This is a genomic window from Citrobacter sp. RHBSTW-01013 (genome assembly GCF_013781985.1).
GTDB classification, from domain to species: domain Bacteria; phylum Pseudomonadota; class Gammaproteobacteria; order Enterobacterales; family Enterobacteriaceae; genus Citrobacter; species Citrobacter braakii.
This window is the reverse complement of record NZ_CP056185.1, coordinates 4,718,010-4,833,352: the sequence shown is the minus strand read 5'-3', so window position 1 is coordinate 4,833,352 and position 115,343 is coordinate 4,718,010. Positions and strand designations below refer to the sequence as shown.

The following is a 115,343-nucleotide window of genomic DNA, read 5'->3' as shown; positions in this document are numbered from 1 at the left end:
AAGAAAGAAGCGCCGTTTGTGTTTCGCATCACGCTGATTCAGGGGCTGAACCGCCAGATCCGTCGTATGTGCGAGCACTTTGGCTATGAAGTTACTAAGCTTGAGCGTACACGTATCATGAACGTTGGTCTGTCCGGCCTGCCGCTGGGTGAATGGCGCGACCTGACGGATGACGAACTGATCGACCTGTTCAAGCTGATTGAGAACTCGTCCTCAGAAGCCAAACCGAAGGCGAAAGCGAAGCCAAAAACCGCAGGCATTAAGCGCCCGGTGGTGAAAATCGAAAAATCGGCAGAGAAAGAGAAATCGCGCCCGGCGGCAAACGGGAAGCGTTTTACCTCGCCGGGGCGTAAGAAGAAAGGGCGTTAACGTCTGCCGCGCGTTGGCGTATTCGCTGACCAGGAAAATGATGCTTCCGCATCCGGTTTATAAGCCTGCTTTTTCTTCAACTGGCGGGCTTTTTTAGCTTCTGCTTCGCGCAAGGCCATCAGTTTATCGATGTACTCTTTCTTGATGCTGTTGGTCTCAGCGTTGGTCAGCAGTCGACCATGCGCAATGCGCGCGCGGTCGAGCAGCGTTTTCAGTTCACGCTGTTCGCGCTCGGTCATCTCTTTTTGGGTAATGCGGGGGAGTGCCATAAGGGTGCCCTCTGTTAGCCGATATCCGCAGTGTACGGCAAAGTGCAGAGGCTGGGTAGGCCGGATAAGGTGTTAGCCGCTATCCGGCCTGCCGCCGCCAATTAGCGGCGTTCTTTTTCTTCAATCGGTTTACCGGACCAGTAACCTGCCAGCAGCGAACCGGAAAGGTTATGCCAGACCGAGAACAACGCGCCGGGCAGCGCCGCAAGCGGGCCAAAGTAGATTTTGCCCAGCGCAGCGGCAAGCCCTGAATTCTGCATGCCCACTTCAATAGCCAACGTACGACAGGTTGACTCGTCGAAACCAAACAGTTTTCCGCCCCAGTAGCCGCCGAGCAAGCCAATGGTGTTATGCAGGATCACGGCGATAATCACCACAAAGCCGACAGACGCAATGTGCGAGGCGGAACCCGCCACGACGGCGCTGATGATCGCCAGGATGCACACCATAGAAAACGCCGGCAGATACGGTTCCACGGCTTTTACGACGCGTGGGAACAGATGGTGAATGACCAGTCCCAAAGCAATCGGAATGACCACGATCTGCAGAATACTCAGCAGCATACCCATCACATCCACCTGGATATGCGCGTCGACATACAGCCGTGTCAGCAGCGGCGTGGCGACAACGCCGACCAGCGTTGAAACCGATGAAATAGTCACGGAGAGCGCCACATCACCTTTTGCCAGATAGATCATGACGTTCGATGCGGTTCCGCTGGCGACGCTACCGACCAGCACCATCCCTGCCGACAGTTCCGGCGGCATATTAAATGCCAGCGCCAAAATCCATGCGGCGAGCGGCATCACCAGATAGTGCAGGAAAATACCCGCCGCGACCGGTGCGGGGCGTGAAAGTACGCGTTTAAAGTCGTCCACCTTCAGGTGAACGCCCATGCCGAACATGATCAGCATCAGCAACGACGGCACGAATGGCCCGACAGGCGTAAAGGTGGAGGGGGTGTAATACGCAATAACAGAGAGCAGCAGCGCCCATAACGGGAACAGCCGCGTGAGAGTAGCGAGCATGTTATCTTCCTTGCGATTGAAATGTGTTGTGTTGTTATAAAAAAGCCGGGTTCGAGCCCGGCTATAGTTATTGTTTATCGCGTGATGAAATATTATTCAAACAAATTATGATGTAGCTTCTGTACCACCTGTTCGGCTTCTCTACCGGGCACCAGGAAGCACAGGTTATGGCTGGACGCGCCGTAGCAAATCATGCGGATGTTGAACGGCTCCAGTACACCAAATACCTCTTTACCCACGCCGCAGGCTTTGGACAGGTCGTTGCCAATCAACGCCACCAGCGCCAGGCCTTCTTCGACTTCAACCCGGCACAGGGCAGACAGTTCCATCAGCAGAGACTGCGTTAACAGCGTATCGCCGGTGGAGGTTGAGCCGGTGGTATCCAGCGTCAGCGCTACGCTGACTTCAGATGTGGTAATTAAATCTACCGAGATATTGTGGCGTGCAAGGATGCCGAACACTTCTGCTAAAAAGCCGCGAGAGTGCAGCATATTCAGGCTATGCAGCGTCAGCAGCGTCTGCTTACGGCGTAGCGCCAGCGCACGGAACAGCGGTGGATTCGCGGTTTTATTGCAGACCAGCGTACCGCCTGCTTTTGGATCCTTGCTGGAGCCAACAAATACCGGGATATCGCTACGTACGGCCGGCAACAGGGTTGCCGGGTGCAGCACTTTCGCGCCAAAGGTCGCCATTTCCGCGGCCTCTTCAAAGGCGATTTCATCAATACGCTGCGCTGCAGGAACAACGCGCGGATCGGTAGTGTAAATGCCTGGAACATCGGTCCAGATATCGACGCGCGTTGCGTGCAGCGCTTCGGCCAGCAGGGCGGCTGTATAATCGCTACCGCCGCGCCCCAACGTGGTGGTGCGGCCTTTGCCTTCGCTGCCGATAAAACCCTGAGTGATTACCAGACCTTCGCTCAGACGCGGGGCCAACTGAAGCGTTGCCAGTTCAGCCAGCGCCGCGACGTCGGGTTCTGCGCGACCAAAACGATCGTTGGTGCGCATCACTTTACGCACGTCAAACCACTGCGCTTGTACGTTGCGTTCACGCAGGATTTCGACGAACAACAGGGTAGACATCAGTTCACCGTGGCTGACCAGTTCGTCGGTCAGGGCGGTTGAGGTCGCCAGTGACGCCGCTTCTGCCAGCGTGGTGATGTTTTCCAGCAGACGTTCAATCTCTTCACGAATTACGTTTGGATAACGCAGGCGTTCCAGAATATTGAACTGAATTTGACGAATGGCGTCGAGTTTTTCGAAGCGCTCGGTTGGCTCCAGCCCTTCAGCCAGTGCGACCAGCAGGTTGGTAATTCCAGCGGAAGCGGAAAGTACCACTACACGGACGTTAGCATCAGAAAGCACCACATCAGCGCTGCGATTCATGGCATCAAAATCCGCCACGCTGGTACCGCCAAACTTGGAGACAACTACATCAGTCATAACTACCTCGTGTCAGGGAATGAATAGAGCGACCATGGCACATAAGGCAGAACGAAAACCGGTGCAGGCGCAAATGCAAATACCGTATTTATAAATAAAATGTGTAGCTTGCACTGTCAACGCTGGGATTATGCGGATTTTTCATGCTGCGTTTCCGTTCAGTAACAGCGCTTATAACATCTATACTTTTTACCCTGGTTCGATGGATACAAGGGCGATGGCATTAAAACAATCACACTTTTCTGTGACTGGCGTTACAATCGATCTCAGTCACAATTCTCAAAATCAGAAGAGTATTGCTAATGAAAAACATCAATCCAACGCAGACCTCAGCCTGGCAGGCACTACAAAAACACTTTGAAGAGATGAAAGACGTTACTATCGCGGATCTGTTCGCGAAAGATAGCGATCGTTTCGCTAAATTTTCCGCGACGTTTGACGATCTGATGCTGGTGGATTTCTCCAAAAACCGCATCACTGAAGAGACGCTGGCTAAACTGCAGGATCTGGCGAAAGAGACCGATTTGGCAGGCGCCATCAAGTCCATGTTCTCCGGTGAGAAAATTAACCGCACTGAAGACCGTGCCGTGCTGCACGTGGCGCTGCGCAACCGTAGCAACACTCCAATCATCGTTGACGGCAAAGATGTGATGCCGGAAGTGAATGCGGTGCTGGAGAAGATGAAATCCTTCTCTGAAGCGATTATCTCCGGAAGCTGGAAAGGCTATACCGGTAAAGCCATTACTGATGTCGTGAACATCGGTATCGGCGGTTCAGACCTCGGCCCGTTCATGGTGACCGAAGCGCTGCGCCCGTACAAAAATCACCTGAACATGCATTTTGTGTCTAACGTCGATGGTACGCACATTGCCGAAGTGCTGAAGAAAGTGAATCCGGAGACTACGCTGTTCCTGGTCGCTTCCAAAACCTTCACCACTCAGGAAACCATGACTAACGCCCACAGCGCGCGCGACTGGTTCCTGGCGACCGCTGGCGACAACAAGCACGTTGCCAAGCACTTCGCAGCGCTCTCCACTAACGGTAAAGCGGTTGGCGAGTTCGGTATTGATACCGCCAATATGTTCGAGTTCTGGGACTGGGTTGGCGGTCGTTACTCCCTGTGGTCTGCAATCGGTCTGTCCATCATCCTTTCTGTGGGCTTCGACAACTTTGTTGAGCTGCTTTCTGGCGCGCACGCCATGGACAAACACTTCTCCACCACTCCGGCGGAGAAAAACCTGCCGGTGCTATTGGCGCTGATCGGTATCTGGTACAACAACTTCTTCGGTGCTGAAACCGAAGCGATTCTGCCGTACGACCAGTATATGCACCGTTTCGCGGCCTACTTCCAGCAGGGCAATATGGAATCCAACGGTAAATACGTTGACCGTAACGGCAATGCGGTGGATTACCAGACAGGCCCAATCATCTGGGGTGAGCCGGGTACTAACGGTCAGCATGCGTTCTACCAGCTGATTCACCAGGGTACCAAAATGGTTCCGTGCGATTTCATCGCTCCGGCAATCACCCACAACCCGCTGTCGGATCACCATCCGAAACTGCTGTCTAACTTCTTCGCTCAGACCGAAGCGCTGGCTTTTGGTAAATCTCGTGAAGTGGTTGAGCAGGAATACCGCGACCAGGGTAAAGATCCGGCAACGCTTGACCACGTTGTGCCGTTCAAAGTGTTCGAAGGTAACCGTCCAACTAACTCCATCCTGCTGCGCGAAATCACACCGTTCAGCCTGGGTGCGCTGATTGCGCTGTATGAGCACAAAATCTTCACTCAGGGCGCGATCCTGAATATCTTCACCTTTGACCAGTGGGGCGTTGAGCTGGGCAAACAGCTGGCGAATCGCATTCTGCCAGAGCTGAATGATGATAAAGAAATCACCAGCCATGATTGCTCAACTAACGGTTTGATTAACCGTTATAAGTCCTGGCGTTAATCTGCTTCTTCCTTCGAGCTGCAGCGCTGTTGGCTGCGTTCGTTAACCCCGGTAACATAGCTATCTATGCTCCCGGGGATTAACGATCTTGCCGCCTTGTTGCAATTCGAATGAATTTGCAGATTACTTATAAAAAAGCCGATATTAATATCGGCTTTTTTTATAATCTGGCTCCCGAATATCTACGTTTTTGCTTTACACCTTTATTGAGCTTAATCCTAAAATAATTCATTCAACGTTATCGTGTTTCTGGTTTTTTCAGAATTACCGGATGTTGTGTTTTTGTTTTTATATTTTAACTTTATGATTGTATTGATTTAATTATCTGCCGTTAATCATTTTATTTCTTGCTATCTAATTATCCTAAATTCCCGCCTGGCGTAATTTGCACACTTTGGCTTGTGTATACTCGATCTCGCCCGAAATTCTTTTGGGTAAATCTCCATTCATACAATGAAGGGAATTTGTGATGAAAAAAGTTCTGTATGGCCTTTGGGCTATATCTGCGCTTGCGGCGACTTCTGTCTATGCCGCCCCCGTTCAGGTGGGTGAGGCTGCAGGGTCGGCTGCCGCGTCGGTTTCGGCAGGAAGTTCCTCCGCAACCAGCGTGAGCACCGTAAGTTCTGCGGTGGGGGTTGCCCTTGCGGCAACCGGTGGCGGCGATAGTTCTAACACCGGAACCACAACCACCACAACTACCAGTACCCAGTAATACCGGTACGTTTAATTCTAACCACACTTCGGTGTGGTTATTTTGCCGCTGCGGAGAAATGTCGTGAAGCGACCAGCGCTGATAATGGTTTGCCTGTTATTACAGGCGTGCTCAGCCACCACCGAAGGGCTGGGTCATTCGCTATGGGATAGCGTGTTTGGTACTCCCGGCGTACAGATGACGGACGATGAAATCAAAAACATGCCCTACGCCAGCCAGTACATGCAGCTCAACGGCGGCCCACAACTGTTTGTGGTACTCGCGTTCGCGGAAAACGGACAGCAGAAATGGGTGACTCAGGATCGGGCCATTCTCGTCACGCAGTCTGGGCGCATGGTGAAAACGCATCTCGGCGGGGATAACCTGATCGAGGTGAATAATCTCGCGGCAGATCCGCTCATCAAACCAAACCAGATAGTCGATGGGGCAACGTGGACCCGCACGATGGGCTGGACCGAACATCAGCAGGTGCGCTATGCCACCGCCCGCTCGGTTTTCGAATGGGATGGCACTGACACCATTAAGGTTGGTAGCGAAGATACGCCAGTACGAATCCTTGACGAAGAAGTCACCACCGATCAAACGCGCTGGCATAACCGCTACTGGATCGACAGCGAAGGGCAGATTCGCCAATCGGAACAGTATCTTGGCGCACGTTACTTCCCGGTGAAAACCACGCTGATTAAGGCGGCAAAATCATGATGAAACGAGCCGTTGTGGCGCTGCTATTGAGCCTGAGCGCAGCGTCAGTTTTTGCTGCGGGTAGCGTTAAGGTCTTTACCTCCGCCAGCGAAGAGCCAAAGACGCTGACCGGGGCCGAACATCTGCTCGACCTGGTTGGGCAGCCGCGGTTGAGTAATAGCTGGTGGCCAGGAGCGGTTATCAGCGAAGAGCGGGCAACGACGGAAGCAGAGCGTCAGCAGCAGGCATTACTGGCTCGTCTGGCGATGCTCAGCGCTGAAGAAAGTGGTGACGATGCCGCGGCTATCAACGCATTACGCCAACAAATTCAGGCGCTGAAAGTGACCGGCAGACAGAAGATTAATCTCGACCCGGATGTTGTGCGCGTCAGTGAGCGAGGCAACCCGCCGTTGCAGGGCAATTACACGCTGTGGGTCGGACCGCAGCCAACGGATATAACGCTGTTTGGCCTGCTAAGTCATCCGGGTAAACAACCGTTTATACCCGGGCGCGATATCGCCAGCTATCTCGATGAGCAACGTCGGCTCAGCGGCGCAGATCGTAGCTACGCCTGGGTCATCTATCCCGACGGACGCACGCAAAAAATCCCGGTCGCCTACTGGAACAAACGTCACGTTGAGCCGATGCCCGGCAGCATCATTTTTGTCGGGCTCTCTGATGCTGTCTGGCGCAGCACCCCGGATGAAATCAATGCCGACATTCTTCGCACCCTGACCCAGCGGATACCCGAATAATGAGAAAAACTTATCTGCTCAGCTTACTGGCGCTGGGCGTAAGCATTGCCTGCCACGGTGAAACCTGGCCCGCGCCCATTGGACCTTCCCAGTCCGATTTTGGCGGCGTGGGACTGCTGCAAACCCCAACCGCACGCATGGCGCGTGAAGGCGAAATGAGCCTTAACTACCGCGATAACGATCAATACCGTTACTACTCTGCGTCGGTACAACTCTTCCCCTGGCTGGAAACCACCCTGCGCTATACCGATGTGCGTACCAAAAAATACAGCGGCGTGGAGTCGTTTTCTGGCGATCAGACTTATAAAGATAAGGCTTTTGATCTCAAACTTCGCCTGTGGGAAGAGAGCTACTGGATGCCGCAGGTGGCGGTTGGCGCGCGGGATATCGGTGGTACCGGCCTGTTTGATGCGGAGTATGTGGTGGCGAACAAAGCCTGGGGCCCGTTTGATTTCTCTCTCGGCCTTGGCTGGGGATATCTCGGGACCAGCGGCAACGTTAGCAATCCGTTTTGCTCATACAGTGATAAATTCTGCCATCGCGATAACAGCTACAAGCAGGCCGGTTCTATTGACGGTAGCCAGATGTTCCACGGCCCGGCGTCGCTGTTTGGCGGCGTAGAGTATCAGACTCCCTGGCAGCCGCTGCGCCTGAAACTGGAGTATGAAGGTAATAATTACCAGCAGGATTTTGCCGGCAAGTTGGATCAGAAGAGCAAGTTTAACGTCGGCGCTATTTATCGCGTCACCGATTGGGCCGACGTTAACCTCAGCTATGAGCGCGGGAACACCTTGATGTTTGGGGTCACGCTGCGGACTAACTTTAACGATCTGCGACCAAACTATAACGACAATACCCGCCCGAAATATCAACCACAGCCGCAGGATGCCATCCTGCAACATTCGGTGGTGGCGAATCAGTTAACGCTGCTGAAATATAATGCCGGGCTGGCGGATCCTAAAATTCAGGTGCAGGGCGATACGCTGTATGTGACGGGTGAACAGGTGAAATACCGTGATTCGCGCGAAGGGATCGAACGTGCTAACCGGATCGTGATGAACGATCTTCCCGATGGGATCCGCACGATCCGCATTACGGAAAACCGCCTTAACTTGCCGCAGGTGACGACCGAAACGGAGGTTTCCAGCCTCAAGCGCCATCTGGAAGGCGAGCCGTTGGGCCATGAAACTCAACTGGCACAAAAACGCGTCGAGCCCGTGGTACCGAAAACGACCGAGCAGGGCTGGTATATTGATAAGTCACGCTTCAATTTCCATATCGATCCGGTGCTAAATCAGTCGGTGGGCGGCCCGGAAAACTTCTATATGTATCAGTTGGGCGTGATGGGAACGGCGGATTTGTGGGTTACCGATCATCTGCTGACCACCGGGAGTTTGTTCGCCAACCTCGCCAATAACTATGACAAGTTTAACTACACCAACCCGCCGCAGGATTCGCATTTACCACGCGTGCGTACCCATGTGCGTGAGTATGTGCAAAACGATGTCTACGTGAATAACCTGCAGGCCAACTACTTCCAGTCACTCGGAAATGGGTTCTACGGACAGGTTTACGGGGGCTATCTGGAAACTATGTACGGCGGAGCGGGGGCAGAAGTGCTGTATCGCCCGCTGGACAGCAACTGGGCGTTTGGTGTTGACGCCAACTACGTGAAACAGCGTGACTGGCGTAGCGCGCAGGACATGATGAAGTTCACCGACTACAGCGTGAAGACCGGGCATTTGACGGCTTACTGGAATCCTTCGTTCGCCCAGGATGTACTGGTGAAAGCCAGCGTGGGGCAGTATCTGGCGGGGGATAAGGGAGGAACGCTGGAAGTGGCGAAACGCTTTGACAGCGGCGTAGTGGTGGGTGGTTATGCGACCATCACCGACGCCTCGCCGGATGAGTACGGAGAGGGTGATTTTACCAAAGGGGTGTACGTTTCTGTGCCGCTGGATCTGTTCTCGTCAGGCCCAACCCGCAGCCGTGCGGCGATTGGCTGGACGCCGTTAACACGCGATGGCGGCCAGCAGCTTGGACGTAAGTTTGGTCTGTACGACATGACCAGCGACAGGAGTGAAAACTTCCGCTGATAGATGGCCGGATGGGACTTGCGCTTATCCGGCTCTATAAACGACGTAATAATTTTGCCGGATTTCCCGCATACACGCCTTTCTCGGTGATCGATTTGGTCACCACGCTTCCCGCGCCGACGACCACGCCATCACAGATAGTGACCGCCAGAATGGTCGCTCCGCTGCCGATCGAGACATCGTCGCCAATCGTAATACGTCCCCAACTGTTGCGGTCGGCATTGGGTTTTCCTTCGCGAAACATATCGTTGGCGAACATCACGCCGTGACCGATAAAACAGCGAGCGCCGAGGGTGACATATTCGCAGATGAAGGTGTGCGACTGAATTTTGCTGTCTGCGCCAATCTGCGTATTACCCTGGATTTCAACAAATGGTCCGACAAAAACGTTGTCACCCAATGTGCAGTCGTAGATATTTGCGGGTTCATAGATCACCACGTTCTCACCGCAGGTAACGTTGCGAACAGCGGATTGTCTGAGCTGCATAATTCATCCTGTGAAATGTGTCGTGACATACATCATTCCCTGCTGACCTTTCTTGCACAAAATATAAACAAAAAATGTAGATCTCTGTCACATTTTTGCGTTATACAGGAACCTTGCCACTGAGTAAGAGGTGCTGTTATGACGTCGCTATCTCGTCCGCGCGTGGAGTTTATCTCCACTATTTTACAGACCGTGTTGAATCTGGGGTTGCTGAGTCTGGGCCTGATCCTGGTCGTATTCCTCGGGAAAGAAACGCTGCATCTGGCGGATGTGCTGTTCGCGCCGGAACAAACCAGCAAGTATGAACTGGTGGAAGGGCTGGTGGTTTACTTTCTCTACTTTGAATTTATCGCGCTGATTGTGAAGTACTTTCAGTCAGGTTTTCACTTTCCGCTGCGCTACTTTGTCTATATCGGGATCACTGCGATTGTGCGGCTGATCATTGTCGATCATAAAGCGCCGATGGATGTGCTGATCTATTCTGCGGCGATCCTGCTGCTGGTGATCACCCTGTGGCTGTGTAATTCCAAACGGCTGAAGCGAGAGTAAAAGACAACACGCCGCAATTGGGCTGCGGCGTGTTTTGGGTAAAAATTACTGCGCAGAGGCCGGCTGGGTTTTCTCCGCCGCGGGTTCCCACAGTTCTTCAAATTTATCCACCGTCATGATCGCCAATACGGTAAAGCTAAGGTTGATCACGCCGATGGCGATAACGCCTGCGCCAAACTAATTCTGTTTAATTTGTCGAGTTTCAGGCGAAAAATTGAATTGCAGTGATGGGGGCACGAAAGGAAATAATCGTAAGCGTAATGCAAAATAACATAAAAAAAGGGCGCTCCGGAGAGCGCCGAATAACAGTCACAGGTTGGGATAACATAAGTTGAGGGTTACAGTGGCATTGCCCGTTGCCGGGCAGTTACTTCGGTAAAACTTAACCTTTCACACCACCCGCCGTCAGTCCGTTGACCAGCCAGCGCTGTGCCAGCAGGAACACCAGAGTGATCGGAATGGCTGAAAGTACAGCTGCGGCGGCAAAGTCGCCCCACAAATAGTTCTGTGGATTGAGGTACTGCTGCATACCTACCGCAAGGGTATAGCTGTTCACATCACGCAGCAGCAGTGATGCGACCGGTACTTCGGTAATCGCGGCAATGAAAGACAGAATAAACACGACCGCCAGAATCGGAACGGAAAGCGGTAGCAACACCAGGCGGAATGCCTGCCATGGCGTTGCGCCATCCAGCGCGGCCGCTTCTTCCAGCGAACCGTCGATGGTTTCGAAATAGCCCTTAATCGTCCACACATGCAGCGCAATACCGCCGAGATAGGCGAAGATCACGCCACCGTGAGTGTTCAGACCAATAAACGGAATGTACTGGCCCAGGCGGTCAAACAAAGCATACAACGCGACCAGAGACAGCACCGCCGGGAACATCTGGAATATCAGCATCCCTTTCAGCAGGGTTGCTTTGCCCGGGAAGCGCATACGGGCAAAGGCGTAAGCGCAGGTGGTGGAAAGCGTCACGATACCGATCGCGGTAATGGTGGCTACTTTTACCGAGTTCCACAGCCATAACAGCACCGGGAACGGCGGCGGCGTCACGCGGCCATCCGCATGCTCAACGCTAAAGCCCAGCGCCAGTTTCCAGTGTTCCCAGGAGATGTTTTCCGGGATCAGGCTGCCGGTGGCAAAGTTACCTTCACGCAGCGAGATAGCGATAACCATCAGCAGCGGGAACATGATCGCTGCAATGAAAATCAGCAGCAGCAAGTGCGTTGTTAAGAGACGCAGTTTCTGAGATTTGGGTTGTACCATAGCCATGTTCGTTGTCTCCCTTAATCAAACTTCATACGCGTGGCTTTCAGGTTCACGATGGCCAGCGCACCGACCAGCAGGAAGATCAGCGTGGCAATCGCCGCCGCCAGACCGAAGTCCTGACCACCGCCGCCTTCGAAGGCGATACGGTAGGTGTAGCTCACGAGCAGGTCGGTATAGCCTGCTGGCGTGGTGGTACCAAGACGGTCTGGACCACCGTTGGTCAACAGTTGAATCAGCACGAAGTTGTTAAAGTTAAAGGCGAAACTGGCGATCATCAGCGGCGTCAGCGGCTTAATCAGCAGCGGCAACGTAATCTTAAAGAAGTTCTGGAACGGACCTGCACCATCCATCGCCGACGCTTCATACAGGTCGTCAGGGATCGCTTTAAGCAGACCCATGCACAGGATCATCATGTACGGGTAACCAAGCCAGGTGTTGACGATAATAATCATCGAACGCGCGGTGGTTGGGTCGCTGAACCAGGCCGGTTTGATGCCAAACAGCGCGCTCAGCATCATGTTGATTTCACCGAAGCTCTGGTTGAACAGCCCTTTGAAAATCAGAATCGAAATAAACGACGGTACGGCATACGGCAGAATCAGCAGGACACGGTAAATCGCTTTGCCTTTGAGAGACTCCCACTGTACGAGACAGGCCAGTACCATCCCCACGGCCACGGTGAGGATCACGGTCAGAACGGAGAAGACCACCGTCCAGACAAAGATGGCGAAGAACGGTTTCTGAATGCCTTCGTCGGTAAATACGCGGGCGAAGTTGTCCCAACCGATGGCAACGGTATAGCCTGGGCTGATTTTTTCGTTACCCCAGCTACCGTCAGCGTTAATTGCCTGATAATAACCAATATCGTTGTTGGCGCGGTATTTTACGCCGCTTTGGCTGTTGGTAAGCGTGCCGTCATCAGCGAGCGTATAGAGTGGCTGCGTGCCGGAAAACTGGCGCAGTGAACTCATAATCACTTTGCTTTCATCTGGCAGGATGGCGGTGAGTTGGGTTAACGCCTGGCGATTTTGCGTGATGATTCGCAGCGTCGCACGTTCGCCCGCTGGCAGCGCCTCGGCTTCTTTCAACTGCAGTTTCTGTTCGCCGCCAAATTTAAAGGCGTCGGAGAGATAATTCTTGCCAGTTTCACCGTCGGTGAGGGCCAGTTGCCACTCCGTACCCGCCGGATACAGGCCGAAGTTGTAGGTTTTCCCCGCCTGATAAGAACGGTCCATCAGGACTTCCTGAGCACGTTCAAAGGTCAGTTGGTTGGTGCTGCTGTAGTTGGTAAAGGCAATTGCGATAGTACAAATTAGCGGAAACAGGACAAACAGCCCCATCCCGGCAACGCCTGGGTAAACATAGCGCCAGGCGTAGGCTTTACGGTTAGCAAAAATATACAGGCCAGCAGAGCTTAAAATCAGCGTCATGATGGCAAACAGGTACTCCCCCTGAGCATACATCAAAACAACAAGGTAACCGACCAGCAGCCCAAGCAGACCCATCACTGACCATTTCAGCCGGTCGCTTTGCCACCAGTGTTTCTTTTTAATGACATCCATGGGGATCAATCCTCTTTACGCTTTATCCTTCGCACTACCTCTTTGTTGGCTGCGGAAGCTCACCCCAGTCACTTACTTATGTAAGCTCCTGGGGATTTGCCTCCTTGCCGCCTCGATGTAGCGCGAATGATTTCGCGTAACAACGTATTCAATAAACCTGATTCCCTAAGAAATAAGGGAAACCGTATTACTTGGAGATACGACCTTGTGCATCTTTCAGCGCGGCATCGACGGTCTGACGGCCGCTGGCAGCGTTGATCACTGCGGTACGAACGGCATACCAGAATGCGGACATCTGCGGGATGTTCGGCATGATCTCGCCTTTCTGGGCGTTATCCATGGTGGCCGCGATACGCGGGTCTTTCGCTAACTGATCCTGGAAGGATTTCAGTGCAACCGCGCCCAGCGGTTTGTCCTTATTCACTTCATCCAGACCCTGATCGGTCAGCAGGTAGTTTTCGAGGAACTCTTTTGCCAGTTCTTTGTTCGGGCTGGCAGCGTTGATACCTGCGCTCAGAACGCCCACGAACGGTTTGGACGGTTTACCCTTGAAGGTTGGCAGCAGGGCAACGCCGTAATTCACCTTGCTCTTATCGATGTTGGACCACGCCCACGGACCGTTGATGGTCATCGCGGTGTCACCTTTGTTAAAGGCCGCTTCGGCGATGGAGTAATCGGTATCCGCGTTCATGTGTTTGTTCTTGATCAGATCAACTAGGAAGGTCAGACCCGCTTTTGCGCCCGCGTTGTCCACGCCCACGTCTTTCACGTCGTACTTGCCGTTTTCAAACTTGAACGCGTAACCGCCGTCGGCGGCAATCAGCGGCCAGGTGAAGTACGGTTCTTGCAGGTTGAACATCAGCGCGGATTTCCCTTTCGCCTTCAGTTCTTTATCCAGCGCAGGAATTTCTTCCCAGGTTTTTGGCGGGTTAGGAACGAGGTCTTTGTTGTAAATCAGCGACAGCGCTTCAACCGCGATCGGGTAGGCAATCAGTTTGCCGTTATAGCGTACGGCATCCCAGGTGAACGGATAGAGTTTGTCCTGGAACGCTTTATCTGGGGTGATTTCAGCCAACAGGCCAGACTGAGCGTAGCCGCCAAAACGGTCATGTGCCCAGAAGATGATGTCCGGGCCATCGCCAGTCGCGGCAACCTGTGGGAACTTCTCTTCCAGTTTGTCCGGGTGCTCAATGGTGACTTTGATACCAGTGTCTTTCTCGAATTTTTTGCCCACTTCAGCGAGGCCGTTATAGCCTTTGTCGCCGTTAATCCAGATAACCAGCTTACCTTCTTCAATCTTGGCGAGAGCCGAGGCGGAAAACATCATCGTCGTTAATGCAGACAATGCGAGGATGCGTGCGCCAGTTTTGATTTTCATAGTTCCCATCCTGTTTGGTGATTTTGCAGAGGTGGCTTAACGGTTACTAGTTTCTTTATACGACAACCTCTTTCCATCCTCCTTACCCCTACGCCCCACCCGCTCTTTATGTGATCTGTGTTACATAAATGTGAGTATTGCGTACTGGCGCACATAAAAACCCACTGATTTTTGCAGGCTGCATCACGAAATTCCTCCGCGGCGTACGGCCCGGGTCTCAGACGCTGTTCTCTCATCCTCCCGCCTCCTCCCCCATAAAAAAGCCGGGGGTGGAGGATTCACGCAGTCAAGGGATCACGCATAGTCAGCCCATCATGAATGTTGCTGTCGATGACAGGTTGTAACGAAGGGAGAAGGGCATGGCGAGCGTACAGCTGCGAAATGTAACGAAAGCCTGGGGTGACGTGGTGGTATCGAAAGATATCAATCTCGACATTCACGAAGGGGAATTCGTGGTGTTTGTCGGACCGTCAGGCTGCGGTAAGTCGACCTTGCTGCGTATGATCGCCGGACTTGAAACCATCACCAGTGGCGACCTGTTTATCGGGGAGACCCGGATGAACGACATTCCCCCCGCCGAACGCGGCGTGGGCATGGTCTTTCAGTCCTACGCGTTGTATCCCCATTTATCCGTCGCAGAAAACATGTCGTTTGGCCTCAAACTGGCTGGCGCAAAAAAAGAGGTGATGAATCAGCGCGTGAATCAGGTCGCGGAAGTTCTGCAACTTGCGCACCTGCTGGAGCGTAAACCGAAAGCGCTTTCCGGCGGGCAACGTCAGCGTGTGGCGATTGGCCGAACGCTGGTCGCCGAGCCGCGCGTATTCCTGCTGGATGAACCGCTGTCGAACCTCGACGCCGCTCTGCGTGTGCAAATGCGTATTGAAATCTCCCGTCTGCATAAACGTCTTGGCCGCACGATGATTTACGTCACCCACGATCAGGTCGAAGCGATGACGCTGGCCGACAAAATTGTGGTGCTGGATGCTGGTCGCGTGGCGCAGGTCGGCAAACCGCTGGAGCTATACCACTATCCGGCTGACCGCTTTGTGGCGGGCTTTATTGGTTCGCCGAAGATGAACTTCCTGCCGGTGAAAGTCACCGGGACGGCCATCGATCAGGTGCAGGTTGAACTGCCCAACCGCCAGCAAATATGGCTACCAGTGGACAGCCATGCGGTACAGGTTGGTGCCAACATGTCTTTAGGTATCCGCCCGGAACATCTGCTGCCCAGCGATATCGCCGATGTCACCCTCGAAGGTGAAGTGCAGGTGGTCGAGCAGCTTGGTCACGAAACTCAAATTCATATCCAGATCCCCGCCATCCGTCAAAACCTGGTTTACCGCCAGAACGACGTGGTGTTGGTAGAAGAGGGTGCCACATTCGCCATCGGCCTGCCGCCAGAGCGTTGCCATCTGTTCCGTGAGGATGGCACTGCATGTCGTCGGTTGCATCAAGAGCCGGGCGTTTAAGGTCCCCATAAAAAACGAAACGCAAAGCCATTCGAAGCTACATCGAGGCGGCAAGTAAATGAATCCCCGGGAGTGTACAAAGAGTACGCGACTGGGGTGAAAGAACGCAGCCAACAAAGAGGCAGCCCGAAGGGGGACGCGTTTAAAGAAAAGCAATGATCTCAGGAGATAGAACGATGATTACTCTGCGCAAACTCCCTCTGGCGGTTGCTGTAGCAGCAGGCATTATGTCTGTTCAGGCAATGGCTGTAGATTTCCACGGTTACGCTCGTTCCGGTATTGGCTGGACAGGGAGTGGCGGTGAACAACAGTGTTTCCAGGCAACCGGTGCACAAAGTAAATACCGTCTCGGTAACGAATGTGAAACCTATGCGGAAATCAAATTAGGTCAGGAAGTGTGGAAAGAAGGCGATAAGAGCTTCTACTTCGACACCAACGTTGCTTACTCCGTGTAATGGCTCAATAGTAATGTCCGCCTGTGGCTCAATTCAGATGTCCGCGCTATGGTAAGCTTCACTGGTCCGTTTAAACTACCGGGAGGCATATCATGAGCGCAGAAAGCTCAGGAGTGTTTACTTTGAAAGAGATCAACCGGATCAAGATTATACAGGACGTCATTGAACGTCGCATCACAACGCGCCGTGCGGCCGAGCACCTCGGTATCAGCGACAGGCAATGCCGCAGACTTCTTGCCCGTTACCGTGAAGGCGGACCGCTTGGTATGGCCAGCAGACGATGTGGCATGCGTGGTAACCGCCAGTTGCCACCCGGGCTCGCAGATCAGGCTCTGGAACTGATCAAGACGCGTTATGCTGATTTCGGTCCGACTCTGGCGCGTGAAAAGCTCGAAGAACTCCACGGACTGTTTCTTGGCAAAGAAACTGTCCGGCGCATCATGGTGCGGGCTGGCTTATGGGTTCCCCGTAAACAACGTGCCGCAAGGATCCCTCAACCACGGTACCGGCGTCCGTGTACTGGTGAGCTGATACAAATAGATGGCTGTGATCACGACTGGTTTGAAGGCCGTGGCCCGGCCTGCACCGCGCTGGTCTATGTTGATGATGCAACCAGCAAACTGATGGAACTGTTGTTTGTTAAATCGGAGTCCACGTTTTCTTACTTCGAAGCCACGCGGCGCTATATCGATAAGCATGGTAAACCGCTGGCACTGTACAGCGATAAAGCCGGTGTTTTTCGTGTTAACAATAAACACGCCACAGGCGGAGACGGGCATACTCAGTTTGGGCGAGCCATGCATGAACTGAACATCCAGACTATCTGTGCAGAAACCAGTCCCGCCAAAGGGCGTGTAGAACGAGCTCACCTCACTTTACAGGATCGTCTGGTCAAAGAGCTGCGGTTACAGGGCATTTGTTCAATGGAGGCTGCAAATGACTTCGCTGAGGCCTATATGGCTGACTATAACCGCCGTTTTGGCAAAGTACCGCGACATGATTTTGACGTACACCGTGCTGTAGAACATGATGAGGACCTGGGGCTTATTTTCACTGTTCGTGAAAAACGTAAAGTCTCAAAATCGTTGACGATACAATATGATAAAATGTTGTACCTGATTGAAGACAGCGAACTGAGTCGCCGTGCAATAGGTAAATATATCGATGTGTATCACTATCCTGATGGCAGAAAAGAGCTGCGCCTGAACGGTACGCTACTTCCCTACTCTACCTACGACCGACTGTCAGAAATCGACCAGGGCGCGATTGTCGATAACAAGCGTCTTGGCCGAACCCTGGAGTTTATCAGTCTGGTGCAGAGCAAGCGGGATAACACGCGCTCTCAGTCAATTCCCGCTGGAGATGGCCCTTCCCGACGACGGCCAAAGCAGGAAGGGAAGAAATCCCAGCGCTCACTGGATAATGATGACATGCTCGAAGCACTCAAACAGCTTCAGTCACGTTCAGAGGACATTTTTGGTAAAAGAGCCCGCTGATGGTACTCACTGGCCGGACAGTGGTTGCTCACCAGTTGATATTGTCCGGCCAGACCCATGATGTATTATTCATTTCGTTCAGCATCTTTATGTCCTGCTTTTCACGGGCATACTTACCCCATAATGAATGAAAAGAACGAACAATACTGATTAACTGCTTTTTTCTTTGCTCCGGAGATAGGCTGATAAAATAGCAGCACCTGCTGTCAATATTATCCTCAATGAAATTAAAATCAGAGTCTGATGCATATTTTACTGTTAGCATAATATCATTCGACGTTGTTCTCTCAGACTCTGTTAATGCTGATTCTATCAGGTATTCAAAGGCATACATGACAGACAGCTGGTTTTTGTCTGTCTGAATATAACCCATTGAGTTTCTGAGTATTGAGGACTGTACCAGGACCAGAGGCCATAAAAGCTCAACACCATAAAGCTTATATGTATCATGTTGATCATACTGATGTTGCTCAACACGACGATTACCTTCCCGTGCTTTACGAATATCATAGGCAAGGGATAACATAAATCCGTCTTTAACTTTAATCAGTGGGCTTTCATCCACGATGTAATGAATGAGTTCATGTAATTCATTCAGGGCTTCTGAATCTCCCCACAGTATAAAACCTGCATTGTTCGGCGTTAACTCGTATCGAAGCATGGGCTCAATCATCCTGTTGTTTCAGTCGGAGGAAAGTCTATCAGTAAAGAGAATGAGAGATCAAAGTGGTCATTTTAATTGAGCTGGATAACGGACATTTCAATTGAGCCTTGACACTCCGTCGCACAGCAGAATGACTGGGAAGGCACAGACCCGGCATTCCGTGAAGCAAACGTGCAGGGTAAAAACCTGATCGAATGGCTGCCAGGCTCCACTATCTGGGCCGGTAAGCGCTTCTACCAGCGTCATGACGTACACATGATCGACTTCTACTACTGGGATATTTCAGGTCCTGGCGCCGGTATTGAAAACATCGATCTGGGCTTCGGTAAACTGTCTTTGGCAGCGAGCCGTTCACAGGAAGCGGGTGGTTCATACGCTTTCAGCAGCCAGAATATCTATGATCGTACCAAAGACACCGCGAACGATGTATTTGACGTTCGTTTAGCGCAGTTGGCAACTAACCCGGATGGGATGTTGGAACTGGGCGTTGACTATGGCCGCGCGAATACCACCGACGATTACAGGCTGGCGGACGGCGCATCTAAAGATGGTTGGATGTTCACCGCTGAACATACCCAGAGCATGCTGAAGGGCTACAACAAGTTTGTCGTTCAGTACGCCACAGATTCCATGACCACCCAGGGCAAAGGCCTGAACCAGGGTTCTTATGGTTCTTCCACTACGACCATTGAAGATCCCGTTACTGGCGTTAAAACCAACTATGCCAACAACGTTGTGAATAACAACGGTAGCCTGTTCCGCGTGCTGGACCACGGTGCAATCTCCCTGGGCGATAAGTGGGACCTGATGTACGTCGGTATGTACCAGAACCTCGACATGGATAACGACCTGGGGACCGAATGGTACACCGTTGGTATTCGCCCGATGTATAAATGGACGCCAATCATGAGCACCCTGCTGGAAGTCGGTTACGACAACGTCAAATCTCAGCAGACCAGCGATCGCAACAGCCAGTATAAAATCACCCTGGCCCAACAATGGCAGGCGGGTGACAGCATCTGGTCTCGTCCGGCAATCCGCGTCTTCGCAACCTATGCAAAATGGGATGAAGAGTGGGGTTACATCAAAAATGGTAACGACGTAACCAAATTCGCAGCGGCAACGAACTCTGGCCTCAGCACAACCAGCCGTGGCGACAGCGATGAGTGGTCCTTCGGTGCCCAGATGGAAATCTGGTGGTAATTCAGCACTAACCTGACGTAAAGACCGAAAGAGGGGCGCAAGCCCCTCTTGATTACGGTTTAGCGCGCTATTGCCTGGCCACCGCTGAACCCATGCTATCTGAGGTGATAACAATGAAAATGAAGAAAAGTCTCGTTGCCCTTTGTTTATCTGCAGGGTTATTTGCCAGCGCACCTGGCATCAGCCTGGCCGATGTGAATATTGTTCCGCAGAACACCACCGCGGCCCCATCTATTCCCACTGCGGCGCTGCAGCAGTTAACCTGGACGCCTGTTGATCAATCCAAAACCCAGTCTTCGCCGCTTGCGACAGCGGGTCAGCGTCTGGATGTCGCCGGTATTACTGGCCCGGTCGCTGCGTATAGCGTCCCGGCGAATATTGGCGAGCTCACTCTGACGCTGTCCAGTGAAGTGAATAAACAAACCAGCGTATTTGCGCCAAACGTATTAATTCTTGACCAAAACATGACGCCATCTGCGTTCTTCCCCAGCAGCTATTTTACCTACCAGGAGCCCGGAGTGATGAGTGCCGATCGTCTGGAAGGGGTAATGCGTCTGACGCCAGCGCTGGGTCAGCAAAAACTCTATGTTTTGGTCTTTACCACTGATAAAGATCTCCAGCAGACCACAACCCTGCTTGACCCGGCAAAAGCCTATGCCAAGGGCGTAGGTAACGCTATTCCGGATATTCCAGACCCGATCGCCCGTCATACCACCGACGGTTTACTGAAACTGAAAGTCAAAACCAGCTCCTCCTCCAGTGTTCTGGTCGGGCCGCTGTTTGGCTCATCCGGCCCTGGTCCTGTCACGGTGGGCAATACCGCCGCGCCAGCTGTGACCTATGCGGCTCCGGCAGCAGCCGTTGCGGCTCCAGCGCCACAACCGGTGAAGAAAAGTGAGCCGATGCTGAACGACACGGAAAGTTATTTTAACCAGGGCATTAAGGATGCTGTTGCGAAAGGCGATGTCGATAAAGCGCTGAAGCTGCTTGATGAAGCTGAGCGTCTGGGATCCAAATCTGCCCGATCCACCTTTATCAGCAGTGTAAAAGGCAAGGGGTAAACATCGCCCCGCATTGTTGATTTTGCAACAACTGGTGCGTCTCCTGGCGCACCTTTTTTTATCCTTCGGTGCTAATTGTTACACTTATGTTGCTCTGGCGATCACTTAATTGTGTTTGCTCACCCCGTAATGCATTTTCTGCGATACAATGCCTTCAAGTTATAAATCGGAGAGTAAGGCATGCCACACCCTGCGTTAACGCAACTGCGTGCGCTGCGTTATTTTGATGCGATCCCGGCGCTGGACGCCCAACTGCTCGACTGGTTGTTACTGGAAGATTCCATGACTAAACGTTTTGAGCAGCAGGGAAAACAGGTCACCGTAACGTTGATTCGCGAAGCATTCGTTGGGCAAAATGAGGTGCCTGAAGAGCTGCCGCTGCTGCCTAAAGAGTCCCGTTATTGGTTACGTGAGATCCTGTTATGCGCGGATGGTGAACCCTGGCTTGCCGGGCGGACCGTGGTGCCTGAATCAACCTTGTGCGGCCCTGAGCTGGCCTTACAAAATCTGGGGAAAACCCCGCTCGGACGTTACCTGTTTACATCATCGACATTGACCCGAGATTTTATTGAGATTGGCCGCGATGCAGCGCTGTGGGGGCGCCGTTCCCGCCTGCGGCTGAGCGGTAAGCCGCTGATGCTTACCGAGCTTTTTCTACCTGCATCGCCGTTGTACTGAGAGGAAGATAAAGATGGAGTGGAGTCTGACGCAGAATAAGCTGCTGGCATTTCACCGCTTGATGCGTACGGATAAGCCAATCGGTGCCTTACTGCTGCTCTGGCCTACGCTGTGGGCATTGTGGGTGGCAACCCCAGGCATGCCACAATTGTGGATCCTGGCGGTTTTTGTCGCTGGCGTTTGGTTAATGCGCGCCGCCGGCTGCGTGGTGAATGATTATGCCGACAGGAAATTTGACGGACACGTTAAACGCACCGCAAATCGACCGCTGCCAAGCGGGGCCGTCACTGAAAAAGAGGCCCGAACGCTGTTCGTCGTATTGGTACTGCTGGCCTTCCTGCTGGTTTTGACGCTCAACACGATGACCATTTTGTTGTCCGTTGCGGCGTTAGCGCTGGCGTGGGTTTACCCGTTCATGAAACGCTATACGCACCTGCCGCAGGTGGTGCTGGGGGCGGCGTTTGGCTGGTCGATCCCGATGGCGTTCGCCGCCGTGAGCGAGTCCGTACCGCTGAGCTGCTGGCTGATGTTCCTCGCCAATATTCTCTGGGCGGTGGCCTACGACACGCAGTATGCGATGGTTGACCGCGATGATGACCTGAAGATCGGCATTAAATCGACCGCGATTCTGTTCGGTCAAAACGACAAGCTGATCATTGGTATCCTGCAGGTGGGCGTACTGGTGCTGATGGCGCTGGTGGGTTGGCTAAATGGGCTGGGACTGGGTTATTACTGGTCTCTGCTGGTGGCCGGCGCGCTGTTTGTATATCAGCAGAAACTGATCGTCAATCGCGAGCGTGATGCCTGTTTTAAAGCGTTTATGAACAATAACTACGTCGGTCTGGTGCTGTTCTTAGGGCTGGCGATGAGCTACTGGCATTTTTGAGTTTGGCTTAGCCTGCAAAATAAAAAACCGGTCATTTCATTTCGACCGGTTTTTTTATGCTTACTCGCCCTGTGTGGCGCTCTCGATGGTCAGACGCACATCTGACGTGACCAGTTCGGCCAACATCTGATAGATCTTCATCGTCTCTTCCGGTTCGGCATCTCCGGTATCGCTGATGAATCCCTCGTCACGCAGCGTCAGCACCAGAGAGCTGAACACGGCTTTATCGAAGAATTCCGGCGCGTTAATGCCGTGCAGTACGGAGAGGCGTTGCGCCACGGTGCGGCTCTCTTTCTCCAGCGTGCCACGGTTGATAGACGGGTTCGCGCTCAGCAGCCAGAAGGTAATGGCGTAGCGTTGCAACGTCTCGCGAGCACCCGCCGCCAACAGCTGTAGCGTACGGGAGCGGGCCGGATTGATATGCAGTTCGTCATCGTTCAGGGTGATGAGTCCCTGGCGCTGCATTTCGCTGGCCAGTTCGTCAATCACTCCGGCGAGTTCATCACGCTCCCAACGTAAGAACAGCTCTGCTTTCAGCATCGGGTACAGCGCATCAATATGCTGCTGTAGCGCGGCGCGAGAAATACGACGATGCTGAGTCACAATGGCTGCCATTAACGAAGGCAGAACCAGCATATGCGCAATGTTGTTGCGGTAATACGTCATCAATACCGCCTGCTCGCGCGGCAGAATGATGATGTCACCGATGGTGTCTTTCTCGACCTCAAACTTATTCATCTGTAAGGCGTGGTCGATCAATTCACTGGCGCTCTGCGCAGGAACCGTACAATCTGCCGCATACGGCACGTTGCGCAGCAGACTCAGATAGCAGTCGAGCTGTTCAGTCAGTTGCTCACGGGTCAGAGAGCGCTGGCGGGAGGCCAACAGCGCGGTACAGCACAGGTTCATGGCATTGGCCGCGCCTGCATTGTTAATGCGTACCATCAGATCGGCGGCAATGCTATTCACCGTCGGCGTCAGCCAGGCTGGGCGGATGGACTCGATAGGATCGATCGATTCACGCCACTCCGGTACATGCTGGTTGAGGTAAGTCATCAATGGCATCGGTTCGCCAAAGTTGACATACCCCTGACCCAGATTACGCAGCTTGCTCAAGCCACGCAGCATTTGCGGCAAACTCTCTTTCTCTTTCGTCGCGCCACGCAGCTCTTTCGCGTACGTGCCCACTTCCATTACGTGCTCGTAGCCGATGTAGATGGGTACGAGGGTAATCGGACGCGTACCGCCGCGCAGCATCGCCTGAATGGTCATCGACAGCGTGCCGGTTTTCGGGTCGAGCAGACGCCCGGTACGTGAACGGCCTCCTTCGACAAAGTATTCAACCGAGTAGCCGCGGCTGAACAACTCGCCCAGGTATTCGCGGAAAACGGTGGAATAGAGCTTGTTGCCCTTGAAGGTACGACGAATAAAGAACGCGCCCAGACGACGGAAAATCGGACCTGCTGGCCAGAAGTTCAGGTTGATACCGGCAGCGATGTGCGGCGGAACCAGCCCCTGGTGGTACAGAACGTACGACAGCAGCATATAGTCCATATGGCTGCGGTGGCACGGAACATAGACGATTTCGTGCCCATCGTGCGCCAACTGACGTACACGCTCCGCATTGTGAACGTTAATCCCCTGATACAGACGGTTCCAGGTAAAGCCCAGAATACGGTCTGTCAGACGAATCATCTCGTATGAGAAGTTAGCGGCAATCTCTTCCATCAGCGCAATGGCATTTTGCTGCGCTTTTTCGTGGGAGATTTTTTTACTGCGCGCTTCATCTTCTACCGCGCGAGCGATAGCTTTTGAGGCCAGCAGTTTATTGAACAGGTCCTGGCGGGCAGGGAGGCGCGGGCCGACTGCGGCCAGACGCTGACGAGCAAAGTGCATGCGCGCCACGCGAGCCAGCTTCTGAGCGATGATTTTATCCGTACCGTGTTCGTCCGCCATGCGACGCAGGGAGACCGACGGGGAGAAGCGGACAAAACTGTCGCGACCCAGCCAGGACACAGCAAAGAATTTCTGTACGCCGTTCAGCATGCGCAGCGGCGGATTGACCTCGCCTTTTTCACGCCCAGGCGCGCGGCCAAACATCACCGAAACCGGCACCATTTGCACATCCAGGTCTGGATTGCTGCGATGCAAGTCGAGATAGTTATGGAACAGCTTAATGGACTCTTCTTTCGGCGTGTAATAGGTGAACACGCGCGGGCCGCCGTGAATAAACACGTAGCGCGGCAGCAGAGTTCCGTCTATCTCCAGCGGTTCCAGGGGATCCGGGAGATCGTGCACCAGACATTGGGCACGCAGCGTCAGCAAGTCTGCTTTTGAATTGTACGGTAGGACGTACATAATGGGACGCGAAGTATCGAGCCCCAATTCCGGGGCAGGTTCTGCCGGAATAGACTTGCTTTTTACCAGGACGCTTAATGGTAAATTCAGTAATTTGTAGTAAATTCGTGGCCAGCCGGACATAAACGATGTAAAGCCTCTGGTTAATAATGCAAATGCGCTGCAAGGATATCAGAAAGTTTAGTGAATTTCTGGTGTATCCGGTCATACTTCGCGCTGCTTTGCCACACCCTGAAACAAACGGGGTAACGTTACAATGACATTGACGCTAATAATGTAAAAAGGTTCTTTTTGATGGCCAATAATACCACTGGATTCACCCGAATTATCAAAGCTGCAGGCTATTCCTGGAAAGGTTTTCGCGCCGCATGGATCAATGAGGCGGCATTCCGCCAGGAAAGCGTTGCCGTACTGTTGGGCGTAGCCATCGCCTGCTGGCTGGACGTTGACGCCATTACCCGCGTGCTGTTGATTGGTTCCGTGATGCTGGTGATGATCGTTGAAATCCTCAACAGTGCGATTGAGGCGGTGGTTGACCGTATTGGCTCTGAGTATCACGAACTTTCCGGTCGGGCGAAAGATATGGGCTCGGCAGCGGTATTGCTGTCTATTTTTGTCGCTCTGATCACCTGGGGCATCCTGTTGTGGTCGCATTTGCGATAAAGATTCCACAACTGCATAAATCTCCTGTTTTTTGTGCAGTTTGCGGTTCCAAAATCACCTTTAGCTGTATATACTCACAGCATAACTGTATATACACCCAGGGGGCGGAATGAAAGCGTTAACGGCCAGGCAGCAAGAGGTGTTTGATCTCATTAGGGATCACATCAGCCAGACAGGTATGCCACCGACGCGTGCGGAGATCGCGCAGCGTTTGGGGTTCCGTTCCCCAAACGCCGCTGAAGAACACCTGAAAGCGCTTGCGCGTAAAGGCGTCCTTGAAATTGTATCCGGCGCATCGCGCGGTATTCGACTACTGCAGGAAGAAGAAGAAGGGTTACCGCTTGTCGGACGCGTAGCGGCAGGCGAGCCACTGCTGGCGCAGCAGCACATCGAAGGCCATTATCAGGTCGATCCTTCACTGTTCAAACCGAACGCCGATTTTCTGCTGCGCGTTAGCGGTATGTCGATGAAAGACATCGGTATTATGGACGGTGATTTACTGGCTGTGCATAAAACTCAGGATGTGCGTAACGGTCAGGTCGTTGTTGCCCGTATCGACGACGAAGTCACCGTCAAGCGCCTGAAAAAGCAGGGCAACAAGGTTGAACTCCTGCCTGAAAACAGCGAATTTAAACCTATTGTTGTCGACCTACGCGAGCAAAACTTCACTATTGAAGGGTTGGCGGTAGGCGTCATTCGTAACGGTGAATGGCTGTAATTTTCTGTTGATTCCCTGTAGGCCGGATAAGACGTTTACATCGTTATCCGGCAACTTGCCCGGTGGCGCTACGCTTACCGGGCCTACACAGCATCTTTTTTCAGTACATCTAACTTCTTCTCAGGCTCTCCTGTATGCCTTTCTTTACCTCTTCTGATAAAGCACTCTGGCACCTCGCCTTACCGATGATCTTCTCCAATATCACCGTTCCCCTGTTGGGACTGGTGGATACCGCGGTGATTGGTCATCTGGACAGTCCGGTCTATCTTGGCGGCGTTGCTGTTGGCGCCACGGCGACCAGCTTTCTCTTTATGCTGCTACTTTTTTTGCGCATGAGTACCACCGGCCTTACCGCGCAGGCATTTGGCGCGAAAAATCCGCAGGCGCTGGCGCGCGCGTTGGTGCAGCCGCTATTGCTGGCGCTGGGGGCGGGGCTGCTTATCGCACTGTTTCGGACGCCGATTATCGAGCTGGCTCTGCACATTGTCGGCGGAAGTGAGGCGGTACTGGAGCAGGCCCGACGTTTCCTGGAAATCCGCTGGTTAAGCGCACCCGCATCGCTGGCGAATCTGGTGCTGCTCGGCTGGTTGCTTGGCGTTCAGTATGCGCGCGCGCCAGTTATCCTGTTGATTGTCGGCAATATTCTCAACATTGTGCTCGATTTATGGCTGGTAATGGGCCTGCATATGAACGTGCAGGGAGCGGCGTTAGCGACGGTGATTGCCGAATATGCCACGCTGCTGATTGGCCTGATGATGGTACGCAAAGTCCTGCATATGCGTGGAATTTCGCTGGCAATGTTGAAGCTGGCGTGGCGTGGCAACTTCCGTCGTTTGCTGGCGCTCAACCGCGACATCATGCTGCGTTCGCTGCTGTTACAGCTCTGCTTTGGGGCCATTACGGTTCTGGGCGCGCGTTTGGGAGGCGACATCATCGCGGTTAACGCCGTTCTGATGACTCTGCTGACGTTTACCGCCTACGCGCTGGATGGATTTGCCTATGCTGTGGAAGCGCATTCGGGTCAGGCCTATGGGGCGAGGGATGGCAGCCAGTTGCTTGATGTCTGGCGGGCGGCCTGTCGACAGTCCGGTATTGTGGCTATTCTGTTTTCGCTGGTTTATGCCCTGTTTGGCGAGCAGATTGTTGCGCTGCTGACCTCGCTGCCGCAAATCCAACTTTTGGCCGATCGCTATCTTTTCTGGCAGGTGGTTTTGCCGCTGGTGGGAGTGTGGTGTTATCTGCTCGACGGTATGTTTATTGGAGCGACACGAGCTGCAGAAATGCGCAACAGTATGGCCGTTGCCGCAGCAGGGTTCGCATTAACGCTACTGGCTTTACCGTTGCTGGGAAATCATGGTTTGTGGCTGGCGTTAACCGTTTTTCTCGCGTTGCGTGGGCTTTCCCTGGCCTTTATCTGGCGGCGTCACTGGCGTAATGGAACCTGGTTTGCCTGAGCGGATGGTTAAAAATTCCGAATAATAAATAAAACCCAGAATCCCTGACTACACTTATTCTCACGTCCAGCAAAAACAGCATGTGTCTGGACATGGCACTCTCGCTATTCACAACCTAACGATGAGGACTTGATGATGAATAAAGACGAAGTCGGCGGTAACTGGAAGCAGTTTAAAGGTAAAGTGAAAGAGCAATGGGGCAAACTGACCGATGATGATATGACGGTCATTGAAGGTAAACGTGACCAACTGGTCGGTAAAGTCCAGGAGCGTTACGGTTACGCGAAAGATCAGGCGGAGAAAGAAGTGACCGATTGGGAAAAACGTAATGATTACCGCTGGTAATTAACCCTTCCCTCCTGAGAGTACAAGGATGTACGCTCTCCCACCCGCTTAACGCCCAACTTTCTTCTTCACCTGAATCGTATGGTCATGCTGGCATTCGCCAGGGTGACGACATGACTCAACCTCCACACAGGCCGGGCACAGTCCATGGGCTTCAATAACGTTATGTCGCAGGGCAAAACCCATTTTTGCTGCCAGCGTATGCATGATGTCTTCCACGCCTTCCGCGCACTCTTCTTTTACCACACCACAGCGGTCGCAAATGAACATTGCGGAACTGTGAGTTGGCTGATCGAACAGATGGCAAAGCACATAGCTGTTGGTGGATTCCACCTTGTGCACAAACCCTTGTTCCAGCAGAAAATCGAGCGCACGATACACGGTCGGCGGCTTGGCCTGCGGCTCGGTTTCTCGCAACAGGTCAAGTAGGTCGTAAGCGCTGATTGCGCCTTCCTGCAGGCTCATCAGGCGCAGCACTTCGAGGCGTTGTGGCGTAAGCCGTACGTTGCGTTGCGCACAGAGTTTTTCAGCTTGAGCCAATAACTCCTGCGTGGTGGTTTTGTCCATTTGGCGCCTCGATTTGCGTGCAAGGTTAATCCCTTACTTTAACATGTTCTGTTTAAAACACCGAGATCCACCACGGTGTGCTATACCTGAGCCATCGCAATACTGGAAAATAATCATGAAAAGACCCGATTGTATTCGTCACTGGCGTGAAGTTGAGGGGGCTGATGACTCCACCTATCCCGACAGCGATGAGCTGTTTTCCATAGGTGCGCCGCTTGCCCGCAAGCTGGGGTTAGGGCGACTCGGCATTCATCATGAGCGCCTGCCGCCGGGCCGACGCACCTCGTATCCGCACGCTGAAAGCGATGAGGAAGAGTTTATCTATGTGCTGGAAGGATATCCTGAGGCCTGGATTAACGGTTATTTATGGAAGCTGGAACCGGGCAACAGCGTCGGTTTCCCGGCGGGCACCGGCGTGTGTCACACCTTTATCAATAACACCAGTGAAGAGGTACGTCTGCTGGTCGTGGGTGAGGCGAACAAAAAATACAATCGTATTTATTATCCGCTTAATCCGGTTTATGCCGCCACGCGTGAGGATCGTTGGGTCGACCATCCGCCGCAGTTTTTTGGATCTCACGACGGAAAACCGGGGCGTAAATAGCGCTTGTCGGGGAGCAGGGAGGGGGAACTGCGAGGATGTGGCTCACTATCGTAACGGTCTATGCTATAGTAGCGCCCCTTTTTTAACCGGATGCTTGAATATTCGCCATGCTGCCTGAATCTCAGTCTACCGCTTTTCCCGCTCATCGTTTTTCTATCGCGCCGATGCTCGATAGGACGGATTATACAGAGAAATAGCGGTGTTGTGTGTTTTATGGGGGCCTATTGGGGACCCGATGTTTTTAATTTAATACGCAACTCTTACCAGGCATTGCATGGCGGGAATAGGTATAATGGGGTCTTTCGCCGTTCCGCTTGAGAGGCTCTAATGCTCACTTTAGACGAGATAGGTCAATCTGTTCGTAACAACATTCAGTTAGTTATTGACCATGTGGGGTTGCCTCTCGCAGTTGGCCCGATCAGTGATGAAGATTACAAGATCCTCTGTGGTGGTTATGGCGAGCTTGAGTGGGACTATATGCTCGGTGCCTATGGTAATTCTGATGACAAGTATGAATTTTGCATCAAACTTGTTCAGCAAGGAGTAGTGCAGGGGATTCCTTCAGGGGCGGCAATTTGTGTTTACGGGGTTGAAGATAAAATCTTTCGCATCCATATTGTTGAAAGGTTCTCAAGGGAAGATGAATCACACCCACTAAAAGGGCGAATGGTTTTGCTCACACTAATGAGTGCCTTTGTTTTTTGTAAGGCTGTCGAGTGTGAGGTTGTTCAAATCATTGAACCAGTTCCTGAATTGCGGCCATTTTATGAGTCGTTCGGTTTTTGTATGGAAAAGTGTGGCTACGTAATGTCTACAGCCACAGATAATCTGCAAGAGACATTTCTTAAATTCGCACAATAGATGTAGACGCCGAGTGTCTACAGATTGTAGGATATCCATCCGGATTACCTTAAAGGTACATCTGGGACAGTCGTTATGTATTCGCACTACTGAAAACGATGTCACCAATCGGAGGAACCGATTGGCACAAGTTGGCTGGACAAGCTAGCTTTAACTAAGAGGTTAGAGACGCCCTTATCGTCTCGGGAGTTTTCTATGAAAGATCAAAAAGCAACCAAGCCACAGGTTAAGTTCGACACAATGAAAGCATTCGCAGGTATGGGTGCTGCTGTTGAAGTTCTGATGAAGGCTGCTCCTAACGCGTTCACGCACGCTATTGTCTCTGGTAAAGAGCAGCAGGGTAAGCTTCGTCGTCGCAAGGCAGCATGATCATAGCTGGTGCTTTTTGAAAGCCCGCCATCTGGCGGGTTTTTCTTTTTTTATCGGTGCGGAACTCAACTATTTTTCTGTTTGTTCGTTCTGACCCTTTCCCATTCAATTCTGCCTTCTTCACGCCGCTGGTCTATATACTCAGCAAGATCCTGAATGTTGATACAGCGCTTCGCCTTCTGTGATGTTCCTACACGATAAGTCGGAATAGGCAACTGACAGGCATTTGCTTTCGCTTCTGCTGTGTTAGGGCTCATACCGAAATACTTTTGGCATACCGCTGACAGCTCGATGTTAGGCGTGTTGAACTCAGCCATAAGTAAAAACAAAGTATTCATAGACGTTCTCCATACAACCTGGCTGCACCCAGGGGAAATTACAGGTCGCTGCTGGTGGCCGGAATCAACTTCTGCCAGATCGCGGACACGTATTTTGCTTGATGTCGCGCATCGGCCAGTGCGTTATGTGCAACCCCATCGAATGGCATATCTCGCTTTGGATCGAAACCCACAACTCTACCTAATGTGACGACGGTTCTGACGTCGTGATCATTCCAAAATTGCCACGGGCAAACCTGGCCGGCACGCTCATATGCGCCGCGCAATATAACGTTGTCGAAAGTAGCTCCATTGCCCCAAACTTTTAAATATTTAGGGTTATCAGAATGCCGATTAATGAAATGGCTCAGTTCAGATAGGGCAGATGATATCGGCATCGCATCATCAACACAGATTGCTGATCGTGCTTCTGAGCTTTGTCTTAACCACCACAAAATAGTGTCACCATCCGGCACCGCTCCCTGCTCCATAGCGCTTTCAAGATTAACGGCGGTGTAAAACTCCTGACCAAGATCACCGCTTTGCGGATCGAAGAATACGGCACCAATGGAGACAATAGGGGCATTCGGTTTTTTGCCCATGGACTCAAGGTCGATCATTAAATTGTTCACGTTATACATTCTCCTGCTGCGGTGCTGCTTTAATCATTGCTGCCCAGCACAACTCAGCCCGGCGCGCTGCCTGTCGGCATCCACTCAATGCTTCGTATTCCTCCCACTCTTTTTCATCGCTGAAGTGCGGATCTGGAACCGATTCGAAGCCGTTAATAATCATGTCCTCGGTCGGAACAATCGGCACAATCACGTAGCCTGGAGGCGCAAGGTAGCGAACCTCGACCGATCGATCAGGTTCAGATGCTAGGTCAATACCGATTACCGGAGAGTTGCCAGCCTGGAGAATAGATTTCAGCGCTGCCCTTGGCATTGCCGACCAGGCAAGAAATACGTCTGGCCTGTCGACATCTTCTGTCGGGAGAGTGTTTTCGATTTCGTCCAGCGCATCACTTAGCTTCTGAAATGCGTCGTCTGGAACAACGTGGCACTCTTCGCCATCAACCTCTTGCTGACAGCTATCATCTGCGAGTTCGAATGCGGCCCCGCAAACATTGAGCAGCATTTCAATAACGCGACGGTGTTCTGCTGTTACGTAATTCTCCGGAACTACCGGCGCTGGCGGTGTGATGTAGAGTGGCTGTATTTCAGCCATAATCTCACAGGCATACATCTCTGCAACGACTCTGGTGACAAACGCTCGGCTTCCTGCCTTCCACGCCACAGGCTCAGCGCCAAACGCTGCAATAGCCCCATCAATCACCTTCACAGCATCAGCCATTGCGTAGCCGAGATTACCGCCGTCGCTTTGTGCTGCTGCTTTGCTGAGTATTTCGCGTATCTGATGCAGACGATCGAGTGATACAGGACCGTTCGCCGGGTGGTTGTTAGTTGTCATGGGTTAGTCCTTAAACTGCTAATTGCAGTTGCATGTCGAACCGGTCACGCTGCTCGCAGTACGCGAGAGAGCCGGGGCTGTTATGCGATTCAATGCGCTCTACCATTAACGCGGCGCGGGTTTCTTTTGAAGCTGGCGCGTAAGCACCAGACCATGCTTTATCGATGCCGATGTTACGGGCGACATTTGTACTATCAGCGCTGGCTAACGGTAACTTTGTGAATATCAGCGGGTTTAACATGCGCAAACCGTGCAACTTCGTGACAGGCTGGCTGTGAGCATCAACAACATGACGAATCAGGTCTTTCATTCTGGCTACAGCAAGGTTGGGACGCTTAACGTCATAGTCACCACATGAACCGATTGCAACGCGGGGATACTCATTGCAGAGCCTGATAAAACGCTCGTCGCTTTCATTCATGTGCCAGACAGGAACGCCGAAAAACTCCCCATGCGGCCACTCATCAAGAAGCGCTTCGTTCTCTTCCTCGCCGCCGTCGATAACATCCGGGATGATGGCGAAATCAAAGCCAGGATGATTTTTCCAGCGGGCCACAAACTCGTAGTAATCGCTCCAGTCGATTTTGTTTTTGCCAGCTGCTTTCCACGCAGTGAATGCACCGTTGTCCAGCGCGAATGACTGGCAGTATTCAGCCGCGAGGTTAATTTGCCCGGAGTGCGCGAAACTGATAAACGCATGGCGTCCTTTCCACGCTTTCATGGCGCACGTATCCGGCGTTATTGGTCCGCCGTGATAGTGAATCATCTCACTCCCCCTTCACGCCAATGCCAGCGAGCCAGTTACGAACGTTGATAAACTCAGCATTCCTAAATCCGCTTTTGACGTAGATGAATGGCAGTCGTAGGTTGTGGCCATTACATGCCAGGTAGTCTTTGCATCCCTGTTCGGTGAAACAGCAGGTAACGAAATCATCAATTTCTTTCAGTGCAACTCTGCGCCATTTTTCAGGTGGTTCACGGAAGTTTTCATGGAGCAATTCAAGGCGCATTCGTTGGCGCTCATTAGCTTCGTTACCATCTTCATCAATCCAAACGATGCGGTCATAGTCGTAATCAGCATCAACAACGATTTCGCGCTTTTGGTAAACGCAAAACATCGGGTCGGATGTAATACGGTTATCCTGCGATAAAATGTTTTTGCCGATGACACTGAACGATTCTGGCGCGGATTTTGCCTCCAGTTCTGTGATAAGTGCCATGGCTTCACTTTCCTTCAAAATTACGGAGTCATAGCTTTCAATCTGCTTTTTGATTTTGGCAATTAGCACTTCAAGTGATTTGCTCATTGTGCAGTTCCCTGTCTTGCTCTATTCAACAGCTGGTTAAACATCATGGTTAGGCTGTTACTGCATCCAAACGGCATATCGTTAACACGGTATGTTGGAATGCCCTTGCGAACACCAGACTTCACGATCCGGCCGGTGCCATAGAGTTGCGATAATGCGCCAGCGATCGAAGCTGTCTTTTTGTTTAAACCCTTAGCTATTTCAGCGCTGGTGGCGTTGGGGTGAGCCTGGAGATATTCAAATACGGTCATGGCGTTTTACCTTTACGTTCCTGTTCCAGTTGCACCAGAGACTCTTTTAATGCTGCGAACGTAGCGTCCAGTCTGGTGGCGACTTCGCGCATAAGCGGTGCATGCTTTGGTGGCAGTTCAGCAATGGAGGCAAAAGCCTCCGCAACGAGTTCTTTTACCTTCATGCGGCGCATTGGCGCTGCTCCATCAATTCATTGAAGCGATTAATGAACATGCCATATGACTGGCCTGGACGAACTGGGTTGATGATGAATAGATCCGTTGGGACAACTCCCTCGAGGCAAGGCCACACGGAACCTTCGTCAATCTCAAAATCGCGGCGTTCGCTGGCAAGCATCACCAGATCGGCATATTTCACGGTTGGGTGTTGCCCCATCGGTAGGCCAAATTTCTGGCGAATAGCTGCGTCTACGCGAGCTTCGATCACCTGGTAATCAGGCAACAGGCGCTTAAGCGGTGAGGGGATGTCCTGTAGGTAGGCTTCGGCGGCATCATGAAGCAGGGCTTCTAATGCAAACTCCTGCGGAACGAGGTGGCTGGTTAAAACGCTATGCTGGCCGACGCTGTAAAACTCAGGAAGATGCCCTGCAAAGCGGCAGATATGAGACAACGCGGTAGCGATATCTTCGATCACGATATCGTCCTGTTGGATATCGAGGTAATTAAAGTGTTTGCCGGATAATGTCTGAATGTAACTCATGGTTTTCTCCATATTGGCGCGCTGCACCGCGCAGATTTTGGTTGCACGAATCCCTCGCCGGGTGGCGATATTTAATGGAATTACGCTTCAATAAATCCCCGCGGCGCCGGGGATTTAATGCAGAGCAATTAGGCTTTAAAGTTACCGATGAAAGTTTCCACTGATTCACCTTCGAACTTGCTGATCAGCAAATCGCGGAATTCGTTGGCGATCGCTTCTTCCTGGGCTTCAAGTTGGACAATGCGCAGAACAAAGCAGGGTTCATCGCTGGTCAGCAGGCTGTTACGCAAGCTAAAGCGGCGTTCACCCAGACCTTCATACGGCACACATTTGAACTCGAACGCCACAGGCATTACGTCTTTGCTGCTTGCTTCAACGCTTTGCATCAGCGATTTTTTACCAGCGAAATCACCAGTTTCATGGTCCTGCTGTGTTGCTTGCTGAATAGTGATACGACGCACAGCCTGAGCTGCCTGGGAAATCTGCATCGCATTGCCATCAGTATCAAACGCCAGCAAGTAATCGCTCCAGTCCTCCAGCCATTCAGCGATTTGCTTTTGCTTCAGACGTTGACCATCGATCTGCAGTAACGCGCGGAACGGGGCGGTTTTCTTCAGGGTGATGGAAGCAACGTTATCGGCGTGGCCGGGATTATCCAGGGTGCCGATGTTGAACACTGAACGGGCGGTCATGTTGTCAGCGTCAATGAAGCAACGAGCTGGCTCACTGTCGCTGGCGTAACCTTTAGAATAACGTGCGAAGTCGTCAATACTGGTTGTGGTCATTGCGCCGCGAAAGCGGAAACGTTCCAGAGAAAAGCGCTCGAGGCTTTCAACGCCAGTCCCTTCTGGAAGTAATGCGGTCGGGCAAGCCAGGCCATGAATGTCATTCAGGTGATAACCGGAAAGAACCAGGTCTTTGACCTGCTTGAAGGTACCGCTGTCTAACTGAGACATAAAAATTCCTTAAAGATAGATGTAGAAAAACTGAAACTATGGGCTATCAAGCGCGGCTTATTTCGCCGCGCGTAACTTTCCGTCCGGATCCCCGCCGAGGGTAAACAAGTTGCCCTGGTCTTCCTGTAGGATGGTGAGCTTCCCGCCTTTGTTAACCCACATAGGGGTTTCGGTTGTGTCCTCTTCGGAGGCTTTACCACGCGGTGTCGGGGTGCTGTAGTTCAGCTTGTGCTTGATCTTCACGCGCTTCTCTTCAACGGAATTACCCATACGCTCAAAATCAAAGGTGAGGACTACTTTGCCTTTGTTGCCATTGTTCAGAACGCCAAGCGCGGTGGTATTAAGTGCTGCCGCGATTTTGTTCATGAACACGCCGGCATCCAGTTCGCCAAGAAAATCTGGCACTACGGTCATGCGGTCATTACTCATGGTTTTACCCTCGTTAAGGCGGCTGCAACCGCCGAACTTTCTCCATACACAACAGAGAAGGGCACCTGCATTGGTCGGCGGCTTGCAGAGACCGCTTTCTTTTTGCCCGGGTGGATTGGGTTATGAGCCCGTCGCCCGGTGATGCCCTTTTCTGTTGTGCCCTGAAAAAGGCTGGCGGTTACCGGACAAGTGGGAAAACACCGGGCCGCCAGAACAGGGAGTTACTTGTTATTGCTTTGGCCTGCTTTTAACCACATCAGGCGCGGTGGTAGGTACCTAAACTACCTTGTGGTACTTGCCTTCGATGAGGCAAGATAGACGTCCAAATCACTTTTTAGATAAGTAACCTTTCTGCCGATTTTTAAAAAAGGTATACGAACCTTTCCTGTGCTAGCCCAATTAGCTAATGTTTGCGCCTCTACGCCGATATAGGCTGCGGCGGCTTCTCTATTCATCTTTTCATGCTGTTCTGACGGAAGGCTCGTGGCTTCAAAATCAAAGTCCAGCATTTCAAAGGCATAGATAATAGAACCCAATGCCATTTGTTTAACTGTTCTGTAGTTACTACTTTCAACTTGGCTTAATGCAGTTTTTGCTGCTTCAATCACCACAAGCCAGGCATCTCGTTGATTTTCAAAACTGTCATCCATATCCAATCTCCTGCCATGTGCGAATCATCCGGTTATTCATACGCCACCGGCGGCTACTTCGTGGGCGTCCTGCCTGTTCGCTGTTTCGTATAGGTACATTATGTACCTTGAGGGTACATTGTCAAGGATAAAAAAACCTGCCGAAGCAGGTTTGTGATGATGGGTTAAGGCTTATGCCTGTGCCGTCGTGGTTTTCCTGAGAAAACAACGGTGCCAATAATCGAGCAATTACCATTGATCCTAATATATGGCTCTGGCCAGTTAGCGTTTAAAGCTTTAAGAAACTTTTCGCCACTATCTTCTATTAATCGTTTAAACGTCGTTTCGCCAGAATCATGCATTAAAGCAATAACATCATCGCCATGAGAAGCTGCAACCTCTGGATCTACAAAAATCATATCGCCAGGGCGATACTCATCGATCATTGAATCACCAATGACGCGTAAGATATAAGTCATTGGCCCGCACGGAACGGGACAAGGATATGTTTCTACACTACTCAAATCTACCTCTGCATAACCAGCATCCGTCCATGCTCCGGCTTGCACCCAGGATATAACCGGGACCATCGTAATTGATCTATTAACGTCTGAAACGTCGGGTGATTTAGCAATGTTGGTAGTTTGATGTTCGGTATCTAGCCAACCTTGAGGCAAGTCAAAACATTTTTCGATATGCCTTGCCATAGCGTCACCAATACCTTTGGTGGCACCTTCACCCATAAACCGGCTGGTTTGTGTAGGTTCACGATCGATCATGTTAGCGAAGTAGCTATTACCCCCAACACCATCTCTCAATTTTCGGGCGTTTAATCGCCTGATTTCCTGGATAGTTTTCATCAGCAAATTAAACAATGTGTACCTCTATGGTACAAGTACCTTGTAGGTTCATTTCTTTCGTGTAATATGTACACAGGAGGTACATATTATGAAAGAGTATTGGGACTCTTTAACTAAAGAGCAGCAAGGCGAATTAGCCGGAAGCGTAGGTTCCACGCCTGGCTACCTGCGTTTAGTTTTCAATGGCTACAAAAAGGCAGGTTTTTCCTTGGCTAAAAAGCTGGAGGAAACAACTGCTGGGATTATCAGCAAGTCTGATCTTCGTCCTGACATTTACCCTAAACAGTAGCAGACGAGCTGATTTTTATAACCACAGAATTAAGGGGTTAACCGTGGGTAACGAACCTATTTGGAAAGTCGAACGTCAGCCAGCCTGGCTGGTGGCCGCGATTAAAAAGACGATTACCGATCTGCCTGGTGGGTATGCCGAGGCCGCGGAATGGTTGGGCGTGACAGAGAACGCATTGTTTAACCGTCTTCGTGTTGACGGCGACCAGATTTTCCCGCTGGGCTGGGCAATGGTTTTACAACGTGCTGGTGGTTCAACCCATATCGCTGATGCCGTTGCGCGCCATTCTCAGGGCGTATTTGTTCCGCTGGCAGATGTCGATGATCTGGATAACGCCGATATCAACCAGCGCCTGATGGAGTCCATTGAATGGATTGGCCGTCATTCTAACTTTGTGCGTAAAGCTACTGCTGATGGGGTTATTGACGCAGATGAGCGCGCTCAGATTGAAGAGAACAGCTATCAGGTGATCGCGAAGTTTCAGGAGCACGTCACGCTGCTTTATCGAGTTTTTTGTGTCGCTGAAAAGAGTGACGCCCGCGAGTGTGCAGCTCCGGGCGCCTTGGCGAACAACTCTTCGAGTATGGAGAAATAATCCGCATGAGCAGTTTAACGGCTTTTAACCGTCTACCGCAACTCAGGATGATCCCGGTTTCGGGTACTCCGTTGTTTCGGTATGAACGCAGATTATCAAACCGCTGGGTTCCGTGTAACCACAGTAGGGCGGTTTCAATTGTGGGGGTCTACAACCGGAGGGCAAAACGCCTGTGCGCGAACTTAACCGAAGGTTCAAAGACCACCGCGGAGTGCCAGTCCGTGTTATCCGCTGGGAGCCAGAAACACAGCGCGTTATCTATCTGCGTGATGGCTACCCGCACGAATGCTTCAGCCCACTTGAGCATTTCAGGCAAAAGTTCAGGGAGATAACGGACGATCATGAGCACTAAATTAACCGGCTACGTATGGGATGGTTGCGCGGCGTCGGGCATGAAATTGTCTAGTGTCGCGATCATGGCACGCCTCGCTGATTTCAGCAGCGATGAGGGCGTGTGCTGGCCGTCCATTGAAACTATTGCTCGCCAGCTTGGCGCAGGGCCGAGCACGATCAGAACGGCAATCGCAAAGCTTGAAAAAGATGGCTGGCTCACGCGTACACAGCGCCGTAATGGTAACCGTAATGCGTCGAACGTGTACCGCCTGAATGTGGCGAAACTTCAGGCTGCCGCATTTTCTCAACTGTCAGATTCTGACACGTCAAAATCTGACGCATCAAAATTTGACGCCTCAAAAACTGACCCGTCGAAATCCGTCAAAAACGGCGGTTTTGACCCGTCAGAATCTGGCGGGGATCCGTCAGTAAAATCAAAACAAGATCCACAAGTAACTTCAAAACCCTCTTGTCCGGTTGCGGCGCAACCAGACCCTGAAGTCGTGATTACTGACCAGGCGATTCTGGTTCTGACCCATTTGAACCAGACCAGCGGATCCCGGTATCAGAAATCAAAAACATCCCTGGAGAACATCCGTGCCCGACTGCGTGAGGGATACAGCGTTGCAGACCTGCAACTTGTTATCGACCTGAAGCATGAGCACTGGCACGAGAACGACGAGCAGTACCAGTACATGCGCCCGGAAACGCTGTTCGGCCCGAAGAAATTCGAGAGCTATCTGCAAAGCGCTACCCGCTGGGAGCAGAAGGGACGGCCTAAACGTGCTGACTGGGGAGCGAAAAAGCGCGATGTGATGGCTTTTGGTCCGGTTGAAACAACGATTCCAGAGGGGTTCAGAGGATGACGTTAAACAAATATTGCCAGGCGCTGGTGGCACTACGTAGCCAACCAGCCCACGAATTGAAAGAAGTTGGCGATCAGTGGCGGACACCGGACCTGCTTTTTTGGGGCATTAATGCGATGTTCGGCCCGCTGACGCTGGATCTCTTTGCTGATGACGATAACGCTAAGTGCCCTGTGTGGTACACCGCCGAAGATAACGCGCTGGTACAAGATTGGGCGGAAATGCTGGAATCAATCGGCGGGGCCGCATTCGGTAATCCACCCTATAGCCGCTCTCAGTACCACGAGAAGCAGGCGATCACCGGCATGACCCACATCATGGATCACACAATGGAGATGCGTGAAAAGGGTGGGCGTTACGTGTTCCTCATTAAAGCGGCGACAAGTGAAACATGGTGGCCGGAAGACGCCGATCACATCATGTTTATTCGCGGTCGTATTGGCTTCGATCTCCCTGTGTGGTTTGTTCCTGCCGACGATAAGCAGAAACCCACAGGTGCTTTCTTTGCTGGTGCAATCGCTTTGTTCGACAAGACCTGGCGCGGCGAGCGTTTCAGCTACATCAGCCGTACCGATCTGGAGGAAAAAGGGAAGGCGTTTATGTCACTGGTCGAATTTGCCGCGGGAAAGGTTCAGCCACCAGCCACCACGGTGCCAGAGCAAGAAGAACCCATTGTAGTGCCAGCAGTATTACCTGATGTGGATTCGCGTATCTGGCCGCTTGAGGTTGGTCTGGTGTTCAACCAGGTTGAGGGGGCGGATTCTCTGGACGCATCGCAGCAGAACAAGCTGAAAGCGAACATTAACCAGCTGTGGCTTGAGCGTATGCCAACCAGCGAAATCATTACTACTGCTGGTGGACTGGTCAGCAGCATGCAGGGGGCCATCAATGCGTGAAATTATCGTTGATAACTTTGCTGGTGGCGGTGGCGCATCAACGGGTATTGAACTGGCGATCGGGCGCAGCGTGGATATTGCGATCAACCACGACGAAAACGCCATTGCGATGCACAAGACGAACCACCCTGACACACTGCATTACTGTGAATCCGTATTTGACGTGGATCCGGTAGCCGCCACCGGCGGTAATCCTGTTGGCCTGGCATGGTTTAGCCCGGACTGCCGACATTTCTCAAAGGCCAAAGGCGCAAAGCCTGTCAAAAAAGAGATACGCGGTCTGGCCTGGATTGTTCTGCGTTGGGCACTGGCTAAGCGACCGCGCGTGATGATGCTGGAGAACGTGGAAGAGTTCAAAACGTGGGGACCGTTAATTGACATCCCGCCTAAACCTGATTTGCCGGAAGCCCTTATGGCGGATTTTATTGGCCCGGTTTACCCTGGAAATAGTCGCCCAGACCCTGCCCGCACTGGAGAAACATTCAATGCATTTGTCGGCATGCTGTCCACTGGTATTCCTGCTGACCACCCGGCACTGTCAGAGGTTTGTGAGTTTCTGTCTATTGAAAGAGGTAGCGAGCAGGCGCAACAGCTGGTGGATGGGCTTGGATATGATGTTGATTATCGCGAACTGCGTGCGTGTGATTACGGAGCACCGACGATCCGCAAACGTTTCTTCATGGTTATGCGCTGCGATGGTTTCCCTATTCAGTGGCCTGCTGTTACCCATGGGGATCCTAAGTCTCTGGAGGTGCAGAGCGGCAGGCTGATGCCATGGCGTACCGCTGCGGAATGTATCGACTGGAATGTTCCGGCCCTGTCCATCTTCGACCGCAAAAAACCATTGGCTGAAAATACGCTCAAACGCATCGCTCGTGGTATCCAGCGGTTTGTGATCGAGAGCGCGTCGCCGTTCATCGTTAAGTGCAACCACACGACGACCAAAGGGAAATACGACTGTTTCCGTGGTCAGGCGCTGGGCGAGCCTTTGCAGACCATTACGAAAACCCATGGCTACGCGATTGCCGTCCCACACCTGACAAAGTTCCGTACTGGCGCAACCGGGCAGCCCGTTACCGAACCCGTCCCGACGGTAACCGCTGGCACATCAAAACGTCCAGGTGGGAACGGGCATGCACTCGGGATTGTTGAGGCTGCACTGACGCCATTCCTGGCGGGTAACGGTGGTAGTGAATACCAGGCGAAACCGCGCCCGCTGGATAAACCTGCTCATACCATTCTGAAGCAATCCCGCGCCTGTCTTGTTGCGCCAGTGATAGCCCGCCAGTTTGGGGCCAGCGTCGGCCACCGGGCAGACGAGCCGAGCGCCACAATTACAGCTGGTGGTGGCGGTAAATCACAATTGGTGGGCGCGTTCCTGGCGAAACACTACGGCGGTAACTATACGGGGCCGGGTGTCAGTATGGATGAACCCGCGCACTCAGTGACCACTGTCGATCATCATGCGGTTGTTGCCTCTCATCTGGTGAAACTGCGTGGAACATGCCGCGACGGGCAACGCCTTGATGTGCCTATGCCAACAATCACCGCTGGTGGCCAACACGTGGGTGAGGTGCGCACATTTCTCGAGACGTATTGCGGGGAAAGTGACGATGAATGGCTGGTAACGATCGATGGGGTTAAATACCAGATCGTTGATATCGGAATGCGCATGTTGCAGCCGCATGAACTCTACAAAGCGCAGGGCTTCCCGGATGGTTACGTTATTGATCAGGACTACCGTGGAAATCGCTATGCAAAAGATAAGCAGGTAGCCCGCTGCGGTAATGCGGTACCACCACCATTCGCCAGGGCGCTGGTGGAGGCAAATCTTCCGGAACTGTGTGCAGTGCAACAGCAGGAGGTGGCATGAAACTTGTGCTCCCGTTCCCTCCAAGCGTGAACACGTACTGGCGCGCCCCTAATAAGGGGCCGCTGGCCGGTCGTCACCTCATTAGCGCTGATGGCCGTAAATACCAGAGCGCTGCCTGCGTGGCGATCATTGAGCAATTACGACGTCTCCCGAAGCCTTCGACTGAATTAGCAGCGGTAGAAATCACTCTGTACCCGCCGGATGCGCGCCGCCGGGATATCGATAATTACAACAAAGCCCTGTTTGACGCGCTGACGCATGCGGGTGTCTGGGAAGACGACAGCCAGATTAAGCGCATGCTGGTGGAATGGGGACCCGTTGTGCCGAAAGGTCGGGTAGAGATAACGATCAGCAGATATGAACCGGCGGGTGCAGCCGCCTGATATGGAGAAAAGTATGAGCCAGTTAATCGTGAATGGTGTAGTAACAATGTCCAGCCGTGATATTGCGGATCTGGTTCAGAGTAAACACAGTGACGTGAAACGCTCGGCTGAGCGTCTTGTTGCTGCGGGAATTTTAACCGCGCCGTTGGCGCAGTTCGATTTTGAGCATAACGGTAATGTGTACCAGGAGTATCGTTTTAACAAACGCGACTCTCTGGTGATTGTTGCCAGATTATCACCTGAATTTACCGCCGCGGTCGTCGATCGCTGGCAGGAACTGGAAGAAGGGCAGAGTGTCAGTGTTCCCCGCTCATTGCCGGAAGCGCTTCGCCTGGCTGCTGATTTAGCCGAGCAGAAAGAGCAACTGACCATCCAACTGGCAGCCGCGGCGCCAAAAGTGGAGTTTGTTGATCGTTATTGCTCTGCAAAAGGCTCCATGTCATTCCGGCAGGTAGCCAAATTGCTCAACGCAAAAGAAACTGAGTTTCGTCTGTTCCTTATCGAACGCAATATCCTGTATCGCCTCGGCGGCACACTTACCCCCATGGCGCAGCACATTTCCGCGGGAAGATTTGAAGTTAAGACCGGAACATCGAGCACATCCAATCACGCATTCAGCCAGACGCGTTTCACTGCCAAGGGAGTACGCTGGATTGGTGGTTTGTGGGCTGAACATATTGCGGGGGGGCAGGCGGCGTGAGGGCTTTGTTAACTCCTGAAGTCGCCCATCGCATGGGGATTGTGTTATTTCGTCCCGGCGCGGAACTGATGCACCTCTTCATGCGCGGTCGCGTTCTTCTCGAACCTGAACCAGAAGAAATGGCGTCATTCAGTACAGGGGCTGTTCCCGCAGCCATTCAGCCGCTGGCTGATGATCCTGTAATGCGGCAGGTATTCGAGAATGAACGGGTTATTCAGCGTGCCGGCGGGATTTCTTCCCTTGAGCAATGGCTGAGTTCTCGGTTTGAATGCCAGTGGCCACATTCAACGTGGCACGACAAGAACTTCACAACAATGCGGCACCCACCAGGAAGCATTCGCCTGTGCTGGCATTGCGATCACACTTTGTCGGGGCAGCATACCGAACAGCTTGCAGGTATAGCGGCCGGAAACCTGGTATCCTGGATTCTGGAAGTCATTCGGCGTGATTCTGGTTTTCCCGAGTCGCATATCCTGACGCTTCCGGAACTGTGCTGGTGGATGGTCAGAAACGACCTGGCTGATGTTATTCCGGAAAGCGTTGCGCACAAAGGGCTGCGCCTTCCGGATGAGAAGATCCGTTCTGTCATGAGGGAAAGCGACATAGTGCCTTCCTCGTCAGCAACCAGACTCGTGCAGGAGAAGGCGAAGAAGATCCTCACGCTCTCTGTTGATCCGGAGTCGCCAGAGTCTTTCATGCTCAGGCCAAAACGTCGCCGCTGGATAAATGAGACGTACACCCGCTGGGTTAAAACACAACCCTGTGAGTGTTGCCGACGGCCAGCAGATGATCCGCACCATATCGTAGGGCACGGTATGGGGGGGACAGCAACAAAAGCCCATGACCTCTTCGTGATCCCTCTGTGCAGAGAGTGCCACGACGAGTTACACGCCGATGTACCGGCATTCGAGCAGAAGCATGGTACGCAGCTTGAGCTGCTACTGCGTTTTATTGATCGGGCGCTGGCGATCGGCGTAATTGCGAAAGCTTAAGTGTATGGAGCGCAAAGAAGCATGAATCAACAAGACCTGAATTTTGTAAGAATAGAATTGCGCCGCGCGCTACCTGACCTCTCTGGGGGAACAAAAGGGCAGCTTGAGGCTTTCAGTGAACACCCACCAGCAGACAAAAATGCCACCCCGCGCCGTGGAATTCATCTCGTCGAACTCGAAGGAGAGAAGGGGCCACGCTTTGTTAACTCGCTTTCCGCGCCACTGTATGTGCTGGAAACACGCAGCCGCCGCAGGCCAATGCCGCCGATAAAAGATGCGGAATTTGAGTCCGCGCCGTGGCGTAGGGCAGTGTCCGCGCTTAGTGGATACCAGCAGGCCTGGTTGCGGTACTGCTACGGTTTTGACCTTAGCTATAAGCACCAGGTGATGATGTGTGAATACGTCTGGAAGACTTATCAGAAATGCCTGGGTGAAAACTCGCTTCAGGAGCGCGTAGTAAAGAAACTGATAGGCCTGGTATGGCTGGCAGGGCAGGAAATTGCCGCAACCCGAAACAATGAAACCTATAAAGACTACGCTGGTGCGGCACTGGCCCGCATGGTTAGCGTTGACCGTTCGACATGGTTGCGTGTCTATTCAGGGCACTGGGCTGGGTTAAAGGCCGCTTTTATGCAGCTTGATGAATCAGCGTTGGCCATGGCTCTTGAATACTATGAGGAAGAAGAAGCCCTCAAAGTGGCAGAAATGTGAAGTAAATTTCACTATCTCCTTCAAACGCGCTTGCAAAATGCAACAAAATAAGCCATATTTAAAGCATATTTGATATGTTGCCAAAGTTATATAAACCCGCCGATGAGCGGGTTTTTTTATGGCAAATCAGCCATGCACGGCGCATAAAGGCGCTGGCGGTCGCAGAATGGAATTCTTCTCTTGCTGGTATCACCAACCAGAGTTATTTGTATGTCACGCAACTAATTTTAGGTAAAAGACATGCTAAATCAGGAAGATATGACAGAAACGGCAAAGGCTGTTTTCAATGAATTAAGCGATAAACCAGCAACGACTGGGGAGATTGCACAGAATACCCACCTCAGCCGCGAACGTTGTCAGCTCATACTCACACAGCTGGTGATGGCGGGGTTATCTGATTACCAGTTTGGATGTTATAAACGCCTCCAGTAATGGGGGCTTTCTGCTGTGGAAATGGGCGGCTGGTGGGTGTTAGCGCACCCGGCCAGCCATCAGCTCATGCTTTCAGGTCACAAGCTAACCAAGGCCCACTGCTTTAGCGCAAAAGCAACGTGAGCCTATCAGAGTTACGCTTACTGATCTATGAAAAATACTGTAAAAATAAACAGTGCTGAGTTAATCAACGCTGATAGCCTGCATTACGTCGCCACCCTCCCGGATAACTCTATTGATCTTATAGTTACGGATCCTCCGTACTTCAAAGTGAAGCCCAACGGCTGGGACAACCAATGGAAGGGGGACGAGGACTACTTACGCTGGCTTGATAGCTGCCTGGCTGAGTATGCTCGCGTTCTTAAACCTGCTGGCAGCATCTACCTGTTTTGCGGTCACCGACTGGCCTCAGACATAGAGATTATGATGCGTGCCCGGTTCAACGTTTTGAATCACATCATTTGGGCAAAACCATCGGGCCGCTGGAATGGATGTAACAAAGAAAGCCTGCGCGCGTACTTTCCATCTACGGAACGGATTTTGTTTGCTGAGCACTATCTTGGGCCGTACACAGGTAAAGAGGATGTTTACGAAAGGAAAAGCACAGAGCTAAAGCAGCACATTATGACGCCGCTGATTGATTACTTCCGTAATGCCCGTGAATCACTGGGTGTCAGCTCGAAAGAAATAGCTGAGGCAACCGGAAAGAAAAACATGGCGTCACACTGGTTTGGTGCAAGCCAATGGCAACTACCAAATGAAGTGGACTATAGAAAATTGCAGGAACTGTTCACGCGGATCGCTATCGATAAGCACATTCAGCAGAAGCTTGAACATCCTCACCACCAGCTGGTAGCTACCTATCAGTCATTAAACCGCAAGTATTCAGAATTGCTGGAGGAATACAAAACCCTCCGGCGCTGCTTCTCTGTTTCCGCTCTTGTTCCGTATACCGACGTATGGACGCATAAGCCTGTTCAGTTTTATCCAGGCAAACATCCATGCGAAAAACCTGCCGATATGCTGAAACAGCTCATTAGCGCCAGCAGCAGGCCGGGGGATATTGTTGCCGATTTCTTTATGGGCTCTGGTTCAACTGTGAAAGCAGCAATAGAACTTGGCCGTCGGGCGATCGGCGTAGAACTGGAGGAAGACAGGTTTATACAGACCACCGAAGAGGTGGAAAAACTGAAAAAATCATAACGATCACCACGCTTCCCCGTTGCTGTGGTGATCACCATCTTCAGGCACCGGGAATCATCCTTAATTTTTACTTGAACATAAGAGCCCGGTTGCCTGATCCCCTTCAATCACACACAGCGCCATCCGAACTATCGGAGGTGAGGCTATGACCAGAATGAGCACCATTTACAGCAGACTTTCATATGGAACAGGAACCACGCTTACCGGCTGCGGTGTATCAGCGAAGGCATACGCCGAAACAGCTAAAACAGCAAAAGAGGTGTCCTGGATGTTGGCCGACAGAATTGCAGGGTTAAGCCTGAGCGACTGGGCAATTATTGTCGGTATCGCATGCACGGTAATCACCTGTGCAGTGAACTGGTATTACCGAAAAAAGGAAAGGGAGGACCGGCTTAATGGCAATGTCACCAAAGCTGAAGAATAAACTGAGCGCAGCGGTCGTTGGTTTGATTCTTGCCGGGGCTTCCGCGCCCGTTATTCTCGATCAGTTTCTTAATGAGAAAGAGGGTAATAGCCTTACGGCATACCGCGACGGTGGTGGACTCTGGACCATTTGCCGTGGCGCCACGATGGTTGATGGTAAGCCAGTAGTTCAGGGCATGAAGCTGTCTTCTGAGAAATGCGCCCAGGTAAACGCCATAGAACGCGACAAAGCGCTGGCGTGGGTTGAGCGAAATATCAAGGTACCACTGACCGAACCACAGAAAGCCGGGATCGCGTCTTTCTGTCCATACAACATCGGCCCCGGAAAATGTTTCCCGTCTACGTTCTATAAGCGCATCAATGCTGGCGACCGTAAAGGAGCCTGTGAAGCGATCCGCTGGTGGATAAAAGACGGTGGCCGCGATTGTCGCCTGACCAAAGGGCAGAAGAATGGTTGCTACGGACAGGTAGAACGGCGGGATCAGGAAAGCGCGCTGACGTGCTGGGGGATAGACCAGTGAACCTGCGCTATCAGTTCATTGCTATTTCGTTGCTGGTGGCCGTTGCATTCATCGCCGGTAGTGTATGGAGCAGCCGCGGTTGGGAAAAGAAGTGGGCAGAGCGTGACGGTGTGGAATCGTCGCAAACCGCGAACGCGCAGACTGCCGCCCGCATGATTGAACAAGGGCGAATTATTGCCCGTGATGAGGCTGTAAAAGATGCACAAGCACAAGCCGCAAAATCTGCTGCCACTGCTGCTGGCCTGTCTGCCACTGTTAGCCAGTTGCGTACCGAAGCAACAAAGCTTGCCGCCCGCCTGGACGCCGCAAAGCACACCGCAGATCTTGCCGCTGCCGTCAGAAGCAAAACAGCCGGAGCCGACGCAGGATTGCTCGCCGACATGCTCGGACGCCTTGCAGAAGAAGCTCGATATTATGCTGGACGAGCTGACGAAAGCTACCGCGCTGGAATGACGTGTGAGCGGATTCATGACTCGGTGAGAGAGTCAAATAACCAACAATGAGCTTCGCAATCAGCAGTCGCCAGATGAAAGAAAATAAGCATGTACTGGCTATTGAGCATGAGTACATTATGCATCCACATTTGCTAGTTGGACGACAGTAATTGGTTAATAATTGAACGGAATGCGGTATGATAAACCACATTCATTAAAAGGTCAGCCATCATGTCATTCTTCGATTACGCAATGCAGCGTGTTGGGCTTGTAGCCAATATGACTGTCACGTGTCCGATATGTGGACATAAATCCACACACTCGACCACGAAAGTACGCCAACAACAGGCGTTACTTTGCCCTAAATGTAAATCTCTGTTTGTCATTCACAGGTAGTGGGTCGCGATACAAATAACCCCAGGCCTCGCAATTGCGAGGCTTTTTTATGCGTATCACACATCCACATGTAAAAGGAAAAATACCATGAGTAACAAAATCATTACGCTATCTGGCGCTGCTAATGAAGTGCTTTATGCGCTGTTTTTCCGTGGCGCGTTGCTGTCTGGTGATCTGCCTTCTAAATCTGGCACAGCCGAATTGCGCGAGCTTGGTTTTGCTGAAACCAGACACACAGCAACCGAATACCAGAAAGAAAATCACTTTACCTTTCTGACGTCAGAAGGTCAGAAATTTGCCGTTGAACATCTGGTCAATACGCGTTTTGGTAAGCAGCAATATTGCACTTCGATGACGCTTGGCGTTGAGATTGATACCTCACCATTTGTTGTGAAGAACGGTGAGGTATTCATCAAGGAAGCCAATATCGCTGGTGGTTCTATCCGCGCTGCCGAATTAGAAAAGCCTCAGCCGGTGACCAATATCTACAACATCAATTTTGGTGCTCGCAGTGATGAACCGGCACAGAACCAGGTAACCATCAGCGCCGACAAATTCGAAGTTAACTCTGGCGTCGATACCAATCTCGAAGCGGTGCTTGGTAACTCGCTGAAAAATGCTGCTGAATGTGCGGCGCTGGATGTCGCAAAGCAAATGGCAGCAGACAAGAAAGCAATGGATGAATTAACTTCCCATGTCCGCAAGGCCATTATGATGGAATGTTTCCCCGGTGGCGTTATCTGGCAGCAGTGCCGTCGATGATGATATGCAAATGATAATTAATATCGTTTGCGGGTCCTTTCCGGCGATCCGGCCTGTTACGGGGCGGCGACCTCGCAGATTCTCGCTATTTATGAAAATTTTCAGGCATTTGCCGTTTCTGTTCTTCTTCTCGCTAATTCATTGTTTTAACTGCAAACACCCCCTGAAAAGAAAGGAAACGATAAGCCTTAAAAACGGCTAAATAACCAGAGAGCGTTTCCTTTCTCTGTTTTTGTGTATGGAGTGAGCTATGGAGGTCAACAAAAAGAGTCTTTCTGAAATATTTGGGGTCAGCGTGCGAACCATTCAGAACTGGCAGGATCAGGGAATGCCTGTAGCACGTGGCGGCGGAAAAGGTAATGAGGTCCTCTATGAATCTTCCGCGGCTATCGAGTGGTATTCCGCACGCGACGCGGCGATTGAGAATGAGAAATTACGGAAGGAGGTGGAAGACCTTCGTCTTGCATCGGAATCCGACCTCCAGCCAGGTACGATTGACTATGAGCGTCACCGCCTTACCCGGGCGCAGGCAGACGCCCAGGAACTAAAAAATGCAAAAGATTCCGCTGAGGTGGTGGAAACCGCATTCTGCACGTTCGTGCTGTCGCGGATGGCCGGAGAAGTAGCCAGCATTCTTGATGGAGTTCCTCTGTCGGTTCAGCGGCGCTTCCCGGAGCTGGAAAACCGACATATTGATTTCCTGAAGAAGGACATCATTAAGGCCATGAACAAAGCAGCTGCGCTGGATGAAATAATACCGGGGTTGCTGAGTGAATATATCGAACAGTCAGGTTAAGGGGCTGCAGCACTCTGCGCGCGCAGGGCTACTTTCGCTGTACCGACCTGAGCCGCAAACGGCGGTTGAATGGGCAGACGATAATTACTATCTCCCCAAAGAGTCGGCCTATCAGGAAGGGCGCTGGGAAACGTTGCCGTTTCAGCGCGCGATCATGAATGCGATGGGTAACGACTACATTCGTGAAGTTAACGTTGTTAAGTCTGCCCGTGTTGGCTATTCAAAAATGTTGCTGGGTGTTTATGCGTATTTTATACAGCACAAGCAGCGAAATTCCCTTATCTGGCTACCCACTGATGGTGACGCCGAAAACTTCATGAAGTCGCATGTTGAACCAACGATCCGCGATATTCCGTCACTTCTGGCGCTGGCCCCCTGGTATGGCAAAAAGCACCGGGACAATACACTCAGTATGAAACGCTTCTCCAACGGGCGCGGGTTCTGGTGTCTGGGGGGTAAAGCGGCGAAAAACTATCGTGAGAAATCGGTCGATGTCGCCGGTTACGATGAACTGGCGGCATTCGATGAAGATATTGAGAAAGAGGGTTCCCCGACGTTCCTGGGTGATAAACGTATTGAGGGGTCTGTCTGGCCCAAATCTATTCGCGGCTCAACGCCAAAAACAAAGGGGACCTGCCAGATTGAGCGTGCTGCCAGCGAGTCCGGGCATTTCATGCGTTTTCATGTTGCCTGTCCGCACTGTGGTGAAGAGCAGTACCTTAAATTCGGCGACAAAGAGACCCCGTTCGGGCTGAAATGGACACCGGGTGAACCCTCCAGCGTCTTTTACCTGTGTGAACATAATGCCTGCGTCATTAAGCAGCAGGAGCTGGATTTCACTGAAGCTCGTTACATCTGCGACACCACCGGGATCTGGACGCGCGACGGTTTATCCTGGTTTTCATCAACAGGCACCGAAATCGACCCGCCAGACAGCGTGACGTTTCACATCTGGACGGCATACAGCCCGTTTACCACCTGGGTACAGATCGTTAAAGACTGGCTAAAAACGAAAGGGGATACCGGAAAGCGTAAAACCTTCGTGAACACCACTCTGGGCGAAACATGGGAGCCTAAAATTGGTGAACGGCCTGACGCGGAGCTCATGGCCGAACGCAAAGAGCTCTTCGGGGCATCCGTACCGGAGCGTGTTGCTTATCTGACAGCCGGGATCGACTCCCAACTGGATCGATATGAAATGCGCGTCTGGGGATGGGGGCCCGGTGAGGAAAGCTGGCTGATTGACCGGCAGATCATTATGGGCCGTCATGATGATGAAGCGACCCTCGTCAGGGTGGACGAGGCGATTAACAAAACCTATCTCCGAAAGAATGGCGTGGAAATGTCGGTATCCCGTATCTGCTGGGATATCGGCGGTATTGACCCCACCATTGTCTACAATCGCTCAAAAAAGCATGGTCTGTTTCGCGTGATCCCAATTAAAGGGGCTTCCGTTTACGGCAAGCCTGTGGCGAATATGCCGCGCAAACGCAACAAGAACGGCGTTTATCTGACGGAAGTGGGGACTGATACCGCAAAGGAGCAGATTTATAACCGCTTCACACTTCAGCCGGAAGGGAGTGATCCTCTTGCCGGTGCCGTGCATTTCCCCAATAACCCCGAAGTTTACGATCTGGCTGAGGCACAGCAGCTTACTGCTGAGGAACAGGTTGAAAAATGGGTGGACGGGCGTAAGAAAATCGTCTGGGACAGCAAAAAGCGACGAAATGAGGCGCTGGACTGCTTCGTGTACGCGCTGGCTGCCCTGCGGATCAGTATTTCGCGATGGCAACTGAATCTTGATTCACTGCTCGCGAGCCTGCTGGAGGAAGAGGGGAACCGGACCAATAACAAAACCCTGGCTGATTATGCCAGGGCATTATCTGGAGATGAATAATGGCGACACAGACTGATCTGGATGCCGCCCGCGCTGCGTTGCACGATCTCATGATGGGAAAGCGGGTGGCAACCGTGCAAAAAGACGGCCGGCGGGTTGAGTTTACCGCGACCTCCGTCAGTGACCTGAAAAAATACATTGCCGAACTTGAGTCACAGGTCGGCACTACTCCACGACGCCGGGGACCGGCAGGATTTTACGCATGAAAACACCTGCTTTGTTAGGACCGGACGGTAAAACCGCTCTGCGGGATTATGCCGGATATCATGGCGGTGCTGGTGGCTTTGGCGGTCAGCTCCGCGCCTGGAATCCACCGAGTGAAAGCGCAGATGCTGCGTTATTGCCTAATTTTTCCCGTGGTAACGCGCGCGCTGACGATCTGGTCCGCAATAACGGCTATGCGGCAAACGCGGTACAGCTCCATCAGGACCACATTGTAGGGTCGTTTTTCCGGCTCAGTTATCGGCCCAGCTGGCGTTTTCTTGGCATTGGAGAGGAAGAGGCTCGGGCGTTCTCCCGTGAAGTTGAGGCGGCCTGGAAAGAATTTGCGGAGGATGATTGCTGCTGCATTGATGCGGAACGTAAGCGTACATTCACCATGATGATCCGTGAAGGTGTATCCATGCATGCGTTTAACGGTGAGTTATGTGCACAGGCCACCTGGGACAGTGATTCCACGCGTCTTTTCCGCACACAGTTCAAAATGGTGAGCCCAAAACGCATCAGCAACCCCAATAACGCAGGAGACACGCGAAACTGTCGGGCAGGTGTCAGAACAAATGACAGTGGCGCCGCGCTGGGATATTACGTCAGCGAGGATGGCTATCCGGGGTGGATGGCACAGAAGTGGACCTACATCCCGCGTGAACTGCCCGGCGGGCGGCCGTCCTTTATCCACGTATTTGAACCCCTGGAGGATGGGCAGACACGCGGTGCCAACGTGTTTTACAGCGTCATGGAGCAAATGAAAATGCTCGATACACTGCAGAATACGCAGCTCCAGAGTGCGATTGTCAAAGCGATGTATGCCGCCACGATTGAAAGTGAGCTGGATACGCAAACCGCGATGGACTTTATTCTCGGCTCAGACAGTAAAGAGCAGCAAAGCAAGATGACTGGCTGGCTGGGGGAGATGGCCTCGTACTATACAGCGGCGCCGGTTCGTCTCGGAGGCGCGAAGGTGCCGCACCTGATGCCGGGCGACTCCCTGAATCTTCAGTCAGCGCAGGATACTGATAACGGCTATTCGACGTTTGAACAATCTCTGCTGCGCTACATTGCTGCAGGTCTGGGTGTGTCGTATGAGCAACTCTCTCGCAACTATTCGCAGATGAGTTATTCCACCGCCCGCGCCAGTGCTAACGAGTCCTGGGCGTACTTTATGGGGCGCCGCAAATTTGTTGCCTCCCGCCAGGCCTGTCAGATGTTTTTATGCTGGCTGGAAGAAGCCATTGTTCGCCGGGTGGTGACATTACCGTCTAAAGCCCGGTTCAGTTTTCAGGAAGCGAGAAGCGCCTGGGGAAATGCTGACTGGATCGGCTCTGGGCGAATGGCCATTGACGGTCTGAAGGAGGTGCAGGAGGCCGTCATGCTCATTGAGGCGGGGCTGAGCACCTATGAGAAGGAATGCGCTAAACGCGGGGAAGACTATCAGGAAATCTTTGCCCAGCAGGTTCGCGAAACGATGGAGCGCCGCGCTGCGGGACTTAAACCGCCAGCGTGGGCGGCTTCGGCCTTTGAGTCTGGACTGAAAAAATCGAATGAGGAGGGGACCGATGACGCCAGAGCTGCGTAATCTCCCACACATTGCCAGTATGGCTTTCAATGAGCCGCTTTTACTTGAACCCGCCTATGCGCGGGTTTTCTTTTGCGCACTCGCTGGTCAGTTAGGTATCACCCGTCTGACCGACACCGTGTCGGGCGTTACGCTTGGCGCAGAGCAGATGGCTGAACCGCTGGCACTCTTTGGTGATGATGAGGAAATGGGGCCAAGGCCGGCGCGAAGCTACCAGGTCACTGATGGTATCGCGGTGCTGCCTGTTTCCGGGACGCTGGTCAGTAAAACCCGCTCACTCCAGCCGTATTCGGGGATGACGGGATACAACGGCATCATCGCCCGCCTCCAGCAGGCAATCAGCGATCCGGGTGTAAACGGCATTCTTCTGGATATGGATACGCCAGGTGGAATGGTGGCGGGTGCCTTTGACTGTGCGGACATCATCGCCCGCATGCGGGATATCAAACCCATCTGGGCGTTAGCCAACGATATGAACTGCAGCGCTGGCCAGCTGATTGCCAGTGCGGCATCGCGTCGGCTTGTGACGCAGACGGCCAGAACGGGATCCATCGGGGTCATGATGGCCCACAGCAATTACAGCGCCGCCCTAAAAACCAGCGGCGTTGAGGTCACGCTGATTTACAGCGGCGATCACAAGGTGGATGGAAACCCTTACGAGAAATTACCGAAAGAGGTGCGTGCAGATTTTCAGACACGTATCGACGCTACCCGGCAGATGTTCGCTGAAAAGGTGGCGGGTTATACCGGCATGTCGGTTCAGGCCGTTCTTGATACTGAAGCCGCTGTGTTTTCAGGCCAGGAATCAGTAGACAACGGCCTGGCGGAGCAGCTGGTCAACAACATGGATGCGCTGAACGTTATGCGCGATGCAATTAATAAACGAACGATGATTTCCCGAGGAGGAAGCATGAAAGGTACTACTGCATCCGCAGATACCACTCAACCAGCAGCATCTGCTGACCAGACCGTGACCACCGTTGACGCGCCTGCTGTGGTCGTTACTGACCCTGCCGCGTGCGCAACTGTTGATATCAGCAGCCAGGTGGTAGCGGCGGTCGCAGCCGAAAACGGTCGCATTATGGGGATCCTGAACTGTGAGGAGGCGAAAGGGCGTGAATCACAGGCGCGCGCGCTGGCAGAAACGCCGGGGATGACGGTGGAAAGTGCCCAGCGCATCCTTGCCGCGGCTCCTCAGAGTGCTCAGGCACGTACGGATACCGCGCTGGATCGTCTGATGGAAACCGCACCCGGCACCGTAACGGCAGGTAGCGCATCTGCCGAAGCGGGTGACGATCTGTTAAATACTCCTGTTTAAGAGGCCAATATGTCTAATACTGAACAATTTACGCACAAACAGCCCCTGGGGAACAGTGACCCGGCGCATACCGGTTATGCACCTGGTGAACTGACGAAAGCAGTACCGGCGATGACGCCCCTGATGCTGGATGCCACTTCCGGCAAGCTGACCGTCTGGGATGGTCAGCATGCGGGGGCCGCCTGTGGTGTTCTGGCAGTGTCTGCCGACCAGAGCAGCACCGAGCTGGCATTCTATAAGTCCGGCTCTTTCCGTATTGAAGATGTGCTCTGGCCGGATGCGGTGACGGATGAACACATCAAACGCAACGCATTCGCAGGTACAGCCATCAGTATCGTCTGACATCCAATTTAACACTAACCATCATCCACAGAAGCCGCCATCGCGGCTTTTTTTACGGGAAACATCTATGTCAATTTACACAACGGCCCAACTGCTGGCGGTCAATGAGAAGAAATTCAAGTTCGATCCGCTTTTCCTGCGTATCTTCTTCCGTGAAAGCTACCCTTTCAGCACCGAGAAGGTGTATCTGTCGCAAATTCCGGGCATGGTCAACATGGCGCTGTACGTCTCGCCTGTTATTTCCGGCAAGGTTATCCGCTCCCGCGGCGGCGCAACGTCAGAGTTTACGCCGGGTTACGTCAAGCCCAAGCACGAGGTAAACCCGCAGATGACGCTGCGTCGCCTGCCGGATGAAGACCCGCAAAATCTGGCTGACCCGGCCTACCGCCGCCGTCGTATTATCCTGCAGAACATGAAGGATGAGGAGCTGGCGATTGCCCAGGTGGAAGAGAAACAGGCGGTGGCTGCTGTTCTCAACGGAAAATACACCATGACCGGCGAAGCGTTTGAACCGGTTGAGGTGGATATGGGACGCAGTGCCGGAAACAACATCATCCAGGCAGGCGCTGCGGCATGGAGCACCCGCGACAAAGAAACCTATGACCCCACTGACGATATTGAGACCTATGCGCTGAACGCCAGCGGCGTGGTCAATATCATCGTCTTTGATCCGAAGGGCTGGGCGTTGTTCCGTTCATTCAAAGCGGTAAAAGAGAAGCTCGACACCCGCCGGGGTTCTAACTCTGAACTGGAAACGGCGCTGAAGGATCTGGGTGAAGCGGTCTCTTATAAGGGAATGTATGGTGATGTGGCCATTGTCGTCTATTCCGGGCAATACATTGAAGACGACACCAAAAAGAACTACCTGCCGGATTTGAGCATGGTGCTGGGTAATACCCAGGCCCGCGGCTTGCGCACCTACGGCTGCATTCAGGATGTGGATGCCCAGCGTGAAGGCATTAACGCTTCCACGCGTTATCCGAAAAACTGGGTACAGACAGGCGATCCGGCGCGTGAGTTCACCATGATCCAGTCTGCACCGCTGATGCTGCTGGCTGACCCGGATGCGTTTGTGTCAGTCAAACTCGCCTGATGTCTATTCTGTGGCCCTGCGGGGCCCTGTTCCGGAGTTGTTATTATGACTGAAAAAGAAAAGTTGATTGCACGACTTAATGAGCTTGGCGCGCAGCTTGGTCGGGAAGTGAATACCAGTGGCACTATTCAGGAGCTTTCTATGCGCATTGCAGAGCTGGAGGAAGAACTGAATGACGGCACGGATACCGATAGTGTTGAAAATGGTGGCGTGAGTGATGGTAGCGCGTCCATCGGCGCCGTAGAACCCGTGCCGCCAGTGGACACTGTGTTAAGCGGCAGAACAGATGACGCGCTGATGGCCGTCGAAACGCTGGCCACGCTGCACATTGAGGCGCTGCACGCGACCCGCGATGAACGGGTATCTATTGTGGAGGCAGGGACCGTGATCCGCGTGACACAAGCGGATGCGGACAGCCTGGTTGCACTCGGACTGGTCCGCGAGCACTAGCAGGGGGCTGTGTGGCTGATTTCGATAACCTTTTTGATGCTGCAATAACACAGGCCGATGACACTATTCGGCAGGTTATGGGGACTTCTGCAACGGTAACGTCCGGTGCGCTTTCTGGCGTCACGTTGAGTGGTGTTTTCGATGATCCGGAAAATATCGGTTACGCCACACCCGGCATCCGTGTCGAGGGGACCAGCCCGTCGCTGTTTGTGAAATCAGCAACGATTGGGCAGCTGGCGCGGCTGGACACGCTGGATATTAACGGAAAGCCTTTCTGGGTTGATCGTATTGGTCCTGATGACTGTGGCTCCTGCCATATCTGGCTTGGTACGGGTTCTCCTCCCGCAGCGACCCGGCGCCGTTAAGGGGAAACTATGTCTTTAAAAGGGCTTGAACAGGCTATAGCAAACCTGAACAGCATCAGCAATACGGCAGTTCCGCGTGCCTCAGCGCAGGCTGTTAACCGTGTCGCCACCCGGGCAGTCAGCCGAAGCGTTGCCGTTGTCTCGAAAGATACGCGGGTGCCACGCAAGCTGGTAAAACAACGCGCGAGGATAAAACGCGCCACGGCGAAAAAACCGATGGCAATGATCCGCGTGAATCGGGGCAACCTGCCCGCGATAAAGCTCGGTACCGCCAGCGTACGGTTATCCCGCAGAAAACGGGACAAAAAAGGGGCCAATAGTGTGCTGCGTATTGGCCCTTTTCGTTTTCCCGGGGCCTTTATTCAACAACTGGGAAATGGCCGCTGGCATGTGATGCGAAGGACATCCAGACCCCGCTATCCGATCGATGTGGTCAGCATTCCACTGGCAGCGCCACTGACGACCGCATTTAAAGATGAGCTGCCGAAGCTCATGGAATCGGATATGCCCAAAGAACTTCGGGCATCCCTTAAAAACCAACTCAGGCTGATTCTGAAACGATGAAACACACTGATATTAGAAAGGCCATTATTGATGCGCTGGAGAGCCATATTGGTAAAGACGCGCTCTATTTTGACGGACGTCCAGCGGTACTGGAGGAGGGGGATTTTCCGGCGGTCGCTGTCTTCCTGACGGATGCCGGGTATACCGGCGAAGAACTGGATGCTGATATCTGGCAGGCCACGCTGCATATCGAAATCTTTTTACCAGCGCAGGTACCCGATTCCGAGCTCGATGACTGGATGGAGTCACGTATTTATCCGGTGCTTGGCAATGTGCCAGGACTTTCCCTGCTGATCAATAACATGGTGCAGCAGGGGTATGACTACCAGCGCGATGATGATCTTGGGCTGTGGAGTTCGGCTGATATGAAATATTCCATTACCTACGAAATGTGAGGACGTAATGACTACACCAAACCCACTGGCGCCGGTAAAGGGTGCCACCACAACGCTCTGGATTTATTCCGGATCGGGTAACCCCTTCGCCAACCCATTATCGGATGTTGACTGGACGCGCCTGGCAAAGATTAAAGACCTGCAGCCCGGTGAACTGACTGCCGAATCAAACGACGACACCTATCTGGATGATGCGGATGCTGACTGGACGTCCACTTCACAGGGCCAGAAATCGGCGGGGGAGGCCAGTTTTACGCTGGCCTGGAAACCTGCCGAGAGCGGGCAGCAGGATCTGGTTCGCTGGTTTGATGACGGTACCGTGCTGGCGTACAAAATCAAATACCCGAATGGCGCCATCGATGTGTTCCGTGGCTGGGTAAGCAGCCTGGGTAAAACGGTGACGGCAAAAGACACCATTACCCGTTCTGTCAAAATCAGCAACAACGGCAAGCCAGGCCTTGCTGAAGACAGCGCTGCTGCAGCGATTGCCGTAACCGGCGTCAGCCTGGATAAATCGACCGCCACCGTTGCAGTTGCTGCCACCACCACGCTGACTGTCACCGTGGCGCCAGCCAGCGCAAACGATCAATCTTTCCGGGCCACCACCACGGATGCAGGTAAAGCCACGGTGACTGTCGCCGGTACGGTGCTGACGGTAACCGGCATTGCTGCCGGAACCGCCGATATTATCGTGATGACCAACGACGGGCTTTTTGTCGCGACCTGTAAAGTCACCGTTTCCTGACTTCCGGGGCTGTGGCCCCGCTTTCTGGAGTAACCCATGTTTTTAAAAAGTGAACCGTTCGAACGTAACGGTAATACAGTCACGCTCTACGAGCTGTCGGCACTGCAGCGTATTGAGCATCTTGAGCACCTGAAGGCGCTGGAAAGTATCACCGATGCCGACATGCAGTCGGCGATGGATATGACGATTAAATCCGGCGCACTGCTGGTGGCCATGTCTTTATGGCATGGACATCCCCTGAAAGGGACGCACAAAACGCCGAAAGAAGACGTTGAACAGATCCAGAATGAGGTGCTGATGACCTGGCCGCTGGAGATTGTTTCCGCTGCAGAGTACAGCGTGAAGCTGCTGTCCGGCATGGTGCCGCTGCAGGAAGCGAATGATCCGGAGGATGTAGCTGTAACTGAGCCAGTCAGTCTGGAAAAGTCCTCGCCAGTGAGCTGACATTCGTCCTGAAACTGGCGCGTGAATTTCGCCGCCCGGACTGGCGCGCCATGCTTGCTGGTATGTCGTCAACGGAATACGCCGACTGGCGAACGTTCTACCAGGACAATTTTTTTAATGATGTGCAACTGGATGCGCATTTTTCCTCGCTGATGCATATCGTCATTACCGCGCTTGACCCCAAAACCACATCAACCCCTGCCAGCTTCAGCCTGCTTTCACCTTCTGCGGAGGATATTGCCGACGATGAACCCGGTGATGCTGTGCTGATGGCAAAGGCCGAGGGCATTTCAGGAGGTGTTCGCTATGGCCCAGACGGCAGTGGGTGACCTGGTCGTTAACCTTGACGTTAATTCGTCAAAGTTCAACGAGCAGATGGAGTACGTAAAAAGGCAGTTTAAGCAGACGGGTGACGCAGCGAATGACTCGGCGCTGAAGGTGCAGCAGTCATTTACCCGCCAGGAGAGCGCCGCGAAGAAGGCCGGAATTTCAGTCGGCCAGTACAACGCGGCGATGCGTATGCTGCCTGCGCAGTTTACGGATATCGCCACCCAGCTGGCCGGTGGGCAGAGTCCGTGGCTTATCCTGCTGCAGCAGGGCGGTCAGGTGAAAGACTCCTTCGGCGGTATTATTCCGACCTTTCGGGCGCTGCTGGGCACCATATCGCCGGTGATGGTAGGTGTTGGCGCGCTGGCTGCCGCCACTGGCGCGGTGGTTTACGCCTGGTATCAGGGCTCGTCCACGCTGTCTGATTTCAACAAAACGCTGGTCCTGTCCGGTAACACTGCCGGGCTGACCTCAAACCGCATGCTGGTGCTGGCGAAATCCGGCGAGCAGGCGGGACTCACGTTTAACCAGACCAGCAGCGCGCTGACGGAGCTGGTCAACGCCGGAGTGCGTGCCGGTGCCCGGTTCGATGAGATGAGTCAGGCTGTAGCGAAATTTACCGATGCGTCGGGTGTGCCGGTCGATAAGGTGGCGGCGGCATTCGGTAAACTGACGAACGATCCGACCTCTGGTCTGATTGCCATGGCGCAACAGTTCCACAACGTTACCGCGGAACAGATTGCTTATGTGGCGCAGCTGCAGCGTGCCGGGGATGAAGCCGGGGCGCTGCAGGCAGCTAATGATGCGGCGACGAACGGTTTCCGCGAGCAGACAAAGAGCCTGCGCGACAATATGGGGTCGATTGAGACTGCTGCCGACAGCCTGAAGCGCGCTTTTAAATCGATGTGGGATGCGGCGCTCGATATCGGGCGGCCTGACACCGCGCAGGAGATGGTTGCCAAAGCGGAAGCGGCCTTTAAGCGGGCGGATGAAATCTGGAATCTGCGTAAAGGTGATGGTTATGTCAATGATGATGCGCGCGCCAGCTACTGGAACGATCGGGAATCTGCCCGCCTTGCACTGGAAATGGCGCAGCAGCAGGCCGGTGTGGCAAAGGCAACTGAGGATAACGCAGCCCGCGAGGCGGTGATTGAATCTGACCGCCAGAAGTATGCCGCGCAGGCGCAGTCGAATTATGCAAAGACGCAGACTGCGCTGGAGAAGTACACGGCCCGTCAGAATGAACTGAACAAGGCGCTTAAAGACGGACGGATCCTCCAGGCTGACTACAACATCAATCTGGAAGCTGCGAAAAAAGAATACGACGACTCGCTGAAGAAACCCAAAGCCCCTTCAGCGGTAAAAACACCTGCAGGTGTAAAAAGTGTCGATACTGCCAGCGCGCAGACGCTGGAGCTGGAGGCGCAGTTACGCACTCTGCAGGAGCACAAGAGCATCACGGATACCATCAGCCAGCAGCGGCAGGAATTGTGGAAACAACAATCCCGCTTTTCGGTGCTGGAAGAGGCCGCCAAAAAGCGCGCGCTGACCGCCGATGAAAAATCGGTGCTGGCGAACAAAGACGAGGTACTGGCGCGGGCCGAAGTGAATGCCCGGTTGGGCGATCAGATTGTTGCCCAGGAACGGTTAAACCGCCTGCAGGACAGCTCGCAGAAGTACGTTACCCAGATTGGGGAGAAAACCCGGGCGCTTGTGGCCGGGGGCAGCATGAGCAGTCGCGGCGCGCAGCGGCAAAACGAAGAGGCACAGCTGCGGCAGGGCTGGATGAATGCCGGCGGTACGGACACCGATCAGGGTTATCAGAACGAACTGGATGCACTGAAGAAATATTATGCCGCACAGGACGAGCTCCGCGGCAACTGGCAGGCCGGGGCGAAATCAGCGTGGGCTGACTATGCCGATTCAGCAGCTGATGCCTATGGCTCGATGAAGTCTGCTGCTTCAGCCACATTCGATGGTATCAGCCAGAATATGGCCGATATGCTGACGACAGGGAAAGCAAACTGGGCAGATTTCACCCGTTCCACGTTGTCGATGCTGACGCAGATCCTGATGAAGCAGGCCATGACCGGCCTGGTCAGTTCTGCCACGTCAGCGCTGGGTTTTGCTGGCGGTGGTTATACCGGATCCGGCGGCAAGTATGAGCCAGCAGGTGTGGTGCACCGTGGCGAGTTTGTCTTTACGCAGGAAGCCACTAACCGAATCGGTGTCGGCAACCTTTATCGCATGATGCGCGGTTATGCGACTGGTGGCCTGGTCGGGGGGAGTGGCGCTGGCGTTGCTTCTCCTTTTGGTGTCAGCGTGTATGCACCGGTTTCGGTTACAACAGGCCAGGGGGATTCCGGTCAGCAGAAAGGAAACGGTGATGCGCTGGGGAAAGCCTATCAGCAGGTGATCAACAGTTCCATCAGGGAAGGTATCACCAGAGAGGTCCGGCCCGGAGGCATTATCTGGAATGCAACAAAACAGAGGTAAGCAATGGCGATCGAGCATTTTGCGTGGCGGATTAAAGCATCCAGCCAGCCGACCCTGAAAAGTAAGGATACCGTCCGCACGGCACAGTTTGGTGATGGCTATAAGCAAGTATCAGGTGCCGGGATGAATGATGAAACGCTCAGCTATGAGTTTTCATTTACCGGCGAACCGGGAACCGTCAAGGATATCTATGCTTTTCTGCGGCGCCATAAGACGAAATCATTTTCGTTTACCCCGCCAGGCGGTGATCTTGTGCTGTGGCGTGTTGAGGCAGACAGCCTGCAGCGCGTCACCAAAAGTAAAACGGTGGAAACCGTATCAGCCACCTTTGAACAGGCGTTTGCGCCATGAGCTTAAACAGTGATTATCAGAAACTTGAGCCGGGCAATGTTGTCCGGCTTTTTGATGTCGATGGTACCGCATTTGGTGTTTCCGACGTTCTCCGCTTCCACGCCCACAACATTGCCCACACTCCCGATGAAGTTGCCGCTGCTGGTGGAGATGAAAATAAGCTACCGGCGAAATCGATCTGGTGGCAGGGGCAGGAATATAAAGCCTGGCCCTGCCAGATCGAGGGTATTGAGACGGCGACCGACGGGACCAGCGCGCAGCCGACGCTGTCGGTCGCTAACCTGGACAGTTCCATTACGGCGCTGTGTCTTGCTTATGATGACCTGCTGCAGGCAAAGGTCACGATTCATGACACGCTGGCGCAGTATCTGGATGCGAAAAACTATCCGGAGGGCAACCCGTTAGCGGATCCGCAGCAGGAAAAGCTGAAGGTGTTTTACATTGACGCCAAGAGCACTGAAACCAATGAGGTGGTGGCGTTTACGTTATCCAGTCCAATGGACCTGCAGGGGCTGATGATCCCGACGCGCCAGCTACATTCGCTTTGTACCTGGTGTATCCGTAACAAATACCGCTCAGGTGATGGATGTGACTATGCCGGAACGCGTTATTTCGACAAGCACAACAACCCGGTTAACGATCCGTCACTCGATGAATGCCCCGGTACGCTCACTGCGTGCAAGTTGAGGCATGGCGAGGGGAACGAGTTGCCGTTCGGTGGTTTCCCTGGCACATCCCTGATCAGGAGCTGATATGCGTCAGAAAATTATCGATGCCATTATGGCGCATGCTGCTGCTGAATATCCGCGCGAATGCTGCGGCGTGGTGGTGCAAAAAAGCAGGGTGCAGCGGTACATTCCCTGCCGTAATCTGGCAACCGATCCGACAGAGCATTTCCACCTGTCACCGGAGGATTACGCCGCTGCCGAAGACTGGGGAACAGTGATTGCCATTGTCCACAGCCACCCGGATGCCACGACGCAGGCGAGCGAACTGGATAAGGCACAGTGTGACGCTACACTGCTTCCCTGGCATATCGTCAGCTGGCCGGAAGGGGATTTACGCACCATTCAGCCGCGCGGCGAGTTACCGCTGCTGGAACGTCCGTTCGTTCTCGGCCATTTCGATTGCTGGGGGCTGGTGATGAGTTATTTCCGGCAAACGTATGGCATTGAGCTGACGGATTACCGCGTGGATTATCCCTGGTGGGAGGATAGTTACCCCGAAAACTTCTACCACGATTGCTGGTATGAGTGCGGATTCCGTGAATTCAGTGGCGTACCGCAGCCAGGTGATATGGTGATCATGCAGGTCCAGTCCAAGAAGTGGAATCACGCGGGAATTTTACTGGAAGGTAACATGCTGTTGCATCATCTGTATGGGCACCTCAGCCAACGTGTGCCATACGGCGGCTACTGGCAAGAAAGAACAATGAAGATTCTAAGGTATCGTGATTTCGCAAGTTAAAAAGCTGTATAGCGCATTGATTTATGAATGTTTGATGTTGTCTTCTATTCATTCAAGATGGTTTAATTACCTCGTTGCATGTTAACAAGGGAAAGACATGAAAAACCATCTACTTGCACTGGCTTTATTATTTTTTTCGTCATTATCAATGGCATATGATAGCGTCAAAGGGTATGGAAACACTTCTTGGGGGATGAGCCCAGAAGAGGTAATTGGTGCTGAAAATGGTAAGGTTCATAAAATCACTCCCCCATTGGAATACTATGAAACATTAGGACTTGTTGGAGTTGATAAGGTTGAAATCGGTGGTGGGAATTTCAAAGTTGTATATCAATTTAAGGAAAGTAAGCTTGTACAGGTTATAGTGCAGTCTATCGATAATAAATTTGTAAATATCAATAAAGGGTTATTTCAATCTGTTGATTCACTTTTGACACAAAAATATGGCACCCCTATTTATAAAGAGCCATATAAAGAGATAGTTTGGAATGTTTCTGGTATGAATGTAAATCTTAGCCATACTATTATTGACGGTATATCTAATTTTGTTACTGTTACGTATAGACCAGAGTCAGAACAGGCTAAAAAAAGTGATAATCTGTAATGCATGAGGTTAATTTTGAAAAAGCTACTTTCTTTAATTTTTTGCACTCTTCTAACCGCCTGTAGTACCGGGTCTCTCGAAGCGCAGAAACCAATATTTGAAATGCACACCGATAAAGACATTGATACGGTTAACAGATGTATTGCTCCAAAATGGCTTGAATTACGTGCATCTAGTACAAGTATACCGACTGCATCAGGGTATAAAATAACTGCATCAGATGATATCTTTGGCGCTTTGTCTATTGTTAATATTGATAAGTCTTCAAATAGTGGCAGTGATGTTAAAGTTTACGCTGTTGCTAGAGGATGGAATGACCACTGGGCAAATGCAGCAAAATCCTGTATGTGATTTTAATTAATTAAAAAGGCCACTTGAGAGTGGCCTTTTTTATGGGGTAAATATGCAAGAAATAATGACTAGGATTGAACTAGGTGGCGCGTTAGGTAAAACATTTGGTAGAGCCCATGACAGACTAATACGTACAACAGCAGAGGCTATCAATGCATTATCAAAAACAATTTGTGGATTTGAGCAATATTTAAATACGAGTAAAAATCGTGGTCTAACGTATGCTGTATTTAAAGGTAAAAGAAATATTGGAAAAGATGATTTATGTTTTCCAGTTACAGGAGAGGTGATAAGAATTATCCCTGTTGTAATTGGCAGTAAAAAGGCTGGCCTACTTCAAACAGTTTTAGGGGCTGTCCTTGTTGTCGTTGGTGTTGCAGTCGGATATTTATCGGGCGGAACTTTATCAGCAGTAGGCTATGGCGCTGCAAAACTAGGCGCTGCAATGATGCTTGGTGGTGTTGTTCAAATGCTCTCACCTCAACCGTCAGGTCTTGCCAGTAAACAGGATGCCGAAAATCGGGCTTCGTATGCATTCGGTGGTGTAACTAACACTGCCGCTCAGGGTAATCCAGTTCCGCTTCTATACGGACGCAGGCGTATTGGTGGGGCGATCATCTCTGCTGGTATATACGTCGAAGACCAGCAATAACAAAATAATCTTCCTTTCAGGCTACCTTATGGTGGCTTTTTTTATGGGCGCAATATGGCTACAGCAACCCCGATTAAAGGCCGCAAGGGCGGCAGTTCCAGTTCACGAACCCCTACCGAACAGCCTGATGATCTGCAATCTGTAGCGAAGGCCAAAATCCTCGTTGCGCTTGGGGAAGGGGAATTTGCAGGGCAATTAACCGGAAAAAATATCTACCTGGACGGTACGGCGCTGGAAAACACAGATGGCTCCCAAAACTTTAGCGGCGTGACGTGGGAATTTCGCGCGGGAACTCAGGCACAAAATTACATTCAGGGCATTCCCGGTACCGAAAACGAAATCAACGTTGGAACAGAAGTATCAAGCGCAACAGCCTGGACGCGTACCTTCACCAACACCCAACTATCAGCCGTTCGCCTGCGACTGAAATGGCCTTCACTGTTTAGGCAGGAGGACAACGGCGATCTGGTAGGGTATTCCATCAATTATGCAATAGACCTGCAAACTGATGGTGGGACCTGGCAAACCGTTCTTAATACCAGCGTAACCGGCAAAACGACGTCTGGTTATGAGCGCAGCCACCGTATTGATTTACCGCAGGCTGGCAGCACCTGGACAATCCGGCTGCGTAAAATTACCGCTGACGCAAACAGCGCCAAGATCGGCGACACGATGACGCTGCAAAGCTTCACGGAGGTGATTGATGCCAAGCTGCGCTATCCGAACACCGCGCTGCTGTACATCGAATTCGACTCAAGTCAGTTCAATGGTTCGATTCCACAGATATCCTGTGAACCACGTGGCCGGGTGATCCGAGTGCCTGATAACTATGACCCCGATACGCGGACTTATAGTGGTACATGGCAGGGCGCGTTTAAGTGGGCCTGGACAGATAACCCGGCGTGGATATTTTACGATCTGGTTATTACCGATCGCTTTGGTCTGGGTAATCGCCTGACTGCAGCCAACATCGATAAATGGACGTTGTACCAGGTATCGCAGTATTGCGATCAGCCGGTACCGGACGGAAAGGGTGGAAACGGGACCGAACCACGCTATACCTGTAACGTCTATGTTCAGGACAGGAATGACGCTTACACTGTGTTGCGTGACTTTGCGGCTATATTTCGGGGTATGACGTACTGGGGCGGTGATCAGATTGTTGCGCTTGCTGATATGCCAAGAGATGTGGATTACGCTTACACCCGCGCTAACGTTATCGACGGACGCTTTACCTATTCCAGCAGCACGACAAAAACGCGGTATACCACGGCACTGGTTTCCTGGTCTGATCCGGGTAATGCCTATGCGGATGCGATGGAGCCGGTGTTTGAGCAGCCTCTGGTGGCCCGGTACGGATTTAATCAGCTGGAAATGACAGCCATCGGCTGCACCCGGCAGTCAGAAGCGAACCGAAAGGGGCGCTGGGGTATTCTCACCAACAACAAGGATCGCGTTGTTTCGTTTGATGTTGGCCTGGACGGAAACATTCCGCAGCCGGGCTATATCATCGCCGTGTCAGACGAGCTTCTGTCCGGCAAAGTTATGGGCGGCCGCATCAGTGCTGTTAACGGTCGCGTGATTAAACTTGACCGCGTAGCTGATGCATCAGCAGGCGATCGCCTTATTCTCAATCTTCCCTCCGGTGCGTCACAGAGCAGAACTATTCAGGCGGTTAACGGGGAATCAGTCACAGTCACCACGGCATACAGTGAGACGCCACATGCCGAAGCTGTATGGGTGGTTGAGTCAGATGAACTCTACGCCCAGCAATATCGTGTTGTCAGTGTCTCCGATAACAATGATGGTACCTTCTCGATTACCGGCGCATGGCACGACCCGGATAAATATGCCCGTATCGATACCGGAGCCATCATTGACCAGCGGCCGGTGAGTGTGATCCCGCCGGGTAACCAGTCGCCGCCGGCTAACATTGTGATCAGCTCGTTTTCAGTGGTGCAGCAGAATATCAGCGTCGAAACCATGCGTGTGAGCTGGGACCAGGCGCAGAATGCTATCGCCTACGAGGCACAGTGGCGCCGCAATGATGGTAACTGGGTAAACGTGCCGCGCAGCTCCACCACCTCATTTGATGTATCGGGTATTTATGCAGGGCGCTACCTCGTGCGTGCGCGCGCCATTAATGCCTCTGAAATATCCTCTGGCTGGGGCTACTCCGAAGAGAAAACGCTGACGGGCAAAGTGGGAAATCCACCGAAACCTGTCGGCTTTGCGACAACGCCGATCAACTGGGGGATTCGCCTGAACTGGGGATTCCCGGCTAATACCGGGGATACGCTGAAAACGGAAATTCAGTACACCGCGAACAGTGATTTCTCCAATCCTCTTTTACTGTCGGATGTGCCTTATCCGTCTGCCGAATACACCCAACTGGGACTGAAGGCGGGACAGGAGTTCTGGTACCGCGCGCAGCTGGTTGACCGAACGGGTAATGAATCAGGCTGGACCGACTGGGTTCGTGGTGTATCCAACGCGAATGCTGACGACTACCTGGGCGATATTGCTGATGACTTCCTGACGTCTGCCGACGGTGACCGCCTGACAGGCGATATTGATACCAACCTCGAAGCCGCATTGCAGAATGCGCTGGCCAACCATGCAACCGCGGAACACCAGTGGGCGCAGTACGGCGAGGTGCGCGCGGATATTCTGGTAATTAAAACGACGGTCGCCAGTGTGGATAAGGCGATGGCGGAAATGTCCACTCAGGTACAGGCGCAGATTAAAGATGTAACCGCCTCGCTTGAGGATAAGCTCACCGCCACCGTTGATGCTACAAGTGCTACGGCCATTCATACCCTGAAAGCCGGAGTGCGCATCAACGATATTTTTTACAGTGCCGGTATATCAATTGCGGTGCTGGCGGAAGCGGGTAAGCCGGTGGTCACTCGCGTCGGATTTAACGCCAACCAGTTCGTCCTGATGAGTGGCAGCGGTGATACGCAGTATTCACCCTTTGCTGTTGTTAATGGTCAGGTGTTTATCAGTTCTGGCTTCATCCAGGATGGCACTATTATCAATACAAAAATTGGTAATTACATTCAGTCTAACACCTGGGATGGTACCGGTAATGTTGGTTGGCATATCAACAAATCAGGCTATGCGACATTCAATGATGTCACTGTCCGTGGTTCAATTTATGCCAACAACGGTAATTTTGCATTTAACGGCATCAATAACACTGTCGTCATCAACGGAAATGGGCTGACTGTTAATTTGCCTGGTGGCGGCAAAGTTGTCGTCGGGAGGTGGTCATAATGCCGGAAGGTATTCTGATTGATTACAACGACGGCCGTCCGGTGATGGCAATTACTGCGGGGCTTCGCGCCCCCAGTTTTTGTACATCGTTCTCGGGCTGGTCATCCCAGTTCATGCAGTACCCGGTCAATACACCGCTTGTTCCCGGTTCACAGGCTATCGTGGTGCCAACCAATCCCATTTACATCTATTCCTTTGCTGAATTTGATGTGGCCATAATGAGCAGCGTCACCCGAAACGGTGATTCAGGGGTGATTATCGGGGCTGAGACAATCGGTGGGAAAAGCATTGTCCCTGACTGGTCAGGCTACGTTATGGAGCTGCTACCTGCGGCGACTTATAACGAAGGTTTACTGGTTTCAAACTCGACTGACTTCACCGCTATATCCAATCAGGCTGCGCTGATGACCTGCGCTTATTCCGGGCGCATTACGGTTAGCGGCAGCGCTGCGCTTCCGGTCAGCGGTATTCCTTTCGGCAAATGGGATAACCCGAATGTGTCGGTGGGGTTTGATGGCACCAGTATCATCGTTCGCGATATTTCCTACACAGGGCGGGACGACGTGGCCGGAACGGCGACGATAGACCTGGTGATATTCAACCAGACCGCACCAGTCGGCGGAGACGGTATTACGATGACCAACGCGGCAGGTCAGGTCACGTTCTCCACGCTGAAACGCCCCTTTGTGTATGACCGACAAATCCAGATCACCGATGCTTTCCAGAATATTGGCGGCGGGTTCTGCCAGATAGTTTATACCGGCGTGCAGGTCCGTATGGATGGTGGTTACGGAAATATACGGACGAAGGGGGTCGTGATGTCCGGTGGTAATGTCAGGTCAGCCTACAACAAAGTCTTTGCTAACCACAACTCCGGTTCGTGGGATATGAGCCGGAACAGAAATATCAACATGCCCATTCTCATTATTCCGAACATGTACTGAGGAAAATCTATGTCAGCAGGAACATTAACCCTGACGAATAACTCTGATGTTATTACAGGCAGCGGCACCGCATTTACAACTGAACTGGTGGTTGGTGACTTTATTGTTGTTACGGTCGGCGGTATTACTTACACACTGCCAGTAAAGACGATCGACAGTGACACTCAAATCACCCTGATCAGCAAGTATCCCGGCCCGTCACAAGCATCCTCTGCGTGGAATGCTGTTCCACGAGCCACCCAGAACCAGGTGACCGCTGCGCTGGTTGCGCAGACAACTGAGGCGCTTCGTGGGCTTAATTACGACAAGCAGAACTGGCAAATGGTGTTCAGCACCGGTGGTGATATTACTGTGATGCTGCCTGACGGCTCTCAGTTTTCCGGACCAAGCTGGAAAAAGATAACCGACCTGCTTAAAGAAATAGACCCCGACCACCTGCAGTCCCTGGCTGACCAGATATCAGCTGATGCGGGACAAGTTGCTGTCGATAAAACGGCCGCAGCGGCAAGCGCATCAACAGCTTCAACAGCAGCATCGACTGCAACCACGAAAGCGGGAGAGGCGGCTACCAGTGCTTCAACTGCAACCACGAAAGCCGGAGAGGCAGCCACCAGTGCATCGACCGCAACCACAAAAGCGGGAGAGGCGGCTACCAGTGCGCAGCAGGCCCATGACACAGCAGCTGCACTCGGTAATTTATCCGACTTCTCTCAGTGCATAGCATCAGTAAATACCGCGACATTCGCCATTAGTATGAAAGGCGATATTTCCGCACCAACGACGGTTATTACGGAAGCCATACCGGCAATCAAAGCCGCGCCCTTTAATATAAAGCATATCTACTCCGGGAGCCGGGTATTTGCGCCTGCGGGGATGGCAACCATACAGAAAACAGGAGGTACGGGAGGCCAGTTCACATTAAACATGGCGTTCGGTGGTTACATTGGTTCTGCAGGGACGGCAGACTCAGCAGGCCCAATGTTGACCTGCTCTGACGGGTATGGCTATACAAAGCACTGGCTTTTTGCGAATGGTTCCGGAGGAATCAATACCTCAAATGGGGCGATATTTCCGTCAGGTTCGGATCGACGCCTGAAAAAAGAAGTAACTGCGGCACAAACAGGTGCCCTGGACCGTGTCAGCCGGATAGAGCCTTACGAGTTCACATGGCGAGGGGATGGCCGACGAGACCGCGGGGTTATAGCCCAGCAGCTCCAGGAAGTGGACCCACTATATGTGTTTGAGGCGGGAGGTGAGGACCCGGAAAACCCTATCCTTAACGTGTCGTATCTGGCCCTGGTGTCTGACTTGATCGGGGCAGTACACGAGTTGAAAGCAGAACTTGACACGTTGAAAAAGTAAGCAATATACCACCTGAAAAACAGGACTAGTGTGCCTGACGAATCGTTAAAAAACCGTAGCCATTGTCTGGAAAGTTCAGGCTACGGGTCGATTCATAACATGATTAGAGTGCGCGCCTCGCTTCATATTACTCAGAAATAAGCCAGAACTCAGCCTCTTCAAACATTTCCTGAACTACTGCACTAATCCGTTCCTTCTCATGCTTGCTGGCGTCAGTGTTGATCGCCGGCAGTGTCATCATCGGTTTTACCCGAACATCAGCATCGGGGAAGATCCGGTTAACCCTCTTGGTTAACTCGCCCAGAATGATATCTTTTGCACCGGGCAGACCATCAAAATTCCTTTTGTCATAAACGAGTTCCACGAACATTGCTTATTGCTCCTTTACTGGATGGATATACAGTATTTATACTGTGTTTTTATCCGGTATTCAAGAGAGGGCGTAAACATGGGCTTTCCTTCACCTGCGGCAGATTATGTTGAAACACGAATCTCCCTAGATCAGCAGCTAATCAGCCAGCCAGCAGCGACTTATTTTATGCGGGCATCGCGTTCACATTTCAGGGAAGGGATAATCCAGGGGGCGCTACTGGTTGTTGATGCGTCACTTTCTCCCTGTGATGGCTCGCTGCTGATCTGCGCGATAGACGGAGAATTTAGGATCAAGCGATATCGGACACATCCTCAACCCCACCTCGTTAATCTGGAGAACGGGAGAAAGGAGGCGCTGCCAGTAGATGATGGCGGTTACAGTTCTGCACCCGCTATATTCGGGGTGATCACGTACATCATTAATGATGCCAGGAATGGAGAGTTCGACGATTGCCCAGTTATGTAATGAAAAAAAAGCCCGTTTATACGGGCTTTCGTTTAGTCATTTTTTCTGGACTTTTGCAATTGTTCAAGCCTTACATGAAGTGATTTAGGGAATAGCTCTGTGTAAACTTGCCACAGTACATTCAGCGACCTGTGGCCAGTAACTTGAGCCACTTCCTCTATACTGAATCCAGCTTCAAAAAGTCTGCTGGCGCCTTCCCTTCTAAGGTCATGATATCTTAGATCCTCAATTCCAAGAGCACTTCTTACCCTTTGGAATCCTGCCGTTACGGAACTGCTTATATAAGGGAATATTAGCTCTGACTTACGCGGCTGGCGCTGGACAATATCCCAGGCTTCTCCGAGTAAAGCGACATTCATGTGGTTCCCTTCTTTTTTACGTGGATCCTTCCTGTCTCTCACCAGCACTGATTTTTGTTTTTCATCGATATCATCCCATCGCAGACGGCAAACCTCGCCAATGCGCATGCATGATAAAACAGAAAACATCAGAATATCGACGAATGGGATTTTTGATCCCCGCCTTTGAGAACGTTGCTTCAGGCCTTCAATCAGCATGTCTAGTTCTTCAGATGCTGGTCGACGACTACGTCGATTTGATTTTCCAATTAACCCCAATTTTAGGAGGTGAGGGCGTGCCTCTTTTGCCGGATTGCTAGTATAGTTAATGCCATACACTGGCTTTGCACAATCAAGCACGCTTCCAAGATAGCTGACGTCATGGCTTACGGTCGCTGGCCCGGCTCCTGCATTATTTCGCAATCGACAGTGCTCTATTACGTCATTTGCGGTTAATGACAACAGGGGGATAGCTGCAATGTCGCAGTCAACGAGCATATTAAGAACATAGCTTTTTGTTCGCCCCGCTTTGCCACCAGCGTTTGGATCATTGATGTATTTTTGCAACAAATCACGGACTGTTATTCCGGTAGCATCATCAGATGACGGGAGACCATAAAGATCCAGTTCCATAACCCTCTGGGATCCCCATGTTTTAGCATGCGCCTGTTTTGGGAAGGTTTTACTTTCTCTGAATGTGATAACGCCTTTTTCCTTAATGAGCACGGTACAGCGGTAGCGTGGAGTGCCATCAGATTTTAATCGTTTCTCTATGTTATAGTATGCCATTACTCTGTCTCGTTATTTCAGGTTCCCATAAGCGTGGGGGCCTGAGTGGGGACCTGATGAGAGAAAAATATACTTAAATGTCAAAAAATGCACGGTAATCTTGAAATGATAAAAACCAGCCAAACCAGCGCAATGCCTGAAAATACTGACAATCACTGGAATGGTCGGTTTAGTGTTGCTCCTATGCTCGACTGGACGGACAGACATTGCCGCTACTTTTTGCGCTTACTGTCCAGCCAGACGCTGCTCTACACGGAGATGGTAACCACCGGCGCGATCATTCATGGTAAAGGCGATTATCTGGCGTATAGCGAAGAAGAACATCCGGTCGCTTTGCAACTGGGCGGGAGCGATCCGGCTGCGCTGGCGCAGTGCGCAAAGCTTGCTGAACAACGGGGCTATGACGAAATTAACCTCAACGTGGGTTGCCCTTCCGATCGTGTACAGAATGGAATGTTTGGTGCCTGTCTGATGGGGAATGCGCAACTGGTCGCTGATTGCGTCAAAGCGATGCGCGATGTGGTATCGATTCCGGTAACGGTGAAAACCCGTATCGGTATTGATGACCAGGACAGCTACGAATTCCTGTGCGATTTCATCAACACGGTCTCCGGTAATGGTGAATGTGAGATGTTTATCATCCACGCCCGTAAGGCCTGGCTGTCTGGGCTAAGCCCGAAAGAAAACCGCGAAATCCCACCGCTGGATTATGACCGTGTTTATCAGCTAAAGCGCGATTTTCCGCATCTGACAATGTCGATCAACGGTGGCATAAAATCGCTGGAAGAAGCGAAAATCCATCTGCAACATATGGATGGCGTGATGGTGGGGCGCGAAGCTTATCAAAACCCAGGCATTCTGGCGTCCGTTGACCGCGAGATTTTTGCTGTCACCAGCGAAGATGCCGATCCGGTCGCCGTAGTGCGTGCGATGTATCCGTATATTGAGCGTGAACTGAGTAAAGGAACCTATTTGGGGCATGTCACGCGCCATATGCTGGGACTGTTTCAGGGGATTCCAGGGGCACGGCAGTGGCGTCGCTATCTGAGCGAAAATGCGCATAAAGCCGGGGCAGATATTGAGGTTCTGGAACATGCGCTGAAGCTGGTGGCAGACAAACGTTAAGTTTTCGCCAAAAGTTAGTGAATTTCACCACGCCCTGCGCTTCGTCGCGGGGCGTTTGCTTTATAAATCAATATATTAATTTTGGCATGTTTCTTGTAAAGCTGTGGAGAGTATTTCATTTCGGGAGAGAGCCATGCTGGAACTACTTTTTGTGATTGGATTTTTTATCATGCTGATGGTCACCGGCGTATCTTTGCTGGGAGTGCTGGCCGCATTGGTGGTAGCCACTGTGGTGATGTTTTTGGGCGGACTATTTGCGTTGATGATTAAACTGTTGCCCTGGCTGTTATTGGCCGTTGCCGTGGTGTGGGTTATCAAGGCGATAAAAGCGCCAAAAGTCCCACAGTATCAGCGCAATAACCGCCGATTTTACTAAGGTATTGAGCGGTGTGTCACAACCTGCAACATTGCCTTTAGAAGCAAATAGGAATTGATTATCAAATCTGTCACTATTGCCAGGTTAACGAATTCATCGAGCTGTACCCTACATACAGCCGAACTAAAAAAAGAAAGGGCTTCCTACGGGAAGCCCTAATTCTTTCTTCCCCCTTCATAATTCAAACCGCAGGTTTGTTGGCGGCTTGAATTATTTAACGGAAATGAGGGCGTTACGGGATCAGCAAACTCGACCCCTGTGTGGCCCGGCTTTCCAGCACTTCATGAGCACGCTGCGCGTCGTGCAGTGCGAACGTCTGGCCCGGTGCGACATCCACTTTGATCACTCCGCTGGCAATCAGCGAGAAAAGCTCATTGCTGGCTTCGGTTAATTCATGGTGGTTGGTGATGTAACCCTGGAGTGAAGGGCGAGTCACGTACAGCGAACCTTTCTGATTCAGAATGCCTAAGTTAACGCCAGTCACCGGTCCGGAAGCATTACCAAAGCTGACCATGAGCCCCCGGCGCTGCAGGCAATCCAGTGAGGCTTCCCAGGTATCTTTCCCCACCGAGTCATACACCACCCGCACTTTTTTACCGCCAGTGATCTCTTTTACACGTTCTACAATGCTCTCTTCACGATAGTTAATGACCTGCCATGCGCCGGCCTGCAGCGCAATTTGCGCTTTTTGCGCATTACCGACAGTGCCAATCAGCTTTGCACCCAATGCTTTTGCCCACTGGCAGGCAATCATACCGACGCCGCCTGCTGCCGCATGGAATAAAAATGGTTCATCGGGCTGAATTTCATAGGTCTTACGCAACAGATAAAAAACGGTGAGCCCTTTAAGAAATGAGGCTGCAGCTTGTTCAAACGAGATAGCGTTGGGCAAAATAGCGGTTTTATCAGCCGGGACGTTATGCACTGAGCTGTAGGCGCCCAAGGGAGACTGAGCGTAAACCACGCGATCGCCGGCTTTAATGTGCGTCACTTTGCTACCGACTTTACTGACCACGCCTGCGGCTTCGGTACCCAGACCGCTGGGCAGAGAAGGCGGTGGATAAAGACCACTGCGGATATAGGTGTCGATATAGTTGATCCCAATCGCTTTGTTCTCGACCTGGATTTCATTTTCCGCCGGGTCTACAGGCGTAAACTCCACAGCCTTGAGTACATCAGGGCCACCATGCTTGTGAAATTCAATACGTGTTGCCATGCTTCCTCCAAAAGAAATGTGGTAATCTTTCGACCCAATCATTATCTCGGTAACTCCATTCACTATGGCAGGAAATAAACCCTTCAACAAACAACAGACTGATGCTCGTGAGCGCGATCCCCAGGTCGCCGGGCTGAAAGTACCGCCGCACTCGATTGAAGCGGAACAGTCGGTGTTGGGCGGTTTAATGCTGGATAACGAGCGCTGGGACGATGTGGCTGAGCGTGTGGTGGCGGAAGATTTTTATACCCGACCGCACCGGCACATCTTCACCGAAATGCATCGCCTGCAGGAGATGGGAAAACCCATCGATCTGATCACGCTTGCAGAATCGCTGGAAGTTCAGGGGCAACTGGACAGCGTCGGCGGTTTTGCTTACCTGGCTGAGTTATCTAAAAATACGCCAAGTGCAGCGAACATTAGTGCTTATGCGGATATTGTCCGCGAACGTGCCGTTGTTCGTGACATGATTTCGGTGGCGAACGAGATCGCAGAAGCCGGGTTTGATCCGCAAGGCCGTTCCAGTGAAGATCTGCTGGACCTCGCGGAATCCCGCGTCTTTAAAATTGCTGAAAGTCGCGCCAATAAAGACGAAGGTCCGAAAAATATTACCGATGTGCTCGACGCTACCGTCGCGCGTATCGAACAGCTGTTCCAGCAGCCACACGATGGTGTCACCGGGGTCAACACCGGTTATGACGACCTTAATAAAAAGACTGCTGGTTTGCAGCCGTCAGACTTAATTATCGTCGCCGCGCGTCCGTCGATGGGTAAAACGACATTTGCAATGAACCTCGTCGAAAATGCGGCGATGCTGCAAGATAAGCCGGTTCTTATCTTTAGTCTTGAAATGCCCTCAGAACAGATCATGATGCGTTCCCTGGCCTCACTCTCACGTGTAGACCAAACCAAAATCCGTACCGGTCAACTGGATGATGAAGACTGGGCGCGAATTTCCGGAACAATGGGTATTTTGCTGGAGAAACGAAACATCTATATTGATGACTCCTCCGGCCTGACGCCAACGGAAGTGCGCTCACGTGCCCGTCGAATCGCCCGCGAACACGGTGGTATCGGACTTATCATGATCGACTACCTGCAGCTGATGCGCGTGCCGTCGCTCTCCGACAACCGTACGCTGGAAATTGCTGAAATTTCCCGCTCGCTGAAAGCGTTAGCGAAAGAACTGCATGTGCCGGTGGTGGCGCTGTCGCAGCTTAACCGCTCTCTGGAACAACGCGCCGATAAGCGTCCGGTCAACTCGGATCTGCGTGAGTCCGGCTCCATCGAGCAGGATGCCGACTTAATCATGTTTATCTATCGTGATGAGGTTTATCACGAAAACAGCGACTTGAAAGGCATCGCCGAGATCATTATCGGTAAACAGCGTAACGGCCCGATCGGTACGGTGCGCCTGACGTTTAACGGTCAGTGGTCGCGCTTCGATAACTATGCTGGCCCGCAGTACGACGACGAATAACAACACTGAATCAGGTTACTCAAGCAAATACTTATCAAGGAATACAAATGCAAGCGGCAACTGTAGTCATTAACCGCCGCGCTCTGCGACACAACCTGCAACGTCTGCGTGAACTGGCTCCAGCCAGTAAACTGGTTGCGGTCGTGAAAGCGAACGCTTACGGCCATGGTCTGTTAGAGACCGCGCGAACGCTCCCCGATGCGGACGCTTTTGGTGTCGCTCGTCTTGAAGAAGCCCTGCGGTTGCGAGCGGGAGGGATCACGCAGCCCATCCTGCTGCTGGAAGGATTTTTTGATGCTTCCGATCTGCCGACTATCTCCGCGCAGCGTCTGCATACTGCCGTCCACAACCAAGAGCAGCTTGAAGCTCTGGAAGCCGCGGTACTGGCTGAACCGGTCACCGTCTGGATGAAGCTCGACACAGGAATGCACCGGCTGGGCGTGCGTCCGGAGCAGGCCGAGGCGTTTTATCAGCGCTTGACGCAATGTGAAAACGTGCGCCAGCCGGTCAATATCGTCAGCCACTTTGCGCGCGCGGACGAGCCTGAGTGCGGCGCGACCGAAAAGCAGCTCGATATCTTCAATAGCTTTTGCGCAGGTAAACCGGGTCAGCGTTCGATCGCCGCGTCGGGTGGTATTCTGCTGTGGCCGCAGTCTCACTTCGACTGGGCGCGTCCGGGTTTGATTCTGTATGGCGTATCGCCGTTGGAAAACCACTCTATCGGTGCCGATTTTGGCTGCCAGCCGGTGATGTCGCTCACTTCCAGCCTGATTGCGGTGCGTGAACACAAAGCGGGCGAGCCGGTTGGCTATGGTGGAACCTGGCTGAGCGAGCGCGACACGCGTCTTGGCGTGGTGGCGATGGGCTATGGTGATGGTTATCCGCGCGCAGCGCCGTCTGGGACACCGGTACTGGTCAATGGCCGTGAAGTGCCGATCGTCGGTCGCGTCGCGATGGATATGATTTGCGTCGATTTAGGTCCCGAGGCGCAGGACAAAGCCGGCGATTCGGTTATCCTGTGGGGTGAAGGCCTGCCCGTTGAACGCATTGCTGAAATGACGAAAGTAAGTGCTTACGAACTTATCACGCGCCTGACCTCAAGGGTGGCAATGAAGTATATCGATTAAGTTCATGATGTGCCGGATAAGGCGGTTACGCCGCCATCCGGCAATATTCCTCTCAACATCCTCTCGATCTTCTCCCGCTTCCGGTTTATTGTGTTCTTAACCCCTGCCTGTAAACCTGGAGAACCACACGTGTTTCAAAAAGTTGACGCCTACGCCGGCGACCCGATTTTATCGCTCATGGAGCGTTTCAAAGAAGATTCACGTAGCGATAAAGTGAACCTCAGCATCGGTCTGTACTACAACGAAGACGGCATTATTCCTCAGCTTAAAGCGGTGGCAGAAGCGGAAGCCCGACTGAATGCCAAACCGCATGGCGCTTCGCTGTATCTGCCGATGGAAGGTCTGAACACTTATCGCCATACTATTGCGCCGCTGCTGTTTGGCGCAGAGCATCCGGTTCTCCAGCAGCAGCGCGTCGCAACGATTCAGACGCTGGGCGGCTCCGGTGCGCTAAAGGTTGGCGCAGACTTCCTGAAACGCTATTTCCCTGATTCTGGCGTGTGGGTCAGCGATCCGACCTGGGAAAACCACATCGCAATTTTTGAAGGTGCTGGGTTCGAAGTAAGTACTTACCCCTGGTATGACGACACCACCAATGGCGTGCGTTTCAACGACCTGCTGGCCACGCTGAACACCTTACCGGCGCGCAGCATCGTACTGCTGCATCCGTGCTGCCATAACCCGACGGGTGCGGATTTAACCCCCGCGCAATGGGATGGTGTCATTGAGATCCTGAAAGCTCGCGATCTGATCCCGTTCCTGGATATTGCTTACCAGGGTTTCGGCGGTGGAATGGAAGACGATGCCTATGCGATCCGCGCCATTGCCAGCGCCGGATTACCTGCACTGGTCAGCAACTCATTCTCGAAGATTTTCTCTTTGTACGGCGAACGTGTCGGCGGACTTTCAGTGGTCGGTGAAGACGCTGATGCCGCCAGCCGCGTTCTGGGGCAGCTAAAAGCGACGGTGCGTCGTAACTATTCCAGCCCGCCAAACTTTGGTGCGCAGGTCGTGGCCGCAGTGTTGGGTGATGACGCGCTGAAAGCCAGCTGGCTGGCGGAAGTCGAAGAGATGCGTACCCGTATTCTGGCGATGCGCCAGGCGCTGGTTAACGTATTGAATGCGGAGATCCCTGGTCGTAACTTTGATTACCTGCTGCAACAGCGCGGGATGTTCAGCTATACCGGGCTAAGCGCTGCTCAGGTCGATCGCCTGCGCGATGAGTTCGGTGTGTACCTGATAGCCAGTGGTCGTATGTGCGTGGCCGGGTTAAATCACGGTAACGTGCAACGCGTGGCGAAGGCATTTGCCGCTGTCATGTAACCGGGTTTTTAGGCCTGATAAGCGTCGCGCCATCAGGCATTGTATTGCCGGATGGCGGTGTAATCACCTTATCCGGCCTACTTTCTTTCAGCGTGCTATTGGCCTGTTTTCCAATGTGATCATGCTCTTTTTCCAGGACAAAACCAGAGAAAATCCTTCCTTTCCCTCCCCCTAAGGGGTAAGGTCAGATAGTTTTTTGACCAGTTGTTAATAAAAAAATGATAACTAACTGACTACTTAGGGAAAAATATGCGCAAGTTTACGTTGGCACTGAGTGCCGTTTGTTTATTGTTCACGCTAAATCAGCCGGCCCAGGCGTTAGTTTCCTCTCCCTCTCAGCTTAATCCAGGCACCAACGTTGCAAAACTCGCTGAGCAGGCACCCATTCACTGGGTCTCCGTGGCACAAATTGAAAACAGCCTGACCGGACGCCCGCCGATGGCCGTCGGGTTTGATATCGATGACACCGTCCTCTTTTCCAGCCCAGGCTTCTGGCGCGGAAAAAAAACGTATTCTCCGGACAGTGAGGATTACCTGAAAAATCCGGCCTTCTGGGAAAAAATGAACAATGGCTGGGACGAATTCAGCATTCCGAAAGAAGTGGCGCGTCAGTTGATTGATATGCACGTGCGTCGCGGCGACAGCATCTTTTTCGTAACCGGGCGTAGCCAGACGAAGACCGAAACGGTGTCGAAAACGCTGTCCGATAACTTTCACATCCCGGCCGGCAATATGAACCCGGTCATTTTTGCCGGTGATAAGCCGGGCCAGAATACGAAAACGCAGTGGCTGCAGGATAAAAATATCCGCATGTTCTACGGCGACTCTGATAATGACATTACCGCCGCCCGAGACGTGGGTATTCGCGGCATTCGTATTTTACGCGCTTCTAACTCCACTTATAAACCGTTGCCACAGGCCGGCGCGTTTGGTGAAGAGGTGATCGTCAACTCGGAGTATTGAGGACGTTGCTTGCGGTTGTTGTTTTTTTAAACAAATTTGCGTTACCTGCTTTTACCTTTTGCGGACTTGCTGCACACTGAATAAAAGATGTTCTCATTAGGCAATATGCTGGTAAGGGGAATTAAGATGACAAATTCGGAGTTGCTGCAATACTGCATGGCAAAAATGGGCGCCGAGCAGAGCGTACACAGTGACTGGAAGGCCACACAAATCAAAGTCGAAGATGTGCTTTTTGCCATGGTAAAAGAGGTGGAAGAACGCCCGGCGGTGTCACTGAAAACCAGCCCGGAACTGGCAGAGTTGTTACGTCAGCAGCATAGCGATGTACGGCCAAGCCGGCATCTCAATAAGGCGCACTGGAGTACGGTGTATCTGGACGGCTCGCTGCCGGATTCGCAAATCTACTACCTGGTAGACGCCTCTTATCAGCAGGCCGTAAACACGCTGCCGGAAGATAAACGCCGGATACTGGCGCAGTCCTGATCTGTTTTCCGCAATGAGGCGCCATCGCCTTATCAGGCCTACAAGCAATTATGCATATTTTGTAGGCCTGATAAGCGTAGCGCCATCGGCATGATTACAACAGTGGTTTGAGGAAACGGGCCGTGTGTGAGGCTTCACACTCAGCGACCGTTTCTGGTGTGCCTGAAACCAGAATTTCCCCGCCGCCGCTGCCGCCTTCCGGACCGAGATCGACAATCCAGTCAGCGGTTTTTATCACGTCCAGATTGTGCTCAATCACTACGATGGTGTTGCCCTGATCCCGGAGTTGATGCAGCACGTCCAGCAGTTGCTGAATATCCGCAAAATGCAGACCGGTGGTCGGTTCATCGAGAATATACAGCGTTTGACCGGTACCGCGTTTGGACAGTTCACGCGCCAGCTTCACGCGCTGCGCTTCACCGCCCGAGAGCGTGGTGGCGGACTGACCCAGTCGAATGTACGTCAGACCCACGTCCATCAGCGTTTGCAGCTTACGCGCCAGCGCCGGAACGGCATCGAAGAACTCACGCGCTTCTTCAATCGTCATATCCAGCACTTCGTGGATAGTCTTGCCCTTGTACTTAATCTCCAGTGTTTCGCGGTTATAGCGCTTGCCTTTACACTGATCGCACGGCACGTAGATATCCGGTAAGAAGTGCATTTCGACTTTGATCACGCCGTCGCCCTGACAAGCTTCACAGCGTCCGCCGCGGACGTTAAAGCTGAAACGACCCGGAGTATAACCGCGCGCACGCGACTCCGGTACGCCGGCAAACAGTTCGCGCACTGGCGTAAACACACCGGTGTAGGTTGCCGGGTTAGAGCGCGGCGTACGGCCAATCGGGCTTTGGTCAATGTCGATCACTTTGTCGAAATGTTCCAGGCCCTGAACATCACGATATGGCGCGGGTTCAGCCAGCGTGGCACCGTTCAGCGCCGTCTGTGCAATCGGGAACAGCGTGTCGTTAATTAGCGTCGATTTACCCGAACCGGAAACACCGGTAATGCAGGTAAATAAACCAACCGGCAGCGTCAGGGTGACATCTTTCAGGTTGTTACCGCGCGCGCCGGTCAGCTTCAACACTTTTTCCGGGTCTGCCGCCACGCGCTGTTTCGGCACTTCAATCTTGCGCTTACCGCTCATGTACTGGCCGGTCAGCGACTCAGGCACGGCCATGATATCTTTTAGCGTACCTTCGGCAACCACCTGGCCGCCGTGAACGCCCGCACCGGGGCCGATGTCGATAACGTGGTCAGCGGCGCGAATCGCGTCTTCATCGTGCTCAACCACAATGACGGTATTGCCCAGATTACGCAGGTGGATAAGCGTACCCAACAGACGCTCGTTATCGCGCTGATGCAGACCGATAGACGGTTCATCCAATACGTACATTACGCCGACCAAACCTGCGCCGATCTGGCTTGCCAGACGAATACGCTGGGCTTCGCCGCCGGAGAGCGTTTCTGCTGAACGCGACAGCGTCAGATAGTTGAGGCCGACGTTGACCAGGAACTTCAGACGATCGCCAATCTCTTTGAGAATTTTCTCTGCAATCTTCGCTCGCTGACCCGCAAGCTTCAGGTTGTTGAAGAAATCCATGGCGTGACCGATGCTCATGTCGGAAATCGCGGGCAGCGGCGTATTTTCGACAAATACGTGGCGGGCTTCCCGGCGTAAACGCGTCCCCTCACAGCTGGCGCAAGGTCGGTTGCTAATGAACTTGGCTAATTCTTCACGTACCGCGCTGGATTCCGTCTCTTTATAACGGCGCTCCATATTGTGCAATACGCCTTCGAACGGATGGCGGCGTACGGACGTATCGCCGCGATCGTTCATGTATTTAAATTCGATATTCTCTTTGCCGGAACCGTACAGCACCACTTTATGCACGGCAGGGTTCAGGCTGGCCCATGGGGCTTCGACGTCGAATTTATAGTGTTCTGCCAGTGACTTAAGCATCTGGAAGTAATAGAAGTTACGGCGATCCCAGCCGCGGATAGCACCACCGGCCAGCGACAGTTCCGGATTTTGGATCACCCGGTCAGGATCGAAATACTGCTGCACGCCGAGACCGTCACAGGTCGGGCATGCACCCGCTGGGTTATTGAACGAGAACAGGCGTGGTTCCAGCTCGCGCATGCTGTAGCCGCAGATCGGGCAGGCGAAGTTGGCGGAGAACAGCAACTCTTCCGCTTTCGGATCGTCCATATCGGCGACCACCGCCGTACCACCGGACAGTTCCAGCGCGGTTTCAAAGGATTCTGCCAGTCGCTGGGTGAGATCGTCGCGTACTTTAAAGCGGTCAATCACCACTTCAATAGTGTGTTTCTTTTGCAGTTCAAGCTTGGGCGGATCGGAAAGGTCGCACACTTCACCGTCGATACGGGCGCGGATATAGCCCTGGCCTGCCAGGTTTTCCAGCGTTTTAGTATGCTCGCCTTTACGCTCTTTAATCACCGGCGCCAGCAGCATCAGACGTTTGCCTTCCGGCTGCGACAGAACGTTGTCCACCATCTGGCTAACGGTCTGGGCCGCCAGGGGAACGTCGTGATCCGGGCAGCGCGGTTCGCCAACGCGGGCAAACAACAGGCGCAGATAGTCGTGAATTTCGGTAATCGTACCTACCGTGGATCGCGGGTTGTGGGATGTCGATTTTTGTTCAATTGAGATGGCGGGAGACAGCCCCTCAATGTGGTCGACATCCGGCTTTTCCATCAGCGACAGAAACTGACGCGCGTACGCGGAAAGGGATTCAACGTAACGACGCTGCCCTTCGGCATACAAGGTGTCGAAAGCGAGCGAAGATTTGCCTGAGCCCGAAAGCCCGGTGACGACAATCAGCTTGTCGCGCGGGATGACGAGGTTGATGTTTTTGAGATTATGGGTGCGGGCGCCCCGAACTTCGATCTTATCCATTCATCTTTCCCGGATTAAACGCTTTTTTGCCTGGCTGCATGGTGCTACCGGCGATCACAAACGGTTAATTATGACACAACCTGACCTGAATGGATATACAGTATTGGAATGCAAAACGCAGATGCCTGTGCAACAATGTCTGTCTGGGGTTGTTTACTGGAATCGATCTCGCAACGTAGTAAAAGCGCTATTGGAAATGCTACAATCCCGCGCTTACACTTATTCAGTAACGTTTTTCAGGAGACACGATCATGGCCAGCAGAGGCGTAAACAAGGTGATTCTCGTCGGTAATCTGGGCCAGGACCCGGAAGTACGCTATATGCCGAATGGTGGCGCAGTTGCCAACATTACGCTGGCTACTTCCGAATCCTGGCGTGATAAAGCGACCGGCGAAATGAAAGAGCAGACTGAATGGCACCGTGTGGTGCTGTTCGGCAAACTGGCGGAAGTTGCCAGCGAATATCTGCGTAAAGGTTCCCAGGTCTATATCGAAGGTCAGCTGCGTACCCGCAAATGGACCGATCAATCCGGCGTAGAAAAGTACACCACTGAAGTTGTGGTTAACGTTGGCGGCACCATGCAAATGCTGGGCGGTCGTCAGGGTGGTGGTGCTCCGGCAGGTGGCGGCCAGCAGCAGGGTGGTTGGGGTCAGCCTCAGCAGCCGCAAGGTGGCAATCAGTTCAGCGGCGGCGCGCAGTCTCGCCCGCAGCAGCAGTCGGCTCCGGCTGCGCCGTCTAATGAGCCGCCGATGGATTTCGACGACGATATTCCGTTCTAGGATTTACCTAAGAACATTTAGTCATGAATTTTCTATCAAGCCTCTGTTAATACAGGGGCTTTTTTGTATTCGACATATCAAAACCGTCAATTTTTTATTGACCCTCTCTTAGGATATTATGGACCTTGCAATTGTGTAAAATTTATGAGGTGTAGGTGCATGAAGAATCACTACGGGCTTAAAACATTTGTTATGGACAGTGGCGAGCGCTACTGCATAGTGATGAATCGCTCTTCTGGCCTTCCCGTGTATTACCCTACTCTTTATTTAACAACACAACTCCGCAATAGGGGGGATGCTTTTTCAACGATGTCAGCGGCGGCTAGCAACCTAATTGTTTTGCTCCGCTTTTTAGATATTCGTGGAATTGACCTTGAACAGCGTTTTTTGACCAAAAATTTCTTAAAACCACATGAGCTGGACGACCTGCGAGATTTTGCTCAGCGTAAGCAAGCAAAGAAGTCATTAAATACATCCTCTACCCTTTGGCTTGATGAGCCGGAGTCCGATATTGTTGATAACGGAACACAGCATTCTAGGCTGACAACGTGTGCCAACTATTTACACTGGTATGCGATGCATATTTTAAAGACGGCAGAACTGGAAGTGGTCCAACAGATCGACGCTATGGCGCAACAGATAAAGAAGCGCAGGCCTTCTAAACAGCGCAGAAGCAGTGAGCTACAAGATAGGTCACTGAGTGATATTCAATTGGATTCACTATTTGAAGTTATCCTTCCTGGATCCAAATTAAATCCTTTTTCAATTGAAGTGCAGCGCCGAAATCGGCTGATGATCTTGCTTCTGTTTTATCTTGGTATTCGGGGTGGTGAATTATTGAATATCAGAATACAGGATGTTGATTTTAGTACTAACAGGATCCGTATTGTTAGGCGAGCAGATGAGCGGGCTGACTCTAGAACCAATGAGCCTAATGCCAAAACCAGAGAACGACTCTTACCGTTGTCTGAATCTTTAGTTCTAGAACTGCATAGTTATATCATTCATGATCGGCGTAAAATCCGAAATGCTAAGAAAAATGATTACTTGTTTGTGACATACAAGTCTGGACTGATCTTGACCCTCCATCTCCGAACAGCTTTTGTATCTTAAGTTAACGATGTCCGCTGCCGCCGGTATTCCCTCGGGGAGTGATATCCCAGCGCGCTGTGCGGGTGGTTTTCATTGTAATGCGTGAACGCTACTGCAAGGTTTCGCAGTGCTGTTCTCACATCCGGTTTTGGCATGAACGCGATATAGTCTTCTTTCATCGTTTTCACGAACCGTTCGGCCATGCCATTACTCTGCGGGCTGCTCACCGCTGTTGTGCAGGGCTCCAGATTCAGCTCTCTCGCGAACCTCCGCGTTTCATACGCGGTATACGCTGAACCGTTATCCGTCAGCCACTGCACCGCTGTGTCGGGCAACCTGTCGCCGAAGCGCTTTTCCACCGACCTCAGCATCACATCCTGCACGGTCGAACTGTCATAGCCTCCCGTGCTTGCTGCCCAGTCTATGGCCTCACGGTCGCAGCAGTCCAGCGCGAACGTTACCCGCAGTTTTTCGCCGTTGTCGCAGCCGAACTCGAAGCCATCTGAACACCAGCGCATATCGCTTTCTGCCACCGCTATCTTGCCCTTATGTTCACGCTTCGGTCGCTCTGGTTTGTGATGCAACAACAACAGGTTATGCTCGCTCATTATCCTGTAAAGCCGTTTGGCATTCACAGGTGGCTGTCCCTCTGTGCGACGTTGCTTGCGCAGGATGCCCCACACGCGTCGATAACCATAACTCGGCATATCGCTGATAATGTTGAGGATAGCCGACAGTATTTCTGCGTCTGCTTCTTCATTACGCCGGTTACAGCGCCTGTCCTGCCAGTCGGCAGAACGGTTAATCCGCAGTGACAGTTGCGCACGCGACACGCCCATGGTCCGGCTGACCATGGCTATTCCCCGTCCTTTGGCAACAAGGGCGCGTGCGCTATCCATTTTCGCGACTGACCGTACTCCACGGCTTCTTTCAGGATCTCAACTTCCATCGTTTTCTTGCCCAGAAGGCGCTGAAGCTCCCGGACCTGCTTCAGAGCAGCAGTAAGCTCAGAAGCAGGAACGACTTCCTCTCCAGCCGCAACGGCGGTGAGGCTGCCTTCCTGATATTGCTTCTTCCACTTAAACAGCAGGCTGGGCTGGATACCATGCAGGCGGGCGACATGGGAGACATTCATACCCGGCTCCATCGTCTGCTGGATAATGGCGATCTTCTCCTGAGGAGTTTTACGTTTACGGACTTCTTGCCCTAACAGGATCCCGGTCATCTCAAAATTGGCGTTAGTGTTAGACATATATTCAAGCCTATCTCTTATCTGGAGATACAGCTACTGTCCGGTGTTTCAGGGGGCTACATCACATACAAGTCTGGACCAACTGTGGGTAATCCTATTTCGAAGGCGGGATATCACAAAATTTTTTCCGTGGTCAGGACTGTCTCGCCGCAATTGTATGCAGCGACCGGGCATTCGCTCCGTCATACCTGGAATCGCAAGTTTTCAGAAAGAATGGATGCAATGGATGAGAAAGTCAGCGAGGAACGCCAAGAACAGCTTCGTTCGTATTTAATGGGCTGGAGGGATGGCTCAGGAACCGCAGCTATTTACAACAAACGTTTCATTCGGCAAAAGGGTTTTGAGGCCGCTCTGGTATTGCAAGAAGGCAGCGGTACCCGTTTACCAGAGGACATGAAGAATGATGACGAATAGAGCTGTACCTGGAGCATCATCAGATCAAATCCGTGCCAAGGCCAATGGCTACTTCTTTCAGTTGTATGATCCATCGTGGGTTTTGGATAAAAATACAACTGTTACTCTTGCAGATATTCACCAACACTTGTCAGGCGAGGTACTTGATGGCTGCCTGCGTACACTAGCATTTTATGCTTCTAGTCTTTCCGCTTCTCATACTATGAACATTACTATGCGGTTTCAGCACATGCTGCGTGAGACTGAAGCGGAAGCAATCACTGATACGACATTGGTTAATTATCGTTCAATGTTGACGCCTGCAACAGAATGGTATCTGGCAACTATACGTGGCTTTCTTCGAACTTGGCACCAGCTGGGTTATCCCGGTATCAGCAAAGATGTGATCCGTTTGCTGTATGGCTGGAGGCTAAAGGGTAATCGTAAGGGGGATGCGGTTAAGCGTCAGGATCCTCATGAAGGGCCACTGACAGATAATGAGCTGACAGCGTTTAACGAGGGGGCTGTTCGGGCTTATGAAAAGAGCTTAATTACCATAGCTGAGTTGGCGATGGCACTTAGCATCAGTCATACAGGACGACGGCCCATTCAGATCTCGATGCTTCATGCGGTCGATGTGCTTTGCGGTGAAAATGAAAAAGGTGAGCCATTCTATGTTTTGAATGTGCCGCGAGCCAAGCAGTGCAACAGCTCTTTTCGTAAAAATTTCAAACCTTTTGCGATATCACTGGAACTATGGGCAATTCTGAGCGCTCAGGCAAGGAATGCGATTTCACTGATTGAGAATCATCTAAGGTTTGAATTGCAGGAAGGTGACCGACAGCAAATCCCTCTGTTTCCAGATCTTGATGTGTTAGATGTCGTCCAATCTCTTTATGAATTCCGCCAGCTACTTGCTACTGACAAACTCCACATTCCCGCAGCAAAGATAACCAACACACTTCAGTACATCATAGAAAAATCGGATATCCGGTCGGAACGCACCGGTGAGCTATTACATATCAATGCTCGTCGTTTTCGCTATACCACGGGCACAAGAGCAGCTAGGGAAGGCTTTGGCGAGTTGGTTATTGCGGAACTGCTTGACCATACGGATACCCAAAACGCCGGAGTTTACATCAAAAACATTCCCGAGCATGTGAAAAGGCTTGATGAGGCGGTTGGTTTCCAATTGGCACCATACGCCCAGGCTTTTGTCGGGGTACTTGTCGATTCCGAGAGGGGCGCGTATCGAGGTAACGACCCTGCCAGTCGTATTAGGACCGATATGGGCCATAGTGTTGGTAATTGTGGGGAGTATGGCTTTTGTGGTGCCAATGTTCCTATTCCTTGCTACACCTGCATGCATTTCCAGCCTTGGCTGGATGGCCCCCATGACGATGTCTATCAGGGGCTGCTCAACGAACGTGAACGGGTGAAAGAGATAACCGGCGACATCCAGATTGCTGCCGTACTTGATCGCAGCATTATCGCGGTGGCAGATGTGATCATGCGTTGTGCAAAACGTCGTGAAGAGCTTCGTCCACAGGGAGCAATCGCCAATGGCTGAGATTTTCCAGTTTAAGCCAAAGGCTACGCTGACAGCAGCTGAAAACCTTCGAGTATTCATATCCAAGTGCCGAGATCAATTGACTGTATTCGGCTCCGATTTAAATTGGGGGGCACCTGTTTGGCCAAACATAATTGTATTTGCCAAGTTAGGCATGACTACGCGAAAACCTATACAGGGAGAGGTACAAGACCCTGCTTTCATTGATTTTGCCAAAGCTTATTTCCGTTACCAGCAGGGGCATCATCCCACGGGAGCAAAGAATGAAAGTAAGGCTTTCCGTACAGTCGAGGCGGCTTTACTTCAAGTCAATGGGAATGCAAATATTAATGGCCTTTCGATTTCAGTACTGGATGAAGCAGCCGAGTTGGCAAGGCAGCACTACTCCGATGGCTCAGCATATCATTGTGGTCGAGAGATTGAGCGGCTGGCTAAGTTTGTCGTCGAAAACCAGCTTGTATCATGTGCTGTGCAAAATTGGGTCAACCCCATTAAGCGTGCAGACGACAAGAACAAAACAGGTAGAGAGGCGAATAAAAATAGGGAAGAGAAACTACCGAGTGATATCGCTCTCAATGCGCTTGCGGAAATTTTTGCCAATGATCCAATAGACGGAAGAGACATATTTACAACATCGGTATTTGCCATGCTGATGTCAGCTCCTTCACGCATTTCTGAGGTGTTAGCACTTCCTGCGGATTGTGAGGTGTTCGAAACGGACCGCGATGGTATAGAACGCTATGGTTGGCGTTTCTTTGCCGGTAAAGGCTATGAGGGAGACATCAAATGGATACCCACAGTAATGGTCAGCGTCGCTAAAACAGCCGTAGCCAGAATTAAAATGTTAACTGAGAATGCTCGGCAACTAGCTAAGTGGATTGAGTCACATCCGAATAGATTTTACCGCCATGCTAACTGCCCTGATGTCGCCGATGATGAGCCTTTGACGATAGAGCAGTCATGTATGGCTCTCGGTCTTGTCTCTGAATCCAAAAAACAATGCCGTTCTTCTCTTTATAATCGAGGGTTGGCCCATAAAGATGGTGTTCATACACTAAAAAGCTTGTGGGAGCATACGTTGGCGCGTTTGCCTGATGACTTCCCGTGGTTTGATAAAGACAAGGGAATTAAGTACAGCAATGCCTTGTTTGCGCTGAATGCAAATCAGTTCCACGGTAACAGAGGATGCCTACCAGTAGAATTGCATAAGCCAACCAATAATTTCTTCAACAGCGATCTAACTCCTCGTCTTGCTTTGAAAGGAAAACACACCAGTATCTTTGATCGCCATTGTTACCATGCTGTAAACGGAGAACCGGTAAAACTGACCTCCCACCAGGCTCGACATCTACTCAATACCATTGCCCAGCGCGGCGGTCTGTCAAACCTGGAAATTGCCAAGTGGTCGGGGCGGGCAGATGTGAAACAAAATCGAACTTACAACCACATGACTGAATATGAGCTGGTTGGCATGGCTGAACGCCTCGATTCCTCAAAAGCTCTATTTGGGCCGGCAGGCGAGGTGGCGAAGCACTTTCCTATGACTATGCTGGAGTTCAGTACCTTAGAGCATGCCGCAGTCCATGTGACGGAGTATGGCTACTGCGTACATGATTACACCATCGGTCCTTGCGAGAAGTTCCGAGATTGCATCAATTGTACCGAGCAGGTTTGTATCAAAGGCGAGGATACAGAAATATTGGATCGAATTAAGAAACGTTTGGTGACGTTAGAACAAATGCTTTGTATTGCTGATGCAGCGGTAGAAAGCTGCGAGATGGGGGCTGATCGCTGGTATCAATACCACAAGAAAACTGTCACCCGGCTTCGTGAGCTAGTCGCTATTTTAGAGAATCCAGGCATTGAAAATGGTGCCCAGATTAAGCTCCGGGGCAATGATTTCAGCCAGCTTCGCCGTGTTGTCGCAAAGACGTCTATTGAGGCCATCGAGCAAAAAGGCAAAGAAAGTGAAGAAGCTGTGATGTTAGATGATTTGACAACTTTGTTAGGAGGTGGCCTTGGCTAAGCATCTGAACAATAGAGACATTAACGCCATCGTGAATCTAATTCGAGGATGGCAGGAACCAAAACTGTCCTGGTCAGCAATCTGTGAGGCGGCAGAACCATTGGTCGGAAAGTTGCCGTCGAGACAGTCCCTTAATGCACATGAGGCAATAGTGACTGCCTATCAAACAAAGAAAGGGGCGCTTAAAGGCCGTGGCCCCAAAAATCCGCGTCCAGCTAGTTTGAACATTGCAGCCGCTAGGATTGTGAATCTTGAAAGCGAAATCGAAGAGCTTAAGGAAGAGAACCGGAGGTACAAACAACAGTTTGTGATCTGGCAATACAATGCATACAAACATGGAATGACAGAACATCAACTTAATACGCAGCTGACAAAAATTGACCGTGAGCGATCTGATGGAGAAAGAAGATAGTTGCTGAGTACGATATCGAGGGTGCATTTCTCTGTATAGGGGCAGTTATTTACAAAAAACTAGGAGAATAATTAAATGGTCAAACCAAACTGGGATAATTTTAAAGCTAAATTTAATGAGAATCCTCAAGATAATTTTGAGTGGTTTTGCTACTTGTTGTTCTGTCAAGAGTTCAAAATACCCGCAGGTATATTTAGATATAAGAATCAATCTGGTATCGAAACTAATCCGATAACCAAAGATAATGAACTTATCGGTTGGCAAGCTAAATTCTATGACACAAAATTGTCGGATAACAAAGCTGATCTTATAGAAATGATTGGGAAAAGCAAAAAGGCTTATCCAGGATTAAGTAAGATCATTTTCTATACCAATCAAGAGTGGGGGCAGGGGAGAAAGTCCCATGAACCTGAAGACGAGAAGAGTGCTGATAATTATCTGGAAAATATCGGAAATAGTAACGATCCAAAAATAAAAATTGAAGTTGATCAGAAAGCATATGAGTCGGGTATCGAAATAGTATGGAGAGTTGCTAGTTTTTTTGAATCACCGTTTGTAATAGTTGAGAATGAAAAGATTGCAAAACATTTTTTCTCCCTCAATGAAAGCATCTTTGATTTATTAGAAGAAAAGCGCAAGCACACAGAAAATGTTTTATATGAAATTCAAACCAATATAGATTTCAAAGACAGAAGTATTGAAATTGACAGACGACATTGCATAGAAATTCTATATGAGAATCTAGTTCAGAAAAAAATTGTCATCGTCAGCGGAGAGGGTGGAGTTGGAAAAACAGCAGTTATCAAAAAAATTTATGAAGCAGAAAAACAATGCACTCCTTTCTATGTCTTTAAGGCTAGCGAATTTAAAAAGGACAGCATTAATGAGCTATTCGGTGCGCATGGCTTAGACGATTTCTCTAATGCTCATCAAGACGAATTACGTAAAGTCATAGTCGTAGATTCTGCTGAAAAGCTTTTAGAACTGACCAATATCGATCCTTTTAAAGAATTCCTAACTGTTTTAATAAAGGATAAATGGCAGATTGTTTTCACAACCCGTAACAACTACTTGTCAGATCTGAACTATGCTTTCATAGATATTTATAAGATAACTCCTGAGAACTTAGTAATAAAGAACCTTGAACGCAGCGAGCTAATAGAGTTATCTGATAATAATGGATTTAGCCTTCCTCAAGATGTTCGATTATTAGAGCTAATCAAAAATCCATTTTATCTAAGTGAATATCTGAGGTTCTATACCGATGAAAGTATCGATTATGTGAGCTTCAAAGAAAAGCTTTGGAATAAGATTATTGTTAAAAATAAACCTTCTCGAGAGCAGTGTTTCTTAGCGACTGCTTTTCAGCGGGCTAGCGAGGGCCAATTTTTTGTCTCCCCGGCATGTGATACAAAAATTTTAGATGCGTTAGTTAAAGACGGAGTTATCGGCTATGAAGCTGCTGGTTACTTCATTACACATGATATATACGAGGAATGGGCATTAGAAAAGAAAATTTCCGTCGATTATATCCGTAAAGCGAACAATAATGAGTTCTTCGAAAAAATAGGAGAATCACTTCCTGTTCGCCGTAGTTTCCGGAATTGGATATCTGAACGATTGCTTTTAGATGACCAGACATTAAAGCCTTTTATCGCCGAAATAGTCTGTGGGGAAGGAATATCAAAATTTTGGAAAGATGAGTTATGGATAGCTGTCCTTCTTTCCGACAACTCAGATATGTTTTTTAATTTCTTTAAACGATATTTACTTGGTAATGACCAGAATCTTTTAAAAAGACTAACTTTCTTACTTAGGCTTGCTTGCAAGGATGTTGATTACGATCTCCTGAGACAGTTAGGGGTTAGTAATTCTGATCTGCTTTCCATTAAATATGTTCTTACCAAGCCAAAGGGAACTGGTTGGCATAGTGTGATCAAATTAATCCATGAAAATTTAGATGAAATCGGCGTCAGAAATATTAATTTTATACTTCCGGTGATTCAAGAGTGGAATCAAAAGAACAAAGTGGGTGAAACGACTCGATTATCTAGTTTGATAGCCCTAAAATATTATCAATGGACTGTAGAGGAGGATGTCTATTTATCCGGAAGGGGTAATGAGAAAAATATTTTGCATGCGATTCTTCATGGGGCGGCCATGATTAAACCTGAAATAGAAGAGGTTTTAGTTAAGGTTCTTAAAAATAGGTGGAACGAGCACGGTACCCCATATTTCGATCTTATGACTTTAATCCTTACAGACTTAGATTCACATCCGGTTTGGGCATCTCTCCCGGAATATGTTCTACAATTGGCAGATCTGTTCTGGTATCGGCCACTTAAAGAAAAAGGCGAACGTTATCACCGTATGGATATTGAAGATGAGTTCGGTCTATTTAGGTCTCATCATGACTATTATCCAGAAAGTCCATATCAGACTCCTATATATTGGTTGCTACAATTACAGTTCAAAAAAACAATAGATTTCATTCTTGATTTTACGAACAAGACAACGGTATGTTTTGCACACTTCCGCTTTGCTAAAAACGAAGTTGAAGAAGTTGAAGTTTTTATCGAAGACGGGAAGTTAATAAAGCAATATATATGCAATCGTCTATGGTGTTCATATCGAGGCACACAGGTCTCTGCCTACTTACTCTCATCAATTCATATGGCTTTGGAGAAGTTTTTCCTTGAGAAATTTAAAAATGCAGACTCAAAAGTACTGGAAAGTTGGCTTCTCTATTTGCTGAGAAATTCCAAGTCAGCTTCTATCTCCGCGGTAGTTACGAGTATTGTACTTGCATTTCCTGAGAAGTCATTCAATGTAGCTAAAGTGCTATTCCAAACAAAGGCTTTCTTCCATTTTGATATGAATCGAATGATTCTAGACAAAACACATAAAAGTTCATTAATCTCACTGAGGAATAGCTTTGGCGGTGCAAATTACAAAAACACTTTACACGAAGAAGATAGGATTAAGGCTTGTGATGATGTCCACAGAAATAATTATCTTGAAAATCTAGCTTTGCATTATCAAATATTCAGAAGTGAAAATATAACGGAGGAAGTTGTTAAGGAAAGACAACAAGTACTTTGGGATATTTTCGATAAATACTATAGCCAGTTTCCTGATGAATCACAAGAAACAGAAGTCGATAAAACGTGGAGGCTTTGCTTAGCGAGAATGGATCGGCGGAAGATGAAGATAACTACTAAGGAGAAAGATGAAGGGATTGAGATATTATTCAATCCTGAGATCGACCCTAAGCTAAAACAGTATAGTGATGAAGCAATCAAGAAAAATTCCGAACATATGAAGTATATGACGCTGAAGCTATGGGTAAGCTATAAAAGAGATAAGGATGAACGTCACAAGCTGTATGAAATGTATGAGAATAAACCGCAGGTTGTTTTACAAGAGACTAAGGAAATAATGTGTAAGCTTAATGAAAACAGTGATGACGATTTCCGCCTTTTAAATAGTAATATACCAGCGGATGTTTGTTCTATATTGCTATTAGAGCATTTTAACGAGCTAGCATATGAAGAAAGAGAATACTGTAAAGATATTGTTTTAGCGTATTCAAAGTTGCCTTTGTCGGACGGTTATAATTATCAGGCTCTTGATGGGACAACCTCTGCAATTTCAGCTTTATCTGTAGTTTACCATAATTACCCAATGGAAAGGGATACTATCAAAATAATATTACTATTAACGTTGTTTAATGATTATCCTACTGGAATGTTAGGGGGACGTTACTCCGTATTTCCTAGTATGGTGATTCATAAATTATGGAAAGACTATTTTGATGACATGCAGTCTTTATTGTTTGGTTTTTTGATTTTAAAGCCAAAGCATGTGGCTCTCGGAAGGGAAATTATTCATGAAAGGTATCGACAGGGCGACTATGATATCAAAAAAACGAATCTCAATGAGAGGTTCTTAAATGATTATGGACAATGCATATCAAATGTCATTGGTAATAAAATTTCTATAGATCATTTAGGAGATATGGAAAAGGTTGAACTACATATTTTGAATACTGCTTTTCATTTGATCCCAATTAATACTGTTAATATTGAGCATAAGCAATTGGTATCATTGATTGTTAAACATTTTTCTACAAGCCTATTATCGAGTGATCGGGAGGATAGAGTAGATTGCGCTGTACGGCACTCATTCTTAGAAAGATTTGCCTATTTTACACTTCATACATCTGCGAGTGAACTCCCTGATTATTTAAAACCCTTTCTTGATGGTTTCAATGGTTCTGAACCTATTGCAGAATTATTTAAAGAATTTATTCTTGCCGAAGATCAATTAAATACTTATGCCAAATTTTGGCAGGTTTGGGATTTGTTTTTTGATAAGGTGGTTACTTTGTGCAAAGATGGAGATAGGTATTGGTATGTTGATAAAATTCTAAAAAGTTATCTTTTTGCTGAAACTTCTTGGAAAGAAAATTCTAATGGTTGGCACACATTTAAAGATAGCAACAGTCAATTCTTTTCCGATGTTTCTAAAACTATGGGTCATTGCCCTTCAACTTTATACTCTCTTGCTAAATCTTTGAATAATATTGCTGGTTGCTATCTTAATCAAGGTATAACCTGGCTTTCAGGGATATTGTCGGCTAATAAAGAGTTATGTGAAAAGAAATTGGAGAATGATACAGTTTATTATTTAGAATGTTTGGTTAGACGGTATATTAACACTGAGCGTGAGCGAATTAGACGAACAAAACAGTTGAGGGAAGAGGTTTTAGTAATATTAGAGTTTTTGGTGGAAAAAGGATCTGTTGTTGGTTATATGTCACGGGAAAATATTCTTTGATGTAGTAAAAGATAATGTTTTTAATTAGCTCTTTAGCAATTTAGGCTCCTGAGGTTGGAGCCTTTTTTATTATCTAATAGATTAATTTTTTATAAGTCAATCAGTGAAACGCAGCAAGGCTCGTAGCTCTTGAATGTTCAATCCGTGATGAGTTCTTTGATTACCACATAAATAACAAGAACAAGGAGTGCAGTAAATTTTCCCTACAACTTTTGCTGTTTTAGCCACCGCAGTTCGATATGTTTTTCTCTTAAATTTTAATCGAGATATATGATGACGACGCCATGCCCGATTTCTAACCATTTCCATTCACTCCAATTTTCTAACGCGGCGTCATACCGCGCCCTTATCAATCTCTGGAGTTCGATATCAACCTGATTTTTCACGTATACCTCGGTATATATCAATAGGATGGAATATTATATCACTATCTAGCAGATAAAAGTGTGTATTGTCATAAATTCTGTCATCTAGACTCCATGTCGTCAGCTGTGGTGCAAGTCAATCTATGGATTGATAGCCCCCAATTTTCTCCTAGCTCTAGGAGGAATTATCTTGTAGCGTTTTAATAAAATTTGTAGTGGTTCAATGAATCTAGAAACGGAGTGCCTTAAAGTTCTAATTGGGGCAATGACTATCTCGTTGCATGGTCATTGTAATACATTATAGAAATATTGGGGACTTACATAGCCCAATCCTAACTTGAGATTGTTACATGAGCCTAGACTTTGACAAGCTGAACGCTGGTATCGGTGCAAAACAAACTGACCCGAGAAAAATCTTTACGACGCTTAAGCGAGACGCTCGTTTCAAGCGGCCATTGGATGAACAGGCGGACGTACTTGACGTTTGGTATGCACGGAGGCAGGCCAAAGATTTGACGCTGAAGATGAATACCGGCGGTGGTAAGACTGTGGTGGGCCTGCTGTGCTTGCAGAGCTCCCTCAACGAAAACGTCAAGCCCGCAGTATACATTACGCCCGATAGTTTCCTTGTCAATCAGGTACTAGATGAGGCTAAGGCGCTCGGCATTCCCGCAACAGACGATGAGAAGGATCCAGATTTCCTTGCTGGACGTGCCATCCTTGTTGCCAATGTGTGGAAGCTATTCAATGCAAGATCGGTTTTTGGGGTCGGACAGAAAAAGATCCCGATAGGCTGTGTTGTTGTCGATGATGCACATGCATGTCTTAGCGTGGTCCACGACCAGTTCTCGATAAAGGCAGATGTTGGCACACCGGTGTACGACGACCTTCTGAACCTTTTTGAGAACGACTTGGATAAACAGTCCCCTACTGGGCTGCTCGACGTGCAGGCTCTAGATCCTAGCATTGTAATGGAAGTGCCATACTGGGCTTGGCAGTCTAAACAAAAGGAAGTAATCGCGTTGCTTCATGCACAACGGAATTCTGCAGAGTTGGAATGGAGTTGGCCCTTGTTGCGCGATTGTATCCCGCTCTGCACCTGCCTTTTCGGCGGCGGTAAACTAGAAATCGCGCCGCATTTCATTCCGATCGACCGCATTCCATCCTTCGCAACTGCTCAGCGAAGAATCTATATGACGGCCACCTTAGCTGACGACACGATCCTCGTGAGTCACTTTGGGGCATTGGCGGACGAGGTAGTTAAGCCGATCCGACCTAAAGGGGGCGGAGATATTGGAGACCGAATGATTCTTGCCCCACAGGAGATCAATCCGGACTTCAAAATGGAGGAGATCCGCGAACTTGTGTCAGATATCGCAAAGGATCTGAACGTAGTAGTTATCGTACCCTCTAAAGAACGCGCGAAATTCTGGAAAGATTCTGCTTATCAGATACTTAACAAAGATAACATTCAGGCTGGAATACAGCGTCTCAAGGACGGTTTTGTAGGCCTAACCGTACTAATTAATAAATACGACGGTATCGATTTGCCAGGAAAGGCTTGTGAGTTGCTCGTCATTGATGGCTTGCCGGAGGTTTACGGACTCGGTGAAAGGCGTGAAATGTTGCTGCTAGACGGAACCAAACGCCAACTTGTGCGCCAAGTTCAGAGAATTGAACAGGGAATGGGTCGTGGTGTACGTTCAAGTGACGATCATTGTGTCGTACTATTGCTTGGTGGCAGGTTGACGCAACGACTCCATCAACCCGAAGCTGAAACGATGTTTTCTTCAGCCACTTGTGCTCAGATTGAGCTCGGTAAAAGTGTGGCGGAGCAGTTGCGTGGACAATCGCTTGAGAAGCTGCAGGGTATTATGGGCCTATGCCTGACCCAAGATGACAACTGGGTACAGGCTGGCCGTAATGCGGTTGTGAATGCGCCACCTGTCGAAGGGGGACGGATTGACGATAATCAGGTCCTGTTGCGGGAGGCCTTCGATGCGGCCCGTGTGTCGCGATATGACATTGCTAAGAATAAGGCTCAGACAGCGGTGAATGCAGCAAGCGAGCGTCAGATCAAAGGCTATCTGAAGCAGCAGTTAGCGGCGTATACGAATTTCACTGACCCTTCACAGGCGCAGGAACTGCAACTGGCCGCGCTCAGCGATAACTATCGACTTCTTAAACCCTTGGCAGGAACGACTTATCACCGTCTCAGCGCACCCGCTAGCGGACAAGCGGCCGCAGCCGTTCAGTTCATGACGCGTTTTCTCGAAGGAAACGATCTCATCATATGGGTCAACGGGTTGTTAGACGATCTACAATGGGGAGAGGAAGGGTCGAAGCGGTTTGAGGCTGCCATTAAGGAATTAGGCATTTTTCTCGGTTTCGGATCCGAGAGGCCAGAAGACCTAGTGGGCAGAGGACCAGATAATCTTTGGGCTCTTGGCAACTCGAGGTATTTCGTGATTGAGTGCAAGAGCGGAGCTGTTCTGGCAGAAAGAATCTCCAAACATGACACGAACCAGTTAAATGGGTCCATCGTCTGGTTTGATGAAAAGTACGGTCACACTTGTACAAGGACTCCCATCTTGGTGCATCCTAAAACCATATTTGAACACGCGGCATCGCCCCATTCCGACATCCGAATAGTTAACGAACAAGGACTCAATAGGATGCGCAATGCGATACAAGCATATTCAATCTCGTTGGCGAGTAATGGTGGGTATGCCGACTCGCAAATCGTTCATAAGCAACTTAAACATCATAAACTTTCTGCTGAAGATATTGAGGCTTTGTGTACGGTAGCACAAGGTGCAAAGTGACGTAACTCACTTTACTTTGGCCCGCATTTGTTGCTTGGTGACATACGATTAAATTTAGCTTGCTAGCCGTCGTCAACTAGCCTTAACTGGTAAGTTGCATGCAAGTAGTTCTTGCATTCGGGCAGAATTGGCGAAGGTAGTTAAACTGTAAAGTTTGACAAGTATATGAAATTAATACCTTACAAAATTCATTACAGTTGAGCCTAGAAAAGTTCGCGGTTTAGGAAACAAGTGTTCAGTTTCTAACCTATCTAAGCGTTTGCTAAGGCCCAACTGTCTATTGAGTGTTAATAGACAAGGTATTAGGTAAACTTAACCGTTCTAATCCTTCTGCTTTTCGCTGAAAATTATGGCTACCTCAGAACTGGGGTAGCCATATGCAATTCTGTTATCAGTTCAACACCATCGGCCAGTCTGGCGGTGTATGGCTCATCACTTCAACCATTACGGTTTCAATGTTCTTCCAGATTGCGGACATATCCACCAGGGTTATGCCGAGTAATCCGGTCGCAAACCAGCAGGCAAAAACCAGCCCTAAACCGCTGCTAATGACGGCCAGGCCAATATAATCTGATTTACGAAAACGGATATTGAGCGTACTGGCTAAAAACATCAGCACTGCACTGAGTAATTGCCACCGCAGAAGAACCACGCCAGTTGTTATCGTTGCCATGAAAAACGTCCTCAGAAAGTCTGGATGCCCAGGACAGCGCGGGGGTGTTCACCGAGGGTGTAGTACTCTGGCTATCGACGGGCAATAACATGAATGAAACATCGTTTCTGTTACATGATTTTTGTGAACTATATCACATATGATCGTTTGTTCACCAGTGTTGGGCGTATTTTTTGCAGGATGATAACCATGTTAAACATGTGGTTATATTTGAGGAAGCAATGATACTAAATAATCAATCTTAAAGATGCATTTTTGTTACCTGTTTTATTTATCCTAAATTCATCGTTAAAAAAATCTAATGAATTTCTTAAATAAAGCCAGGATAGTGCTTATAAAAAATTACTCCTTGAGGATAATAACGTTATGAAATAAGCATAACTTTAAGTTTGTCTTACGGAAAAATAATATCATCATCAACTATTATCAGACTTTTACATAGAGAAGTCTGTTGCTAATACTGATAGATTCATGCAACTTAATCAGTCGGTGTTTATAGCATCTTGCCTTAATGGGTTCTGGCATATACGAAACAGGGAAACAGGGCTGACATGAATCACAGTGCGCGACGCAAGATACTGAAGTTCCTCGGAACATTCATGGTGGTATTGCTCCCCGTGGTGCTGGCGTTATGGTTTGCTCAAATCCGGGCAATGTCCGAAACCCGTAATCAACTTCGCTCTTTTGCGCAACTGGTGTTAAATAAAACTGAATTGGTGATCCAACAAGCCGATTTAGCGCGAGATATGGCCCTGTTGTATCAAGGTAAGATGTGTACCCCGGCACATCAGAAAAATATGCTAGATATTATTCGTGGTCGTTTATATATCAGCGAGTTAATTTATGCGCAGGGCGATCATTTTTTGTGCTCTACGTCGATGGCGCCGCCAGTCGCCTATATTATGCCGACCGCCGACTATAAACGTACGCCGGACATCTCCATTTATTACTATCGCGATACCCCCTTTTTCGCTGGCTACAGAATGACGTATATGCAACGTGGAAACTACGTTGTCGTCATCAACCCATTATCTTACAGCGAAGTTATGTCAGATGACCCGGACCTGTCTTGGGGCGTGTATGACACGGTAACGGGTACTTTTTTCTCTGCCAGCGAAGGGGCGCCTATTGCGCAGTTATTGCCGTTGGTGCACGGTGAAGCCTCAACCTTCCAGTTGGACGATCGCTTCTACACCAAAGTGCATTCAGAAAAACGCCCGATTGCGATTATTGTGTCGACTTCGGATAAACGCATACATTCGATTTTCTATCATGAGGCTGCCTTAACGATTCCTTTCGGGATTATCTGCAGCATCCTGATGCTGTTAATGTGGTGGCGCACGCGTCAGGAATACTTATCTCCCCGCCGCTTGTTAAAACGCGCAATCAAAAAACGTCAACTGTGTCTGCACTACCAGCCGATCATTGATATCGAAAACGGCCAGTGCGTAGGGGCTGAGGCTCTGCTGCGCTGGCCGGGCTGTGATGGTGAAGTAATGAGCCCAACCGAGTTTATTCCGCTGGCTGAAAAAGAGGGAATGATTGAGCGGATCACGGATTACGTGATTGAAGAGGTATTCAACGATTTAGGATATTTTCTTTCGGCGCATCCTCAGCTTTATATCTCGATAAACCTCTCTGCTTCTGACTTTCATTCATCCCGACTTATTGCCCTGATTACCGACAAAAACCGTGAGTACTCTGTGGCGGCCCAGCAAATTAAAGTCGAGGTGACGGAACGCGGGTTTATTGATGTAGATAAAATGACCGCGGTAATCCAGGCGTTTCGTCAGGCGGGTTATGAAGTGGCGTTTGATGATTTTGGGACGGGATATTCCAATCTACACAATTTATCCGCGTTGAATATCGATATCCTGAAGATCGACAAATCATTTATTAGTACGTTGTCCACCAACAGCACCAGTCACCTGATTGCCGAACATATCATCGAAATGGCGCAAAGCTTACACCTGAAGATGATTGCGGAAGGGGTAGAGACGGTTGAGCAAATCGAGTGGCTGCGCGAACGTGGCGTACAGTATTGTCAGGGCTGGTATTTTGCGAAGGCGCTGCCGCCACAGGAGTTCATGCACTGGATACAACGGTCGCCCGCCATACTGACGCAGAGCGGGCAATAATCTTACAGGCGGTGGCGGTAATCGCTAGGGGTACGATCAAACTCGCGGCGAAACACGCGTGAGAAGGTTTGTTGTGATACATAACCAAGATCCATCGCGATATCGAAAATAGGTCGCTCGGTCGTCCGCAGTTCAACAGCAGCCAGCAGGAGTCGACGCTGGCGGATATAGTCACCCAACGTCTGGCGCATCACCGTGCGGAACATTCTCTGTAAATACCACTTCGAGTAACCTGATTTTTTCGCCACCGCCTCAATGTTCAGCGGCTGATCGATATGGTCGTCAATCCATTCAATAAGGGTCTGAATAATCTGCTGATGGGACATAGGGCTGCCTCTTTTTCAGTATTCGATTCGTCGTTTTGTCTGTGGGCGAGTATAATTCCTCAAGTTAACTTGAGGTAAAGCGATTTATGGAAAAGAAATTACCCCGAATAAAAGCGCTGCTCACGCCAGGTGAAGTCGCAAAGCGTAGCGGCGTAGCGGTATCAACCCTGCATTTCTATGAAAGCAAAGGGTTAATCAGCAGTATGCGCAACAGCGGCAATCAGCGCCGATACAGACGTGATGTGTTGCGTTATGTGGCGATTATCAAGATTGCTCAACGCATCGGGATCCCGTTGGCAACGATCGGTGACGCGCTCGGCGTATTACCTGAAGGACATTCGCTCAGTGCTAAAGAGTGGAAGCAGCTCTCTTCGCAATGGCGTGAAGAGCTGGATCGACGCATTCATACTTTAGTGGCGCTACGCGATGAACTGGATGGGTGTATTGGTTGCGGTTGTTTGTCGCGCAGCGATTGCCCGTTGCGTAACCCAGGCGATCAGCTTGGCGAGAAGGGGACCGGGGCGCGTCTGCTGGAAGATGATTGATGTGAAATATCTGATGGATGGACGGATATAAAACTAAAGCGCCACAGAGGGCGCTTTAGTTTGGTTCCGGTCTTTGTCTTTCACTCTATCCCGCTGGTTCACGGGAGGGTTTCCCCCGACATCAACACCCCTCAGTCGAGCACATTAGGTGAGGTTCCGGTCTGTGTTGATAATGTAATTGTAAGCCACCTCTCTCCATTTACCAGTGAAATGGTGATTTTTTAGCCAAAAAATTTTCCGCATCTTCACCGGTTTTCTTGCGCAAGTTTGCGTGAAAAAGGCACACCGATGTTGTAATAACTCCGCAAAATTTGTTGCCAGACTGCGCATTGACGATAACGTTTGCGCATCGACTGATTATTTATTGCGCGTTATAAGGAGAAATGAGTAAAAAGCGGCAAAGTTCAGTTGAAAACCAGCGTATGATCGCTGGATAATCGTTTGCTTTTTTTTACCACCCGTTTTTTATGCGCGGAGCTAAACGTTTGCTTTTTTGCGACACCCCTATTGACGCAAACCTGGCACATGGAGAAAACGTTTAGCAGGCAGTGGATTGTCCAGCACGCATAATGACGAAAAAATAAACTCTCAGGGGATGTTTTCTATGTCTACGCCTTCAGCGCGTACCGGCGGTTCACTCGACGCCTGGTTTAAAATTTCGCTCCGCGGCAGTACCGTTCGTCAGGAAGTCGTTGCCGGATTAACGACGTTCCTGGCCATGGTCTACTCCGTTATCGTGGTTCCGGGGATGCTGGGTAAAGCCGGATTCCCGCCTGCCGCTGTATTTGTGGCAACCTGTCTGGTCGCGGGCGTCGGTTCTATTGTGATGGGCCTGTGGGCAAACCTGCCGCTGGCGATTGGCTGCGCCATTTCTTTGACGGCGTTTACCGCATTCAGCCTGGTACTGGGACAACATATCAGTGTGCCTGTTGCGCTGGGTGCGGTGTTCCTGATGGGTGTCCTGTTTACCATCATTTCCGCGACTGGTATTCGTAGCTGGATCCTGCGCAATCTACCGCAGGGTGTTGCGCACGGTACGGGGATTGGTATCGGCCTGTTCCTGCTGCTGATTGCGGCAAACGGCGTGGGTCTGGTTATTAAAAACCCGCTGGACGGCCTGCCGGTTGCGCTGGGCGATTTCGATACCTTCCCGGTGATTATGTCGCTGGTAGGTCTGGCGGTGATTATTGGCCTCGAAAAACTGAAAGTACCTGGCGGTATCCTGCTGACTATTATCGGTATTTCCGTAGTGGGTTTGATTTTCGACCCGGCCGTACATTTCTCCGGTATTTTTGCCATGCCGTCTCTGAGCGACGAAAACGGCAACTCGCTGATCGGTAGCCTGGATATTATGGGCGCACTAAACCCGATCGTACTGCCGAGCGTGCTGGCGCTGGTCATGACCGCTGTCTTCGATGCGACCGGAACCATCCGTGCGGTAGCCGGACAGGCGAATCTGCTGGATAAAGACGGACAGATTATTGACGGCGGCAAAGCGCTGACCACCGACTCCCTGAGCAGCGTGTTCTCTGGCCTGGTGGGCGCTGCACCGGCGGCGGTTTATATTGAATCCGCAGCGGGTACGGCGGCAGGCGGCAAAACCGGCCTGACGGCGATCACCGTTGGCGTACTATTCCTGCTGATCCTGTTCCTCTCTCCGCTCTCTTATCTTGTACCAGTATATGCAACGGCACCTGCGCTGATGTATGTGGGCCTGCTGATGTTGAGCAACGTAGCGAAAATCGACTTTGCTGACTTTGTCGACGCTATGGCGGGGCTGGTAACGGCCGTATTTATCGTGCTGACCTGTAACATCGTGACCGGCATTATGATTGGCTTTGCTACCCTGGTGATTGGCCGTATCGTCTCTGGCGAATGGCGCAAACTGAACATCGGCACAGTGGTCATCGCCATCGCGCTGGTGGCCTTCTACGCTGGTGGTTGGGCTATCTAATCCTCATTTGATGAAGATTCTGAAAACGGGTGGCTTTGGCCGCCCGTTTTTATTTTCACAACACTCTCGTTGTCTTTTGCGTTACTCTCAAGTAGATAGAATTGAGGCACGACGCCTCTCATCACTGATCATAAGAAACATCGCAAACAGGGAACGCATGGAAATCTTTTTCACCATACTCATCATGACCCTTGTGGTCTCGCTGTCGGGGGTTTTTACTCGCGTATTGCCATTCCAACTCCCTTTACCCCTTATGCAGATCGCCATCGGCGCCTTGCTGGCGTGGCCGACGTTTGGTTTGCATGTGGAATTCGATCCTGAGCTTTTTCTGGTTCTGTTCATCCCGCCGCTGCTTTTCGCCGATGGCTGGAAGACGCCAACCCGTGAGTTTCTGGAGCACGGGCGAGAGATCTTCGGCCTTGCGCTGGCGCTGGTTCTGGTCACGGTGGTCGGGATTGGCTTTATGATTTACTGGCTGGTGCCGGGGATCCCTCTCATCCCAGCCTTTGCGCTGGCCGCTGTCCTGTCGCCAACCGATGCCGTGGCCCTTTCCGGCATAGTGGGCGAGGGACGCATACCGAAGAAAATCATGGGTATCCTGCAGGGCGAAGCGTTGATGAACGACGCCTCCGGTCTGGTATCACTGAAATTTGCCGTCGCCGTGGCGATGGGCACGATGGTGTTTACGGTTGGTGGCGCAACGCTTGAATTCTTCAAGGTAGCGATTGGCGGTATCCTGGCCGGTTTTGTCGTCAGTTGGCTGTACGGGCGCTCCCTGCGTTTTCTCAGCCGTTGGGGGGGTGATGAACCGGCAACGCAAATCGTTCTGCTGTTCCTGCTGCCGTTTGCGTCTTACCTGATTGCGGAACACATCGGTGTTTCCGGCATCCTCGCGGCGGTCGCAGCCGGGATGACGATTACCCGTTCCGGGGTAATGCGCCGGGCGCCGCTGGCGATGCGTTTACGTGCTAACAGCACCTGGGCGATGCTGGAGTTTGTGTTTAACGGCATGGTTTTCTTGCTGTTAGGACTGCAGTTGCCGGGGATTCTGGAGTCTTCTTTGGCGGCGGCAGAAGCCGATCCGAATGTTGAAATCTGGATGCTGTTTACCGATATAGTGCTGATTTACGTGGCGCTGATGCTGGTACGTTTTGGCTGGCTGTGGACGATGAAGAAGTTTAGCCTGCGCTTTCTGAAGAAAAAGCCGATGGAGTTTGGTTCCTGGACGACGCGTGAAATCATGATCGCCTCCTTTGCGGGCGTGCGTGGGGCCATTACTCTTGCCGGTGTGCTCTCTATTCCGTTGCTGTTACCGGATGGTAGCGGCTTCCCGGCGCGATATGAGCTGATCTTCCTTGCCGCGGGCGTGATTCTGTTCTCGCTGTTTGTTGGCGTGGTGATGCTGCCGCTTCTGCTGCAACACCTGGAAGTGGCAGACCACTCGCAGCAGCAGAAAGAGGAACGAATTGCCCGCGCTGCCACGGCGGAAGTGGCGATTGTCGCCATCCAGAAAATGGAGGAGCGTCTGGCCGCAGATACCGAAGAGAACATCGACAATCAGTTGCTCACCGAGGTGAGTTCACGCGTCATCGGTAACCTGCGTCGACGCGCCGACGGACGCAACGACGTAGAAAGCTCGATGCAGGAAGAAAACCTCGAGCGGCGTTTCCGTCTGGCGGCCCTGCGCTCCGAGCGCGCGGAACTTTATCACCTGCGCGCCACGCGGGAAATCAGCAATGAGACGCTGCAAAAACTGCTGCACGATCTGGATTTGCTGGAAGCGCTGTTGATCGAGAACGAATAAACGGTTGTGCCTGATGGCGCTACGCTTATCAGGCCTACGGAATCCAATTGTAGGTCTGATAAGCGTTAAGCCGCATCCGGCATGTTACGACTCTTGCGTTAGCCAGAACCCTTCACAGCATTTGAGCCACGCCTGGGCGCTGTGCGACAGATACACACCTTCGCGCCAAATCATGCCCAACTGCCAGCGTAAATCACTCTCCAAAGGGATCCAGCGCAGCGTCTGCTTATCCAAGCGCTGGCAAATCGGCTCCGGTAAAATGGCGATCCCGACTCCGGCTTGCACCATCGCCGCCAGAAAATCCCACTGCCCACTGCGTACCGCGATGCGGGGTTTGACGTTGTGCTGGTTAAACAGCTCAAGCAACTGACGGCTCAACGCGAAATCTTCGTTATAGATAAGCAGGGGATGCTCCGCTAACGCCTCGGGGGAAATGGATTCACACGTTGTCCACTGACCGGAGCGGGGGACCAGCACGCAGAGCGGATGGCTAAAAAGCGGTAAGGTCGCCAGGCCGCTCTCTTCTTCAACCGGCAGCGCGGTCATCGCGACATCCAGCTCGCCATTCATCACCGCCTGCTGGACGGTTAAGCCTCCAAATTCAGATACCTTCAGCTCGACGCCGGGATAGCGCTGGCGAAACAGGCTGATAGGCCCGGCCATCAACATACCGACCATGGGCGGAATGCCGAGGCGCAGCACTCCCTTGTTGAGGTGATTAATGTCGCTGAGTTCTGCTTCGAGCTGGCGAAACTCGGCGAGGATCGCCAGGCCGCGTTCGAAAACAACCTGTCCGGTGTCGGTTAACAGCAGTCGCCGACCGTCGCGGATTAACAGCGTGCAGTTAAGCTCGTCTTCAAGGTTCTTCAACATCTTGCTGATGGTGGGCTGGGTGACAAAAAGCTTCTCCGCTGCGCGGGTAAAGCTCTGCTGACGAACCACCTCAACAAAATAGCGCAGCGTTCTGATATCCATGATTATTCCTTAAGACTATGCCTGCAATGAGTTTAATTCATTTCAGTCCTGGACGGGGGCTCTCTATACTGGCGCTCTCTACTTTTTAAGGACATACCCTCATGGCTGTGGCGATAAGCCGCGTGACGCCTGCCGTTATTCATCGACTCCAGATCCCCGTTCAGGTTCTGTTGTACGCAGGTCTATTTGTATTTGCTCAATATCTTGTCTCCTGGCTGCATCTGCCGCTTCCTGCCAACCTGGTTGGGATGGTGCTGATGTTGGCGCTGATTGTCTGCCGGGTTATCCCGCTGAACTGGATTCGTGCAGGCGCTCGCTGGTTACTGGCTGAAATGTTGCTGTTTTTTGTTCCGGCGGTGGTGGCTGTCGTCAACTATACGCAGCTGTTGTTGGTCGATGGTTGGCGCATATTTGCCGTCATTGCGCTAAGTACGTTGATGGTGCTTGGCGCAACGGCGTGGGTCGTGGATAAAGTGTATCGCTATGAAATGAGCAGGCTAAACCGTGAGTAATTTCCAGCTAAGCGTGCTGTGTCTGGTGATTACGCTGGGCATCTATTTTGCCAACAAGCGGCTGTATCGCCGTTTTCGTAAATTACCGCTGATGCCGTTAGTGTTCACTCCTGCGCTGCTGGTCCTGATGCTGGTCTTTGGGCATATCTCCTGGCAAAACTATATTGGTGAATCGCACTGGCTGCTGTGGCTGTTAGGCCCTGCGACCATCGCTTTTGCCGTTCCGGTCTATGACAACCTTGCCGTGATTAAGCGACACTGGATGTCACTGACGGCGGGCGTGGTAACGGCAACGCTGGTGGCCGTTACCAGTTCCGTGTGGCTGGCGCGTCTGTTTATGTTGCCTGATGAAATCCAGCGTAGCCTGGCGGTGCGCTCCGTCACCACGCCATTTGCGCTGGCGGCAGCAGAGCCGTTGGGCGGGCAACCAGACCTGGTGGCATTGTTCGTGGTAGTGACCGGTGTATTCGGTATGGCGGTTGGCGATGTACTGTTTTTACGGCTTTCTATTCGGGAAGGGATGGCGAAAGGCGCAGGATTTGGCGCAGCCTCGCATGGTGCGGGCACGGCGCGCTCTTATGAGCTCGGCCAGCAGGAGGGCGTGGTCGCCAGCCTGGTGATGATGCTTTCCGGCGTGGTGATGGTGCTGGTGGCGCCGCTGGTCGCGATGGTGATGTTCTGAAAAAATGCCCCGGTCGTTCAGACCGGGGATGAGTAGGTGTGGTTAGTGCGCGCGACCTTGTTCTACGCCGTACCCGGTCTGGGAACGGATGAACTGAGCACGGAACTGCTCGCGTTCGCGATTACCTTCTTCTGAGTTATCGGTAGCAGAGAAGAACCAGATCCCGAGGAACGCTACGCTGATGGAGAACAGCGCCGGATATTCATACGGGAAAATGGCTTTTTCGTGACCAAGGATCTGGACCCAAATCGTCGGGCCAAGCACCATCAGCACCACCGCCGTCAGCAGACCTAACCAGCCGCCCAACATCGCGCCACGCGTGGTCAGTCTTGACCAGTACATGGAGAGCAGAATGATCGGGAAGTTGCAGCTGGCTGCGATAGCAAACGCCAGACCTACCATGAAGGCGATATTCTGGTTCTCAAACAGCACGCCGAGCAGGATGGCAATCACGCCCAGCACCAGTACGGTGATTTTCGACACCTTCAGCTCTTCACGTTCGGTTGCGCCTTTACGGAACACGTTGGCGTACAGGTCGTGAGAAACGGCCGATGCGCCCGCCAGCGTCAGGCCTGCAACCACTGCCAGGATGGTGGCAAACGCCACGGCTGAGATGAAGCCCAGGAATAGGTTGCCGCCCACCGCATTTGCCAGGTGAACCGCCGCCATGTTGTTACCGCCGATCAGCGCGCCAGCAGCGTCTTTATACGCCGGATTAGCGCCCACCAGCATGATCGCACCAAAGCCGATGATAAAGGTCAGGATGTAGAAATAACCCATAAAACCGGTGGCATAGAACACGCTCTTACGCGCTTCGCGGGCATCGCTGACCGTAAAGAAGCGCATCAGGATGTGCGGCAAGCCTGCCGTACCAAACATTAGGCCGAGACCTAACGACAGGGCGGAGATCGGATCTTTTACCAGTCCGCCCGGGCTCATAATGGCTGAACCTTTCGGGTGTACCGCCATTGCTTCGGTGAACAGGTTGTTGAAGCTAAAGCCGACGTGCTTCATCACCATAAAGGCCATAAAGCTGGCGCCGAACAGCAGCAGAACGGCTTTGATGATCTGTACCCAGGTGGTCGCCAGCATGCCGCCAAACAGGACGTACATCATCATCAGCACGCCAACCAGTACGACGGCGATGTGATAGTTCAGACCAAACAGCAGCTCAATCAGCTTACCTGCGCCGACCATCTGGGCGATCAGATACAGCGCGACCACCACCAGAGAACCACAGGCCGACAGAATACGGATTGGTCCTTGCTTCAGACGATAAGAAGCAACATCTGCAAAGGTGTAACGACCCAGGTTACGCAGACGCTCAGCAATCAGGAACAGGATAATTGGCCAGCCGACCAGGAAGCCGAGTGAATAGATCAGCCCGTCATAACCGGAGGTAAACACCAGCGCGGAAATCCCGAGAAACGATGCCGCCGACATATAGTCGCCCGCAATCGCCAGCCCGTTCTGGAAACCAGTGATGTTACCGCCGGCGGTGTAGTAGTCATTACGCGAACGTACGCGCTTAGACGCCCAGTAAGTAATACCGAGCGTAAAGATGACGAAAATCAGGAACATGACAATCGCCTGCCAGTTGGTTGGCTGGCGTTGGACTGCACCGCTAATAGCATCCGCCGCGTTTGCGGCGAAGGGCAGCGTGGCGGCAAGCGCCGTCAGGACTCTCTTCATGATGCTTTAACCTCGTGCAGAACCGCATTGTTCAGGCGGTCGAATTCACCGTTTGCCCGCCAGATATAGATCCCGGTCAGGATGAAGGAGATGAGGATCACACCGACCCCAATCGGAATACCCCGGGTGACGCTGGTTCCCGCGTGTAGCGGCGTACCCAGCCAGCCAGGCGCAAAGGCAATCAGTAAAATAAAGCTGATGTAAACTGCCAGCATGATGATGGACAGAATGGTGGCAAACCGTTGCCTTTTTTCAACTAACTCCCTGAAACGCGCACTGTCTTCTATCCGCTGATAAATAGAGTCATTCATCACAGAGTTCTCCAGAGGCCCCCTTCGTCTTTCACGTTGCAAGTGTGTTGGCCGCACTCGCCCACCTCAGTCACATAGTGAACTATGCTCCTGGGGATGCGCTCGCTTGCCGCCTTCCTGCAACGCGAAATCCTTTGGGGTGGGTTATTATATTTTCCCTCCCGGTCAGGGGAGGGGTAGGGGTAGGATTTGTAGGCCCGATAAGCCGCGCACCATCGGGCATTTCACGGTTATGGTTATGATGGCATCGCGATGGCCTGCTTCTCTTCGAGCAGTTTCTCTACCACGCCAGGATCGGCGAGGGTCGAGGTATCGCCCAGATTGCTGGTATCGCCCGCCGCGATTTTACGCAGAATACGGCGCATGATTTTGCCGGAGCGGGTTTTCGGCAGTGAGTCGGTCCAGTGCAGCACGTCTGGCGTTGCCAGCGGACCAATTTCTTTACGTACCCAGTTGCGCACCTCGGCGTACAGCTCCGGTGACGGCTCTTCGCCGTGATTCAGCGTGACGTAGGCGTAGATCGCCTGGCCTTTAATATTATGCGGAATACCCACCACCGCGGCCTCGGCAATCTTCGGATGTGACACCAGCGCCGATTCGATTTCTGCCGTTCCCAGACGGTGGCCAGAGACGTTCAGCACATCGTCCACACGACCGGTGATCCAGTAATAGCCATCTTCGTCACGACGCGCGCCGTCGCCGCTGAAGTACATATTCTTGAAGGTAGAAAAGTAGGTCTGCTCAAAGCGTTCGTGATCGCCAAACAGCGTTCTCGCCTGGCCCGGCCACGAGTCGGTAATCACCAGGTTGCCTTCGGTCGCGCCTTCCAGCGGATTACCCTCGTTATCGACAATCGCAGGCTGTACGCCAAAGAACGGACGGGTTGCGGAACCCGCTTTCAGCTCGGTGGCGCCCGGCAGCGGGGTGATCATGAATCCACCGGTTTCGGTCTGCCACCAGGTATCGACGACCGGGCATTTTTCGTTGCCGATCTTCTTCCAGTACCACTCCCATGCTTCCGGGTTAATCGGCTCGCCAACGGAACCCAGGATACGCAGCGAGGAGCGGTCAGTGCCTTCAATCGCTTTATCACCTTCTGCCATCAGGGCGCGGATGGCGGTCGGCGCGGTATACAGAATATTGACCTGGTGCTTGTCCACAACCTGCGACATACGCGCCGGGGTTGGCCAGTTTGGCACGCCTTCGAACATCAGCGTGGTTGCGCCGCAGGCCAGCGGACCATACAGCAGGTAGCTGTGCCCGGTTACCCAACCCACGTCAGCAGTACACCAATAAATATCGCCCTGATGGTAGTCAAACACGTACTTAAAGGTGGTTGCGGCATAGACCAGATATCCGCCGGTGGTATGCAGTACGCCTTTTGGCTTGCCGGTTGAACCGGAGGTATAGAGGATAAACAGCGGATCTTCCGCGTTCATTTCTTCTGGCTGATGTTCCGGGCTGGCTTTCTCGATAAGATCGGACCACCACAGGTCACGGCCTTCCTGCCATTCCGTTTTTCCACCGGTACGTTTGAGGACGACCACATGTTCCACGGTTTTCACGTTCGGGTTTTTCAGCGCATCATCGACGTTCTTTTTCAGCGGGATGGCGCGGCCGGCGCGCACGCCTTCGTCGGCGGTGATCACCAGACGTGAATTGGAGTCGATGATACGTCCGGCGACGGCCTCTGGTGAGAAACCACCGAAGATGACCGAATGCACCGCGCCAATGCGGGCGCAAGCCAGCATAGCAACCGCCGCTTCCGGCACCATCGGCATATAAATGGCCACTACGTCGCCTTTTTTAATGCCTAAATCCAGTAGCGTATTGGCGAAACGGCAAACATCGCGATGCAGTTCGCGATAAGTAATGTTTTTGCTTTGGGTGGCGTCATCGCCTTCCCAGATGATGGCGGTGCGATCGCCATTTGCCTGTAAATGACGGTCAAGGCAGTTTGCGGCCAGGTTCAGGGTGCCGTCTTCGTACCATTTAATCGACACGTTGCCCGGTGCGAAGGAGGTGTTCTTCACCTGGCTGTACGGCTTGATCCAATCAAGTATCTTTCCCTGCTCGCCCCAAAATGTGTCGGGTTCGTTAACGGATTGCTGGTATTTCTCTTCGTACTGCTCCGGGTTTATCAGGCAACGATCCGCAATGTTTGCGGGAATAGCGTGTTTATGTATTTGGCTCATGGCTTTTGTTCTCCTTGTAGGATGTTAATAATATGTCTCATAAACGTTAAATGTAGGGGCTTTGAGAGTTTTGTTTAGTATTTGCGCGGCAGATCACGCAATAAACGAATTGTGCAAATTAGCGGCAAACTTAATTTTGAAGGGAACTAGCAAAAATTGATTAAATCTCGCGATAACATGTAGTTATCTAAAGGATTATTGAAAAGGTGATCTATCTCTGAATTAGACAAAAGAGTGAGGAGTTAGAGGGGGGTTATAACTCTAAAGTGGTATTTTACATACACTTACAATTGATTAAAGACAACATTTTCAGTGTGGTTTCTTGTTACAAATAGGGTGGAGCAATGTCATGATAGTGTCAAGGCTCAATTGAAATGTCCGTTATCCAGCTCAATTAAAATGACCACTTTGATCTCTCATTCTCTTTACTGATAGACTTTCCTCCGACTGAAACAACAGGATGATTGAGCCCATGCTTCGATACGAGTTAACGCCGAACAATGCAGGTTTTATACTGTGGGGAGATTCAGAAGCCCTGAATGAATTACATGAACTCATTCATTACATCGTGGATGAAAGCCCACTGATTAAAGTTAAAGACGGATTTATGTTATCCCTTGCCTATGATATTCGTAAAGCACGGGAAGGTAATCGTCGTGTTGAGCAACATCAGTATGATCAACATGATACATATAAGCTTTATGGTGTTGAGCTTTTATGGCCTCTGGTCCTGGTACAGTCCTCAATACTCAGAAACTCAATGGGTTATATTCAGACAGACAAAAACCAGCTGTCTGTCATGTATGCCTTTGAATACCTGATAGAATCAGCATTAACAGAGTCTGAGAGAACAACGTCGAATGATATTATGCTAACAGTAAAATATGCATCAGACTCTGATTTTAATTTCATTGAGGATAATATTGACAGCAGGTGCTGCTATTTTATCAGCCTATCTCCGGAGCAAAGAAAAAAGCAGTTAATCAGTATTGTTCGTTCTTTTCATTCATTATGGGGTAAGTATGCCCGTGAAAAGCAGGACATAAAGATGCTGAACGAAATGAATAATACATCATGGGTCTGGCCGGACAATATCAACTGGTGAGCAACCACTGTCCGGCCAGTGAGTACCATCAGCGGGCTCTTTTACCAAAAATGTCCTCTGAACGTGACTGAAGCTGTTTGAGTGCTTCGAGCATGTCATCATTATCCAGTGAGCGCTGGGATTTCTTCCCTTCCTGCTTTGGCCGTCGTCGGGAAGGGCCATCTCCAGCGGGAATTGACTGAGAGCGCGTGTTATCCCGCTTGCTCTGCACCAGACTGATAAACTCCAGGGTTCGGCCAAGACGCTTGTTATCGACAATCGCGCCCTGGTCGATTTCTGACAGTCGGTCGTAGGTAGAGTAGGGAAGTAGCGTACCGTTCAGGCGCAGCTCTTTTCTGCCATCAGGATAGTGATACACATCGATATATTTACCTATTGCACGGCGACTCAGTTCGCTGTCTTCAATCAGGTACAACATTTTATCATATTGTATCGTCAACGATTTTGAGACTTTACGTTTTTCACGAACAGTGAAAATAAGCCCCAGGTCCTCATCATGTTCTACAGCACGGTGTACGTCAAAATCATGTCGCGGTACTTTGCCAAAACGGCGGTTATAGTCAGCCATATAGGCCTCAGCGAAGTCATTTGCAGCCTCCATTGAACAAATGCCCTGTAACCGCAGCTCTTTGACCAGACGATCCTGTAAAGTGAGGTGAGCTCGTTCTACACGCCCTTTGGCGGGACTGGTTTCTGCACAGATAGTCTGGATGTTCAGTTCATGCATGGCTCGCCCAAAC

116 protein-coding genes and 4 pseudogenes (2 of these 120 cut by a window edge) are annotated in these 115,343 nt (G+C 51.2%); 86 read left to right on the top strand and 34 right to left on the bottom strand.

The window, feature by feature from the left end:
* Positions 1-369, top strand: partial view of a 23S rRNA pseudouridine(2604) synthase RluF gene (gene rluF, locus HV350_RS23160; RefSeq protein ID WP_181629401.1) — the 3' portion only. Its footprint begins 507 nt before the window's first position; 369 of the gene's 876 nt are visible here — the last part of the coding sequence; the start codon falls outside the window, past its left edge; its stop codon occupies positions 367-369.
* Here rluF and HV350_RS23155 read toward each other — a convergent pair.
* The 3 genes from HV350_RS23155 to lysC all read right to left on the bottom strand — a co-directional run bounded on the left by HV350_RS23155 (position 366) and on the right by lysC (position 3,108).
* Entirely contained in the window at positions 366-638 is a 273-nt protein-coding gene (locus HV350_RS23155) for a DUF3811 domain-containing protein (RefSeq protein WP_003826541.1), read from the bottom strand. The two genes, rluF and HV350_RS23155, sit on opposite strands and share 4 nt — an antisense overlap.
* Positions 639-739: 101 nt before the next feature.
* Positions 740-1,666, bottom strand: a complete 927-nt coding sequence (gene panS / locus HV350_RS23150) for a ketopantoate/pantoate/pantothenate transporter PanS (protein WP_019077880.1) — start codon at positions 1,664-1,666, stop codon at positions 740-742.
* Positions 1,667-1,758: 92 nt separating this feature from the next.
* On the bottom strand, positions 1,759-3,108 hold the full coding sequence (gene lysC, locus HV350_RS23145) for a lysine-sensitive aspartokinase 3 (RefSeq protein ID WP_181629398.1): 1,350 nt from the start codon (positions 3,106-3,108) through the stop codon (positions 1,759-1,761).
* A 302-nt stretch (positions 3,109-3,410) separates the two neighbouring features.
* Between lysC and pgi the strand changes: the two genes are divergently transcribed.
* The 5 genes from pgi to HV350_RS23120 all read left to right on the top strand — a co-directional run bounded on the left by pgi (position 3,411) and on the right by HV350_RS23120 (position 9,301).
* On the top strand, positions 3,411-5,057 hold the full coding sequence (pgi, locus tag HV350_RS23140) for a glucose-6-phosphate isomerase (RefSeq protein ID WP_016155434.1): 1,647 nt from the start codon (positions 3,411-3,413) through the stop codon (positions 5,055-5,057).
* Positions 5,058-5,526: 469 nt separating this feature from the next.
* Complete coding sequence (gene yjbE, locus HV350_RS23135; protein ID WP_181629397.1) at positions 5,527-5,769, top strand: exopolysaccharide production protein YjbE; 243 nt, start codon at positions 5,527-5,529, stop codon at positions 5,767-5,769.
* A gap of 63 nt (positions 5,770-5,832) precedes the next feature.
* Complete coding sequence (locus tag HV350_RS23130; RefSeq protein ID WP_046275310.1) at positions 5,833-6,471, top strand: YjbF family lipoprotein; 639 nt, start codon at positions 5,833-5,835, stop codon at positions 6,469-6,471.
* Positions 6,468-7,205: a capsule biosynthesis GfcC family protein gene (locus tag HV350_RS23125; protein WP_181629395.1), complete on the top strand. Its 738-nt coding sequence runs from the start codon at positions 6,468-6,470 to the stop codon at positions 7,203-7,205. The genes HV350_RS23130 and HV350_RS23125 overlap by 4 nt, the downstream gene beginning before the upstream one ends.
* Positions 7,205-9,301: a YjbH domain-containing protein gene (locus HV350_RS23120; protein ID WP_181629393.1), complete on the top strand. Its 2,097-nt coding sequence runs from the start codon at positions 7,205-7,207 to the stop codon at positions 9,299-9,301. Before HV350_RS23125 ends, HV350_RS23120 begins: the two co-directional genes overlap by 1 nt.
* Before the next feature lie 34 nt (positions 9,302-9,335).
* Here the strand turns inward: HV350_RS23120 and HV350_RS23115 are convergent, their stop codons facing one another.
* The gene (locus HV350_RS23115; RefSeq protein WP_181630684.1) at positions 9,336-9,791 is read right to left on the bottom strand and encodes an acyltransferase; all 456 of its coding nucleotides are present in this window, start codon (positions 9,789-9,791) and stop codon (positions 9,336-9,338) included.
* A 135-nt stretch (positions 9,792-9,926) separates the two neighbouring features.
* Here HV350_RS23115 and psiE point away from each other — a divergent pair, with 135 nt between their 5' ends.
* The gene (psiE, locus tag HV350_RS23110; RefSeq protein ID WP_003031674.1) at positions 9,927-10,337 is read left to right on the top strand and encodes a phosphate-starvation-inducible protein PsiE; all 411 of its coding nucleotides are present in this window, start codon (positions 9,927-9,929) and stop codon (positions 10,335-10,337) included.
* Between the two features lie 382 nt (positions 10,338-10,719).
* Here the strand turns inward: psiE and malG are convergent, their stop codons facing one another.
* From malG to malE, 3 genes are all read right to left on the bottom strand, one after another.
* Entirely contained in the window at positions 10,720-11,610 is an 891-nt protein-coding gene (malG, locus tag HV350_RS23105) for a maltose ABC transporter permease MalG (protein WP_016155340.1), read from the bottom strand.
* A gap of 14 nt (positions 11,611-11,624) precedes the next feature.
* Positions 11,625-13,169, bottom strand: coding sequence for a maltose ABC transporter permease MalF (malF, locus tag HV350_RS23100; protein WP_181629392.1), 1,545 nt, complete (start codon positions 13,167-13,169; stop codon positions 11,625-11,627).
* A 187-nt stretch (positions 13,170-13,356) separates the two neighbouring features.
* Complete coding sequence (malE, locus tag HV350_RS23095) at positions 13,357-14,547, bottom strand: maltose/maltodextrin ABC transporter substrate-binding protein MalE (protein WP_181629390.1); 1,191 nt, start codon at positions 14,545-14,547, stop codon at positions 13,357-13,359.
* 359 nt (positions 14,548-14,906) lie between these two features.
* On the opposite strand from malE, the gene malK reads away from it, so the two are divergent.
* The 3 genes and pseudogenes from malK to HV350_RS23080 all read left to right on the top strand — a co-directional run bounded on the left by malK (position 14,907) and on the right by HV350_RS23080 (position 17,967).
* Positions 14,907-16,016: a maltose/maltodextrin ABC transporter ATP-binding protein MalK gene (gene malK, locus HV350_RS23090; protein WP_016155343.1), complete on the top strand. Its 1,110-nt coding sequence runs from the start codon at positions 14,907-14,909 to the stop codon at positions 16,014-16,016.
* Between the two features lie 155 nt (positions 16,017-16,171).
* Positions 16,172-16,468, top strand: a pseudogene (locus HV350_RS23085) (carbohydrate porin); the annotation flags it as partial.
* 95 nt (positions 16,469-16,563) lie between these two features.
* The gene (locus HV350_RS23080; protein ID WP_001567368.1) at positions 16,564-17,967 is read left to right on the top strand and encodes an ISNCY-like element ISKpn21 family transposase; all 1,404 of its coding nucleotides are present in this window, start codon (positions 16,564-16,566) and stop codon (positions 17,965-17,967) included.
* A 28-nt stretch (positions 17,968-17,995) separates the two neighbouring features.
* Here the strand turns inward: HV350_RS23080 and HV350_RS23075 are convergent, their stop codons facing one another.
* The gene (locus HV350_RS23075; RefSeq protein WP_001567369.1) at positions 17,996-18,628 is read right to left on the bottom strand and encodes a hypothetical protein; all 633 of its coding nucleotides are present in this window, start codon (positions 18,626-18,628) and stop codon (positions 17,996-17,998) included.
* 30 nt (positions 18,629-18,658) lie between these two features.
* Here HV350_RS23075 and HV350_RS23070 point away from each other — a divergent pair.
* The 4 genes and pseudogenes from HV350_RS23070 to ubiA form a co-directional block, all read left to right on the top strand.
* Positions 18,659-19,834, top strand: a pseudogene (locus HV350_RS23070) (maltoporin); the annotation flags it as partial.
* A gap of 113 nt (positions 19,835-19,947) precedes the next feature.
* Entirely contained in the window at positions 19,948-20,895 is a 948-nt protein-coding gene (gene malM, locus HV350_RS23065; protein WP_016155345.1) for a maltose operon protein MalM, read from the top strand.
* Positions 20,896-21,075: 180 nt separating this feature from the next.
* Positions 21,076-21,573, top strand: a complete 498-nt coding sequence (gene ubiC, locus HV350_RS23060; protein WP_016155346.1) for a chorismate lyase — start codon at positions 21,076-21,078, stop codon at positions 21,571-21,573.
* A gap of 13 nt (positions 21,574-21,586) precedes the next feature.
* On the top strand, positions 21,587-22,459 hold the full coding sequence (ubiA, locus tag HV350_RS23055) for a 4-hydroxybenzoate octaprenyltransferase (RefSeq protein WP_003826589.1): 873 nt from the start codon (positions 21,587-21,589) through the stop codon (positions 22,457-22,459).
* Between the two features lie 60 nt (positions 22,460-22,519).
* Here ubiA and plsB read toward each other — a convergent pair whose 3' ends face one another.
* On the bottom strand, positions 22,520-24,940 hold the full coding sequence (gene plsB / locus HV350_RS23050) for a glycerol-3-phosphate 1-O-acyltransferase PlsB (RefSeq protein WP_153647050.1): 2,421 nt from the start codon (positions 24,938-24,940) through the stop codon (positions 22,520-22,522).
* Between the two features lie 171 nt (positions 24,941-25,111).
* On the opposite strand from plsB, the gene HV350_RS23045 reads away from it, so the two are divergent.
* From HV350_RS23045 to HV350_RS23030, 4 genes are all read left to right on the top strand, one after another.
* Positions 25,112-25,480, top strand: a complete 369-nt coding sequence (locus tag HV350_RS23045) for a diacylglycerol kinase (RefSeq protein WP_003826594.1) — start codon at positions 25,112-25,114, stop codon at positions 25,478-25,480.
* Between the two features lie 109 nt (positions 25,481-25,589).
* On the top strand, positions 25,590-26,198 hold the full coding sequence (gene lexA / locus HV350_RS23040) for a transcriptional repressor LexA (protein WP_003826596.1): 609 nt from the start codon (positions 25,590-25,592) through the stop codon (positions 26,196-26,198).
* A 134-nt stretch (positions 26,199-26,332) separates the two neighbouring features.
* Entirely contained in the window at positions 26,333-27,652 is a 1,320-nt protein-coding gene (gene dinF / locus HV350_RS23035) for an MATE family efflux transporter DinF (protein WP_047357732.1), read from the top strand.
* Between the two features lie 135 nt (positions 27,653-27,787).
* Positions 27,788-27,997 (top strand): CsbD family protein, encoded by a 210-nt coding sequence (locus HV350_RS23030; protein ID WP_019077869.1) that lies wholly within the window; start codon positions 27,788-27,790, stop codon positions 27,995-27,997.
* A 48-nt stretch (positions 27,998-28,045) separates the two neighbouring features.
* Here the strand turns inward: HV350_RS23030 and zur are convergent, their stop codons facing one another.
* The gene (gene zur, locus HV350_RS23025) at positions 28,046-28,564 is read right to left on the bottom strand and encodes a zinc uptake transcriptional repressor Zur (protein ID WP_003031709.1); all 519 of its coding nucleotides are present in this window, start codon (positions 28,562-28,564) and stop codon (positions 28,046-28,048) included.
* 115 nt (positions 28,565-28,679) lie between these two features.
* Here zur and HV350_RS23020 point away from each other — a divergent pair, with 115 nt between their 5' ends.
* From HV350_RS23020 to HV350_RS23010, 4 genes and pseudogenes are all read left to right on the top strand, one after another.
* Positions 28,680-29,168: a cupin domain-containing protein gene (locus tag HV350_RS23020; protein WP_131347390.1), complete on the top strand. Its 489-nt coding sequence runs from the start codon at positions 28,680-28,682 to the stop codon at positions 29,166-29,168.
* A gap of 107 nt (positions 29,169-29,275) precedes the next feature.
* Positions 29,276-29,350, top strand: a pseudogene (locus HV350_RS26745) (hypothetical protein); the annotation flags it as partial.
* Between the two features lie 145 nt (positions 29,351-29,495).
* Complete coding sequence (locus HV350_RS23015) at positions 29,496-30,029, top strand: hypothetical protein (protein WP_032177711.1); 534 nt, start codon at positions 29,496-29,498, stop codon at positions 30,027-30,029.
* A gap of 195 nt (positions 30,030-30,224) precedes the next feature.
* Positions 30,225-30,398 carry a hypothetical protein gene (locus tag HV350_RS23010; protein WP_020838469.1) on the top strand — a complete coding sequence of 58 codons (174 nt, stop codon included), beginning with the start codon at positions 30,225-30,227 and terminating at the stop codon, positions 30,396-30,398.
* A gap of 65 nt (positions 30,399-30,463) precedes the next feature.
* On the opposite strand, the gene HV350_RS23005 is transcribed toward HV350_RS23010, so the two are convergent.
* The 12 genes and pseudogenes from HV350_RS23005 to HV350_RS22950 all read right to left on the bottom strand — a co-directional run bounded on the left by HV350_RS23005 (position 30,464) and on the right by HV350_RS22950 (position 37,317).
* Entirely contained in the window at positions 30,464-30,736 is a 273-nt protein-coding gene (locus tag HV350_RS23005) for a pyocin activator PrtN family protein (protein ID WP_020838472.1), read from the bottom strand.
* A gap of 38 nt (positions 30,737-30,774) precedes the next feature.
* Positions 30,775-31,347, bottom strand: a complete 573-nt coding sequence (locus tag HV350_RS23000; RefSeq protein ID WP_181629388.1) for a 3'-5' exonuclease — start codon at positions 31,345-31,347, stop codon at positions 30,775-30,777.
* A gap of 1 nt (position 31,348) precedes the next feature.
* Complete coding sequence (locus HV350_RS22995) at positions 31,349-32,185, bottom strand: hypothetical protein (protein ID WP_181629386.1); 837 nt, start codon at positions 32,183-32,185, stop codon at positions 31,349-31,351.
* A 10-nt stretch (positions 32,186-32,195) separates the two neighbouring features.
* Positions 32,196-32,951 carry a hypothetical protein gene (locus tag HV350_RS22990; protein ID WP_088583037.1) on the bottom strand — a complete coding sequence of 252 codons (756 nt, stop codon included), beginning with the start codon at positions 32,949-32,951 and terminating at the stop codon, positions 32,196-32,198.
* 1 nt (position 32,952) lies between these two features.
* Positions 32,953-33,480, bottom strand: a pseudogene (locus HV350_RS22985) (hypothetical protein); the annotation flags it as partial.
* 8 nt (positions 33,481-33,488) lie between these two features.
* Positions 33,489-33,743, bottom strand: coding sequence for a hypothetical protein (locus tag HV350_RS22980; protein ID WP_181629382.1), 255 nt, complete (start codon positions 33,741-33,743; stop codon positions 33,489-33,491).
* Complete coding sequence (locus tag HV350_RS22975; RefSeq protein ID WP_172724730.1) at positions 33,740-33,916, bottom strand: hypothetical protein; 177 nt, start codon at positions 33,914-33,916, stop codon at positions 33,740-33,742. Before HV350_RS22975 ends, HV350_RS22980 begins: the two co-directional genes overlap by 4 nt.
* Positions 33,904-34,443, bottom strand: a complete 540-nt coding sequence (locus tag HV350_RS22970) for a hypothetical protein (protein WP_057064900.1) — start codon at positions 34,441-34,443, stop codon at positions 33,904-33,906. Before HV350_RS22970 ends, HV350_RS22975 begins: the two co-directional genes overlap by 13 nt.
* Positions 34,444-34,571: 128 nt before the next feature.
* Positions 34,572-35,399, bottom strand: coding sequence for a DUF2303 family protein (locus tag HV350_RS22965; RefSeq protein WP_181629380.1), 828 nt, complete (start codon positions 35,397-35,399; stop codon positions 34,572-34,574).
* 57 nt (positions 35,400-35,456) lie between these two features.
* Positions 35,457-35,828 (bottom strand): hypothetical protein, encoded by a 372-nt coding sequence (locus HV350_RS22960; protein WP_044691226.1) that lies wholly within the window; start codon positions 35,826-35,828, stop codon positions 35,457-35,459.
* A gap of 281 nt (positions 35,829-36,109) precedes the next feature.
* The gene (locus tag HV350_RS26850) at positions 36,110-36,478 is read right to left on the bottom strand and encodes a helix-turn-helix domain-containing protein (RefSeq protein ID WP_082145984.1); all 369 of its coding nucleotides are present in this window, start codon (positions 36,476-36,478) and stop codon (positions 36,110-36,112) included.
* 164 nt (positions 36,479-36,642) lie between these two features.
* Positions 36,643-37,317 (bottom strand): LexA family transcriptional regulator, encoded by a 675-nt coding sequence (locus HV350_RS22950; RefSeq protein ID WP_053390032.1) that lies wholly within the window; start codon positions 37,315-37,317, stop codon positions 36,643-36,645.
* Positions 37,318-37,405: 88 nt separating this feature from the next.
* On the opposite strand from HV350_RS22950, the gene HV350_RS22945 reads away from it, so the two are divergent.
* The 41 genes from HV350_RS22945 to HV350_RS22750 all read left to right on the top strand — a co-directional run bounded on the left by HV350_RS22945 (position 37,406) and on the right by HV350_RS22750 (position 71,163).
* Positions 37,406-37,606, top strand: coding sequence for a YdaS family helix-turn-helix protein (locus HV350_RS22945; protein WP_053390031.1), 201 nt, complete (start codon positions 37,406-37,408; stop codon positions 37,604-37,606).
* 43 nt (positions 37,607-37,649) lie between these two features.
* On the top strand, positions 37,650-38,201 hold the full coding sequence (locus HV350_RS22940; protein ID WP_003826142.1) for a YmfL family putative regulatory protein: 552 nt from the start codon (positions 37,650-37,652) through the stop codon (positions 38,199-38,201).
* A gap of 172 nt (positions 38,202-38,373) precedes the next feature.
* Positions 38,374-38,553: a DUF4222 domain-containing protein gene (locus tag HV350_RS22935; protein ID WP_003034732.1), complete on the top strand. Its 180-nt coding sequence runs from the start codon at positions 38,374-38,376 to the stop codon at positions 38,551-38,553.
* Positions 38,543-39,400: a conserved phage C-terminal domain-containing protein gene (locus HV350_RS22930; protein ID WP_181626629.1), complete on the top strand. Its 858-nt coding sequence runs from the start codon at positions 38,543-38,545 to the stop codon at positions 39,398-39,400. Before HV350_RS22935 ends, HV350_RS22930 begins: the two co-directional genes overlap by 11 nt.
* Complete coding sequence (locus tag HV350_RS22925) at positions 39,397-40,296, top strand: phage N-6-adenine-methyltransferase (RefSeq protein WP_181629379.1); 900 nt, start codon at positions 39,397-39,399, stop codon at positions 40,294-40,296. The genes HV350_RS22930 and HV350_RS22925 overlap by 4 nt, the downstream gene beginning before the upstream one ends.
* The gene (locus HV350_RS22920) at positions 40,289-42,169 is read left to right on the top strand and encodes a DNA cytosine methyltransferase (protein WP_181502013.1); all 1,881 of its coding nucleotides are present in this window, start codon (positions 40,289-40,291) and stop codon (positions 42,167-42,169) included. The genes HV350_RS22925 and HV350_RS22920 overlap by 8 nt, the downstream gene beginning before the upstream one ends.
* Entirely contained in the window at positions 42,166-42,552 is a 387-nt protein-coding gene (locus HV350_RS22915; RefSeq protein ID WP_003034741.1) for a RusA family crossover junction endodeoxyribonuclease, read from the top strand. The genes HV350_RS22920 and HV350_RS22915 overlap by 4 nt, the downstream gene beginning before the upstream one ends.
* Positions 42,553-42,565: 13 nt before the next feature.
* Positions 42,566-43,252 (top strand): phage regulatory protein/antirepressor Ant, encoded by a 687-nt coding sequence (locus tag HV350_RS22910; protein WP_003034743.1) that lies wholly within the window; start codon positions 42,566-42,568, stop codon positions 43,250-43,252.
* Positions 43,249-44,244: a DUF968 domain-containing protein gene (locus tag HV350_RS22905; protein ID WP_181502012.1), complete on the top strand. Its 996-nt coding sequence runs from the start codon at positions 43,249-43,251 to the stop codon at positions 44,242-44,244. Before HV350_RS22910 ends, HV350_RS22905 begins: the two co-directional genes overlap by 4 nt.
* Before the next feature lie 21 nt (positions 44,245-44,265).
* On the top strand, positions 44,266-44,955 hold the full coding sequence (locus tag HV350_RS22900; RefSeq protein WP_181502011.1) for a bacteriophage antitermination protein Q: 690 nt from the start codon (positions 44,266-44,268) through the stop codon (positions 44,953-44,955).
* A 240-nt stretch (positions 44,956-45,195) separates the two neighbouring features.
* Entirely contained in the window at positions 45,196-45,387 is a 192-nt protein-coding gene (locus HV350_RS22895) for a TrmB family transcriptional regulator (RefSeq protein WP_181629377.1), read from the top strand.
* 150 nt (positions 45,388-45,537) lie between these two features.
* Entirely contained in the window at positions 45,538-46,590 is a 1,053-nt protein-coding gene (locus tag HV350_RS22890; RefSeq protein WP_131351221.1) for a site-specific DNA-methyltransferase, read from the top strand.
* A 145-nt stretch (positions 46,591-46,735) separates the two neighbouring features.
* Positions 46,736-47,014, top strand: coding sequence for a phage holin (locus HV350_RS22885; RefSeq protein WP_003832349.1), 279 nt, complete (start codon positions 46,736-46,738; stop codon positions 47,012-47,014).
* A complete protein-coding gene (locus HV350_RS22880) occupies positions 46,986-47,534 on the top strand; it encodes a lysozyme (protein WP_136398001.1) in 549 nt (182 codons plus the stop codon). The genes HV350_RS22885 and HV350_RS22880 overlap by 29 nt, the downstream gene beginning before the upstream one ends.
* Positions 47,531-48,037, top strand: a complete 507-nt coding sequence (locus HV350_RS22875; RefSeq protein ID WP_174332620.1) for a DUF2514 domain-containing protein — start codon at positions 47,531-47,533, stop codon at positions 48,035-48,037. Before HV350_RS22880 ends, HV350_RS22875 begins: the two co-directional genes overlap by 4 nt.
* A 162-nt stretch (positions 48,038-48,199) precedes the next feature.
* Positions 48,200-48,364, top strand: a complete 165-nt coding sequence (locus HV350_RS26560; RefSeq protein ID WP_213077861.1) for a YnfU family zinc-binding protein — start codon at positions 48,200-48,202, stop codon at positions 48,362-48,364.
* A gap of 87 nt (positions 48,365-48,451) precedes the next feature.
* Positions 48,452-49,126, top strand: coding sequence for a Fur-regulated protein (locus tag HV350_RS22870; protein WP_136398002.1), 675 nt, complete (start codon positions 48,452-48,454; stop codon positions 49,124-49,126).
* A 250-nt stretch (positions 49,127-49,376) separates the two neighbouring features.
* Positions 49,377-49,922: a terminase small subunit gene (locus tag HV350_RS22865; protein ID WP_057065046.1), complete on the top strand. Its 546-nt coding sequence runs from the start codon at positions 49,377-49,379 to the stop codon at positions 49,920-49,922.
* Positions 49,897-51,819, top strand: a complete 1,923-nt coding sequence (locus HV350_RS22860) for a phage terminase large subunit family protein (protein WP_057065045.1) — start codon at positions 49,897-49,899, stop codon at positions 51,817-51,819. The genes HV350_RS22865 and HV350_RS22860 overlap by 26 nt, the downstream gene beginning before the upstream one ends.
* Positions 51,819-52,025 carry a gpW family protein gene (locus HV350_RS22855; protein WP_003034782.1) on the top strand — a complete coding sequence of 69 codons (207 nt, stop codon included), beginning with the start codon at positions 51,819-51,821 and terminating at the stop codon, positions 52,023-52,025. The genes HV350_RS22860 and HV350_RS22855 overlap by 1 nt, the downstream gene beginning before the upstream one ends.
* A complete protein-coding gene (locus HV350_RS22850) occupies positions 52,022-53,614 on the top strand; it encodes a phage portal protein (protein WP_003826190.1) in 1,593 nt (530 codons plus the stop codon). The genes HV350_RS22855 and HV350_RS22850 overlap by 4 nt, the downstream gene beginning before the upstream one ends.
* Positions 53,595-54,932 carry a S49 family peptidase gene (locus HV350_RS22845; RefSeq protein ID WP_136397966.1) on the top strand — a complete coding sequence of 446 codons (1,338 nt, stop codon included), beginning with the start codon at positions 53,595-53,597 and terminating at the stop codon, positions 54,930-54,932. Before HV350_RS22850 ends, HV350_RS22845 begins: the two co-directional genes overlap by 20 nt.
* Before the next feature lie 9 nt (positions 54,933-54,941).
* Complete coding sequence (locus HV350_RS22840) at positions 54,942-55,274, top strand: head decoration protein (RefSeq protein WP_057065003.1); 333 nt, start codon at positions 54,942-54,944, stop codon at positions 55,272-55,274.
* Positions 55,275-55,341: 67 nt separating this feature from the next.
* On the top strand, positions 55,342-56,367 hold the full coding sequence (locus HV350_RS22835) for a major capsid protein (protein ID WP_003034798.1): 1,026 nt from the start codon (positions 55,342-55,344) through the stop codon (positions 56,365-56,367).
* A 45-nt stretch (positions 56,368-56,412) separates the two neighbouring features.
* Positions 56,413-56,817, top strand: coding sequence for a DNA-packaging protein FI (gene gpFI, locus HV350_RS22830; protein WP_057065033.1), 405 nt, complete (start codon positions 56,413-56,415; stop codon positions 56,815-56,817).
* Between the two features lie 11 nt (positions 56,818-56,828).
* The gene (locus tag HV350_RS22825) at positions 56,829-57,182 is read left to right on the top strand and encodes a head-tail joining protein (protein WP_057065034.1); all 354 of its coding nucleotides are present in this window, start codon (positions 56,829-56,831) and stop codon (positions 57,180-57,182) included.
* 9 nt (positions 57,183-57,191) lie between these two features.
* The gene (locus HV350_RS22820; protein ID WP_057065035.1) at positions 57,192-57,746 is read left to right on the top strand and encodes a phage tail protein; all 555 of its coding nucleotides are present in this window, start codon (positions 57,192-57,194) and stop codon (positions 57,744-57,746) included.
* On the top strand, positions 57,743-58,141 hold the full coding sequence (locus HV350_RS22815) for a phage minor tail U family protein (protein WP_057065036.1): 399 nt from the start codon (positions 57,743-57,745) through the stop codon (positions 58,139-58,141). Before HV350_RS22820 ends, HV350_RS22815 begins: the two co-directional genes overlap by 4 nt.
* A 7-nt stretch (positions 58,142-58,148) precedes the next feature.
* Entirely contained in the window at positions 58,149-58,886 is a 738-nt protein-coding gene (locus HV350_RS22810; RefSeq protein ID WP_057065037.1) for a phage tail tube protein, read from the top strand.
* Between the two features lie 36 nt (positions 58,887-58,922).
* Entirely contained in the window at positions 58,923-59,330 is a 408-nt protein-coding gene (locus HV350_RS22805) for a phage minor tail protein G (RefSeq protein WP_057065038.1), read from the top strand.
* Between the two features lie 50 nt (positions 59,331-59,380).
* Complete coding sequence (locus HV350_RS22800) at positions 59,381-59,659, top strand: phage tail assembly protein T (protein ID WP_008322441.1); 279 nt, start codon at positions 59,381-59,383, stop codon at positions 59,657-59,659.
* Entirely contained in the window at positions 59,637-62,153 is a 2,517-nt protein-coding gene (locus HV350_RS22795; RefSeq protein ID WP_181629376.1) for a phage tail tape measure protein, read from the top strand. The genes HV350_RS22800 and HV350_RS22795 overlap by 23 nt, the downstream gene beginning before the upstream one ends.
* A 3-nt stretch (positions 62,154-62,156) precedes the next feature.
* Positions 62,157-62,504 carry a phage tail protein gene (locus HV350_RS22790; protein WP_181629374.1) on the top strand — a complete coding sequence of 116 codons (348 nt, stop codon included), beginning with the start codon at positions 62,157-62,159 and terminating at the stop codon, positions 62,502-62,504.
* Positions 62,501-63,256 (top strand): phage minor tail protein L, encoded by a 756-nt coding sequence (locus HV350_RS22785; RefSeq protein ID WP_181629373.1) that lies wholly within the window; start codon positions 62,501-62,503, stop codon positions 63,254-63,256. The genes HV350_RS22790 and HV350_RS22785 overlap by 4 nt, the downstream gene beginning before the upstream one ends.
* Position 63,257: 1 nt before the next feature.
* Positions 63,258-63,971: a C40 family peptidase gene (locus HV350_RS22780; RefSeq protein ID WP_181629371.1), complete on the top strand. Its 714-nt coding sequence runs from the start codon at positions 63,258-63,260 to the stop codon at positions 63,969-63,971.
* 97 nt (positions 63,972-64,068) lie between these two features.
* Positions 64,069-64,575, top strand: a complete 507-nt coding sequence (locus HV350_RS22775; RefSeq protein WP_103014282.1) for a hypothetical protein — start codon at positions 64,069-64,071, stop codon at positions 64,573-64,575.
* A gap of 15 nt (positions 64,576-64,590) precedes the next feature.
* Positions 64,591-64,926 (top strand): hypothetical protein, encoded by a 336-nt coding sequence (locus HV350_RS22770; RefSeq protein ID WP_074458570.1) that lies wholly within the window; start codon positions 64,591-64,593, stop codon positions 64,924-64,926.
* A gap of 52 nt (positions 64,927-64,978) precedes the next feature.
* Positions 64,979-65,578 carry a tail assembly protein gene (locus tag HV350_RS22765; RefSeq protein ID WP_181629370.1) on the top strand — a complete coding sequence of 200 codons (600 nt, stop codon included), beginning with the start codon at positions 64,979-64,981 and terminating at the stop codon, positions 65,576-65,578.
* Between the two features lie 54 nt (positions 65,579-65,632).
* Positions 65,633-68,857: a host specificity protein J gene (locus HV350_RS22760; RefSeq protein ID WP_181629369.1), complete on the top strand. Its 3,225-nt coding sequence runs from the start codon at positions 65,633-65,635 to the stop codon at positions 68,855-68,857.
* The gene (locus HV350_RS22755) at positions 68,857-69,801 is read left to right on the top strand and encodes a DUF6453 family protein (protein ID WP_181629368.1); all 945 of its coding nucleotides are present in this window, start codon (positions 68,857-68,859) and stop codon (positions 69,799-69,801) included. The genes HV350_RS22760 and HV350_RS22755 overlap by 1 nt, the downstream gene beginning before the upstream one ends.
* Before the next feature lie 9 nt (positions 69,802-69,810).
* Positions 69,811-71,163, top strand: a complete 1,353-nt coding sequence (locus HV350_RS22750; RefSeq protein ID WP_181629365.1) for a tail fiber domain-containing protein — start codon at positions 69,811-69,813, stop codon at positions 71,161-71,163.
* Positions 71,164-71,290: 127 nt separating this feature from the next.
* On the opposite strand, the gene HV350_RS22745 is transcribed toward HV350_RS22750, so the two are convergent.
* Positions 71,291-71,533: a DinI-like family protein gene (locus HV350_RS22745; protein ID WP_181629363.1), complete on the bottom strand. Its 243-nt coding sequence runs from the start codon at positions 71,531-71,533 to the stop codon at positions 71,291-71,293.
* 78 nt (positions 71,534-71,611) lie between these two features.
* Between HV350_RS22745 and HV350_RS22740 the strand changes: the two genes are divergently transcribed.
* Positions 71,612-72,001, top strand: coding sequence for a S24 family peptidase (locus HV350_RS22740; RefSeq protein WP_020838546.1), 390 nt, complete (start codon positions 71,612-71,614; stop codon positions 71,999-72,001).
* Between the two features lie 32 nt (positions 72,002-72,033).
* On the opposite strand, the gene HV350_RS22735 is transcribed toward HV350_RS22740, so the two are convergent.
* Positions 72,034-73,128: a site-specific integrase gene (locus HV350_RS22735; protein WP_149911819.1), complete on the bottom strand. Its 1,095-nt coding sequence runs from the start codon at positions 73,126-73,128 to the stop codon at positions 72,034-72,036.
* 87 nt (positions 73,129-73,215) lie between these two features.
* Between HV350_RS22735 and dusA the strand changes: the two genes are divergently transcribed.
* Together dusA and pspG are read left to right on the top strand one after the other, a co-directional pair.
* Positions 73,216-74,253, top strand: a complete 1,038-nt coding sequence (dusA, locus tag HV350_RS22730) for a tRNA dihydrouridine(20/20a) synthase DusA (RefSeq protein ID WP_181629362.1) — start codon at positions 73,216-73,218, stop codon at positions 74,251-74,253.
* Between the two features lie 133 nt (positions 74,254-74,386).
* Positions 74,387-74,629: an envelope stress response protein PspG gene (gene pspG / locus HV350_RS22725; protein ID WP_016155352.1), complete on the top strand. Its 243-nt coding sequence runs from the start codon at positions 74,387-74,389 to the stop codon at positions 74,627-74,629.
* A gap of 232 nt (positions 74,630-74,861) precedes the next feature.
* Here pspG and HV350_RS22720 read toward each other — a convergent pair whose 3' ends face one another.
* Positions 74,862-75,845 carry a quinone oxidoreductase gene (locus HV350_RS22720; protein WP_016155445.1) on the bottom strand — a complete coding sequence of 328 codons (984 nt, stop codon included), beginning with the start codon at positions 75,843-75,845 and terminating at the stop codon, positions 74,862-74,864.
* 64 nt (positions 75,846-75,909) lie between these two features.
* On the opposite strand from HV350_RS22720, the gene dnaB reads away from it, so the two are divergent.
* From dnaB to HV350_RS22695, 5 genes are all read left to right on the top strand, one after another.
* Positions 75,910-77,325 (top strand): replicative DNA helicase, encoded by a 1,416-nt coding sequence (dnaB, locus tag HV350_RS22715; RefSeq protein WP_003826610.1) that lies wholly within the window; start codon positions 75,910-75,912, stop codon positions 77,323-77,325.
* 47 nt (positions 77,326-77,372) lie between these two features.
* Entirely contained in the window at positions 77,373-78,452 is a 1,080-nt protein-coding gene (gene alr / locus HV350_RS22710; protein WP_016155354.1) for an alanine racemase, read from the top strand.
* A gap of 129 nt (positions 78,453-78,581) precedes the next feature.
* Positions 78,582-79,775, top strand: a complete 1,194-nt coding sequence (tyrB, locus tag HV350_RS22705) for an aromatic amino acid transaminase (RefSeq protein ID WP_181629360.1) — start codon at positions 78,582-78,584, stop codon at positions 79,773-79,775.
* A 249-nt stretch (positions 79,776-80,024) separates the two neighbouring features.
* The gene (gene aphA / locus HV350_RS22700; RefSeq protein WP_003826615.1) at positions 80,025-80,738 is read left to right on the top strand and encodes an acid phosphatase AphA; all 714 of its coding nucleotides are present in this window, start codon (positions 80,025-80,027) and stop codon (positions 80,736-80,738) included.
* Between the two features lie 126 nt (positions 80,739-80,864).
* Positions 80,865-81,221, top strand: coding sequence for an MmcQ/YjbR family DNA-binding protein (locus tag HV350_RS22695; protein WP_016155357.1), 357 nt, complete (start codon positions 80,865-80,867; stop codon positions 81,219-81,221).
* 94 nt (positions 81,222-81,315) lie between these two features.
* Here the strand turns inward: HV350_RS22695 and uvrA are convergent, their stop codons facing one another.
* Entirely contained in the window at positions 81,316-84,138 is a 2,823-nt protein-coding gene (uvrA, locus tag HV350_RS22690) for an excinuclease ABC subunit UvrA (protein WP_016155358.1), read from the bottom strand.
* Between the two features lie 251 nt (positions 84,139-84,389).
* Between uvrA and ssb1 the strand changes: the two genes are divergently transcribed.
* Positions 84,390-84,917, top strand: coding sequence for a single-stranded DNA-binding protein SSB1 (gene ssb1, locus HV350_RS22685; RefSeq protein ID WP_016155359.1), 528 nt, complete (start codon positions 84,390-84,392; stop codon positions 84,915-84,917).
* A 159-nt stretch (positions 84,918-85,076) separates the two neighbouring features.
* The gene (locus tag HV350_RS22680; protein WP_249418022.1) at positions 85,077-86,030 is read left to right on the top strand and encodes a site-specific integrase; all 954 of its coding nucleotides are present in this window, start codon (positions 85,077-85,079) and stop codon (positions 86,028-86,030) included.
* Here the strand turns inward: HV350_RS22680 and HV350_RS22675 are convergent.
* Positions 86,027-87,234 (bottom strand): IS3 family transposase gene (locus HV350_RS22675; protein WP_089617520.1). Its coding sequence is split into 2 segments (ribosomal slippage): positions 86,027-86,913 and positions 86,913-87,234, totalling 1,209 coding nucleotides; the frame shifts between segments, so codons are not numbered across the junction. The two genes, HV350_RS22680 and HV350_RS22675, sit on opposite strands and share 4 nt — an antisense overlap.
* A gap of 111 nt (positions 87,235-87,345) precedes the next feature.
* Between HV350_RS22675 and HV350_RS22670 the strand changes: the two genes are divergently transcribed.
* From HV350_RS22670 to HV350_RS22645, 6 genes are all read left to right on the top strand, one after another.
* Positions 87,346-87,675 (top strand): hypothetical protein, encoded by a 330-nt coding sequence (locus HV350_RS22670; RefSeq protein ID WP_249418021.1) that lies wholly within the window; start codon positions 87,346-87,348, stop codon positions 87,673-87,675.
* Positions 87,662-89,224, top strand: a complete 1,563-nt coding sequence (locus tag HV350_RS22665; protein WP_052739234.1) for a site-specific integrase — start codon at positions 87,662-87,664, stop codon at positions 89,222-89,224. The genes HV350_RS22670 and HV350_RS22665 overlap by 14 nt, the downstream gene beginning before the upstream one ends.
* On the top strand, positions 89,217-91,250 hold the full coding sequence (locus HV350_RS22660; RefSeq protein ID WP_044702299.1) for an integrase: 2,034 nt from the start codon (positions 89,217-89,219) through the stop codon (positions 91,248-91,250). Before HV350_RS22665 ends, HV350_RS22660 begins: the two co-directional genes overlap by 8 nt.
* Positions 91,243-91,662, top strand: coding sequence for a hypothetical protein (locus HV350_RS22655; protein WP_044702301.1), 420 nt, complete (start codon positions 91,243-91,245; stop codon positions 91,660-91,662). Before HV350_RS22660 ends, HV350_RS22655 begins: the two co-directional genes overlap by 8 nt.
* Before the next feature lie 75 nt (positions 91,663-91,737).
* Positions 91,738-96,501 carry an AVAST type 4 anti-phage nuclease Avs4 gene (gene avs4, locus HV350_RS22650; RefSeq protein WP_181629359.1) on the top strand — a complete coding sequence of 1,588 codons (4,764 nt, stop codon included), beginning with the start codon at positions 91,738-91,740 and terminating at the stop codon, positions 96,499-96,501.
* A 715-nt stretch (positions 96,502-97,216) separates the two neighbouring features.
* A complete protein-coding gene (locus HV350_RS22645; protein WP_181629357.1) occupies positions 97,217-99,691 on the top strand; it encodes a DEAD/DEAH box helicase in 2,475 nt (824 codons plus the stop codon).
* 391 nt (positions 99,692-100,082) lie between these two features.
* On the opposite strand, the gene HV350_RS22640 is transcribed toward HV350_RS22645, so the two are convergent.
* Positions 100,083-100,364: a YjcB family protein gene (locus HV350_RS22640; protein WP_016155360.1), complete on the bottom strand. Its 282-nt coding sequence runs from the start codon at positions 100,362-100,364 to the stop codon at positions 100,083-100,085.
* 551 nt (positions 100,365-100,915) lie between these two features.
* Here HV350_RS22640 and HV350_RS22635 point away from each other — a divergent pair.
* Entirely contained in the window at positions 100,916-102,502 is a 1,587-nt protein-coding gene (locus HV350_RS22635; RefSeq protein WP_016155448.1) for an EAL domain-containing protein, read from the top strand.
* A 2-nt stretch (positions 102,503-102,504) separates the two neighbouring features.
* Here HV350_RS22635 and soxS read toward each other — a convergent pair whose 3' ends face one another.
* On the bottom strand, positions 102,505-102,828 hold the full coding sequence (gene soxS, locus HV350_RS22630) for a superoxide response transcriptional regulator SoxS (protein WP_016155362.1): 324 nt from the start codon (positions 102,826-102,828) through the stop codon (positions 102,505-102,507).
* An 86-nt stretch (positions 102,829-102,914) separates the two neighbouring features.
* Between soxS and soxR the strand changes: the two genes are divergently transcribed.
* From soxR to HV350_RS22615, 3 genes are all read left to right on the top strand, one after another.
* On the top strand, positions 102,915-103,373 hold the full coding sequence (gene soxR / locus HV350_RS22625; protein WP_016155363.1) for a redox-sensitive transcriptional activator SoxR: 459 nt from the start codon (positions 102,915-102,917) through the stop codon (positions 103,371-103,373).
* Positions 103,374-103,977: 604 nt separating this feature from the next.
* Positions 103,978-105,327, top strand: coding sequence for a guanine/hypoxanthine transporter GhxP (ghxP, locus tag HV350_RS22620; RefSeq protein ID WP_016155449.1), 1,350 nt, complete (start codon positions 103,978-103,980; stop codon positions 105,325-105,327).
* 157 nt (positions 105,328-105,484) lie between these two features.
* The gene (locus HV350_RS22615) at positions 105,485-107,131 is read left to right on the top strand and encodes a Na+/H+ antiporter (protein WP_016155450.1); all 1,647 of its coding nucleotides are present in this window, start codon (positions 105,485-105,487) and stop codon (positions 107,129-107,131) included.
* Between the two features lie 84 nt (positions 107,132-107,215).
* Here HV350_RS22615 and HV350_RS22610 read toward each other — a convergent pair whose 3' ends face one another.
* On the bottom strand, positions 107,216-108,106 hold the full coding sequence (locus HV350_RS22610; RefSeq protein ID WP_047357727.1) for a LysR family transcriptional regulator: 891 nt from the start codon (positions 108,104-108,106) through the stop codon (positions 107,216-107,218).
* A 101-nt stretch (positions 108,107-108,207) separates the two neighbouring features.
* Between HV350_RS22610 and HV350_RS22605 the strand changes: the two genes are divergently transcribed.
* Together HV350_RS22605 and HV350_RS22600 are read left to right on the top strand one after the other, a co-directional pair.
* On the top strand, positions 108,208-108,618 hold the full coding sequence (locus tag HV350_RS22605) for a CidA/LrgA family protein (protein WP_016155367.1): 411 nt from the start codon (positions 108,208-108,210) through the stop codon (positions 108,616-108,618).
* Positions 108,611-109,300 (top strand): LrgB family protein, encoded by a 690-nt coding sequence (locus tag HV350_RS22600; RefSeq protein WP_016155368.1) that lies wholly within the window; start codon positions 108,611-108,613, stop codon positions 109,298-109,300. Before HV350_RS22605 ends, HV350_RS22600 begins: the two co-directional genes overlap by 8 nt.
* A gap of 42 nt (positions 109,301-109,342) precedes the next feature.
* On the opposite strand, the gene actP is transcribed toward HV350_RS22600, so the two are convergent.
* From actP to acs, 3 genes are all read right to left on the bottom strand, one after another.
* Positions 109,343-110,992 (bottom strand): cation/acetate symporter ActP, encoded by a 1,650-nt coding sequence (actP, locus tag HV350_RS22595; RefSeq protein ID WP_016155369.1) that lies wholly within the window; start codon positions 110,990-110,992, stop codon positions 109,343-109,345.
* Positions 110,989-111,303, bottom strand: a complete 315-nt coding sequence (locus tag HV350_RS22590) for a DUF485 domain-containing protein (RefSeq protein WP_016155370.1) — start codon at positions 111,301-111,303, stop codon at positions 110,989-110,991. Before HV350_RS22590 ends, actP begins: the two co-directional genes overlap by 4 nt.
* 236 nt (positions 111,304-111,539) lie before the next feature.
* A complete protein-coding gene (gene acs, locus HV350_RS22585; RefSeq protein WP_016155371.1) occupies positions 111,540-113,498 on the bottom strand; it encodes an acetate--CoA ligase in 1,959 nt (652 codons plus the stop codon).
* A gap of 472 nt (positions 113,499-113,970) precedes the next feature.
* On the opposite strand from acs, the gene HV350_RS22580 reads away from it, so the two are divergent.
* On the top strand, positions 113,971-114,603 hold the full coding sequence (locus HV350_RS22580; RefSeq protein ID WP_001567369.1) for a hypothetical protein: 633 nt from the start codon (positions 113,971-113,973) through the stop codon (positions 114,601-114,603).
* A gap of 28 nt (positions 114,604-114,631) precedes the next feature.
* On the opposite strand, the gene HV350_RS22575 is transcribed toward HV350_RS22580, so the two are convergent.
* Positions 114,632-115,343 carry the 3' portion of an ISNCY-like element ISKpn21 family transposase gene (locus HV350_RS22575; RefSeq protein ID WP_001567368.1) on the bottom strand. Its footprint extends 692 nt past the window's final position, so only the last 712 of its 1,404 coding nucleotides appear in the window; its start codon lies beyond the right edge, outside the window; its stop codon occupies positions 114,632-114,634.

Bases quoted from the DNA above. Each gene is read 5' to 3' on its own strand.
- HV350_RS23155 (WP_003826541.1), bottom strand. From the start codon at position 638: ATGGCACTCCCCCGCATTACCCAAAAAGAGATGACCGAGCGCGAACAG.
- panS (WP_019077880.1), bottom strand. From the start codon at position 1,666: ATGCTCGCTACTCTCACGCGGCTGTTCCCGTTATGGGCGCTGCTGCTC.
- lysC (WP_181629398.1), bottom strand. From the start codon at position 3,108: ATGACTGATGTAGTTGTCTCCAAGTTTGGCGGTACCAGCGTGGCGGAT.
- pgi (WP_016155434.1), top strand. From the start codon at position 3,411: ATGAAAAACATCAATCCAACGCAGACCTCAGCCTGGCAGGCACTACAA.
- yjbE (WP_181629397.1), top strand. From the start codon at position 5,527: ATGAAAAAAGTTCTGTATGGCCTTTGGGCTATATCTGCGCTTGCGGCG.
- HV350_RS23125 (WP_181629395.1), top strand. From the start codon at position 6,468: ATGATGAAACGAGCCGTTGTGGCGCTGCTATTGAGCCTGAGCGCAGCG.
- HV350_RS23120 (WP_181629393.1), top strand. From the start codon at position 7,205: ATGAGAAAAACTTATCTGCTCAGCTTACTGGCGCTGGGCGTAAGCATT.
- psiE (WP_003031674.1), top strand. From the start codon at position 9,927: ATGACGTCGCTATCTCGTCCGCGCGTGGAGTTTATCTCCACTATTTTA.
- malG (WP_016155340.1), bottom strand. From the start codon at position 11,610: ATGGCTATGGTACAACCCAAATCTCAGAAACTGCGTCTCTTAACAACG.
- malF (WP_181629392.1), bottom strand. From the start codon at position 13,169: ATGGATGTCATTAAAAAGAAACACTGGTGGCAAAGCGACCGGCTGAAA.
- malE (WP_181629390.1), bottom strand. From the start codon at position 14,547: ATGAAAATCAAAACTGGCGCACGCATCCTCGCATTGTCTGCATTAACG.
- malK (WP_016155343.1), top strand. From the start codon at position 14,907: ATGGCGAGCGTACAGCTGCGAAATGTAACGAAAGCCTGGGGTGACGTG.
- HV350_RS23080 (WP_001567368.1), top strand. From the start codon at position 16,564: ATGAGCGCAGAAAGCTCAGGAGTGTTTACTTTGAAAGAGATCAACCGG.
- HV350_RS23075 (WP_001567369.1), bottom strand. From the start codon at position 18,628: ATGCTTCGATACGAGTTAACGCCGAACAATGCAGGTTTTATACTGTGG.
- malM (WP_016155345.1), top strand. From the start codon at position 19,948: ATGAAAATGAAGAAAAGTCTCGTTGCCCTTTGTTTATCTGCAGGGTTA.
- ubiC (WP_016155346.1), top strand. From the start codon at position 21,076: ATGCCACACCCTGCGTTAACGCAACTGCGTGCGCTGCGTTATTTTGAT.
- ubiA (WP_003826589.1), top strand. From the start codon at position 21,587: ATGGAGTGGAGTCTGACGCAGAATAAGCTGCTGGCATTTCACCGCTTG.
- plsB (WP_153647050.1), bottom strand. From the start codon at position 24,940: ATGTCCGGCTGGCCACGAATTTACTACAAATTACTGAATTTACCATTA.
- HV350_RS23045 (WP_003826594.1), top strand. From the start codon at position 25,112: ATGGCCAATAATACCACTGGATTCACCCGAATTATCAAAGCTGCAGGC.
- lexA (WP_003826596.1), top strand. From the start codon at position 25,590: ATGAAAGCGTTAACGGCCAGGCAGCAAGAGGTGTTTGATCTCATTAGG.
- dinF (WP_047357732.1), top strand. From the start codon at position 26,333: ATGCCTTTCTTTACCTCTTCTGATAAAGCACTCTGGCACCTCGCCTTA.
- HV350_RS23030 (WP_019077869.1), top strand. From the start codon at position 27,788: ATGAATAAAGACGAAGTCGGCGGTAACTGGAAGCAGTTTAAAGGTAAA.
- zur (WP_003031709.1), bottom strand. From the start codon at position 28,564: ATGGACAAAACCACCACGCAGGAGTTATTGGCTCAAGCTGAAAAACTC.
- HV350_RS23020 (WP_131347390.1), top strand. From the start codon at position 28,680: ATGAAAAGACCCGATTGTATTCGTCACTGGCGTGAAGTTGAGGGGGCT.
- HV350_RS23015 (WP_032177711.1), top strand. From the start codon at position 29,496: ATGCTCACTTTAGACGAGATAGGTCAATCTGTTCGTAACAACATTCAG.
- HV350_RS23010 (WP_020838469.1), top strand. From the start codon at position 30,225: ATGAAAGATCAAAAAGCAACCAAGCCACAGGTTAAGTTCGACACAATG.
- HV350_RS23005 (WP_020838472.1), bottom strand. From the start codon at position 30,736: ATGAATACTTTGTTTTTACTTATGGCTGAGTTCAACACGCCTAACATC.
- HV350_RS22995 (WP_181629386.1), bottom strand. From the start codon at position 32,185: ATGACAACTAACAACCACCCGGCGAACGGTCCTGTATCACTCGATCGT.
- HV350_RS22990 (WP_088583037.1), bottom strand. From the start codon at position 32,951: ATGATTCACTATCACGGCGGACCAATAACGCCGGATACGTGCGCCATG.
- HV350_RS22980 (WP_181629382.1), bottom strand. From the start codon at position 33,743: ATGACCGTATTTGAATATCTCCAGGCTCACCCCAACGCCACCAGCGCT.
- HV350_RS22975 (WP_172724730.1), bottom strand. From the start codon at position 33,916: ATGCGCCGCATGAAGGTAAAAGAACTCGTTGCGGAGGCTTTTGCCTCC.
- HV350_RS22970 (WP_057064900.1), bottom strand. From the start codon at position 34,443: ATGAGTTACATTCAGACATTATCCGGCAAACACTTTAATTACCTCGAT.
- HV350_RS22965 (WP_181629380.1), bottom strand. From the start codon at position 35,399: ATGTCTCAGTTAGACAGCGGTACCTTCAAGCAGGTCAAAGACCTGGTT.
- HV350_RS22960 (WP_044691226.1), bottom strand. From the start codon at position 35,828: ATGAGTAATGACCGCATGACCGTAGTGCCAGATTTTCTTGGCGAACTG.
- HV350_RS26850 (WP_082145984.1), bottom strand. From the start codon at position 36,478: ATGGATGACAGTTTTGAAAATCAACGAGATGCCTGGCTTGTGGTGATT.
- HV350_RS22950 (WP_053390032.1), bottom strand. From the start codon at position 37,317: ATGAAAACTATCCAGGAAATCAGGCGATTAAACGCCCGAAAATTGAGA.
- HV350_RS22945 (WP_053390031.1), top strand. From the start codon at position 37,406: ATGAAAGAGTATTGGGACTCTTTAACTAAAGAGCAGCAAGGCGAATTA.
- HV350_RS22930 (WP_181626629.1), top strand. From the start codon at position 38,543: ATGAGCACTAAATTAACCGGCTACGTATGGGATGGTTGCGCGGCGTCG.
- HV350_RS22925 (WP_181629379.1), top strand. From the start codon at position 39,397: ATGACGTTAAACAAATATTGCCAGGCGCTGGTGGCACTACGTAGCCAA.
- HV350_RS22920 (WP_181502013.1), top strand. From the start codon at position 40,289: ATGCGTGAAATTATCGTTGATAACTTTGCTGGTGGCGGTGGCGCATCA.
- HV350_RS22915 (WP_003034741.1), top strand. From the start codon at position 42,166: ATGAAACTTGTGCTCCCGTTCCCTCCAAGCGTGAACACGTACTGGCGC.
- HV350_RS22910 (WP_003034743.1), top strand. From the start codon at position 42,566: ATGAGCCAGTTAATCGTGAATGGTGTAGTAACAATGTCCAGCCGTGAT.
- HV350_RS22900 (WP_181502011.1), top strand. From the start codon at position 44,266: ATGAATCAACAAGACCTGAATTTTGTAAGAATAGAATTGCGCCGCGCG.
- HV350_RS22895 (WP_181629377.1), top strand. From the start codon at position 45,196: ATGCTAAATCAGGAAGATATGACAGAAACGGCAAAGGCTGTTTTCAAT.
- HV350_RS22890 (WP_131351221.1), top strand. From the start codon at position 45,538: ATGAAAAATACTGTAAAAATAAACAGTGCTGAGTTAATCAACGCTGAT.
- HV350_RS22885 (WP_003832349.1), top strand. From the start codon at position 46,736: ATGACCAGAATGAGCACCATTTACAGCAGACTTTCATATGGAACAGGA.
- HV350_RS22880 (WP_136398001.1), top strand. From the start codon at position 46,986: ATGGCAATGTCACCAAAGCTGAAGAATAAACTGAGCGCAGCGGTCGTT.
- HV350_RS26560 (WP_213077861.1), top strand. From the start codon at position 48,200: ATGTCATTCTTCGATTACGCAATGCAGCGTGTTGGGCTTGTAGCCAAT.
- HV350_RS22870 (WP_136398002.1), top strand. From the start codon at position 48,452: ATGAGTAACAAAATCATTACGCTATCTGGCGCTGCTAATGAAGTGCTT.
- HV350_RS22865 (WP_057065046.1), top strand. From the start codon at position 49,377: ATGGAGGTCAACAAAAAGAGTCTTTCTGAAATATTTGGGGTCAGCGTG.
- HV350_RS22855 (WP_003034782.1), top strand. From the start codon at position 51,819: ATGGCGACACAGACTGATCTGGATGCCGCCCGCGCTGCGTTGCACGAT.
- HV350_RS22850 (WP_003826190.1), top strand. From the start codon at position 52,022: ATGAAAACACCTGCTTTGTTAGGACCGGACGGTAAAACCGCTCTGCGG.
- HV350_RS22845 (WP_136397966.1), top strand. From the start codon at position 53,595: ATGACGCCAGAGCTGCGTAATCTCCCACACATTGCCAGTATGGCTTTC.
- HV350_RS22840 (WP_057065003.1), top strand. From the start codon at position 54,942: ATGTCTAATACTGAACAATTTACGCACAAACAGCCCCTGGGGAACAGT.
- HV350_RS22835 (WP_003034798.1), top strand. From the start codon at position 55,342: ATGTCAATTTACACAACGGCCCAACTGCTGGCGGTCAATGAGAAGAAA.
- gpFI (WP_057065033.1), top strand. From the start codon at position 56,413: ATGACTGAAAAAGAAAAGTTGATTGCACGACTTAATGAGCTTGGCGCG.
- HV350_RS22820 (WP_057065035.1), top strand. From the start codon at position 57,192: ATGTCTTTAAAAGGGCTTGAACAGGCTATAGCAAACCTGAACAGCATC.
- HV350_RS22815 (WP_057065036.1), top strand. From the start codon at position 57,743: ATGAAACACACTGATATTAGAAAGGCCATTATTGATGCGCTGGAGAGC.
- HV350_RS22810 (WP_057065037.1), top strand. From the start codon at position 58,149: ATGACTACACCAAACCCACTGGCGCCGGTAAAGGGTGCCACCACAACG.
- HV350_RS22805 (WP_057065038.1), top strand. From the start codon at position 58,923: ATGTTTTTAAAAAGTGAACCGTTCGAACGTAACGGTAATACAGTCACG.
- HV350_RS22800 (WP_008322441.1), top strand. From the start codon at position 59,381: ATGCTTGCTGGTATGTCGTCAACGGAATACGCCGACTGGCGAACGTTC.
- HV350_RS22795 (WP_181629376.1), top strand. From the start codon at position 59,637: ATGGCCCAGACGGCAGTGGGTGACCTGGTCGTTAACCTTGACGTTAAT.
- HV350_RS22790 (WP_181629374.1), top strand. From the start codon at position 62,157: ATGGCGATCGAGCATTTTGCGTGGCGGATTAAAGCATCCAGCCAGCCG.
- HV350_RS22785 (WP_181629373.1), top strand. From the start codon at position 62,501: ATGAGCTTAAACAGTGATTATCAGAAACTTGAGCCGGGCAATGTTGTC.
- HV350_RS22780 (WP_181629371.1), top strand. From the start codon at position 63,258: ATGCGTCAGAAAATTATCGATGCCATTATGGCGCATGCTGCTGCTGAA.
- HV350_RS22775 (WP_103014282.1), top strand. From the start codon at position 64,069: ATGAAAAACCATCTACTTGCACTGGCTTTATTATTTTTTTCGTCATTA.
- HV350_RS22765 (WP_181629370.1), top strand. From the start codon at position 64,979: ATGCAAGAAATAATGACTAGGATTGAACTAGGTGGCGCGTTAGGTAAA.
- HV350_RS22760 (WP_181629369.1), top strand. From the start codon at position 65,633: ATGGCTACAGCAACCCCGATTAAAGGCCGCAAGGGCGGCAGTTCCAGT.
- HV350_RS22755 (WP_181629368.1), top strand. From the start codon at position 68,857: ATGCCGGAAGGTATTCTGATTGATTACAACGACGGCCGTCCGGTGATG.
- HV350_RS22750 (WP_181629365.1), top strand. From the start codon at position 69,811: ATGTCAGCAGGAACATTAACCCTGACGAATAACTCTGATGTTATTACA.
- HV350_RS22745 (WP_181629363.1), bottom strand. From the start codon at position 71,533: ATGTTCGTGGAACTCGTTTATGACAAAAGGAATTTTGATGGTCTGCCC.
- HV350_RS22740 (WP_020838546.1), top strand. From the start codon at position 71,612: ATGGGCTTTCCTTCACCTGCGGCAGATTATGTTGAAACACGAATCTCC.
- HV350_RS22735 (WP_149911819.1), bottom strand. From the start codon at position 73,128: ATGGCATACTATAACATAGAGAAACGATTAAAATCTGATGGCACTCCA.
- dusA (WP_181629362.1), top strand. From the start codon at position 73,216: ATGCACGGTAATCTTGAAATGATAAAAACCAGCCAAACCAGCGCAATG.
- pspG (WP_016155352.1), top strand. From the start codon at position 74,387: ATGCTGGAACTACTTTTTGTGATTGGATTTTTTATCATGCTGATGGTC.
- HV350_RS22720 (WP_016155445.1), bottom strand. From the start codon at position 75,845: ATGGCAACACGTATTGAATTTCACAAGCATGGTGGCCCTGATGTACTC.
- dnaB (WP_003826610.1), top strand. From the start codon at position 75,910: ATGGCAGGAAATAAACCCTTCAACAAACAACAGACTGATGCTCGTGAG.
- alr (WP_016155354.1), top strand. From the start codon at position 77,373: ATGCAAGCGGCAACTGTAGTCATTAACCGCCGCGCTCTGCGACACAAC.
- aphA (WP_003826615.1), top strand. From the start codon at position 80,025: ATGCGCAAGTTTACGTTGGCACTGAGTGCCGTTTGTTTATTGTTCACG.
- HV350_RS22695 (WP_016155357.1), top strand. From the start codon at position 80,865: ATGACAAATTCGGAGTTGCTGCAATACTGCATGGCAAAAATGGGCGCC.
- uvrA (WP_016155358.1), bottom strand. From the start codon at position 84,138: ATGGATAAGATCGAAGTTCGGGGCGCCCGCACCCATAATCTCAAAAAC.
- ssb1 (WP_016155359.1), top strand. From the start codon at position 84,390: ATGGCCAGCAGAGGCGTAAACAAGGTGATTCTCGTCGGTAATCTGGGC.
- HV350_RS22680 (WP_249418022.1), top strand. From the start codon at position 85,077: ATGAAGAATCACTACGGGCTTAAAACATTTGTTATGGACAGTGGCGAG.
- HV350_RS22665 (WP_052739234.1), top strand. From the start codon at position 87,662: ATGATGACGAATAGAGCTGTACCTGGAGCATCATCAGATCAAATCCGT.
- HV350_RS22660 (WP_044702299.1), top strand. From the start codon at position 89,217: ATGGCTGAGATTTTCCAGTTTAAGCCAAAGGCTACGCTGACAGCAGCT.
- avs4 (WP_181629359.1), top strand. From the start codon at position 91,738: ATGGTCAAACCAAACTGGGATAATTTTAAAGCTAAATTTAATGAGAAT.
- HV350_RS22645 (WP_181629357.1), top strand. From the start codon at position 97,217: ATGAGCCTAGACTTTGACAAGCTGAACGCTGGTATCGGTGCAAAACAA.
- HV350_RS22640 (WP_016155360.1), bottom strand. From the start codon at position 100,364: ATGGCAACGATAACAACTGGCGTGGTTCTTCTGCGGTGGCAATTACTC.
- HV350_RS22635 (WP_016155448.1), top strand. From the start codon at position 100,916: ATGAATCACAGTGCGCGACGCAAGATACTGAAGTTCCTCGGAACATTC.
- soxS (WP_016155362.1), bottom strand. From the start codon at position 102,828: ATGTCCCATCAGCAGATTATTCAGACCCTTATTGAATGGATTGACGAC.
- soxR (WP_016155363.1), top strand. From the start codon at position 102,915: ATGGAAAAGAAATTACCCCGAATAAAAGCGCTGCTCACGCCAGGTGAA.
- ghxP (WP_016155449.1), top strand. From the start codon at position 103,978: ATGTCTACGCCTTCAGCGCGTACCGGCGGTTCACTCGACGCCTGGTTT.
- HV350_RS22615 (WP_016155450.1), top strand. From the start codon at position 105,485: ATGGAAATCTTTTTCACCATACTCATCATGACCCTTGTGGTCTCGCTG.
- HV350_RS22610 (WP_047357727.1), bottom strand. From the start codon at position 108,106: ATGGATATCAGAACGCTGCGCTATTTTGTTGAGGTGGTTCGTCAGCAG.
- HV350_RS22605 (WP_016155367.1), top strand. From the start codon at position 108,208: ATGGCTGTGGCGATAAGCCGCGTGACGCCTGCCGTTATTCATCGACTC.
- actP (WP_016155369.1), bottom strand. From the start codon at position 110,992: ATGAAGAGAGTCCTGACGGCGCTTGCCGCCACGCTGCCCTTCGCCGCA.
- HV350_RS22590 (WP_016155370.1), bottom strand. From the start codon at position 111,303: ATGAATGACTCTATTTATCAGCGGATAGAAGACAGTGCGCGTTTCAGG.
- acs (WP_016155371.1), bottom strand. From the start codon at position 113,498: ATGAGCCAAATACATAAACACGCTATTCCCGCAAACATTGCGGATCGT.
- HV350_RS22580 (WP_001567369.1), top strand. From the start codon at position 113,971: ATGCTTCGATACGAGTTAACGCCGAACAATGCAGGTTTTATACTGTGG.